At 69.7% G+C, this 107,486-nt stretch carries 134 protein-coding genes, 2 tRNA genes, 2 pseudogenes and 1 other annotated feature (2 of these 139 cut by a window edge); of the genes and pseudogenes, 102 read left to right on the top strand and 36 right to left on the bottom strand.

All coding sequences use genetic code 11. The annotated features are described in order from the left end of the window. The 4 genes from BN4251_RS05205 to BN4251_RS05190 all read right to left on the bottom strand — a co-directional run. Nucleotides 1-286: the beginning of a cytochrome c biogenesis CcdA family protein gene (locus BN4251_RS05205; protein WP_087484073.1), read on the bottom strand. 518 nt of this gene lie to the left of the window's left edge; the window shows 286 of its 804 coding nt (coding positions 1-286); its start codon is at nt 284-286; the stop codon falls past the left edge of the window. Beyond that, nucleotides 283-897 (bottom strand): TlpA family protein disulfide reductase, encoded by a 615-nt coding sequence (locus BN4251_RS05200; RefSeq protein ID WP_245810204.1) that lies wholly within the window; start codon nt 895-897, stop codon nt 283-285. The genes BN4251_RS05205 and BN4251_RS05200 overlap by 4 nt, the downstream gene beginning before the upstream one ends. Continuing rightward, the gene (locus tag BN4251_RS05195; protein ID WP_087484072.1) at nt 894-1,541 is read right to left on the bottom strand and encodes a histidine phosphatase family protein; all 648 of its coding nucleotides are present in this window, start codon (nt 1,539-1,541) and stop codon (nt 894-896) included. Before BN4251_RS05195 ends, BN4251_RS05200 begins: the two co-directional genes overlap by 4 nt. Before the next feature lie 77 nt (nt 1,542-1,618). Next, nucleotides 1,619-2,170, bottom strand: a complete 552-nt coding sequence (locus BN4251_RS05190) for a MarR family winged helix-turn-helix transcriptional regulator (RefSeq protein ID WP_170931845.1) — start codon at nt 2,168-2,170, stop codon at nt 1,619-1,621. 125 nt (nt 2,171-2,295) lie between these two features. Here BN4251_RS05190 and BN4251_RS05185 point away from each other — a divergent pair, with 125 nt between their 5' ends. Both BN4251_RS05185 and BN4251_RS05180 read left to right on the top strand, forming a co-directional pair. Next, nucleotides 2,296-2,826, top strand: a complete 531-nt coding sequence (locus BN4251_RS05185; RefSeq protein ID WP_087484070.1) for a YceI family protein — start codon at nt 2,296-2,298, stop codon at nt 2,824-2,826. A gap of 177 nt (nt 2,827-3,003) precedes the next feature. Beyond that, nucleotides 3,004-3,309, top strand: a complete 306-nt coding sequence (locus BN4251_RS05180; protein ID WP_087484069.1) for a glutaredoxin family protein — start codon at nt 3,004-3,006, stop codon at nt 3,307-3,309. A gap of 62 nt (nt 3,310-3,371) precedes the next feature. Here the strand turns inward: BN4251_RS05180 and BN4251_RS05175 are convergent, their stop codons facing one another. The 5 genes and pseudogenes from BN4251_RS05175 to BN4251_RS18935 all read right to left on the bottom strand — a co-directional run. Beyond that, nucleotides 3,372-3,470, bottom strand: a complete 99-nt coding sequence (locus tag BN4251_RS05175) for a 30S ribosomal protein bS22 (protein ID WP_019174583.1) — start codon at nt 3,468-3,470, stop codon at nt 3,372-3,374. Between the two features lie 163 nt (nt 3,471-3,633). Beyond that, the gene (locus tag BN4251_RS05170; RefSeq protein ID WP_087484068.1) at nt 3,634-5,343 is read right to left on the bottom strand and encodes a dynamin family protein; all 1,710 of its coding nucleotides are present in this window, start codon (nt 5,341-5,343) and stop codon (nt 3,634-3,636) included. Then, nucleotides 5,340-7,094 carry a dynamin family protein gene (locus BN4251_RS05165; RefSeq protein WP_087484067.1) on the bottom strand — a complete coding sequence of 585 codons (1,755 nt, stop codon included), beginning with the start codon at nt 7,092-7,094 and terminating at the stop codon, nt 5,340-5,342. Before BN4251_RS05165 ends, BN4251_RS05170 begins: the two co-directional genes overlap by 4 nt. Before the next feature lie 155 nt (nt 7,095-7,249). Then, nucleotides 7,250-7,756 carry an arginase family protein gene (locus BN4251_RS18940; protein WP_342744510.1) on the bottom strand — a complete coding sequence of 169 codons (507 nt, stop codon included), beginning with the start codon at nt 7,754-7,756 and terminating at the stop codon, nt 7,250-7,252. A gap of 145 nt (nt 7,757-7,901) precedes the next feature. Then, nucleotides 7,902-8,456, bottom strand: a pseudogene (locus BN4251_RS18935) (arginase family protein); the annotation flags it as partial. 293 nt (nt 8,457-8,749) lie between these two features. Here BN4251_RS18935 and BN4251_RS05155 point away from each other — a divergent pair. Together BN4251_RS05155 and BN4251_RS05150 are read left to right on the top strand one after the other, a co-directional pair. Continuing rightward, entirely contained in the window at nt 8,750-10,165 is a 1,416-nt protein-coding gene (locus BN4251_RS05155; protein ID WP_087484066.1) for a TrkH family potassium uptake protein, read from the top strand. 132 nt (nt 10,166-10,297) lie between these two features. After that, nucleotides 10,298-10,963 carry a potassium channel family protein gene (locus BN4251_RS05150; protein ID WP_087484065.1) on the top strand — a complete coding sequence of 222 codons (666 nt, stop codon included), beginning with the start codon at nt 10,298-10,300 and terminating at the stop codon, nt 10,961-10,963. A 183-nt stretch (nt 10,964-11,146) separates the two neighbouring features. Here the strand turns inward: BN4251_RS05150 and proC are convergent, their stop codons facing one another. The 5 genes from proC to BN4251_RS05130 form a co-directional block, all read right to left on the bottom strand. Then, nucleotides 11,147-12,040, bottom strand: a complete 894-nt coding sequence (gene proC, locus BN4251_RS05145; protein WP_087484064.1) for a pyrroline-5-carboxylate reductase — start codon at nt 12,038-12,040, stop codon at nt 11,147-11,149. A 90-nt stretch (nt 12,041-12,130) separates the two neighbouring features. Beyond that, complete coding sequence (locus tag BN4251_RS05140; protein ID WP_087484063.1) at nt 12,131-13,183, bottom strand: DUF368 domain-containing protein; 1,053 nt, start codon at nt 13,181-13,183, stop codon at nt 12,131-12,133. Nucleotides 13,184-13,317: 134 nt separating this feature from the next. Then, complete coding sequence (locus BN4251_RS17950) at nt 13,318-13,578, bottom strand: hypothetical protein (protein WP_140398394.1); 261 nt, start codon at nt 13,576-13,578, stop codon at nt 13,318-13,320. After that, on the bottom strand, nt 13,575-18,206 hold the full coding sequence (locus tag BN4251_RS05135; protein ID WP_140398393.1) for a DUF4011 domain-containing protein: 4,632 nt from the start codon (nt 18,204-18,206) through the stop codon (nt 13,575-13,577). Before BN4251_RS05135 ends, BN4251_RS17950 begins: the two co-directional genes overlap by 4 nt. 69 nt (nt 18,207-18,275) lie before the next feature. Further along, nucleotides 18,276-19,133: a DeoR/GlpR family DNA-binding transcription regulator gene (locus BN4251_RS05130; RefSeq protein ID WP_087484062.1), complete on the bottom strand. Its 858-nt coding sequence runs from the start codon at nt 19,131-19,133 to the stop codon at nt 18,276-18,278. A gap of 165 nt (nt 19,134-19,298) precedes the next feature. On the opposite strand from BN4251_RS05130, the gene BN4251_RS05125 reads away from it, so the two are divergent. Further along, nucleotides 19,299-19,496 (top strand): antitoxin, encoded by a 198-nt coding sequence (locus tag BN4251_RS05125; protein ID WP_087484061.1) that lies wholly within the window; start codon nt 19,299-19,301, stop codon nt 19,494-19,496. 106 nt (nt 19,497-19,602) lie between these two features. Here the strand turns inward: BN4251_RS05125 and BN4251_RS05120 are convergent, their stop codons facing one another. Together BN4251_RS05120 and BN4251_RS05115 are read right to left on the bottom strand one after the other, a co-directional pair. Next, nucleotides 19,603-20,265 (bottom strand): copper resistance CopC family protein, encoded by a 663-nt coding sequence (locus tag BN4251_RS05120; RefSeq protein WP_087484060.1) that lies wholly within the window; start codon nt 20,263-20,265, stop codon nt 19,603-19,605. A gap of 50 nt (nt 20,266-20,315) precedes the next feature. Then, a complete protein-coding gene (locus BN4251_RS05115) occupies nt 20,316-21,749 on the bottom strand; it encodes a nitrilase-related carbon-nitrogen hydrolase (RefSeq protein WP_087484059.1) in 1,434 nt (477 codons plus the stop codon). A gap of 74 nt (nt 21,750-21,823) precedes the next feature. Here BN4251_RS05115 and BN4251_RS05110 point away from each other — a divergent pair. Next, nucleotides 21,824-21,896, top strand: a tRNA-Arg gene (locus tag BN4251_RS05110). Between the two features lie 31 nt (nt 21,897-21,927). Here BN4251_RS05110 and BN4251_RS05105 read toward each other — a convergent pair. Continuing rightward, complete coding sequence (locus BN4251_RS05105; protein WP_087484058.1) at nt 21,928-22,713, bottom strand: Crp/Fnr family transcriptional regulator; 786 nt, start codon at nt 22,711-22,713, stop codon at nt 21,928-21,930. Nucleotides 22,714-22,863: 150 nt separating this feature from the next. On the opposite strand from BN4251_RS05105, the gene BN4251_RS05100 reads away from it, so the two are divergent. The 4 genes from BN4251_RS05100 to BN4251_RS05085 all read left to right on the top strand — a co-directional run bounded on the left by BN4251_RS05100 (nt 22,864) and on the right by BN4251_RS05085 (nt 28,349). Then, nucleotides 22,864-23,100 (top strand): heavy-metal-associated domain-containing protein, encoded by a 237-nt coding sequence (locus BN4251_RS05100; protein WP_087484057.1) that lies wholly within the window; start codon nt 22,864-22,866, stop codon nt 23,098-23,100. A gap of 174 nt (nt 23,101-23,274) precedes the next feature. Then, entirely contained in the window at nt 23,275-25,272 is a 1,998-nt protein-coding gene (locus tag BN4251_RS05095; protein ID WP_087484056.1) for a heavy metal translocating P-type ATPase, read from the top strand. A 104-nt stretch (nt 25,273-25,376) separates the two neighbouring features. Further along, entirely contained in the window at nt 25,377-26,282 is a 906-nt protein-coding gene (locus BN4251_RS05090; RefSeq protein ID WP_087484055.1) for an NADP-dependent oxidoreductase, read from the top strand. 42 nt (nt 26,283-26,324) lie between these two features. Continuing rightward, nucleotides 26,325-28,349, top strand: coding sequence for an alpha/beta fold hydrolase (locus tag BN4251_RS05085; RefSeq protein WP_087484054.1), 2,025 nt, complete (start codon nt 26,325-26,327; stop codon nt 28,347-28,349). Between the two features lie 27 nt (nt 28,350-28,376). Here BN4251_RS05085 and BN4251_RS05080 read toward each other — a convergent pair whose 3' ends face one another. Then, nucleotides 28,377-29,858 (bottom strand): SulP family inorganic anion transporter, encoded by a 1,482-nt coding sequence (locus tag BN4251_RS05080; protein ID WP_087484053.1) that lies wholly within the window; start codon nt 29,856-29,858, stop codon nt 28,377-28,379. A 174-nt stretch (nt 29,859-30,032) separates the two neighbouring features. On the opposite strand from BN4251_RS05080, the gene BN4251_RS18455 reads away from it, so the two are divergent. The 7 genes from BN4251_RS18455 (at nt 30,033) to BN4251_RS05045 (ending at nt 37,330) form a co-directional block, all read left to right on the top strand. Continuing rightward, on the top strand, nt 30,033-30,428 hold the full coding sequence (locus tag BN4251_RS18455) for a hypothetical protein (RefSeq protein ID WP_212647585.1): 396 nt from the start codon (nt 30,033-30,035) through the stop codon (nt 30,426-30,428). A gap of 173 nt (nt 30,429-30,601) precedes the next feature. Further along, nucleotides 30,602-31,555 (top strand): hypothetical protein, encoded by a 954-nt coding sequence (locus BN4251_RS05070; RefSeq protein WP_087484052.1) that lies wholly within the window; start codon nt 30,602-30,604, stop codon nt 31,553-31,555. Between the two features lie 217 nt (nt 31,556-31,772). Then, nucleotides 31,773-32,966, top strand: a complete 1,194-nt coding sequence (locus BN4251_RS05065) for a calcium:cation antiporter (RefSeq protein ID WP_087484051.1) — start codon at nt 31,773-31,775, stop codon at nt 32,964-32,966. Between the two features lie 40 nt (nt 32,967-33,006). Then, nucleotides 33,007-33,756, top strand: a complete 750-nt coding sequence (locus tag BN4251_RS05060; protein ID WP_087484050.1) for a dienelactone hydrolase family protein — start codon at nt 33,007-33,009, stop codon at nt 33,754-33,756. A gap of 342 nt (nt 33,757-34,098) precedes the next feature. Further along, a complete protein-coding gene (locus tag BN4251_RS05055) occupies nt 34,099-35,355 on the top strand; it encodes a quaternary amine ABC transporter ATP-binding protein (RefSeq protein ID WP_087484049.1) in 1,257 nt (418 codons plus the stop codon). After that, nucleotides 35,352-36,263, top strand: a complete 912-nt coding sequence (locus BN4251_RS05050) for an ABC transporter permease (protein ID WP_087484048.1) — start codon at nt 35,352-35,354, stop codon at nt 36,261-36,263. The genes BN4251_RS05055 and BN4251_RS05050 overlap by 4 nt, the downstream gene beginning before the upstream one ends. A 182-nt stretch (nt 36,264-36,445) precedes the next feature. Beyond that, nucleotides 36,446-37,330 (top strand): glycine betaine ABC transporter substrate-binding protein, encoded by an 885-nt coding sequence (locus tag BN4251_RS05045; RefSeq protein WP_170931842.1) that lies wholly within the window; start codon nt 36,446-36,448, stop codon nt 37,328-37,330. 100 nt (nt 37,331-37,430) lie between these two features. Here BN4251_RS05045 and BN4251_RS05040 read toward each other — a convergent pair whose 3' ends face one another. Both BN4251_RS05040 and BN4251_RS05035 read right to left on the bottom strand, forming a co-directional pair. Next, on the bottom strand, nt 37,431-38,528 hold the full coding sequence (locus BN4251_RS05040) for a Gfo/Idh/MocA family protein (protein ID WP_087484047.1): 1,098 nt from the start codon (nt 38,526-38,528) through the stop codon (nt 37,431-37,433). Then, entirely contained in the window at nt 38,525-39,847 is a 1,323-nt protein-coding gene (locus tag BN4251_RS05035) for an ROK family protein (protein ID WP_245810203.1), read from the bottom strand. Before BN4251_RS05035 ends, BN4251_RS05040 begins: the two co-directional genes overlap by 4 nt. A 108-nt stretch (nt 39,848-39,955) precedes the next feature. Here BN4251_RS05035 and BN4251_RS05030 point away from each other — a divergent pair, with 108 nt between their 5' ends. The 9 genes from BN4251_RS05030 (at nt 39,956) to BN4251_RS04990 (ending at nt 46,966) form a co-directional block, all read left to right on the top strand. Then, nucleotides 39,956-41,239 carry an ABC transporter substrate-binding protein gene (locus BN4251_RS05030; protein ID WP_087484045.1) on the top strand — a complete coding sequence of 428 codons (1,284 nt, stop codon included), beginning with the start codon at nt 39,956-39,958 and terminating at the stop codon, nt 41,237-41,239. Beyond that, the gene (locus tag BN4251_RS05025) at nt 41,236-42,201 is read left to right on the top strand and encodes a carbohydrate ABC transporter permease (protein ID WP_425426185.1); all 966 of its coding nucleotides are present in this window, start codon (nt 41,236-41,238) and stop codon (nt 42,199-42,201) included. The genes BN4251_RS05030 and BN4251_RS05025 overlap by 4 nt, the downstream gene beginning before the upstream one ends. Beyond that, nucleotides 42,201-43,121 carry a carbohydrate ABC transporter permease gene (locus tag BN4251_RS05020; RefSeq protein WP_087484044.1) on the top strand — a complete coding sequence of 307 codons (921 nt, stop codon included), beginning with the start codon at nt 42,201-42,203 and terminating at the stop codon, nt 43,119-43,121. The genes BN4251_RS05025 and BN4251_RS05020 overlap by 1 nt, the downstream gene beginning before the upstream one ends. A 105-nt stretch (nt 43,122-43,226) precedes the next feature. After that, on the top strand, nt 43,227-43,640 hold the full coding sequence (locus BN4251_RS05015) for a (R)-mandelonitrile lyase (RefSeq protein WP_087484043.1): 414 nt from the start codon (nt 43,227-43,229) through the stop codon (nt 43,638-43,640). 438 nt (nt 43,641-44,078) lie between these two features. Continuing rightward, nucleotides 44,079-44,540, top strand: a complete 462-nt coding sequence (locus BN4251_RS05010) for a VOC family protein (protein ID WP_087484042.1) — start codon at nt 44,079-44,081, stop codon at nt 44,538-44,540. Between the two features lie 84 nt (nt 44,541-44,624). Continuing rightward, nucleotides 44,625-45,032 (top strand): GntR family transcriptional regulator, encoded by a 408-nt coding sequence (locus tag BN4251_RS05005; protein ID WP_087484041.1) that lies wholly within the window; start codon nt 44,625-44,627, stop codon nt 45,030-45,032. Beyond that, nucleotides 45,025-45,741: an ABC transporter ATP-binding protein gene (locus BN4251_RS05000; protein WP_087484040.1), complete on the top strand. Its 717-nt coding sequence runs from the start codon at nt 45,025-45,027 to the stop codon at nt 45,739-45,741. The genes BN4251_RS05005 and BN4251_RS05000 overlap by 8 nt, the downstream gene beginning before the upstream one ends. Beyond that, on the top strand, nt 45,738-46,562 hold the full coding sequence (locus BN4251_RS04995) for a hypothetical protein (RefSeq protein WP_087484039.1): 825 nt from the start codon (nt 45,738-45,740) through the stop codon (nt 46,560-46,562). Before BN4251_RS05000 ends, BN4251_RS04995 begins: the two co-directional genes overlap by 4 nt. 68 nt (nt 46,563-46,630) lie before the next feature. Further along, nucleotides 46,631-46,966 carry a MazG-like family protein gene (locus BN4251_RS04990; RefSeq protein ID WP_087484038.1) on the top strand — a complete coding sequence of 112 codons (336 nt, stop codon included), beginning with the start codon at nt 46,631-46,633 and terminating at the stop codon, nt 46,964-46,966. A 122-nt stretch (nt 46,967-47,088) separates the two neighbouring features. On the opposite strand, the gene BN4251_RS04985 is transcribed toward BN4251_RS04990, so the two are convergent. Further along, nucleotides 47,089-47,676 carry an SOS response-associated peptidase gene (locus BN4251_RS04985; protein WP_245810202.1) on the bottom strand — a complete coding sequence of 196 codons (588 nt, stop codon included), beginning with the start codon at nt 47,674-47,676 and terminating at the stop codon, nt 47,089-47,091. A 475-nt stretch (nt 47,677-48,151) separates the two neighbouring features. Here BN4251_RS04985 and cmtR (BN4251_RS04975) point away from each other — a divergent pair, with 475 nt between their 5' ends. From cmtR (BN4251_RS04975) to BN4251_RS04945, 7 genes are all read left to right on the top strand, one after another. Further along, nucleotides 48,152-48,532 carry a Cd(II)/Pb(II)-sensing metalloregulatory transcriptional regulator CmtR gene (gene cmtR, locus BN4251_RS04975; RefSeq protein WP_031306883.1) on the top strand — a complete coding sequence of 127 codons (381 nt, stop codon included), beginning with the start codon at nt 48,152-48,154 and terminating at the stop codon, nt 48,530-48,532. Beyond that, nucleotides 48,529-50,571: a heavy metal translocating P-type ATPase gene (locus BN4251_RS04970; protein ID WP_087484037.1), complete on the top strand. Its 2,043-nt coding sequence runs from the start codon at nt 48,529-48,531 to the stop codon at nt 50,569-50,571. The genes cmtR (BN4251_RS04975) and BN4251_RS04970 overlap by 4 nt, the downstream gene beginning before the upstream one ends. Further along, the gene (locus BN4251_RS04965) at nt 50,568-51,215 is read left to right on the top strand and encodes a DsbA family protein (protein ID WP_087484036.1); all 648 of its coding nucleotides are present in this window, start codon (nt 50,568-50,570) and stop codon (nt 51,213-51,215) included. Before BN4251_RS04970 ends, BN4251_RS04965 begins: the two co-directional genes overlap by 4 nt. Continuing rightward, nucleotides 51,196-51,831: a vitamin K epoxide reductase family protein gene (locus tag BN4251_RS04960; RefSeq protein ID WP_342744508.1), complete on the top strand. Its 636-nt coding sequence runs from the start codon at nt 51,196-51,198 to the stop codon at nt 51,829-51,831. Before BN4251_RS04965 ends, BN4251_RS04960 begins: the two co-directional genes overlap by 20 nt. A gap of 67 nt (nt 51,832-51,898) precedes the next feature. Beyond that, nucleotides 51,899-52,498 carry a TlpA family protein disulfide reductase gene (locus tag BN4251_RS04955; RefSeq protein WP_087484034.1) on the top strand — a complete coding sequence of 200 codons (600 nt, stop codon included), beginning with the start codon at nt 51,899-51,901 and terminating at the stop codon, nt 52,496-52,498. Continuing rightward, nucleotides 52,495-53,337: a cytochrome c biogenesis CcdA family protein gene (locus tag BN4251_RS04950; RefSeq protein ID WP_087484033.1), complete on the top strand. Its 843-nt coding sequence runs from the start codon at nt 52,495-52,497 to the stop codon at nt 53,335-53,337. Before BN4251_RS04955 ends, BN4251_RS04950 begins: the two co-directional genes overlap by 4 nt. A 342-nt stretch (nt 53,338-53,679) precedes the next feature. Beyond that, nucleotides 53,680-54,507: a C40 family peptidase gene (locus tag BN4251_RS04945; RefSeq protein WP_087484032.1), complete on the top strand. Its 828-nt coding sequence runs from the start codon at nt 53,680-53,682 to the stop codon at nt 54,505-54,507. Nucleotides 54,508-54,606: 99 nt separating this feature from the next. Here BN4251_RS04945 and BN4251_RS04940 read toward each other — a convergent pair whose 3' ends face one another. Beyond that, nucleotides 54,607-55,539, bottom strand: coding sequence for a cation diffusion facilitator family transporter (locus BN4251_RS04940; RefSeq protein ID WP_087484031.1), 933 nt, complete (start codon nt 55,537-55,539; stop codon nt 54,607-54,609). Beyond that, on the bottom strand, nt 55,539-55,913 hold the full coding sequence (locus tag BN4251_RS04935; RefSeq protein WP_087484030.1) for an ArsR/SmtB family transcription factor: 375 nt from the start codon (nt 55,911-55,913) through the stop codon (nt 55,539-55,541). Before BN4251_RS04935 ends, BN4251_RS04940 begins: the two co-directional genes overlap by 1 nt. A gap of 166 nt (nt 55,914-56,079) precedes the next feature. On the opposite strand from BN4251_RS04935, the gene BN4251_RS04930 reads away from it, so the two are divergent. After that, the gene (locus BN4251_RS04930; protein ID WP_087484029.1) at nt 56,080-56,745 is read left to right on the top strand and encodes a copper resistance CopC family protein; all 666 of its coding nucleotides are present in this window, start codon (nt 56,080-56,082) and stop codon (nt 56,743-56,745) included. Between the two features lie 62 nt (nt 56,746-56,807). Here BN4251_RS04930 and BN4251_RS04925 read toward each other — a convergent pair whose 3' ends face one another. The 6 genes from BN4251_RS04925 to arsB all read right to left on the bottom strand — a co-directional run bounded on the left by BN4251_RS04925 (nt 56,808) and on the right by arsB (nt 63,369). After that, nucleotides 56,808-58,736, bottom strand: coding sequence for a cytochrome c oxidase assembly protein (locus tag BN4251_RS04925; RefSeq protein ID WP_170931841.1), 1,929 nt, complete (start codon nt 58,734-58,736; stop codon nt 56,808-56,810). A 401-nt stretch (nt 58,737-59,137) separates the two neighbouring features. Further along, nucleotides 59,138-59,740 carry a cadmium resistance transporter gene (locus tag BN4251_RS04920; protein ID WP_016997609.1) on the bottom strand — a complete coding sequence of 201 codons (603 nt, stop codon included), beginning with the start codon at nt 59,738-59,740 and terminating at the stop codon, nt 59,138-59,140. Next, on the bottom strand, nt 59,737-60,096 hold the full coding sequence (cmtR, locus tag BN4251_RS04915) for a Cd(II)/Pb(II)-sensing metalloregulatory transcriptional regulator CmtR (RefSeq protein WP_006590980.1): 360 nt from the start codon (nt 60,094-60,096) through the stop codon (nt 59,737-59,739). The genes BN4251_RS04920 and cmtR (BN4251_RS04915) overlap by 4 nt, the downstream gene beginning before the upstream one ends. A gap of 360 nt (nt 60,097-60,456) precedes the next feature. Then, the gene (locus BN4251_RS04910; protein WP_087484027.1) at nt 60,457-61,800 is read right to left on the bottom strand and encodes an FAD-dependent oxidoreductase; all 1,344 of its coding nucleotides are present in this window, start codon (nt 61,798-61,800) and stop codon (nt 60,457-60,459) included. A gap of 26 nt (nt 61,801-61,826) precedes the next feature. Then, nucleotides 61,827-62,255, bottom strand: a complete 429-nt coding sequence (locus BN4251_RS04905) for an arsenate-mycothiol transferase ArsC (RefSeq protein ID WP_087484026.1) — start codon at nt 62,253-62,255, stop codon at nt 61,827-61,829. A gap of 22 nt (nt 62,256-62,277) precedes the next feature. After that, nucleotides 62,278-63,369, bottom strand: a complete 1,092-nt coding sequence (gene arsB, locus BN4251_RS04900) for an ACR3 family arsenite efflux transporter (protein ID WP_087484025.1) — start codon at nt 63,367-63,369, stop codon at nt 62,278-62,280. A gap of 81 nt (nt 63,370-63,450) precedes the next feature. Between arsB and BN4251_RS04895 the strand changes: the two genes are divergently transcribed. The 3 genes from BN4251_RS04895 to BN4251_RS04885 all read left to right on the top strand — a co-directional run bounded on the left by BN4251_RS04895 (nt 63,451) and on the right by BN4251_RS04885 (nt 64,944). Beyond that, entirely contained in the window at nt 63,451-63,816 is a 366-nt protein-coding gene (locus BN4251_RS04895; protein WP_087484024.1) for an ArsR/SmtB family transcription factor, read from the top strand. A gap of 85 nt (nt 63,817-63,901) precedes the next feature. Then, nucleotides 63,902-64,276: an arsenate reductase ArsC gene (locus tag BN4251_RS04890; protein ID WP_245810232.1), complete on the top strand. Its 375-nt coding sequence runs from the start codon at nt 63,902-63,904 to the stop codon at nt 64,274-64,276. Between the two features lie 8 nt (nt 64,277-64,284). Next, nucleotides 64,285-64,944 carry an arsenate reductase ArsC gene (locus BN4251_RS04885; RefSeq protein WP_087484022.1) on the top strand — a complete coding sequence of 220 codons (660 nt, stop codon included), beginning with the start codon at nt 64,285-64,287 and terminating at the stop codon, nt 64,942-64,944. Between the two features lie 112 nt (nt 64,945-65,056). On the opposite strand, the gene merA is transcribed toward BN4251_RS04885, so the two are convergent. Beyond that, nucleotides 65,057-66,502: a mercury(II) reductase gene (gene merA / locus BN4251_RS04880; protein WP_087484021.1), complete on the bottom strand. Its 1,446-nt coding sequence runs from the start codon at nt 66,500-66,502 to the stop codon at nt 65,057-65,059. Between the two features lie 95 nt (nt 66,503-66,597). Between merA and BN4251_RS04875 the strand changes: the two genes are divergently transcribed. Next, entirely contained in the window at nt 66,598-66,987 is a 390-nt protein-coding gene (locus BN4251_RS04875) for a heavy metal-responsive transcriptional regulator (RefSeq protein WP_087484020.1), read from the top strand. Nucleotides 66,988-67,158: 171 nt separating this feature from the next. Here BN4251_RS04875 and BN4251_RS04870 read toward each other — a convergent pair whose 3' ends face one another. Then, a complete protein-coding gene (locus tag BN4251_RS04870; RefSeq protein ID WP_087483965.1) occupies nt 67,159-68,445 on the bottom strand; it encodes an ISL3 family transposase in 1,287 nt (428 codons plus the stop codon). A gap of 640 nt (nt 68,446-69,085) precedes the next feature. Between BN4251_RS04870 and BN4251_RS04860 the strand changes: the two genes are divergently transcribed. Both BN4251_RS04860 and BN4251_RS04855 read left to right on the top strand, forming a co-directional pair. Continuing rightward, nucleotides 69,086-70,270, top strand: a complete 1,185-nt coding sequence (locus tag BN4251_RS04860; RefSeq protein ID WP_087484019.1) for a tyrosine-type recombinase/integrase — start codon at nt 69,086-69,088, stop codon at nt 70,268-70,270. 115 nt (nt 70,271-70,385) lie between these two features. Next, nucleotides 70,386-70,592: a hypothetical protein gene (locus tag BN4251_RS04855; protein WP_087484018.1), complete on the top strand. Its 207-nt coding sequence runs from the start codon at nt 70,386-70,388 to the stop codon at nt 70,590-70,592. Here BN4251_RS04855 and BN4251_RS04850 read toward each other — a convergent pair. Beyond that, nucleotides 70,553-70,879 carry a helix-turn-helix domain-containing protein gene (locus BN4251_RS04850; RefSeq protein WP_087484017.1) on the bottom strand — a complete coding sequence of 109 codons (327 nt, stop codon included), beginning with the start codon at nt 70,877-70,879 and terminating at the stop codon, nt 70,553-70,555. The two genes, BN4251_RS04855 and BN4251_RS04850, sit on opposite strands and share 40 nt — an antisense overlap. A 99-nt stretch (nt 70,880-70,978) precedes the next feature. Between BN4251_RS04850 and BN4251_RS18975 the strand changes: the two are divergent. From BN4251_RS18975 to BN4251_RS04575, 61 genes and pseudogenes are all read left to right on the top strand, one after another. Continuing rightward, nucleotides 70,979-71,176, top strand: a pseudogene (locus BN4251_RS18975) (helix-turn-helix domain-containing protein); the annotation flags it as partial. 86 nt (nt 71,177-71,262) lie between these two features. After that, a complete protein-coding gene (locus BN4251_RS18610; RefSeq protein ID WP_245810201.1) occupies nt 71,263-71,448 on the top strand; it encodes a hypothetical protein in 186 nt (61 codons plus the stop codon). A 77-nt stretch (nt 71,449-71,525) separates the two neighbouring features. Further along, the gene (locus tag BN4251_RS04840) at nt 71,526-72,137 is read left to right on the top strand and encodes a beta clamp domain-containing protein (RefSeq protein WP_087484015.1); all 612 of its coding nucleotides are present in this window, start codon (nt 71,526-71,528) and stop codon (nt 72,135-72,137) included. Then, nucleotides 72,137-72,313, top strand: coding sequence for a hypothetical protein (locus BN4251_RS18235; protein ID WP_170931840.1), 177 nt, complete (start codon nt 72,137-72,139; stop codon nt 72,311-72,313). Before BN4251_RS04840 ends, BN4251_RS18235 begins: the two co-directional genes overlap by 1 nt. Further along, entirely contained in the window at nt 72,306-72,515 is a 210-nt protein-coding gene (locus BN4251_RS04835; protein ID WP_087484014.1) for a hypothetical protein, read from the top strand. The genes BN4251_RS18235 and BN4251_RS04835 overlap by 8 nt, the downstream gene beginning before the upstream one ends. Then, the gene (locus tag BN4251_RS04830) at nt 72,512-72,703 is read left to right on the top strand and encodes a hypothetical protein (protein WP_087484013.1); all 192 of its coding nucleotides are present in this window, start codon (nt 72,512-72,514) and stop codon (nt 72,701-72,703) included. Before BN4251_RS04835 ends, BN4251_RS04830 begins: the two co-directional genes overlap by 4 nt. 108 nt (nt 72,704-72,811) lie before the next feature. Beyond that, entirely contained in the window at nt 72,812-73,042 is a 231-nt protein-coding gene (locus BN4251_RS04825; protein ID WP_087484012.1) for a hypothetical protein, read from the top strand. Next, nucleotides 73,039-73,215 (top strand): hypothetical protein, encoded by a 177-nt coding sequence (locus tag BN4251_RS18230; RefSeq protein ID WP_170931839.1) that lies wholly within the window; start codon nt 73,039-73,041, stop codon nt 73,213-73,215. Before BN4251_RS04825 ends, BN4251_RS18230 begins: the two co-directional genes overlap by 4 nt. Next, nucleotides 73,212-74,165, top strand: coding sequence for an AAA family ATPase (locus BN4251_RS04820; RefSeq protein WP_087484011.1), 954 nt, complete (start codon nt 73,212-73,214; stop codon nt 74,163-74,165). The genes BN4251_RS18230 and BN4251_RS04820 overlap by 4 nt, the downstream gene beginning before the upstream one ends. Beyond that, nucleotides 74,152-74,673 carry a hypothetical protein gene (locus tag BN4251_RS04815; protein ID WP_087484010.1) on the top strand — a complete coding sequence of 174 codons (522 nt, stop codon included), beginning with the start codon at nt 74,152-74,154 and terminating at the stop codon, nt 74,671-74,673. Before BN4251_RS04820 ends, BN4251_RS04815 begins: the two co-directional genes overlap by 14 nt. Next, nucleotides 74,670-75,017, top strand: a complete 348-nt coding sequence (locus tag BN4251_RS04810) for a hypothetical protein (protein ID WP_087484009.1) — start codon at nt 74,670-74,672, stop codon at nt 75,015-75,017. The genes BN4251_RS04815 and BN4251_RS04810 overlap by 4 nt, the downstream gene beginning before the upstream one ends. Further along, nucleotides 75,014-75,370, top strand: a complete 357-nt coding sequence (locus BN4251_RS04805) for an HNH endonuclease (protein WP_087484008.1) — start codon at nt 75,014-75,016, stop codon at nt 75,368-75,370. The genes BN4251_RS04810 and BN4251_RS04805 overlap by 4 nt, the downstream gene beginning before the upstream one ends. Continuing rightward, complete coding sequence (locus BN4251_RS04800) at nt 75,367-75,690, top strand: hypothetical protein (protein ID WP_087484007.1); 324 nt, start codon at nt 75,367-75,369, stop codon at nt 75,688-75,690. The genes BN4251_RS04805 and BN4251_RS04800 overlap by 4 nt, the downstream gene beginning before the upstream one ends. A gap of 4 nt (nt 75,691-75,694) precedes the next feature. Next, entirely contained in the window at nt 75,695-76,192 is a 498-nt protein-coding gene (locus BN4251_RS04795; protein WP_087484006.1) for a single-stranded DNA-binding protein, read from the top strand. A 131-nt stretch (nt 76,193-76,323) separates the two neighbouring features. Then, nucleotides 76,324-76,620 (top strand): hypothetical protein, encoded by a 297-nt coding sequence (locus tag BN4251_RS04790; RefSeq protein ID WP_087484005.1) that lies wholly within the window; start codon nt 76,324-76,326, stop codon nt 76,618-76,620. A 249-nt stretch (nt 76,621-76,869) separates the two neighbouring features. Beyond that, entirely contained in the window at nt 76,870-77,109 is a 240-nt protein-coding gene (locus tag BN4251_RS04785) for a hypothetical protein (protein WP_087484004.1), read from the top strand. A 260-nt stretch (nt 77,110-77,369) separates the two neighbouring features. After that, nucleotides 77,370-77,795, top strand: a complete 426-nt coding sequence (locus BN4251_RS04780) for a hypothetical protein (protein WP_087484003.1) — start codon at nt 77,370-77,372, stop codon at nt 77,793-77,795. Then, nucleotides 77,792-78,007, top strand: coding sequence for a hypothetical protein (locus tag BN4251_RS04775; protein WP_087484002.1), 216 nt, complete (start codon nt 77,792-77,794; stop codon nt 78,005-78,007). Before BN4251_RS04780 ends, BN4251_RS04775 begins: the two co-directional genes overlap by 4 nt. A 387-nt stretch (nt 78,008-78,394) precedes the next feature. Continuing rightward, nucleotides 78,395-79,087, top strand: coding sequence for a hypothetical protein (locus tag BN4251_RS04765; RefSeq protein WP_087484000.1), 693 nt, complete (start codon nt 78,395-78,397; stop codon nt 79,085-79,087). Then, nucleotides 79,084-79,227 carry a hypothetical protein gene (locus BN4251_RS18225; protein ID WP_170931838.1) on the top strand — a complete coding sequence of 48 codons (144 nt, stop codon included), beginning with the start codon at nt 79,084-79,086 and terminating at the stop codon, nt 79,225-79,227. The genes BN4251_RS04765 and BN4251_RS18225 overlap by 4 nt, the downstream gene beginning before the upstream one ends. Further along, nucleotides 79,224-79,649, top strand: coding sequence for a hypothetical protein (locus tag BN4251_RS04760; protein ID WP_087483999.1), 426 nt, complete (start codon nt 79,224-79,226; stop codon nt 79,647-79,649). The genes BN4251_RS18225 and BN4251_RS04760 overlap by 4 nt, the downstream gene beginning before the upstream one ends. Continuing rightward, nucleotides 79,646-79,921: a hypothetical protein gene (locus tag BN4251_RS04755; protein WP_087483998.1), complete on the top strand. Its 276-nt coding sequence runs from the start codon at nt 79,646-79,648 to the stop codon at nt 79,919-79,921. The genes BN4251_RS04760 and BN4251_RS04755 overlap by 4 nt, the downstream gene beginning before the upstream one ends. Next, entirely contained in the window at nt 79,918-80,130 is a 213-nt protein-coding gene (locus BN4251_RS04750; protein ID WP_087483997.1) for a hypothetical protein, read from the top strand. Before BN4251_RS04755 ends, BN4251_RS04750 begins: the two co-directional genes overlap by 4 nt. Further along, the gene (locus BN4251_RS04745) at nt 80,127-80,321 is read left to right on the top strand and encodes a hypothetical protein (RefSeq protein WP_087483996.1); all 195 of its coding nucleotides are present in this window, start codon (nt 80,127-80,129) and stop codon (nt 80,319-80,321) included. The genes BN4251_RS04750 and BN4251_RS04745 overlap by 4 nt, the downstream gene beginning before the upstream one ends. A 101-nt stretch (nt 80,322-80,422) precedes the next feature. Continuing rightward, nucleotides 80,423-80,893, top strand: a complete 471-nt coding sequence (locus BN4251_RS04740) for a hypothetical protein (protein ID WP_087483995.1) — start codon at nt 80,423-80,425, stop codon at nt 80,891-80,893. Then, nucleotides 80,890-81,057 carry a hypothetical protein gene (locus BN4251_RS18220; RefSeq protein WP_170931837.1) on the top strand — a complete coding sequence of 56 codons (168 nt, stop codon included), beginning with the start codon at nt 80,890-80,892 and terminating at the stop codon, nt 81,055-81,057. Before BN4251_RS04740 ends, BN4251_RS18220 begins: the two co-directional genes overlap by 4 nt. 66 nt (nt 81,058-81,123) lie before the next feature. Further along, nucleotides 81,124-81,486 (top strand): RusA family crossover junction endodeoxyribonuclease, encoded by a 363-nt coding sequence (locus BN4251_RS04735; RefSeq protein WP_087483994.1) that lies wholly within the window; start codon nt 81,124-81,126, stop codon nt 81,484-81,486. A gap of 11 nt (nt 81,487-81,497) precedes the next feature. After that, the gene (locus tag BN4251_RS18450; protein ID WP_212647584.1) at nt 81,498-82,328 is read left to right on the top strand and encodes a hypothetical protein; all 831 of its coding nucleotides are present in this window, start codon (nt 81,498-81,500) and stop codon (nt 82,326-82,328) included. After that, nucleotides 82,325-82,891, top strand: a complete 567-nt coding sequence (locus BN4251_RS04725; RefSeq protein ID WP_087483993.1) for a hypothetical protein — start codon at nt 82,325-82,327, stop codon at nt 82,889-82,891. The genes BN4251_RS18450 and BN4251_RS04725 overlap by 4 nt, the downstream gene beginning before the upstream one ends. Further along, entirely contained in the window at nt 82,888-83,091 is a 204-nt protein-coding gene (locus tag BN4251_RS04720; RefSeq protein ID WP_087483992.1) for a hypothetical protein, read from the top strand. Before BN4251_RS04725 ends, BN4251_RS04720 begins: the two co-directional genes overlap by 4 nt. Nucleotides 83,092-83,269: 178 nt before the next feature. Beyond that, entirely contained in the window at nt 83,270-83,470 is a 201-nt protein-coding gene (locus BN4251_RS04710) for a hypothetical protein (RefSeq protein WP_087483990.1), read from the top strand. Further along, nucleotides 83,467-83,619, top strand: coding sequence for a hypothetical protein (locus BN4251_RS18215; protein ID WP_170931836.1), 153 nt, complete (start codon nt 83,467-83,469; stop codon nt 83,617-83,619). Before BN4251_RS04710 ends, BN4251_RS18215 begins: the two co-directional genes overlap by 4 nt. After that, a complete protein-coding gene (locus BN4251_RS04705) occupies nt 83,616-83,819 on the top strand; it encodes a hypothetical protein (RefSeq protein ID WP_087483989.1) in 204 nt (67 codons plus the stop codon). The genes BN4251_RS18215 and BN4251_RS04705 overlap by 4 nt, the downstream gene beginning before the upstream one ends. 11 nt (nt 83,820-83,830) lie before the next feature. After that, entirely contained in the window at nt 83,831-84,082 is a 252-nt protein-coding gene (locus tag BN4251_RS04700; RefSeq protein ID WP_087483988.1) for a hypothetical protein, read from the top strand. Next, entirely contained in the window at nt 84,079-84,393 is a 315-nt protein-coding gene (locus BN4251_RS04695; protein ID WP_087483987.1) for a hypothetical protein, read from the top strand. The genes BN4251_RS04700 and BN4251_RS04695 overlap by 4 nt, the downstream gene beginning before the upstream one ends. Further along, nucleotides 84,390-85,031, top strand: a complete 642-nt coding sequence (locus BN4251_RS04690) for a hypothetical protein (RefSeq protein ID WP_087483986.1) — start codon at nt 84,390-84,392, stop codon at nt 85,029-85,031. The genes BN4251_RS04695 and BN4251_RS04690 overlap by 4 nt, the downstream gene beginning before the upstream one ends. Nucleotides 85,032-85,161: 130 nt before the next feature. After that, nucleotides 85,162-85,251 (top strand) — tRNA-Ala (locus tag BN4251_RS04685). A 222-nt stretch (nt 85,252-85,473) separates the two neighbouring features. Then, a complete protein-coding gene (locus tag BN4251_RS04680; RefSeq protein WP_087483985.1) occupies nt 85,474-85,908 on the top strand; it encodes a hypothetical protein in 435 nt (144 codons plus the stop codon). Continuing rightward, a complete protein-coding gene (locus BN4251_RS04675) occupies nt 85,905-87,242 on the top strand; it encodes a PBSX family phage terminase large subunit (RefSeq protein WP_170931835.1) in 1,338 nt (445 codons plus the stop codon). The genes BN4251_RS04680 and BN4251_RS04675 overlap by 4 nt, the downstream gene beginning before the upstream one ends. After that, nucleotides 87,205-88,695: a phage portal protein gene (locus BN4251_RS04670; RefSeq protein WP_170931834.1), complete on the top strand. Its 1,491-nt coding sequence runs from the start codon at nt 87,205-87,207 to the stop codon at nt 88,693-88,695. Before BN4251_RS04675 ends, BN4251_RS04670 begins: the two co-directional genes overlap by 38 nt. A 23-nt stretch (nt 88,696-88,718) precedes the next feature. Further along, complete coding sequence (locus BN4251_RS04665; RefSeq protein WP_087483982.1) at nt 88,719-88,934, top strand: hypothetical protein; 216 nt, start codon at nt 88,719-88,721, stop codon at nt 88,932-88,934. Between the two features lie 17 nt (nt 88,935-88,951). Beyond that, on the top strand, nt 88,952-90,085 hold the full coding sequence (locus BN4251_RS04660; protein ID WP_087483981.1) for a phage minor capsid protein: 1,134 nt from the start codon (nt 88,952-88,954) through the stop codon (nt 90,083-90,085). Nucleotides 90,086-90,111: 26 nt separating this feature from the next. Next, the gene (locus tag BN4251_RS04655; protein WP_087483980.1) at nt 90,112-90,813 is read left to right on the top strand and encodes a hypothetical protein; all 702 of its coding nucleotides are present in this window, start codon (nt 90,112-90,114) and stop codon (nt 90,811-90,813) included. 10 nt (nt 90,814-90,823) lie between these two features. Further along, nucleotides 90,824-91,828, top strand: a complete 1,005-nt coding sequence (locus tag BN4251_RS04650) for a major capsid protein (RefSeq protein ID WP_087483979.1) — start codon at nt 90,824-90,826, stop codon at nt 91,826-91,828. Then, nucleotides 91,828-92,154, top strand: a complete 327-nt coding sequence (locus BN4251_RS04645; protein WP_087483978.1) for a hypothetical protein — start codon at nt 91,828-91,830, stop codon at nt 92,152-92,154. The genes BN4251_RS04650 and BN4251_RS04645 overlap by 1 nt, the downstream gene beginning before the upstream one ends. After that, complete coding sequence (locus BN4251_RS04640; RefSeq protein ID WP_087483977.1) at nt 92,151-92,423, top strand: hypothetical protein; 273 nt, start codon at nt 92,151-92,153, stop codon at nt 92,421-92,423. Before BN4251_RS04645 ends, BN4251_RS04640 begins: the two co-directional genes overlap by 4 nt. A 21-nt stretch (nt 92,424-92,444) precedes the next feature. Then, on the top strand, nt 92,445-92,852 hold the full coding sequence (locus tag BN4251_RS04635; protein WP_087483976.1) for a hypothetical protein: 408 nt from the start codon (nt 92,445-92,447) through the stop codon (nt 92,850-92,852). Nucleotides 92,853-92,857: 5 nt separating this feature from the next. Continuing rightward, nucleotides 92,858-93,187: a hypothetical protein gene (locus BN4251_RS04630; RefSeq protein ID WP_140398392.1), complete on the top strand. Its 330-nt coding sequence runs from the start codon at nt 92,858-92,860 to the stop codon at nt 93,185-93,187. A 13-nt stretch (nt 93,188-93,200) separates the two neighbouring features. Beyond that, nucleotides 93,201-93,545, top strand: a complete 345-nt coding sequence (locus tag BN4251_RS04625; protein WP_087483974.1) for a hypothetical protein — start codon at nt 93,201-93,203, stop codon at nt 93,543-93,545. Beyond that, entirely contained in the window at nt 93,529-93,903 is a 375-nt protein-coding gene (locus tag BN4251_RS04620) for a minor capsid protein (protein ID WP_087483538.1), read from the top strand. Before BN4251_RS04625 ends, BN4251_RS04620 begins: the two co-directional genes overlap by 17 nt. 11 nt (nt 93,904-93,914) lie before the next feature. Then, nucleotides 93,915-94,436: a phage tail tube protein gene (locus BN4251_RS04615; protein WP_087483973.1), complete on the top strand. Its 522-nt coding sequence runs from the start codon at nt 93,915-93,917 to the stop codon at nt 94,434-94,436. Between the two features lie 75 nt (nt 94,437-94,511). Continuing rightward, nucleotides 94,512-94,904, top strand: a complete 393-nt coding sequence (locus tag BN4251_RS04610) for a DUF7426 family protein (protein ID WP_087483972.1) — start codon at nt 94,512-94,514, stop codon at nt 94,902-94,904. 89 nt (nt 94,905-94,993) lie between these two features. Beyond that, nucleotides 94,994-95,209, top strand: coding sequence for a hypothetical protein (locus BN4251_RS04605; protein WP_087483971.1), 216 nt, complete (start codon nt 94,994-94,996; stop codon nt 95,207-95,209). Nucleotides 95,210-95,215: 6 nt separating this feature from the next. After that, nucleotides 95,216-98,716: a tape measure protein gene (locus BN4251_RS04600; RefSeq protein WP_087483970.1), complete on the top strand. Its 3,501-nt coding sequence runs from the start codon at nt 95,216-95,218 to the stop codon at nt 98,714-98,716. Nucleotides 98,717-98,959: 243 nt separating this feature from the next. Next, nucleotides 98,960-99,538: a phage tail family protein gene (locus tag BN4251_RS04595; RefSeq protein ID WP_140398391.1), complete on the top strand. Its 579-nt coding sequence runs from the start codon at nt 98,960-98,962 to the stop codon at nt 99,536-99,538. Next, complete coding sequence (locus tag BN4251_RS04590) at nt 99,529-100,644, top strand: hypothetical protein (protein WP_087483968.1); 1,116 nt, start codon at nt 99,529-99,531, stop codon at nt 100,642-100,644. Before BN4251_RS04595 ends, BN4251_RS04590 begins: the two co-directional genes overlap by 10 nt. Further along, entirely contained in the window at nt 100,641-101,417 is a 777-nt protein-coding gene (locus BN4251_RS17945) for a hypothetical protein (RefSeq protein ID WP_140398390.1), read from the top strand. The genes BN4251_RS04590 and BN4251_RS17945 overlap by 4 nt, the downstream gene beginning before the upstream one ends. Continuing rightward, nucleotides 101,414-101,680, top strand: coding sequence for a hypothetical protein (locus BN4251_RS04585; protein WP_140398389.1), 267 nt, complete (start codon nt 101,414-101,416; stop codon nt 101,678-101,680). Before BN4251_RS17945 ends, BN4251_RS04585 begins: the two co-directional genes overlap by 4 nt. Nucleotides 101,681-101,748: 68 nt before the next feature. Further along, entirely contained in the window at nt 101,749-101,916 is a 168-nt protein-coding gene (locus BN4251_RS18210; RefSeq protein ID WP_170931833.1) for a hypothetical protein, read from the top strand. Further along, complete coding sequence (locus BN4251_RS04580; protein WP_087483966.1) at nt 101,906-102,274, top strand: hypothetical protein; 369 nt, start codon at nt 101,906-101,908, stop codon at nt 102,272-102,274. The genes BN4251_RS18210 and BN4251_RS04580 overlap by 11 nt, the downstream gene beginning before the upstream one ends. A 197-nt stretch (nt 102,275-102,471) precedes the next feature. Next, nucleotides 102,472-103,422 (top strand): glycosyl hydrolase family 28-related protein, encoded by a 951-nt coding sequence (locus BN4251_RS04575; RefSeq protein WP_170931832.1) that lies wholly within the window; start codon nt 102,472-102,474, stop codon nt 103,420-103,422. Nucleotides 103,423-103,444: 22 nt separating this feature from the next. Here the strand turns inward: BN4251_RS04575 and BN4251_RS04570 are convergent, their stop codons facing one another. The 3 genes from BN4251_RS04570 to BN4251_RS04560 all read right to left on the bottom strand — a co-directional run bounded on the left by BN4251_RS04570 (nt 103,445) and on the right by BN4251_RS04560 (nt 105,525). Beyond that, a complete protein-coding gene (locus BN4251_RS04570; RefSeq protein ID WP_087483965.1) occupies nt 103,445-104,731 on the bottom strand; it encodes an ISL3 family transposase in 1,287 nt (428 codons plus the stop codon). Nucleotides 104,732-104,885: 154 nt separating this feature from the next. Beyond that, nucleotides 104,886-105,068, bottom strand: a complete 183-nt coding sequence (locus tag BN4251_RS04565; protein ID WP_087483964.1) for a hypothetical protein — start codon at nt 105,066-105,068, stop codon at nt 104,886-104,888. Between the two features lie 52 nt (nt 105,069-105,120). Beyond that, nucleotides 105,121-105,525 (bottom strand): hypothetical protein, encoded by a 405-nt coding sequence (locus tag BN4251_RS04560; protein WP_140398387.1) that lies wholly within the window; start codon nt 105,523-105,525, stop codon nt 105,121-105,123. A 119-nt stretch (nt 105,526-105,644) separates the two neighbouring features. On the opposite strand from BN4251_RS04560, the gene BN4251_RS04550 reads away from it, so the two are divergent. After that, nucleotides 105,645-106,867 (top strand): IS3 family transposase gene (locus BN4251_RS04550; protein ID WP_140398386.1). Its coding sequence is split into 2 segments (ribosomal slippage): nt 105,645-105,924 and nt 105,924-106,867, totalling 1,224 coding nucleotides; the frame shifts between segments, so codons are not numbered across the junction. Next, nucleotides 105,914-106,016: a sequence feature (AL1L pseudoknot), on the top strand. (Overlaps the previous gene by 103 nt.) 261 nt (nt 106,868-107,128) lie before the next feature. Here the strand turns inward: BN4251_RS04550 and BN4251_RS04545 are convergent. Next, a protein-coding gene (locus BN4251_RS04545) for a VOC family protein (protein ID WP_087483960.1) crosses the window boundary here: on the bottom strand, nt 107,129-107,486 show its 3' portion. The gene runs 107 nt beyond the window's last position; the window shows 358 of its 465 coding nt (coding positions 108-465); its start codon lies beyond the right edge, outside the window — the gene reads right to left on this strand; the stop codon is at nt 107,129-107,131.

The raw sequence follows: 107,486 nt of genomic DNA, 5'->3' as shown, positions 1-107,486 counted from the left end.
CGCCCAGGATCATGAACACCACGGCGAAGCCGGCCACGAACAGGGCGCTGCCGGCGAGCATCCGCCCGGTCGCGGGGCGGGCACGCTTCGCGGAGGTCTTCGCGGGGCCGACGGCGCTCTCGCCGGCGAGCCCGGAGACGTAGCCGAGGTAGCCCGGCACCACGGGCAGCACGCACGGCGAGAGGAAGGCGACCAGGCCCGCGGCGGCGGAGACGGCCAGCGCCAGCAGCAGCGAGCCGGACATCGCGGTGGCCTGGAAGGCGGAGCCGACCTCGGCGAGGATCATTCGGCGACCACCGTGTCGATCATGGCGCGCAGCACCGAGGGGTCCGCTGCGCCGGAGATGCGCGCGGCGACCCGGCCCTCGCGGTCGATGACCAGGGTCGAGGGCACGGCGTTGGGGGCGACCTGGCCGCGCAGCGAGTACATGATCTCGGCATCGGGATCGGGCAGGGAGGGGTAGGTGATGCCGTAGCTCTCCTCGAAGGCCTGCGCGGGCCCGGCGGCATCGCGCACGTTGACGCCGAGGAAGGCGACGCCCTGGTCGAGGTACTCCTCGTGGATCTCCTGGAGGTCGGGCGCCTCCTTGCGGCACGGCGGGCAGGAGGCGTACCAGACGTTGAGCACGAGCACCTCGCCGCGCAGATCGGCGGAGGCGATGTCCTCGTCGTCGTAGGAGGTGCCGGAGAACTCGAGCGGCTCGCCGCGGTTCGCGGCCGGGATCTCGGTGGCGACGCCGTCGCCGGAGATGTAGCCGGCGTCCCCGGAGGCGTAGCGGTCGCTGGTGTCGGTCCCGCAGGCGGCCAGGAGCAGTGCGGCGGAGGTGCCGCCGACGGCCCCGAGCAGTGCGCGACGGGTCGGTGCCGGGGTGGCCGGCAGGATGCGGCGGGTCCTCACGTGAGCTTGCCTCCCGTGGCATCGACCGCTCCGGCGTACAGCGGGGCGGCGGGCTCGGCGTAGCCGATGCCGGCCAGGTGCGGTCCCACGAAGCGCAGGCTCGTCACCGAGCACAGGCCGCACTGGCGGCGGCGGGGATCGTGGAACAGGGGCTTTCCCTCGGCGCTGCGGCGGGTGACCCAGATCGGCAGCTGGTGGAGCACCAGCACCGCCTCGCGGCCCTCGGCCTCGGCGCGCACCTCGTGCACGACAGAGGTGACGCGTGCGACCTGCTCGCGGTAGGGCTCTCCCCAGGAGGGCCGGAAGGGGTTGAGGAACCAGCGCCAGTTGCGCGGATCCGTCAGCTTCGCCTCGCCGTGGCCCATCCGATGACCCTCGAAGCGGTTGCCCGATTCGATGAGCCGCTGGTCGGTGACGATCTCGAGCCCGTGGGGCGCGGCGATCGGGGCGGCGGTCTGCTGCGCGCGCAGCAGCGGGGAGGAGCGCACCACGGCGATGTCCGCGCCCGAGAGGTGCTCGCCCACCATCGCTGCCATCTGCTCACCCCGGTCGCTGAGCCGGTACCCGGGGCGGCGGCCGTACAGGATCCGCTCGGGGTTGTGCACCTCGCCGTGGCGGACGAGGTGGACCGTGGTGGTGGTCATGGCAGGGGTGTCCTCTTTCGATGTCGCGCTGCGGGCTCGAGCCCGAGCGGATTCACGGTACCAACCGAACCTCCGGATCAGCGGGGTGCGGACCCCGGGCGGTGAGGTGCCGGACATCCGACGGCCACGGGGGCGTCCTCGTCGAGGGTCTTGGCGAGGATCCGGCCGAGCTGGAGGAGATCGTCGTGCCCGATGACGTCCAGCAGCTGCTCGCGCACGGAGCGCACGTGCGTGGGGGCGGCGAGCTCGAGCATCTTGATGCCCGCCTCGGTGAGCTGGGCCTGGCGCCCGCGACCGTCGTCGGTGCTGCGCACCCGCTCGACCAGGCCGCGCTTCTCCATCCGGGAGATGGTGTGGGTCAGGCGGGAGCGGGAGTGGACCACCTTGTCGGCCAGCTCTGACATGCGCAGGAAGCGGCCCTCCGCCTCGGACAGGCGCACCAGGATCTCGTACTCGCCGAGGGTCAGGTCGATCTCCGGATCCGCCTGCAGCGCCTCGGTGAACCGGTCCGTCAGCAGGGTCGTCGCGTACAGGAAGGTGCGCCAGGCCTCCTGCTCCGCGGAGGTCAGCCAGAGCTCCTCGGGCGTCGAAGCCCCATCGTCAGCTATCGTGCCGTGTGTGGCGTCCATCACAGTTTCCTCTTTCCCGGGGACCATTGCTTGCCATCCTCCCTCGGATTAGTTTAGATTTCAAGCAAGAACGCGGTGGCCGCCTCCCGGCCCCCTCGCCCCATTCAACTCCAAGGAGACACATCATGACGGATCTGACCCCCGGCACCTGGACCCTCGACGCAGCTCACACCTCCGCCGCCTTCACCGTGCGCCACGCCGGCATCTCCAAGGCCCGCGGCCAGTTCCCCGACACCGAGGGCACCCTCACCGTCGGCGAGGGCGGCAAGGACCTCGCGTTCTCCGTCTCCCTGAAGACCGCCACGATCAACACCTCCAACGAGGACCGCGACAACCACCTGCGCAGCGCGGACTTCTTCGACGTCGAGAACTTCCCGGAGATCACCTTCGTCTCCACCAAGGTCGAGGGCGACACCCTGGTCGGCGACCTCACCATCCGCGACGTCACCAAGCCCGTCGAGCTGGAGTTCTCCTACGAGGGCGCCGCGACCGATCCCTTCGGCGTCTACCGCGCGGGCTTCACCGGCGAGACCACGATCTCCCGCAAGGAGTTCGGCCTGACCTGGAACGCCGCCCTCGAGGCCGGTGGCGTGCTGGTCTCCGACGAGGTCAAGATCCTCATCGAGGCCGAGTTCACCGCTCCGGCCGCCGCCTGAGCCGCCCCTGCACGGCGCACCGCGCCTCAGGAGACCGACGGACCGTCCGCACTGCGCGGACGGTCCGTCGCCGTCTGCAGGCCCGGCGCCGCCCCTGCACGGCTTCTTCGCGCCCACTCCTCCTCACCCGGCACTCCACTACCGCCGCGACGGCCAGCTCTCGATAGGGTTCGCACCATGACCGCCCCGCGCATCCCCTCCCCCGCCGACCCGCAGGCCCGGGTCCTCTACCTCACCCGCGAGGGCTGCCATCTGTGCGAGGACGCCCTGCCCGTGGTGCGGGCCGAGGCTGATCGGGCCGGCACGGCCGTGGAGGTGCGCGACATCGACGAGGATCCCCAGCTGCAGTCGGACTGGGACTACGACGTGCCGGTGATCATCGTGGACGGGACCGTGCATGCGAAGTACCGGGTCGATGCCGAGCAGCTGCGCACCGCGCTGCGCCGGCGCCCCCTGTGGCGGCGGCTGACCGGCCGCGCCTGAGCCCCGGACTGCAGACGGCCCCCACCTCGACGAGGTGGGGGCCGTCTGCTGTCACGCAGCGATCACTTCTTGTTGCGACGCTGGTGGCGGGTCTTGCGAAGCAGCTTGCGGTGCTTCTTCTTGGACATGCGCTTGCGTCGCTTCTTGACGACAGAACCCATAGGTGCCTCTGTTCTGCAGGCCGATGCCTGCGGGGGTGCAGCGGATCAGGTGATGCGCGGGCCGCGGATACTGCACGGCGGAACGCTGCGATGCACGCTGTCGATGCAAGCAGACGATCCGTGTTGCTCCGTGCGGGCCCGACGCCACGGTCGACCAGCCATTCTACACGGCGCCCCTGCCTGCTCCGCCGCGCGCGAGTGCGAGATCGCTCGCAGTCGCGGCGGCCCTGGTCAGCTCCGTCTCGACCGGTTCGACCACCTCGCGCTGGGCCACCTCCCGCACCCGCGCCATGAGCACCCGGCGCGCACGGCGCCGCTGCCAGGAGCTCGCCAGCGCGGCCACCACGGAGCCGGCGACCCCGATCAGGATGCCGGCGGCGATGCCGAGCACCACCAGCACGGTGGGCAGCGGGATCGGGATCCACAGCTCGCGCACCATCGGCATCGGCGGCGGGGGCAGGCCCAGGAAGGCCAGGGCGGCGTTCAGCGCGAGCCAGCCCAGGCCCACCACCCAGGTGAGCAGGGCCAGCCACTGCAGCACATCGAGCACGGGCCACCACCAGGAGGTGGAGCGGGCGCGCAGATCAGCGCCGGCGACCGCCTGGTCCAGGGCGTCGCCGAGCCCCTCCTCGCGCGAGCGTGCGGCCGTGCGCACCGCGGCGCGCCAGGGCTCCCCGCCGCCCTCGGAGGCGGCATCGGCGAAGCGCCGCACCCCGCCCGAGGCCCGGGCGCGGGTGGCGGCGTCGGGCTCGGGCAGGGAGGTGCGCTCGAGCCCCTCCCCGTCGCGCCGACGGCCGATGCCGAGCCGGCCCAGCGGGTCGGGGCGCGCCTCACGCGCCCAGCGCAGCGGCGGCCAGCCCACCTTGCGGGCCGCACGGTGCCGGTAGGAGGCGGCGGCGGCCTGGGCGACCGGTTCGACACGTGCGGCCGCGGCGAGATCGTCGACGAGGGCGTCGATCTGCGCAGGCGTGACCTGCTCGGGCATCCCGGCGGGGTCCGCAGCCTGCTGCAGCGCCTCGGCGGCGCCGCACACGTCAGCGCGATGCCGCTCGATGACCGCCTCCCGGCTGCGGGCGATGCCCACGAGATGCTCGCGCAGCGCCTCGACCCCCTCCCCCGTGGTCGCGGAGGTCGCGAGCACCGGGGCACGCTCGAGCCCGTCGGCCCGGGCGATCCCCGTGAGGGAGTCCAGCACGGGCTCGCGCTCGTCCTCGCGGATCCTGTCGACCTGGTTCAGCACCAGCACCGTGACCGCGTCGTGCCCGGCGAAGGGGCGCACGAACTCCTGGTGCAGGACGGCGTCGGCATACTTCTGCGGATCGGTGACCCACACGATCACGTCCACCAGGCCGCTCATCCGTTCGGCGACCGCGCGGTGGGCGGCCTCGACCGAGTCGAGGTCCGGCAGGTCCAGCAGCACGATGCCGGGGGCGCCGTCCGGGTGGGTGCGCCGGGCGCGCCGGCCCGCCGGGCGCTGCGCGGCGAGCGCGAGCGCGGCATCGGTGCCGTCCAGGAGGTGGCGCTGCTCGATCTCGAGCCAGTCCAGCAGCGCGTCGCTGCCGGCGGCGCCGACGACCGCCGCGACCGGCACAGCGGTCGTCGGGCGCCGCACCGCCGCCTGGGAGATCTCGGTGCCCACCAGCGCATTGACGAGCGAGGACTTGCCGGATCCGGTCGCGCCGAACAGGCCGATCACGGTGTGCTCGGCGGAGAGGGCACGGCGGCGATCGATCCGTTCGAGCAGCTCGCGCGCGGCGGCGACGTCGGGGGGCGGGGCGATGCCGTCGAGGGCGTCGGTGGCGCGGTCCAGCGACTCGATCCGCTCGATCAGCGGGGCGGGCGCCTTCTCGGTGCGGCCCAGCAGCGGGGTCATGCGTCCTCCCTGATCTCCTGGCCGAGCCGGGCCAGCGCCTCGGCGTCGGCGCTCAGCAGCTCGGCCGAGCCCACCTCGCCGAGCTCGTCGAGCCGGTCCAGGAAGGGTCCGGAGCGGCTGGCCACGAGCGCATCGAGCCGGGAGGTGAGGCGTTCGCGGGCGGCGGCGGCCATGCGGCGCACGGCCTCGTCGCCGAAGATCGTCTCGAGCAGCTTCTGGCCCACAACGGCGGTGGCCGCGCCTGCGCCGATCTCGAGGCCGGTGGGGATGAAGGCGGTGGAGGTGAACACCACCACCATCAGCGCCACACCCACGGCGTTCACGCCGAGGGAGAGCAGGCGCGCCTTGGTGCGGCGGTCGGCGCCCTCGGAGCGCACCAGGTCCAGCACGTCCCCCTGCCAGGCGCGGATCGCGGCGGAGACCTCGTCGGCGTAGCCGTCGGGGACGCGGGCGAGATCCTGTCCCTCGGCGAGGTGGCGTCCTGCGGCGCTCGAGCGCCAGGCGGCGTCGGCGCGCTCGGCGCCGCGGGCGGTCTCGTCGATCACCACGTGCACCAGGCCCGTGCCCAGGGCCTGCTCGGCGGCGATTGCCGGGGCGGGCTCGCCGCTGAGGGTGCGGGTGATCCGGTCGCGCGCCCGGGTCACGAGCGCTTCGACGCCGCGGAAGAACTCGCCCGTGCCCACCACGTCCTGCCAGCGGGAGAGCACCTCGCCGCGCAGCAGCGAGCCGTCGCCGAGCGCCTCGTCGATCCGCTCGCGGGCACCGGAGAAGGCCTCCAGCGCCTGCTCCTTCAGCTGCTGGCGCTCGGCGTCCTGGGTCGCGGCATGCTGCGCGAGCCGCTCCGCGGAGCCGGCCAGCCCGTCCACGGCGCCGGCGAGGGTGCGCCGGGCGATGCGGCCGCGGCCCGCCTCGTCCGCGGCGAGCGCCGTGAAGCGCTCGCTGAGCTCAGCGATCACCGCGGGAGGCAGCATGCCGTCGGCGTCGACCTCGCTCTCGGGGATCAGGAACAGCCTCTCGGCCTCGATCCCGTGGCGCTCGAGCATCGCGCGGAGGTCCTCGCCGAGCTCCTCGGCGACGCCCTCGCGGTCCGGGATGCGGTTCATGACCACGTCGACGGTGACGTCCCGCTCCGCGGCGGTGCGCAGCACCTCCCAGGGCACGGCGTCGGCGTAGCGGTTGGCGGTGGTGACGAACAGCCACAGGTCCGCGGCGCGCAGCAGCTGCCGGGCGAGCTCCCGGTTCCCGGCGGCGACGGAGTCGATGTCCGGGGCGTCCAGCAGTGCGAGCCCCTGGGGGACGCTGTCGTGGGCGTGGAGCGCGAGGGAGGTGGCCGGGTCCACGTCCCCGGTAGTGTCCGCGGTGCCAGGGGCCTCGGGGTCATCGCCCTGCCCGGCGTGCACCCGGGCCAGGCCCGGCAGGATGCGGGTGCCGGTGAACCAGGCCTCGTCGGCCGGGTGGTGCAGCAGCACCGGGCGGCGCGTGGTGGGGCGGATCGCGCCGGCGCGGGTGACCGGCTGCCCGACCAGGGCGTTGACGAGGGTGGACTTGCCGGCGCCGGTCGAGCCGCCGATCACCACCAGCAGCGGTGCATCCAGCGACTCGAGCCGAGGGATCACGTGGTCGGAGAGCTGGGAGAGCACGGCTCCGGCCTCGGCACGGGCCTGCTCGGCGCCCTCGACGGGCAGGGGCATCTCGAGCTCGCGCAGATGCTCGGCGAAGTCGTCGAGCGCCTGGGTGGTCCGCGTCGTCATGTCTCCCCCTCGATCGATGCGCTCAGGTGCTGTGCGTCATTGTGGCAGGATCCGGCCATGACGACGATGTCCCGCGCAGTGTCCCCCGCGCTGATCGTGCTCGCGATGGTGGTGATGGTGCTCCCTCGGTGGCGCGCACGGAGCGCGCCGTCGGCTCAGTCCAGGAACGGGTCCAGCCCCCATTCGGGGAACACGGCCCTGCGCGCCGACTGAACCGACCGGTCCAGCTCGTCCTCGGGGTCGAAGCCCCGCTCCCAGTCCCGCACCGCGAGAGGGCGGCCGTCCCCGAAGGTGACCTGGCCCGGCTCCGGGGACAGGCCGTGGGCGGCGCGGGCCGCCTCGGCCGCGTCGAGGAACTCCTGCGGCAGAGGTGCGGTCGTCTCGATCGGCGCGCCGGTGACGATCGCGACCAGATGCGCCCACGAGCGAGGCACCACGTCGATCACCGCGTACCCGCCTCCACCGAGAGCCAGCCAGCGCCCTTCGCAGACCTCGTCGGCGAGCTCCCGCATCAGGAGCATCACCTCGCGCTGCGCCTCGAGCGAGACCGACAGCCCCGCGAGCGGGTCCAGGCGGTGGGTGTCGGCGCCATGCTGGGTGACCAGCAGGGTGGGCCGCACCGCACGCACCAGGGCGGGCACCGTGGCGCGGATCGCGCGCACCCACCCGTCGGCTGTGGTGCGGGTGGGCAGGGGGGGCGCGGATCGCGCGCACCCACCCGTCGGCTGTGGTGCGGGTGGGCAGGGGGATGTTGATCGCGGTGCCCGGGGCGGTGGGGCCGCCGGTGTCCTGCACGAATCCGGTGCCCGGGAACAGCCGCTCGCCGGTCTCGTGGACGGACAGGGTGATCGCGCGCGGCTCGTCCCACAGCGCACGCTCCACCCCGTCGCCATGGTGGACGTCGACATCGATGTACATCACCCGCTCCTCGCCCGCCTCCAGGGCGCGGCGGATCGCGAGGGCGGCGTCGTTGTAGACGCAGAACCCTGAGGCGCTCGCGGACTTGGCGTGGTGCATCCCGCCCGCGAAGTGCACCGCACGCCGCACCCTGCCGGCGAGGATCGCGTCCACCGCGGTGAGGGAGCCGCCGGCGATCCGGGCGGAGGCGGTGTGCATGCCGTGGAACGAGGGGACGTCGTCACCGCCCAGCCCGAAGCTGATCAGCGCATCGAGCTCCTCGCCGGTCATCTCCTCGATCGGGCGCGAGGCCTGCTTGACCGCCTCGATGTACTCCGCCTCGTGCACGGCCTGCAGCTGCTCGTCGCTCGCGACCGGGGCGGGCAGGAGCTCCACCCCGGGCCGCTCGAGCAGCCCGCTCGCACGGGCGAGCTGGTGGGTCAGCGCGAGCCGGATCGGGGCCATCGGGTGGTACGGGCCGAAGTCGTACTCGCACAGCGCCTCGTCCCACACCACACCGGCGGCGTCGGCGGCGGGGCGGGCAGGTTCCTGGGCGGGCACATCGACGGGCATGTGTCGAAGGAGCAGCTGCAGGCCGTGCACGAGGCGGAGCACATCGACGGGCATGTGTCGAAGCGTACCCAGGCGCGAGGCCTCCCGGACCCGCTCCCGCGCAGCGGGCGTCGATCCCGCGCGCGGGCGGTCGTAGACTTCCGGCCGACGCTCCCGGCGGATGCCGGGGCCAGGACGGGAGCACGATGCACGGGGGCAGGATCGAGCAGGCGCGGCGACGCGGCGCGATGCCGCGCACCCGGCGCCGCGTCACGGGCGCCGAGAGGCATCTGCGGGCATTGTTCAAGCCCACCCCGGCACGGATCGCTCTGGGTGTGTTCACCTTGTTGATCGCGGTGTTCACCGGACTGCTCTCGCTGCCGGCCGCGACCGTGGTAGGCGAGCGCACCTCGCTCACCGACGCACTGTTCACCGCGGTCTCCGCGATCTGCGTGACGGGTCTGGTCACGCTCGAGACCGGCACCCACTGGTCCACCTTCGGGCTCACCGTGATCATGATCGCGATGAAGCTCGGCGGGCTGGGCCTGATGACCGTCGCCTCGCTGCTGAGCCTGTCGGTGATGCACCGCCTGGGGCTCGCCCAGCGGGTGATCACCGCGCAGGAGACCCGGGCCGAGCGCCTCGCCGAGGTGGGCGGGGTGCTGCGGGTCATCCTGATCACCTCGGCCGCCTTCGAGGCCGCGACCTTCGTGGCGCTGACCCCGTACATGGTGGTCACCGAGCACGGGATCGGCGAGTCGCTGTTCCTGGGCCTGTTCTATGCGATCAGCGCGTTCAACAACGCCGGCTTCGTGCCCGAGGCACTCGGCACCGCCCAGTACCTCGGCGATCCCTTCTTCACCATCCCGATCGGCCTCGCGGTGCTGGTGGGCTCGCTCGGCTTCCCCGTGATCCTGGTGGTGGTGCGCAAGCTGCGCACGCCGCGCCGCTGGAGCCTGCACGCCAAGCTCACCCTGACCACCACGGCGCTGCTGCTGGGGCTCGGCTTCGTGGGCTACCTCGCGATGGAGTGGTCCAACCCGGCCACGCTCGGCGGGCAGAACGTGGGCACGAAGCTGCTGGGCGCCGGTTTCGCCTCGGTGATGCCCCGCTCCGGAGGCTTCGCGACCCTGGACGTCTCGCAGATGACCGCCGAGTCCCGCCTGCTGACGAACCTGCTGATGTTCATCGGCGGCGGCTCCGGCTCCACCGCGGGCGGCATCCGCGTGACCACCTTCGCGCTGCTGATGCTCTCCATCTGGGCGGAGATCCGCGGCAACCCCGAGGTCGAGGCCTTCGGGCGGCGCATCCCCCACGAGACCATCCGCCAGGCGATCGGCGTGCTCGTGATGAGCGCGACGGTGGTGTTCCTGGCGACCTTCCTGCTGCTGCGGCTGACCCCGTTCACGCTCGATGCGGTGCTGTTCGAGGCGCTGTCCGCCTTCGGCACGGTGGGGTTGTCCACCGGGATCACCTCCGCCCTGCCGGAGGAGGCGAAGTGGGTGCTGATCGCGTGCATGTACGTGGGGCGTCTGGGCCCGATGACGCTCGGCGCCGCGCTCGCGGTCCGCTCCCGGGTGCGGATGGTCCAGCTGCCGCGCGAGCGTCCGATCGTCGGCTGAAACTGCCCGGCTTCCGCCCCGGCCCCGCGCGGTTCCCGCTCCGGTGCTGCCCGGTTCCGCCGCGCCGGGATGCGGGCCTAGACTGTGCCCGCCCTGCTCACGGCCCGTGAGCCCGACCCCGCAGGAGTTCCCATGCCACGCAGAGTGCGCGATGAAGGAGTGCTGGTGATCGGCCTGGGCCGGTTCGGCGCCTCGATCGCCCTGACCCTCGAGAAGCTCGGCACCGAGGTGCTCGCGATCGACGCCGACGAGGGCCTGGTGCAGAAGTACTCGGGGCTGCTCACCCACGTGGTGCGGGCCGACGCCACCCAGCCCGAGGTGCTCGATCAGATCGGTGCCGGGGACTTCTCGTTCGCGGTGGTCGGGGTGGGCACCACGATCGAGGCCAGCGTGCTGATCACCGCGAACCTGGTGGATCAGGGCAAGCCGGTGATCTGGGCGAAGGCGATCTCCGCCGCGCACGGCAAGATCCTTCAGCGCATCGGCGCCCATCACGTGGTCTATCCGGAGGCCGACGCCGGCAAACGGGTCGCCCACCTGGTCAACGGCCGCCTGATGGACTTCATCGAGTTCGACGACGACTTCGCCATCGTGAAGATGCGGCCCCCGCACGAGGTGCAGGGGATGACGCTCGCCGAGTCCGACATCCGCCAGCGGCACGGGGTGACCGTGGTGGGGGTCAAGTCCCCGGGCAAGGACTTCACCTACGCGGTGCCCGAGACCATGGTCGCCGCACACGATCTGCTGATCGTCTCCGGCCGCACGGAGCTGATCGAGAAATTCTCCCACCGGGCCTGACGGGCGAGGCGGCAACGTAGCCGACGGGCCGATGGTGAGGTGCACTGGCATACATGCCAGAAGACGTCGCCATCGGCCCGTGCAGGACACGGCAGCGCTGCGCTCAGGTGGTCGGCGGGGCGGCCCAGGGCAGGGCGGTCCCGACAAGGCAGTGCCGGGCGGGCCGCCTTGTCCCCCGCAGGGTCAGTCCCCGGCCATCTGCCGGGACTTGTCGGCGGCGGCGGCCATCGTCGCCGCGAGGCCGGCGCGCACGCCCTCCCGCTCGAAAGCGGCATAGCCCTCAGCGGTGGTGCCTCCGGGGCTGCACACCCCGGCCTTGGCCACGGCCGGGTGCATCCCGGACTCGAGCAGCATGGTCGCGGCCCCGCGGAGGGTCTGCTGCACGAGGGCGTCGGCGAGATCCCGGGTGAGGCCCTGGCGCACGGCCTCCTCGGTCATCGCCTCGATGATCGCGAAGCCGAAGCCGGCGAGCGACCCGGCGGCGGCGATGAACGCGTGGACCTGCTCCTCGGTGATGTCCACGACCACTCCGGCGCGGGCGAACAGGGAATGGACCAGCTGGTGCTGCGCGTCGGTGACGGCGCTGCCGCGCATCAGTCCCACGGCGCCCTCCCCCACCGAGATCGGGGTGTTCGGCATCGCGCGCACCACGGCCGCGGCCTCCGGCAGGGCCTGCTCGATCTGCGCGAGCCTGATGCCCGCGGCGAGGGAGATCACGACCGCGCCGGCGGGCAGCTCCTCGCGCAGATCGGCCGCGAGGTCGAGGATCTGATACGGCTTCACGCCAAGCACCACCACATCGGCCGTCGCGAGCGCCTCGGCACGGGAGCTCGCGGCGGTGGCGCCGAGCTCGTCGGCGGCGCGCTCGCTGCTGGCCTGGCTGGAGTTCGCGATCAGCAGGTGCTCGGCCTGCACGCCGGCAGCGCGCATCGTGCGGGCGACGGGACCGCCCATGTTGCCCGCGCCGATCACGGCGACCCGCGCAGCAGAGAGGTCCGGCGCACCGGTGGCTGCCGGGACGGCGGCCTCGACGGCGGTGCGGTCGGCGGTGGGGGTGGTGGTGGTGGCGTCGTCCATGCTGCCCAGGGTACGTGCCGGGGCAGGTGGCGGCAGATGATCTCGCATCGACGTGGCCCTGCGGCGATGGGCGGCGTCGCAGCCCCGGGGTCAGCTCCCCGGGCGGGTGTCCTCCGCGGCCGCACCGCCGGCGGCAACCTCGGAGGCGGCGGGCCCGGAGGCCGCGGCGCGGGAGGCGGCGCGTGCCGCCGTCCGGGACTCGAGGAGCACCAGCAGCTGCACCGCGCAGGCCCCGGCGAGTGCGAGGGCCAGCAGCAGCGGCCAGCCGGTGCCGGGCGCCTGCAGCGCCCCGTCAGCGGTCTGCCAGGGCCACAGACTGCGCAGCGCACCGATCATGACGCCGGAGAGCACCACCATGGTGGCGCGGTGGTGACGGGTCAGCAGACGCCGCATCAGCTTGACCACGACCACCAGGCCCACGCACGCCCAGAGCCCGAACCAGGCGATGTAGCGCAGGTCCCGCTCATCGACGGCCTGCAGCGTGGGCTCATAGAGGCCCACGCTGAGCAGGAGGAACGAGCCGGACACGCCGGGCAGCACCAGAGCGCACACCGCGATCGCCGCGGCGGGCGCGATGATCCAGGGGCTCGGGTCCAGGGAGGTGCTGGGCAGCGAGGTCAGCAGCAGCCCGGCGATCACGCCGAGCGTGAAGCGCAGCAGGTCCGGCAGCCGCCACGCCGCGCCCGAGAGCCGCACCGGCACCAGCACGGATCCGGCCACGAGCCCGAGGAACAGGGCGCGCATGGTCTGCGGATGCGCCTCGACGAGGCGGGAGATGGGCCCGGCGATGGTGAGCACGGCCGCGGCCATGCCGATCAGCAGCGGGATCACCAGGATCCAGTTGACGGCGCGGAGGTGCTCGGCCATCCCACGGCGTCGGTCGGGGCCGGTGAGCAGGCGTCGCGCCGCGGCGGTGAGGTGGTGGCCGGCGTCGATGAGCTCGTCGTAGATCCCGGTGACCAGTGCGACGGTGCCGCCGCTCACTCCCGGGACGGTCTCGACCACGCCGATCAGCGCACCGCGCAGCAGGTTACCGAGCGCATTGCGGTGCTCGGGCAGCGGCGGGCGGGCGCCGGTCTCCACCGCGGGCTCCACCGAGGGGGTCGGGCGCTGCGAGATGGCAGTGGGGGCGGGATCCGTCATGACCCCAGGTTACGCAACGTGTCCTGCGGAGCCTGGATGACGGGTCGGGCAGTGGCCGCCCTCACCTCCCTCGATGCGCGGACGGCGCTCGAGGTGCTCAAAAAGCTCGAGACGCTCGCGACCCGTTCCCGGGGTCAGCGGCCGCGGCCCCAGTGCGGAGGCACGTCGCCGGCGATGCGCGCATCGTTGGATTCGTCGGCCCCGGGCTCGGGGGCGTCCTCGGCCACGCGGTCCGGGAGGATCGGCCGATGCTCGCCGGCGGCGGGCCGCTCCTTGCTCGGCGTCTCCGGCTCGTCCCACTCGATCGGCTTGCCGGTGAGCGAGGAGATCACCACGCGCCGCCGCGGCTGTGCAGCGCCGGTGCCAGGGCCGGGGGCGGTGCCGTTCTTGCTCACTGGCGCTCCTGATAGCGGCGGATGGCGCTCGAGACGGAGACGTCCAGCAGCACCGAGCGCTGCTCGAAGCCGAGGAAGCTGCGCACCTCGGTGGCCAGATGCTCCTCGAGACGGGCGCGGCCGTCGGAGCAGATGTACTCCACCACGGCGTCGAAGTCGTCGCTCGAGTAAAAGGACAGCTGGTGCCCGGCGGGGACCTGCGGGCGCGGCAGACGGTGGCGAATGGTGCCCACGCCGGAGGGCGAGTCGGAGCGCTCCTCCTCCTGGACCAGGCGCAGCGCCCGCTCGAGGGCGCGGCGGATCCGCTCAGCCTCGCCGTCGGGGTCGATGAACAGCGCCCAGGACCAGACCCGTTCGGTGGCCCAGCCCGCGGCCTCGAGCCGTTCGGCGCGCAACCGGTCGCGCTCGCGCTGGCTCGGGGTGTCGACGTAGTGGGAGCCGTCGGTGTCCACGGCCAGCAGCATGCGCCCGGGCATCTCGGGATGGCCCAGCGCCAGCTCGATCCTGTCGGAGGAGAGGCCGAAGTCGCGCTCGACCAGCAGTCCGAGGCGGAACAGGCGATCGGCGAGGTCCTGGACGAGGGCGTCTGTCTCGAGCTCGCGCGGCGGCCGCGGGGCGGGTGCGTTGTCGACATCGGGCTCCGCCGGGGCGGCCCCGGTCTCGGCGTCGGGCTCCGCCGGGTCGACGCTGCCGGCATCCTCCGGAGCGGAGGCACTCTCGGACGCGCTGCCGGAGCCGGCACCGTCCTCAGCAGGGGCCTGCGCCGTCACGTCGGCGTCCGCGGCATCGGCGGCCGTGCCGTCGGCCGCCTCCGCGGCGCTGCCCGGGGTGCCGCCTGACTTCCTGGCCAGGGCCGCCTCGATCGCGGCGTCGACGTCCTCGTCGGAGAGCTCGGGCTCCGCCGCGCCGGGCTGCTCCGTGCTCGGCGCGAGCGGCGAGGCCTGCTCGTTCGCGGGCACGACGCGTCCCTGCGGCGCCGACGGGGTAAGCGGGGAGATCTCCTGCTCGCTGCCGGTGAGGGAGGCGACGTGCGGGACCACGGCGGTGTCGGGGCCCCCCTGCAGCAGCCACAGCATGGCGCGCAGGTCCCGGGCGCCGTCGCTGCGCAGTCGGGCGTGGTCGAGGTCCTGCACCCCGATCGAGGAGACCACGGTGGTGCGGCCGCGGGCGCGGGTGATCACGGTCGCGAGCGCCTTGCGCCCACCGGCCTCCGAGAGAGGGCCGAAGCGGTGCAGCAGGCGGCCATGGGGCGTCATCCCGAAGCCGACCGAGACGATGATGTCGTCCCGCAGCACGCCGCTGGCCTGCTCGGCGGGCAGCACTGAGAAGACCTCTTTCGCGGCGGGATCGAAGTAGTCGCGCAGCGCCGGGATCACGGAGACGGTGTTCATGATCCGCTCCATCAGGCGCCGCGCATGCTCCTCGGTGAAGGTGAGCACCGCGAGGGAGCGCTCGGGACGCGAGCGGGCATGCTCGATCACCAGGTCCGTGACCCGGCGCAGCTCCGCCTCGGTGCTCTCGACGTACTCCATCCCCTCGGTGACGGGGCCGCGGCCGTTCTCGACGAGGATCAGGCGATCCTGCTCCGGGGCGATCGGGCTGGGGACCGCGACCACCTCGCCCACCAGGGCGCGGCGCTGGGCGAAGCCGCGCAGGCCCTCGGTGGCGGGGTGCGGGTCGCGCAGGATCTCGACGTGAGGGGCGATCCGCAGCATGTCGTCCAGCAGGCTCGGGGCGGAGTCGCCGCCGTACTCGAGCGGGTCTCCCACCACGACGGTCTGCTCGCCGCGCACGATCGAGGGCAGCGCGGCGGCGGTGGGCAGGCGGCCGCCGTCGGCCACGATCACCACATCGAAATGGCGGCCGCGCGGGATCACCTGCGGCACCAGGTACGGGGAGGCGAGCCAGGCGGGGCGTGCCGCGAAGAGGATGTCCTCGTACTTCGCGGCGAGGTCGCGGATGGAGACGGTCGAGGAGCGGGCGAGCTCCGCGATCGCGGCGCGGGAGGTGTCCGGGTAGGACTTCATGGTCTCCACCCGGGTCTCGTCGGCGGCGGCGTGCACACGTGCGGAGGCACCGGCCAGGTACTCGGCGTCCAGCCGGCGGAACCGCTCGGCGACCTGGGACAGCGAGGTGCCGTCGTACTGTGAGATCGTCGGCTCGGCGCCCGCGATCAGCTCGAGCACGCTGCGCCACCAGGCCAGCTCGAGCTCGGCGCCCACCTGGTCCAACGGCACGCGCCGAATGCGGAGGTCCTCGACCAGCTCTCCGAGGCCGTCGAAGGCGAAGCGGCGCAGCAGCTCGGTGCGTCGCGGCAGGGTCTCGAGATCGGCGCGGTCCGCGGCGAGCGCCTCGATCCGCTCGGTGAGCTCATCGAGATCGGTGCGCGGCAGGTCGGCGCCGGCCTCGGTGCCGTCCAACAGCACCGACAGCTCGTCGAGCACCTTCTCGGCGCGCGCGGCGGCGCGGCGCACCGAGTCGAGATCTTCGGGCAGGTGGGGGCGGCTCGCGGCCCGGGGCGCCTCTGCGGAGCCCTCGCCGGGTTCGACGGCGGCGCGGCGCCAGGTCTCGGCGACGGCGCGGGCCTCGCCGAGGTCCTGGTGAAGGTCCGGGGACAGGGAGGCGGGGCGCTGGAGAGCGGCGGCGTCCTTGCGCAGGCGTCGGCGCACCCCGAAGCCCATGGTCACGCCGCGCTCCTCGCGCCAGCGCTTGTCCGCGGTGGCGGCGACGAGATCGGCCAGCGGCGCGGAGAAGACGGCGGACTGGAAGGTGCCCAGAAGGGTGCGCACCCGGTCCAGCAGGGCCAGGCGCTCCTCGAGCTGGGTGAGGGTGGTGGGCTCGGTCAGGCCCAGCTCGGTGCCGGCGCGGGCGCAGGCCTTGCGCAGCTGCGGCAGGATCTCCTCGCGCAACTCGTCGATCAGCTCCTCGGCCCGCTCGGCCTGGGTGTCGCTGCTGATCGGTGCGCCGTACCAGGCGGTCATCTCGGGGCCGGTGGTGAGCACTCCGATCTCGGCCGCCTCGCGCAGCTGGGCGGCGTAGCGGTCACGCTCCTCGCCGATCATCTGCGCGGCGACGTCCGCGCGCAGCCGCACCTGGGTGCGGGGGGCGGGGCTGAGCCGGGTCAGGGCGGCCAGGGCGGAGATCGCGTCATGCGCGGAGGCGCCCCAGGGCTGCTGGAGGCGGTGCATCGCCTCGACGTGGCCCACCAGGATGTCGCGGCTCTCCTCGAGTCCCTCGGGAGCGCCGTCCTCGGGGCCCAGGCCGTGGGATCCGGCGCGGCGGAGGCTGCGCAGCAGCGCGGCCGAGGCGTTGCGCTGCAGGGACGGGTCCGGGGAGAGGTCGAAGACCAGCTCGTCGAGGCCGCGCTCGCGGGCGATCTCGACCAGCTGGGAGAGGTTGCGTCGGCGTTGGGAGACGATCAGCACGGTGCGGCCGCGGGCGTTGAGCTCCTGGGCGAGGTCGACCACCAGGTCGAGGCTGTCGGCGCCGGGCGGGGTGGCGACGGCGAGGTCCTGACCGGCGAGCACCCGGGCGAGCACCTCGCGGTGGCCGGGGTCGACGGCCGCGACGAGCTCGTCCTCGGGGATCTCGGGGATCTGCTCCTCGGCGTCGTCGGCGCGCACCACGGCGCGGGCGCCCTCGTCCCCGGCGAGCGCGGCCACCAGCGGGGAGGCGGACCAGTCGGGGCGGTCGGCGGCGAGGTCCTCGGCGACGGAGCCCGCGGCGTCCATCAGATTCCCGACCACCAGGGCGTGGACCACGCGGAAGCCGGGCAGGGGCTGGCCCAGCGAGCGGAAGGCGTCCAGCACCGGGGTGGGGTCGAAGCCGTGCGTGCTGTCGGTGGTGGCCAGCAGCGCGCGGGCGTCGACGGCCACGCCGGCCTCGCGCAGAGAGCGCAGCAGCACAGGGTTGAGATCAGCGGTCGCATCGACCTCGAGGTCGACGTCCTCGCGGGCGTTGCCGCGCAGGCGCAGGGTGATCGGGCGCACCAGCACCGGGGCGTGGATCGGCTCGGAGCCGTCCTCGGGATACCAGATCGCCTCGCCGATGCCGAGGTGGCAGGTGGTCAGGCCCACCTCCTCCGCATGGCGCTCGGCGATCTCCCGGATGGAGCGGGCGTGAGCGCGCGCATCGGCGAGGGCCCCCACCTCCCGCACCAGGGAGGACAGTCGGGTGGGGCCGCGCCCGGCCAGCAGCTGGGCGAGGCCCGAGGGGTGGGAGTGGGTCAGATCCAGCACCACTCCCCCGGCGCGGATCTGGGTGAGGAAGGAGGGGGCGTGCAGCCCGCCGGTGATCTGCTGGGACCACCGGTCCAGGGCGTCGGCGACGCGGTCGTCGCGGCTGAGGGGTCGGTGCTCGCGCGGGGTGACGGGCAGATCGTCCTCGTCCTGCTCGGGGGCGATCCCGGCACCGACCTCGTCGAGGTGCCGGTCCACGACCACCTCGTAGCCGCCGGTCTCGGTGGCCGGGTGCTCGGCGGGGGCGGGCTGCTCGCGCTCGCCCTCGGCCGCCCGCTGCGTCGCGGCGTCACGACGTTCGCGGGCGAGGGTGGACAGGGCGTCGTCGCGGGGCGTCGCGTCCTCGCCCGAACGCTCCGACCGCTTCTTCCCGCGCAGGAAACTCCACATGGTCGCTCACGCTACCGGCGTCGGGCCCCCAGCCCGTGCAGGCGTGCCGCGCGCTCGCGCGCGGACTGCTCACACCTCGTGCAGGCGCACCGAGGTCTCGGCGAGGTGGGCGCGGAGATCCTCGGGCACGGGCCCGGCGATCACCAGGTCGGTGAGCACTGAGATCGGGCAGATGCCGGCCAGCGCACGGTGTCCCACCTTGTCCGCGGTGGCGAGCCCCACCACCCGTCGGGAGTGGCCGATCATGATCCGGGTGACCCCCGCTTCGGCGTCGGAGTTGCAGGTCAGCCCCGCTCCGATGTCCAGGCCGACGGTGCCCACGAACATGGTGTCCAGCCACAGGTCCCGCATGGTGGCGGTGGCCAGGGGGCCGGTGAGCTCGAAGGAGTAGGGCTCGGCCACGCCGCCCAGCACGACGGTGCGCACGGAGGGGCGCAGCACGGCCTCGGTGGCGATGTTCAGCGCGGCGCACACGACCGTCAGCCCCGGCATGCCGTCGCGGGAGTCGATGTCCGGCCGGGCCACGGCGCGGCGGGCGGGGGAGGGGGTGGTGCGCCCGCCGTTGAAGCCGATGATCTGCCCGGGCTCGACCATCGCCGCGGCGCAGTCCGCGACCCGTTCACGCTGGGCGGAGCCCTCGTCGGCGCTGCGCGGCACGGTGGCCAGCGAGTAGGCGACGTCGACGGCGACGATCCCGCCGTGGGTGCGCCGGGCGAGCTGGGCGCGCTCCATCTCCATGAAGTCGCGGCGCACGGTGGACTCGCTGACGCCGAGCTCCTCGGCGACCGCGGAGACGCTCAGGCGCTTGGTGGAGGACAGCAGGGTGAGCACGTGGTCCCAGCGTGCGCTGCGGTCCCTGGGCGGCGTGCTGGGCCGCTCCCCGCGCGGCGCCCGCTTCTCGTCAGAGCCAGAATTATGCACAGTCACGCAGCCAGTATTGCGCGTTCCGCCACGACCGGCCGGGCGACCGCGCAGAAGGCTCCAGATCGACGGATCTCGTGAGGTCACGTTTGAGTCACGTGTCCTCTTCGGCATAGGTTGACGCCGTCGCCCCGGCATCGGGGCGGTTCCGCGAACGAAAGGACATGGATCATGGGTTTCGATGACGCGCTGAACAAGGCCAAGGACTTCGCCTCCGACAACCCGGACAAGGCCGAGGAGGTCCTCAACACGGCCGAGGAGCGGATCAAGGAGCGCACCCCGGACAGCGTCGACGGCCACGTCGACTCCGGTGCAGATGCCGCCCGCGATCAGCTCGGTCTGGGCGAGGACGACAACAAGGGCAAGTGAGCCCCACCGGGCGCTGAGCTCACTGCGGTGAGCTCCCCGGATCGCGAAGTGCCCCCGGCGCCGTCGGCGTCGGGGGCACTTCCTGTCTGTGTGCGAGCGGCGTCGCTCAGTCGCGGCGGCGCATGATCACGAGCCCCGCGATCACGGCGCCGACGACGACCACGCCCAGGATCCCGAGCAGCAGCGGCATCGACAGGCCGCCGCCCTGCTCGGCGCTCTCCTGTGTGCTCTCCTCGGCGCTCTCCTCGGAGGTGGGCTCCGTCTCCTGCGTGGCCTGCTCTGCTCCCCCGGCGTCGCTCGCGGCGGGCTCGGCGGTCTCCTCGGCGGTGTCCTCGGCTCCGGCGGGCTCCTCGGAGTCCTGCTCGACGGTGAGGGTGAACGTGCCCTCGATCGGGTGGCCGTCGCTCGAGACCACGCGCCACTGGACGGTGTGGGTGCCGGCGGGCAGCGGCTCCTCCAGGGTCGCGGTGGCGACAGGACCCTCGACGGTGGGGACGATCTCGGCCAGCTCGTCACCGTTCTCGTCGCTGATCCGCACAAGCGGGCTCACCTCGAGGATGTCCGCGGAGTAGGTCAGCGTGATCTCCTCGGGGGAGGTCTCGAGGCTCGCGCCATCCTCGGGATCGGAGCTGAGCAGGGTGTCGTGGGCCTGCGCCGGGGCGGGCAGCGCCAGCAGCGCGGCGAGCAGCAGCGCGCCGCACAGTGCGAGCAGCGAGGCGGGGCGGGTGGCGGGTCCGGCTGCGTCGGACCGGCTGATCAGGGAGGTCATCTGCGCAGGCTACGCCAGGTGGCCCCGGGGGCGCCGTGGCCCCGCTCACGTCAGGCGCGGGGCAGCTCCACGTGGTGCTCGAGCACCGGCAGCGCGGCGCGGGCGGCGGCGATCTCCTCGAGGTCGAGGTCCACCAGCAGCAGTCCCGGCTCGCGCCCCAGCTCCTGGCGCACCGCGCCGAGCGGGCCGACGACAGCGCTGCGGCCGATGCCGCGGGCGGGCTTGCCGGTGTAGCCCTCGGGCGGGGCCTGATCGGCGGCGAGCACGACGGTGGTCGAGTCCAGCGCCCGGGCGCGCAGCAGCAGCTGCAGCTGCTCGCGCTTGCCGGGGCCCTCCGCCCAGGCCAGCGGCAGCAGGATCGCCTGCGCCCCGCGCTGCGCGAGCGCGGTGAACTGCTCGGGGAAGCGCACGTCGTAGCAGGTGGCGATCCCGAAGCGGGTGCCATGCAGATCGAAGGTCACCAGCTCGTTCCCGGGGGCGACGGTGCGGGACTCGTCGGCCCCGAAGGCGTCGAACAGGTGGATCTTGCGGTACTCGAGGTGCGGGTCCCAGTTCGGGCCGCGCACGATCACGGTGTTGTGGACGCGGCCGTCGTCGGTGGGGGTGAAGGAGCCGGCGACCACCACCACGTCATGCTGCTCGGCGAGCTCCTGGACCAGCTGCGCGAAGGCGTCGTGGTGGGCGAGCGCGGCGGCTCGCAGGTCGGTGCCGAAGGGGGTGAGGGTGGCTTCCGGCAGCACCACCAGGTGCGCGCCTTCCTCCGCGGCCTCTACGACGGCCATCCGCATCGTCGCGAAGGTCTCCTGGACGTCCTCGGAGACCTCGATCTGGGCCAGTGCGATGCGGGGACCCGCGGCCCGACGCACCTGGGCCAGCAGATCGGGGGTGTCGATGTCCGCGCCCTCCGCGCCGGTGGCGGGCAGGCTCATCAGCTCGTCCCCGCCGAGCTGGGCGTAGAGGCGGCGCAGGCTCAGATCGGCCCAGCCGCCGCCTGCGTGCTCGGTCTCGGCGAGCGCGGCGCGCAGCCGGCCCAGCGGCCAGGCGGCACCGAGGAACTGGAGGTGGCCGTCCTCCGCCTCGAGCGCGACCACGCGGCCGCTCGCCGCGCTGCGTGCGGCCAGGGCCCGCAGCGTCTCGGGGCGCAGCATCGGCATGTCCCCGCCGAGCACGAGCACGGTCGCGCCGTCGTCCCCCTCGGAGAACTCCTCGACCCCGCGGGCGAGGGCGGCCAGCGGGCCGGAGCGCGGCGGGTCCTCGAGCACGAAGCGGGCGCCGTGCCGGGCGGCGAGCTCGTCGCCATCCTCCCCGCTGGGGCCCACCACGATGCGGCGACCGACGGGGGCGGCGCGCAGCACCCGCTCGAGCACGCTCACCCCGGCGATCGGCAGACGTGTCTTGTCCGTCCCGCCCAGGCGGGAGGAGGCGCCACCGGCGAGGATGACGGCAGCGACGGTGGCGGAGGTCTCGTGGGGAGCGCTCGACATGACCCGATCCTCCCACGGGACGCTAGGATGACCGCGGCCCTTGGTCACAGCTGACGCTGTCACCGAGCGGCAGCGCCCCCGTAGCTCAGGGGATAGAGCACCGCTCTCCTAAAGCGGGTGTCGGACGTTCGAATCGTCTCGGGGGCACGCTCAGGCCGCGCCGGATGGCGCGGCCTGCTCACTCCGCGGCGGCGCTCAGCTCCTCGAGCCGGGCCCGGTCCCGCAGCGCCGTCCAGCGCCGTCCGGAGTCGATCAGCCCGTCCTTCTTCCACCGGCTCATCACGCGCGAGACGGATTCCGGGGTGGAACGGGCGAGCCCTGCCAGGTCCGCGCGCGAGAGCGGCACCTCGAGCATGATCCCGTCGGCCCCGCGGTCCTCACCGAGCTTGTCCGCCAGGCGCAGCAGCGTGGCGGCGACCCGCTGCTCGACGCTCGCGGTGCTGCGGGAGCCGACGGCGGATTCTGCGCGGTGCAGGCGGTCGGCGACGTCATCGAGCACCCGCAGCGCGATGCGCGGCTGCTCGGCCAGCACCGCACGGAAGTCGTTCTGGTCGATGCGCAGCACGCAGGTGCCCACGAGCGCGGAGGCGGTCTGGTGGTGGTGCGTCCGCCCGAGGGTGCTCATCGCCCCGAACAGCTCGCCGGGCACCAGCAGATCCGTGACGGTCTCGGTGCCGCTCGCGCTGACCTGGGAGAGCTTGATGCGCCCCTCGGCCACCACGTACAGCGCCCGGGCGGGCTCCCCCTCGCGGTAGAGGCGCTCCTCCGGCGCGAAGGTGAGGGTGCTCATGCGCGCATCGATCCCCTCGAGCACCTCCTCGCCGAGGCCCGCGAAGTAGGGCGCCCGTGCCAGGACATACATCCGCACCGGCTTCGGGCACTGGTGCGGCAGGGTGATCTCGGTGAGCGGGATCGTGCGCCGGCCCTGCGGGGCGGTCCCCGCCGGTGACTGCTCAGTGCTCATGCACCGACTCTAGCCCGCCCCGTCAGCCCTGGTCAGAGGTGCTGTGCCGTTGATTGATCCTCGTCATGTCCCCGCGTCGGGAAGCTTCCTAGGTTGGAGTCACCTCGAGGGAGACCCCTCCAGGACCCCGACCCGGAAGGACGGCTCGCCATGACCGCCACCCCCGCCACCATCCGCACCCTGTTCCGCGCCGAGGGCTTCAGCTGCCCCTCGTGCGTCACCAAGATCGAGAAGCAGGTGGGCCGCCTCGACGGTGTGAAGGCCGTGGAGGTCAAGTTCGCCTCGGGCCGCGTGGAGGTCGAGCACGACCCCTCGCTCGCCACCACCGACGAGATCGTCGCGGCGATCGCGAAGGCCGGCTACACCGCCGCTCCGTCGGCGTTCTGATCCCTGCTCCGGCCGGGCTCCGCGGCCCGGCCGGCGCCGCTCCCCACCCCTCCTCTCGCGCTCCCCGTGAGCTTCCCGCGCGCTCACCCCGCGCCCCTCTCGTCCCCTTCTTGTCCTCCTCGCGCCCTCGTCTCGTTCTCATCTCGTTCTCTGCTCGTCGAAAGGTTCTCTTCCATGTCTGCTGCGACCCGCTGGCTGCGTGGCCCCTGGGGCACCCCGATCGCCTCGGGTCTGCTCATCGTCCTGGCCGCGATCCTCTCCCTGAGCGCCGGAGTGAACCCCTTCGGCGCCGGCCACCACGAGCTCGGCCTCTCCCTGGACCGCCCGCTGCCCCTGCTGCTCTCTGACCTGTTCATGGTCGCCGCCGCGCTCGTGGCCGGCGCCCCGATCCTGCGCGCCGCGGTGCGGGCGCTGCGGGTGCGCACCATCGCGATCGACCTGCTGGTCTCGATCGCCGCGCTCGGCGCCCTGGTGATCGGCGAGTACTGGGAGGCCGCCGCGGTGACCTTCCTGTTCGCGATCGGTCACGCCCTCGAGGCGCGCACGATGGATCGCACCCGCTCCGCGCTCGCAGAGCTGGTGGCCGTCGCCCCCGACGTCGCGGTGGTGCTGCGCGACGGCGCCCAGCAGGAGATCCCTGCCGCCGAGGTGCGCCCCGAGGAGACCGTGCTGATCAAGAACGGTGCGAAGGTCCCGGTGGACGGCATCGTCCTCGGCGGCACGGGCGCGCTGGACGAGGCCTCGATCACCGGGGAGTCCCTGCCCGTCGAGAAGGTCGAGGGCGATCAGGTGTTCGCCGGCAGCATCTCGACCGGGGGCTTCCTGCAGGTGCGCGCCACCGGCATCGGCGCGGACACCACCCTGGCGCGGATCATCCACCGGGTCGAGGAGGCGCAGGACGCCAAGGCCCGCACCCAGTCCTTCATGGAGCGCTTCTCCACCTGGTACACCCCCGGGATCATCCTGCTGGCCCTGCTGGCGGGCCTTCTCACCGGTGACGTGGTGCTCGCGCTGACGCTGCTGGTGATCGGCTGCCCGGGCGCGCTGGTGATCTCGATCCCCGTCGCGATCGTGGCCGGGATCGGGCGCGGCGCCCGCAGCGGCATCCTCATCAAGGGCGGCGACTTCCTCGAGACCAGCGCGAAGATCTCCGCGGTCGCGCTGGACAAGACAGGCACCCTCACCAGGGGTCGCCCCGCCCTCACCGATGTCACCGTGCTGGACCCCGCCCTGGACCGCGCGGACGTGCTGGGCTGGGCGGCCCGGGCCGAGGCCGGCTCCGAGCATCCGCTGGCCCGCCCGCTGCTCGAGGCCGCCGCCGTGGAGGGCCTGGCCGTGCAGGGCCTGCCCGAGAGCACCGAGCCGGTGCCCGGCAAGGGCATCGTCGCCGTCCTGGAGGGGCGTCGCGTCGCCGTCGGCAACCTGCCGCTGCTCGCCGCGGAGGCGATCACGGAGGATCGCGGCGCCGCCGCCGAGGTGGACCGGCTCTCCGGCCTCGGCCGCACCCCGATGGTGGTCGCGCTCGAGGGCCGGGTGATCGGCGTGGTCGCCGTGGCGGACACGATCCGGCCCGCCGCTGCGGAGATGATCGAGCGACTGCATGCGCACGGCGTGCAGAAGGTCGTCATGCTCACCGGCGACAACCGCCGGGTGGCCGAGGCGGTCGCCGCGCGGGTGGGTGTGGACGAGGTGCGCGCCGAGCTGCTGCCCGAGGACAAGCTCGCCGCGGTGCGGGACCTGCAGGAGCAGGGGCACACGGTCGCGATGGTGGGCGACGGCGTCAACGATGCCCCGGCCCTGGCCACCGCGGACATCGGGGTGGCGATGGGTGCCGCCGGCACCGGCGTCGCGATCGAGACCGCGGACATCGCCCTGATGCAGGACGACCTGCTGAGGCTCCCGGAGGCGATCGGCCTGGCCCGCGGCACCGTCGCGGTGATGCGCCAGAACATCGCGATCGCGCTGCTCACGGTGATCGCGCTGCTGGCCGGCGTGTTCGCGGGCGGAGTCACCATGGCGGTGGGGATGCTGGTGCACGAGGCCTCCGTGCTGCTGGTGATCCTCAATGCGATGCGGCTGATGCGCAGGCGCCGGGAGCAGTCCGGCCCCGCACCCGTCGGCCGCGCCGAGACTCCCGCCCCGCAGCCCGTCGGAGCAGGTCAGCGCCGCTGAACCCGCGCCGGCGCACGGACCGGACGGCCCTGAGGGGCCGTCCGGTCTGTCGCGATATGTGCCCCATGGCCCACACTGGAGTCCCCGCCGTGGAGGAGCACGCCATGTCCGCCGTCTTCGTCACCACCGCCTACGGCGGTCCGGAGCACCAGCAGCTCACCACCCGTGAGGCCCCCACGCCACAGGCGGGCGAGATCGCGATCGAGGTGCGGGCCGCGGGCGTCAATCCCGCCGACTGGAAGCGCCGCGAGGGCGCCTTCGGCACTCGCGGCGCCCTCCCTCTCGCGCTCGGGCTCGAGGCCTCCGGGGTGGTCACGGCCGTCGGCGAGGGGGTCGTGGGCTTCACCGTCGGCGAGGCGGTGCTCGGTGCCCCTGCGCGCGGGCTGGGCGCCTTCGCCGAGCACACCGTGCTGAAGGCCGGGGAGTCCGTCGCGGCACCGGACGGAGTCTCCTTCGCCGACGCGGCCGCGCTTCCGATCGCGGGCACCACCGCCTACGACCTCGTGCATCATCGACCGCTCGAGGCGGGCGCCACCGTGGTCGTGCTCGGCGCGGGCGGCGGGGTGGGCCGCATGGTGCTGCAGCTCGCCCGGCTGCGGGGCCTGCGCACGATCGGCGTCGCCTCGGAGTCCAAGCGCGCGCTCATCGAGGTGGAGGGCGCCCGGTTCGTCCCCTCGGATGCCGAGGTGCAGCAGCAGGTGCGCGAGCTCGCTCCCGACGGTGCGGATCTTCTGATCGATCTGGTGGGCGGGCCGGCGCTGCGCGCCCTGTCCCCGGTCGCGGAAGGGCCGGGCGCGATCGTCTCGGCGGCCGACGCCGACACCGCCGCCGAGTTCGGCGGCACCGGGCGACGGCGCGGCGAGGGGACGCTCGCGAAGCTCGTCGCACTGGTGCGGGAGGGACAGGTGGATCCGCACGTGGTGCGCACGTATCCGCTGGTCGAGGCGGCGCAGGCGCTCGTCGAGGTGGAGACCGGCCATGCCGGCGGGAAGATCGTCCTGCTCCCCTGAGCGGTCCTGACGCGGGCGCGCAGCTCCGGTAGCGTGAGCGGGATGAGCACCCTCTCTGCTGACCCTGCCGAGACCTCGAGCCCTTTCACGGACTTCTCCGATATCGACGCCTTCCTGCGGATCCCGCGCCTGGCCTCGGTGGCCGCGAGCCGGGACGGCCGGGTGGTCGCCGCGATCCAGGAGGCCGACGAGCCGGGCGCGAAGCTCGTCTCCTCCCTCTGGGAGCTCGACCCTGCAGGCGCTGAGCCCGCACGCCGGCTGACCTTCTCCGCGAAGGGCGAGAGCGCGCCCCGCTTCGCGCCGGACGGCTCGCTGCTGTTCAGCTCCGCCCGCCCGGATCCCGAGGGCGGCGCCGAGGAAGAGACCTCGGCGATCTGGCGCCTGCCCCGCACCGGCGAGGCGCAGGTGGTGGCGTCGGCCCCCGGCGGGCTGAGCCTGCTCGCGGTCGCGGAGGACGGCCGTATGCTCGCCGCCACCAGCGTGCTGCCCGGCGGCACGCTCGAGGAGGACGCCGAGCGGCGCAGGGCCCGCAAGGACGCGAAGCAGACCACCATCTGGCACACCGGCATGCCGATCCGGCAGTGGGATCACGAGCTGGGCGACCAGAGCCGCCGCCTGGTGCTCGTCTCCCCGGGCGGCGACCTCACCGACCTCACCCCGGACGTGGGCACCGTGACCCTTCACGCCGCTTCCGCGGATCTCTCCCCCGACGGCGCGACCGTCGCGACCTCCTGGTCCCGTCGTGTGCGCGGCGGGGAGACCCGCAGCGCGATCGCGCTGATCGACACCGCGACCCTGCGCCGCACCGCGCTGCTCGAGGACGGCGAGCACGGTCAGTACTCCAGCCCGTTGTTCTCCCCGAAAGGCACGCATCTGGCCGTGCTCCGCCATACCCTCTCCTCTCCGACGGACACCAGCTATGCCCGGCTCGAGATCCACCCCGTGGCCGGCGGCGAGGCGGTGATCGCCCAGCTCGGCGATCTCACCCCGAGCGATGTCATCTGGTCCCGCAGCGGCGGCCTGCTGGTCGCGGGCGATCTCCACTCCTCGGGGGCGGTGCTCGAGATCGATGCCTCCACCGGCGAGGCGCGCACGATCGTCGACGACGGGGTGTTCTCCAGCCTCGCCGAGGGATCGGAGGGCCTGTTCGCTCTGCGCAGCGACGTGAGCGAGCCGTCCCGGGCGGTGCGGATCACGGCCGAGGGCACACCCACCGAGCTGCCTGCCCCGGGTGCGGTGGGCGCGCTGCCGGGCACCCTCGAATGGGTCCGGACGGAGGTCGACGATGTCAGCGTCGGCGGCTGGCTGTGCACTCCCGCCGCGGCGTCCGCCGACTCGCCCGCACCGGTGATGCTGTGGATCCACGGTGGCCCGCACGCCTCCTACAACGCGTGGAGCTGGCGCTGGTGTCCGTGGCTCGCGGTCGAGCGGGGCTATGCGGTGCTGATGCCGGATCCCGCGATGTCCACCGGGTACGGGGATGCGGGTCTGAACCGGGGCTGGCCGCGCCGCCCCGATGTGGTCTACCGCGAGTGCGAGACGCTGCTGGATACGGTGCTCGAGCGCGAGGATCTCGACGGCTCGCGCACCGCGATGCTCGGGGCATCGTTCGGCGGGTTCATGGCGAACTGGATCGCCGGGCACACCGAGCGCTTCGACGCGATCGTCTCCCATGCGGGGCTGTGGGCGCTGGACCAGCAGCACCGCACCACCGACGCCGCCGCGGGCAAGATGCGCGTGCACCGCCACGAGGAGGAGAACCCGGACTGGTACCGCGCCTTCTCCCCGCACCATGAGGTGGATGCGATCACCACCCCGATGCTGATCACGCACGGCAACCGCGACTACCGGGTGCCGGTCAGCGAGGCGCTGCGGCTGTGGTGGGACCTGGTCTCGAGCTGGGACGGCGAGCCGCAGGACATGCCCCACCGTTTCCTGCAGCTGACCAGCGAGAACCACTGGGTGCTCACGCCCTCGAACGCGCTCGCCTGGAACCGGGCCGTGCTCGCCTTCTGCGATCAGCACGTGCTCGGTGCGGAGCCGGTGCCCGAGGTGCTGCCCTGGTGATGCAGCGACCCCTGCCCGGGGGCGCGCTCAGTTCAGGGTGCCGGTGAGCCGGTCGCGGAAGCGGGTGGAGTGCTCGTCGAGGCCCGTGAAGCGCACCTCGATGCCGTGCTCGGCGTACTTGGTCTGCACCGAGTCGAGCACGGCGACGGTCGAGGCGTCCCAGATCTGGGCGGCGGAGAAGTCAACGGTGACCTGCGGCGGGTCGGTCGCGTAGGTGAACTGCTCGACGAGGTCGTTGCTGCTGCCGAAGAACAGCGGGCCGCGCACCGTGTAGCGGGCGTGGCCCTCCTCCGCCACGCGGCGCACGGTGGTGACGTGCGCGACGCGTCGGGCGAAGAGCACCATCGCCAGCAGCGCCCCGGCGGCGACGCCGATCGCGAGGTTGTCCGTCACGACCACCACCACGACGGTGGTGACCATCACGAGGGTCTCGGAGACCGGCATCCGCTTCAGGGTCGAGGGCCGGACGCTGTGGAAGTCCACGGTGGAGACGGCCACGACCATCATCACCGCGGCGAGCGCGGCCATCGGGATCGCCTCCATCAGGCCGGAGAGCACGGTGACCAGGATCAGCAGCAGCACGCCCGCGAAGAAGGTGGACAGGCGGGTGCGGGCCCGGCCGAGCTTCACGTTCACGACGGTCTGGCCGATCATGGCGCAGCCGGCGATGCCGCCCCAGCAGCCTGCGAGGATGTTCGCGACGCCGAGCGCCCAGGACTCGCGGGTCTTGTGCGAGCGGGTGTCGGTGATGTCGTCGACCAGCTTGGCGGTCAGCAGCGTCTCCATCAGGCCCACGAAGGCGACGCTGAGCGCGGTGGGCAGGATCAGGCGGAGGGTCTCGAGGTCCAACGGCACCAGCAGCGGGGTGAGGCCGGGCAGGCCGCCGGAGACCTCGCCCTGGTCGCCGACGGTGGGGACGGTGAGGTGCGCGATCATCGCGATCGCGGTGACCAGCACGATCGCGACCAGCGGTGCGGGCACGGCCTTGGTGAAGCGGGGCAGCACCAGCACCACCACGAGCGTGAGCGCGAACAGCGGGTAGACCATCGCCGGCACGTCGAGCACGTGCTGCAGCTGCGCCATGAAGATGAGGATGCCCAGCGCGTTGACGAAGCCGATCATCACCGAGCGCGGGATGAAGCGCATGATCCGCGCCAGGCCCAGCACCCCGAACAGGATCTGGATGATGCCGGCCAGCAGCACGGTGGGCAGCAGGTACTCGACGCCGTGGGTGTGCACGAGCGGCGCGACCACGAGCGCGACGGCTCCGGCGGCGGCGGTGATCATGGCGGGGCGACCGCCGAGGATCGACATCGAGATCGCGAGCACCACGGAGGCGATGAGGCTGACCTTGGGATCCACCCCCGCGATCACGGAGAAGGAGATCACCTCGGGGATCAGCGCGAGGGTGGTGACCGCTCCGGCGAGCACCTCGGTGGTCAGCAGTCGCGGGTTCCGCAGGGCCTGCAGAGTCGTGGGGCTCGAGGTCGGGGTCGAGATGGCTGTCACGCCTGAGATGGTATCGGCGCGGTGCGGCCGACGGGGGCTGGGTCCGGTCCCCGGCGGGCGAGGTCACAGGGCGGCGGGTTCTGGCCGACGGGTCTGGGCTGGCGGGTCTAGGCTGGCGGGGTCCCGCTCCTGCGCGCGCACCCGGCGCTGCAGGCCCCATCGCCTGGAGGATCCATGGCTCCCCGTTCCCGCCGCCGCTTCGACGCCACCTGGCTGCCGTTCGGGATGATGATCGGTTTCACCGTGGGGGTCGGCCTGGGCCTGGCGGTGATCGACAGCCTCCTGGTCGGCGCGCTGGTGGGCTTCGCCGTGGGAGCCGCCTTCGGCATCGCCCTGGGCTTTCGCGATCCGCAGCGCTCGAGCGCCGACGAGGACGCCGAGGACGACCTGTACCGCAGCCGGTACGGCGATCCCTCCCTGCGCCGCGAGGGCACTGCGGCCCCCTCACACGATCGGACCGGATCGCCCGCCGCGGCCGAGGGCACCGCTTCACCCGCCGCGGCCGACGCCCCCGCCTCTTCCGCCTCTCCGGCGCAGTCCTCTTCGCCGGTCACGCCCGAGGAACGCTGAGGTCAGCACGCCTCCCCCGGAGTGAACACAGGATCTCCACCAGCACGACACGGTGAGTTCATGGGATGCGCTTGACCCCTCCTTGACCAAATGGGAGCGTGTGGAGCGGACCGTAGCGGTCCCGCCTCCGGTCGGCATCTCCGCCGCCGAGCGCTCGAGGGAGAGGACCCACGATGAGCACCAGGACCATCGCCCGACGCACCCGCGCCGCCGTGGCGCTGGCCGCGAGCGCGACCCTGCTGTCACTGGCCGCGTGCGGCTCCGACGGCGGCGAGACGGAGACCCCCGCCCCGACGACCGGCACCGAGGCCTCCGACGGCGGCGGGCAGCAGGTCCCGCCCGCCGAGGACGATGGCGCCGATGACTCGACCTCCGACGACGTCACAGACGACACCGACACCGACACCGACGGCGACGACAGCGATGGCGACGACTCGAGTGCTGACGACGACGCGGACGCCCCCGATCAGGAGACCGGCGCCTCCGGCGAGCGCATCCGGATCATGCTGGTGACCGACCTCGGCATCGACGACACCACGGGCGATGGCCCCCTGACCCTGCAGAACGAGCAGCTCGCCACGCTGCTCTCCTCCCCCTTCGATGCCACCGCCGAGTGCGCCGAGGAGCTGGTGCTCGAGCCGGGCAATGCGGCCGGCTGCGTGGGCCCGGTGAGCCTGGACCGCACCGAGCCCACCCAGGAGTGGGTCGCGACCGCGGTGCGCATCCCCCAGGCCGAGGATCCGGCCAGCGGCAGCCAGGACGCGGTGCTGTTCTCGACCGGCGTGCAGCTCCCGGAGGACGCTGAGGACCTGACGGACGAGGACACGGTCCTGACCGGCGTGGGCTTCGGCTCGGCCTTCGGGATGGAGCCGCTCAGCGCCGAGGAGGTCGCCGAGTCGACGCTGAGCACCCTCACCTCCGAGTTCGCCTACGTGCCCGTGGGCGCGATGGCCGACTGGTCCGAGGTCACCTGCGCGGACGGGCTGGACTTCAATCGCTTCGAGACGGTGGACTGCACGGCCACCACCGCGGACGGCGAGAGCTGGGACCTGGCCGTCGCGCCGGGCACCTACGCGAACAACGATCAGGGCCTGCTGGTGGGGATCGACACCCAGCGCGAGGGCTGATCCTCCTCCACCCGACGCGCAGCGCCTTGCACCCTTCGCTCTCCTGCGCGCTGCAGACCACCGGGGACGGTCAGGTCGTTCACCCGCAGCGGCCTGACCGTCCCCGTCACGTCTATGGTGGACACCGCTGCGCCGGCCGTATCCGCCGGCGCCCCGGCCGGGACGACCCGGTCGGTGCACTCACCCGAGGACGGCCTCGCAGGAGGTTCCTCCCGTGATGACACAGTCCCCCGCCCCGCGCAGCACGCTTGTGCGCACTGTCCTCAGCCGTGACGCGCTGATCCGCCTGGGGCTGGGCTGGCTCGCCGTGGCTGCGGCGATGCTGCTCGCCCCGCTGCTCGCCGAGCCCATTCCGTCGACCGTGCTCGCTCTGGTGCTCGCCGGGATCGTCGCGATCATCGTGGTGGCCGCCGGAGGCGTGGTCGCTCAGGCGGAGGCGCTCGCCCGGCGCCTCGGCGACCCCTACGGCACCCTCGTGCTGACCCTGTCGATCGTGGTGATCGAGGTGGTGCTGATCGCTGCGGTGATGCTGGGCCCCGGGGAGCACGCCACCATCGCCAGGGACTCGGTGATGGCGGTCTCGATGATCATCCTGAACCTGGCGCTGGGACTGTGCCTGCTGGTGGGAGGGCTGAAGCACGGCGCTCTCGCGCTGAACCGGATGGGCACCTCCTCCTATCTGATGCTGCTGGTGGCGCTGTCGGCCCTCGCCTTCGCGCTGCCGATCACGATCGGTCGCGACGGCGCCTATCTGCCGGCGCAGGCCCTGGTCACCGGTGTCCTGACGGTCGCGGTGTACGCGTTCTTCCTCTGGCGCCAGATGACGGCTCAGGCCGGAGAGTTCCGGGAGGTCGAGCTGGGCCTCGGGACCCGTCCAGCAGGATCGGCCGACGGGCCGGCGGCGTCGGACCCGGCGGCCGAGGAGCGCACCCCGCTGCGCGAGACGTTCGCCGTGCATCGCGCAGAGCTGCTGCTGCGCTCCGCGCTGCTGGTCGCGACCGTGCTGCCGATCGTGCTGCTGTCCCATCACATGGCGGGGCTGCTCGATGACGGGCTCGCCCGTCTGGGTGCTCCGGTCGCGCTCGGCGGGGTGCTGATCGCGATGATCGTGTTCACCCCGGAGACGCTCACCGCGGTGCGGGCGGCGCTGACCGGCGAGGTGCAGCGGGTGGCGAACCTGTGCCATGGCGCGCTGGTCTCGACGCTGGCGCTGACGATCCCGACGGTGCTGGTGATCGGCCTGCTCACCGGCACGCCGGTGGTGCTCGGCGAGTCGCCCGCGAACCTGCTGCTGCTCGCCGTGACCCTTGCCGTCACGGCACTGTCAGGCTCCGCACCGCGGGTGACGGCCGTCCATGGCGCGGTGCATCTGCTGCTGTTCGCGGTGTACGTGATGGTGCTGTTCTCCTGAGTCCCCTCGGCGGGTCTGCGGGGCGCGGTATCGTCGCGGCGTGAGTGCGACCACGTTTCAAATCCCCACCGATGCCGGTGACCTGCCGGGCCTGCTCTGGCTGCCCGAGAACCTCGAGGAGCCGGTGCCCGGGCTCGTGGTGCTGCAGGAGATCTTCGGTCTGTCCGACTATCTCCAGCAGCGCTGCGCGGATCTCGCGGCGCTCGGCTACGCGGTGCTGGCCCCGCAGCTGTTCGCCCGCCTGGAGCCGCCGCTGGTGGGCGTCGAGGACTGGGAGGACGCCGAGTCCTGGCTCGGCGAGGGCATGGAGCTGACGGCCAAGCTCCCCTGGGAGCGCGCAGAGGCCGACGCGATCGCGGCCGTGGGTGCGCTGCGCGCGCACGGCACCGTGGACTCCGAACGGGTGGGGCTGATGGGCTTCTGCTACGGCGGCGGTCTGGCCGTGGCCGCAGCGGCCTCGGCCACCCAGGAGCAGCGACCGCCCTCGGTGGTGGTCAGCTACTACGGCTCGGCCCTGCCGACGCTGCTGGATCAGGCCGCACTGGTCGAGGTGCCGAGCCTGCACCACTTCGGCACGGCGGACACCTTCATCCCGATGGATCAGGTCGAGCAGATCCGTACGGCGGTCACCGCGAGCGGCACCCGGGAGCAGATCCGCTTCGCGCTGCACGAGGGCGCAGGCCACGCCTTCGACAACCCCCATCCGGCGCTGCACCACGCCGACGCCGCCGAGGCCGCCTGGCACCAGACCGTCGGCTTCCTCGCCGAGACCCTGCCCTCGCGCGGCTGAGCCGCTCTCGAAGGGCGTCCACGCCCGCGGAACGTCGCACAACGCACACGTGACCGAATAGTTATCTCCAGGTTGTCGGACAGTCCGGGTGTCGCCGGATCATCGGCGAGCCGTAGAGCGTCACCGCTGGACATGGCGGTTTCCGAGCTACCCGCCTGCGCCGACGGAACCGGCTGCGGTTGGGCTGTGTGCCCCGAGAATCGCCTGTTCCTGGGGGAACGCTGTTTGCCGCACCCCTGCGGGCGGGACAAGATGACATGTCGGGACGGCGCGCCCGCGGGCCCCAGATCTGCGGAGCAGCACCGCCCCACCCCGTGTCTTCCCACCGACGAAGGAGCCCGCGTGCCTCCAGTGATCACCGCCGAGGGCCTGTACAAGGTCTTCGGCAAACGCCCCCGCCGAGGGGTCGAAGCTCTCCGGCAGGGGCGTACGAGGGAGGAGCTGAGGGTCGAGGGTCTGACGGCCGCCGTCATCGATGCGAGCTTCAGCGTGGACCCGGGCGAGATCTTCGTGGTGATGGGGCTCTCCGGCTCCGGGAAGTCCACGCTCATCCGCATGGTCAACGGTCTGCTCCCGGCGACCGACGGCGAGCTGCGGATCGGCGATGACGTGCTGTCCTCCATGAGCGCCGCCCGGATCCGCGAGGTGCGCAGGCAGCGGATCTCGATGGTCTTCCAGCACTTCGCGCTGCTGCCCCATCGCACTGTCGGCGAGAACGCCGCCTACGGGCTGAAGGTCAACGGCGTCAACCGCAGCGACCGCGAGGCCCGCGCCGAGCGGGCGCTCGAGATGGTGGGCCTCAAGGGCTGGGGCGGCTACCGTCCCGGCGCCCTCTCCGGCGGCATGCAGCAGCGCGTGGGCCTGGCCCGCGCCCTCGCTGCCGATACCGACGTGCTGCTCATGGACGAGGCATTCAGCGCCCTGGACCCGCTGATCCGGCGCGACATGCAGGACCAGCTCGTCGAGCTCCAGCAGCAGCTGGACAAGACCATCCTGTTCATCACCCACGACCTCAACGAGGCGATGCGCCTGGGCGATCGCATCGCGATGATGCGCGACGGGCGGATCGTGCAGGTCGGCACCTCGGACGAGATCCTCAACGAGCCGGCCAACGACTACGTGGCCAGCTTCATCAAGGACGTGGACCGCTCACGCGTGCTCACCGCCGGAGCGATCATGGAGAAGCCCCACGAGATCCTCGGCGAGGGCCAGGGCCCGCGCACCGCACACCGCATGCTGCGCGCGACCCAGAACCCCTGGCTGGTCGTGCTGCACCGCGATCGCACCCCTCGTGGAGTGCTCTGGGAGGAGGACGTCGCCGCCGCCGTCAGCGCCGGTAGGGACGACCTGCCCTGGTCCACGGTCCACGAGATGCCGGTCGTCTCGGAGGACACCCCGATCGCCGAGCTCTTCACCCTCTCCGCGCAGCACCTCAGCCCCCTGGTGGTGGTCGACGACGGAGGACGCTTCTCCGGGGTCGTCCCCCGAGTCACGCTGCTGACCGCGGCGGGCGTCAGCAACGGCGACGGCGGCGCACCACCGGAAGCGGTCCTCACCCCCGCTCCTGACCTCGACGATGCACAGGGAGGTGCGCGATGACCCCGCAGGACGACAGCCTCATCCCCCGCATCGCGATCGGCGACTGGGTCGACGCCGGCATCGACTGGCTGAAGACCAACCTCTCGTGGCTGTTCGATCTGCTGCGCACGGTGATGAGCTTCCTGGTGGACAACCTCACCGAGCTGCTGCTGCTCGTGCCCGCTCTGGTGGCGATCCCGCTGTTCGCGCTGCTCGCACTGACGCTGCGCTCCTGGAAGCTCGCCGTGGGCACCCTGATCGGGTTCCTGCTGGTGCTCTCCATGGAGCAGTGGGAGACGATGATGCAGACCATGGCGCTGGTCCTGGTCGCGACCGTCTTTGCCGTGCTGATCGCCGTGCCGCTGGGGGTGCTGGCCGCCATCAGCAGCACCGTCAGCGCGATCGTCAAACCGATCATGGACTTCATGCAGACGATGCCGGCGTTCGTCTATCTGATCCCGGCGGTCATCTTCTTCTCGATCGGTGTGGTCCCTGGCATCTTCGCGACCATCATCTTCGCGCTGCCCCCGGGGGTGCGGATGACGGAGCTGGGCATCCGCCAGGTCGACTCCGAGACCGTCGAGGCCGGCGAGGCCTTCGGTGCAACCCCCTGGCAGATCCTGCGCGGCATCCAGCTGCCGCTGGCCGTGCCGACCATCATGGCCGGCGTCAACCAGGTCATCATGCTCGCGCTGTCCATGGCCGTGGTCGCGGGCATGGTGGGAGCGGACGGCCTGGGCAAGGAGGTCGTCCAGGCGATCTCCACCCAGAACCTTCCGCTCGGCGTCGAGGCCGGTCTGGGCGTGGTGATCCTGGCGGTCTACCTGGATCGTCTCACCGCCGCCCTCGGCAGCCCCGGCGAGTACCGCACGTCTCTGCTCGCCCTGGCCCAGCGGACCCTCGCGCAGCGCGCGACCACCGGGGTCTGACCCGTCGAAGGATCCGCTCCGCCGACGGGCACCGCCCTCCCACACCTGACCACCCGATGATCACCCCATGAAAGGAACACTGATCATGACGACTCGACGAGACCCCTTCGCACCCCGGGGCCGCCCGCAGCTCGCTCACGCTGCCGCCGTCGGCCCGCCGCCCCCTGACCCGCCGCTCCGCGATGCTCGGCGCTGCGGGCCTGATGGGCCTCGGCCTGGCCGCCTGCGGCAGCAGCGGAGACGGCGGCGGCGCGGGTGGCGGCGGCGAGAGCGGCGGCGGGACCATCACCCTCGGTTACATCCCGTCCTGGACCGATGGGCTGTCCACCGCCTACCTGATGGACAACCGCCTGACCGCCATGGGCTACACGGTCGAGCATGAGCCGATCACCGAGGCCGGCGTGCTCTACGCGGGCCTCGCCCAGGGAGACGTGGACATGTTCCCCTCGGCCTGGCCCGAGGTCACCCATGCCTCCTACATGGAGGAGTACGGCGACTCGATCGAGGATCTCGTCGCCTACTACGAGGGTGCGGTGCTGAACCTCTCCGTGCCCGAATACGTGGACATCACCTCGATCGACGAGCTGGCCGGCCAGGCCGATCGCTTCGGCGGCCGGATCGTCGGCATCGAGCCCGGTGCGGGCCTGACCGAGGCTACCCAGGACCGGGTCATCCCCGGCTACGGGCTGGAGGACTTCGAGCTCGTCACCTCCTCGACCACGGCGATGATCACGGAGCTGGAGAGCGCGATCGATGCAGAGGAGGACATCGTCGTCACGCTCTGGTCCCCGTTCTGGGCCATGCCCGCCTACTCGATGAAGGCGCTCGAGGACCCCGAGGGCCACTTCGGCGAGCCGGAGGCCCTGCACCACCTGGGCCGTGAAGGCTTCGCGGAGGACTTCCCGGACGCCGCCGGGTGGATCGCCCAGGCGACCCTGACCGATGAGCAGTTCGGCTCGCTCGAGGACATGGTGGTCAACCAGTTCGACGAAGGCGAAGAGGCCGAGGCCGTCGAGGCCTGGCTCGAGGAGAACCCCGACGTGCTGCCCCCCGTCGAGGGCGAGTGACCTCAGCGCACCTGCTGCGCACGCCGCACCCCCGCACAGAACGGGCCGCTCGCGAGATCCTCGCGAGCGGCCCGTTCCGCGTGCTGTCGGCGCCTCGAAATCAGAGACTCACCTCGGCCCCGGCCTTGGCCGAGGCGTAGCAGGCGTCGATCACGCGCGCGCGGCGCAGAGCCAGCGAGCCGTCATGCGCGCCGGGCTCGCCGGAGGCGACCTTCTGCAGGAACCCGGCGACCGCGGCGGCGTGGCGGCCGTCCTCGCCCGCAGCGGGCGTGAGCTCGGCGGGGAAGCCGGCGACCTCGGTCCACACAGTGATCTTCCGCGGGTCGGCGGGATCGCCGCCCCACTCGATGGTGGCGCCGCCATCGGCCCCGTAGAGGGTCACGTAGCAGAGATCGTGCGGGATCCACTGGGCCCAGCTGGACTCGAGCAGCAGCGTGCCGCCGCCCTCGAGGCGCAGGAACGCGGTGGCCAGGTCCTCGACCTCGAAGGGCGCGCCGTCCTCGACCTGCGAGATGCCGAAGCCGGAGCCGCCGCGGCCCAGCGGCCCGAACTCGGCGTGGGTGGAGGCGGAGGCCGCGGTGACCGCGGGCTCGCCCATCAGGTGCAGCGCCATGTCGAGCATGTGGATGCCGATGTCCATCATCGCGCCGCCGCCGGAGCTCTCAGCCTTGGTGAACCAGGTGCCCAGGCCGGGGATGCCCTGGCGACGGATCCAGCCGGTCTTGGCGTAGTAGAGCTTGCCGAGCACGCCGGAGTCGACCACGTCCTTCAGCGCGGTGACGTCCCCGCGCTGGCGGTGGTTGAAGGACACGTCCAGCACCTTGCCGGCCTTCTGCGCGGCGGCGACCATGCGGGCGGCGGCCTCGCCGGTCTGCGCCATCGGCTTCTCGGTCAGCACGTTCACGCCGGCCTCGAGGGCGTGGATCGCCATCGGCTCGTGCAGGAAGGTGGGTGTCGCGATCGAGACGACGTCCAGCTCGGCCTCGGCGATCATCTGCTTCCAGTCCTGGTAGCGGCCGGGCACATCGTGCTCGTCGCCGAACTGTGCGAGCAGGTGCTCCTCCATCGCGGAGATCGCCACGAGCTCGACGGCGGGATCGGCGGCGTAGGCGGCCACGTGCTGCTGGCCGGCCCAGCCCAGGCCGATCACGCCGGCGCGCAGGGGTCGCGGCGCGCTCTGGGGTGCTGCTGAGGTCATGATGTTCGATTCCCTTCGGTCGGTGGGTAGGGGTCGGTTCCGGTCTCCGGGGCCAGCAGGCCCAGAGGGTCCTCGCGCAGTCGGGCGAGGGCGAGCTCGAGCGCTCCGCGCACCACCACCTCGCGTCCCAGCGCGCTCGCGCGCAGCTGCGGAACGGGTGGGGTGAGAATCTTCGGCAGCACAGTGCGCGCATGGGAGAGGACGGGTTCGATGGCTTCGGCGATCGCGCCGGCGACCACCACCGCCTCGACGCCGAGCAGACTCGAGAGGATAGCGGCGATGCGGGCCAGGCGCTCGCCGATGCGTTCGAGGACGCGCTGCGCGAGCGGATCGCCCGCGCGGGCGGCGGAGAAGACGTCCTCCGCGCTGAGGGCGTGAGCGGGGAGGGATTCGAGCGGCGAGGAGGACTCTCTCGCCGCGAGCGCCTCGAGGGTCCAGCGGCGGGCGAGGGCGGCGACCCCGTCGGCGCCGCGCGAGTCGCCGAGCATGGCGTCCAGGAAGCGCATCTCACCGGCGCCGCCCTGGGCGCCGCGCAGCAGGTGGCCGTCCACGATCAGGCCGGTGCCGAAGCGCTCCCCCATCAGGAGGGTCGCGAGGTGATCGGAGCCCGCCGCGAGGTGGCCTGCGCTCTGGGTGACCGCACCCCCGGCACCCGCACCGGCCGCCGCGTGGGCGCGTTCGGCGAGCGCGGCGAGGTTCGCATCGTTCTCGACCAGCACCTCGCCCTCGAGGGCGTCGACGAATCCGGGGTTCATGGCCGGCCAGTAGCCCTTGTCGCCGCTCGGCGAGTGTCCGTCGGGGCCGACGGGCGCGGGGACGCCGACGACGGTCAGCAGCCGCGGGCGCTCGCGCGCCGCGGCCTGCTCGAGCACCTGGTCGATGAGCGTGATCACGGCCTCGAGCCGTTCCTCGGCCGTGGCGGCTCCGGCGTCGAGATCCACGCCGTCCAGGGTGCCGTCGGTCGTGCTGCGGGCTCCGGCGAGCTCGCGGCCGCGGAGGTCCGCGGCGCGGGCGGTGAGGGTGTGCTGGCCGGCGTCGACCGCGATCAGGACGGCGGCGTCGGCCTGCAGGGCGAAGTGCCGGGCCGGCCTGCCGCGCTGGACGGCACCTTCGCGCCCCGCGGGCACCTCGTGCAGCCACCCGGACTCCTCGAGCTCCGCGCACACGCCCAGCACTGTCGCACGGGTCAGGCCGGTCGCGGCCATCGCGTCGGCCGCTGTGAAGTGCTGCGCCCGCAGCGCGTGCTGGAGCAGCGCCTGCCGGTTGGCCCGGCGCATCAGCTGGGGCGAGCTGGCACCCCGGTCCTGCGCTGTTGACATGCCGCTCACCCCGCCTCCATACTTCCGATAGATCCTAAATATAACGCCTGACGTATCTATGATCGCATCCGATCTGCGGATCCGAACCCCGTCGCGAAGGAGACGATGATGTCGTCCTCGACCGTTCGCCCCGGCCGCTCCGGCCGGCCCAGCCGCCGCGCCCTGCTGGCCGGTGCCGGTGGCGCGCTGGCCGCCGCGGCGCTGCCGGCCTGCACCGCAGCCAGCGGCGCCTCCCAGCTGACCCTGTACCAGTCCAAGCCCGAGGCAATCCCCCACTTCTCCCAGCTCGCCGCGGAGTTCAGCCTGTCCCAGGACCGCTTCTCGGTCCAGCACGACATCGCCACGAATCTCTCGGCGAGCTTCGTGCGCAGCAACCCGCCGGACCTCGGCTGCCTGAACTACAACCTCGAGATGGGCCGCTTCATGGAGCGCGGCGCGCTCTCGGACCTCTCGGACCTGCCCGAGGCCGGGCGCATCCGCGAGGACGTCGCCGAGCTCGCCGACTGGTATCCCACCTATGAAGGCCGCACCAGCGTGCTGCCCTACTCCGTCACGGCCGCCTCGGTGATCTACAACCGGCGAATCTTCGCCGAGCACGGCCTCGAGGTCCCCACCACCTGGGACGAGTTCCTCACCGTGTGCGAGGCGCTACAGGGCGCGGACGTCACCCCGATCTACGCGACCTTCCTGGACCCGTGGACGATCGCGCAGGGACTGTTCGACTACACCGTGGGTGGATTGGTCGACGTGCGCAGCTTCTACGCACGGATGAACGAGCTCGGCGAGGACGTCGGCCCCGACTCCGAGGTCTCCTTCCAGAGCACCCTGCTCGAGCCCGTCCAGCGCATGCTGGAGCTGCTCCCGTACCTCAATCCCGACGCCTCGAACCGGGCGTACGGCGACGGCAACACCGCGATGGCCCAGGAGCAGGCCGCGATGTACTTCCAGGGGCCGTGGGCACTGGTGGAGATCGACAAGGCCGGCGGCGAGCTGGACCTCGGAACGTTCCCGCTGCCGATGACCGATGATCCGGCGGACCTGAAGGTCCGCGTGAACATCGACCTGTCCCTGTGGGTGCCCGAGGCCGCCGACGAACAGGAGGGGGCACGGGAGCTGGCCCAGTTCCTCATGCAGCCCGAGGTGCAGAACCCGTACAACGAGGATTTCCTCGCCTTCGGGACCACCAAGGACGCCCCGGCGGCGACCGACGAGCGCATCGCCGACATGCAGCCGTATTACGACGAGGGCCGCTTCTACATGGGGGCCTCGCAGTTCATCCCGAACTCGATCCCGGCCCAGAACTACATCCAGGCCATCGTCGGCGGTGCCGACGCCGAGCAGATCCTGGCGCGCATGGATGCCGACTGGGCGCGCCTGGCCTTCCGGGAGTGACCACCGATGATGACTCAGCAAGGAGCCGCGATGTCGACGACGACACCGTCCCGCCAGGCCCCGAGGCGGGTGAGAGCACGGCCCGCACCGGGCTCACCCATCGCCGGCGGCGCACCGACCCCCTGTACTACCTGTTCCTGTTCCCCTCGCTGGCCCTGTTCACCGCAGCGGTGACGGTGCCTGCGCTGCTGGGCTTCGGCTACAGCTTCACCAACTCGATCGGCTTCGGCGACTGGGAGCTGATCGGGATCCGCAACTACATCGCGATGTTCCGCGATCAGGGGATCCTGGGCTCGTACGTCTTCACCCTCGGCTTCTCGCTGGTCACGGTGATCCTGGTGAACGTGCTCGCGTTCACGCTGGCGCTGGGCCTGACCTCGAAGATCCGCTTCACCACGGCGCTGCGCACTATCTACGTGATCCCGATGGTCATCTCCGGAATCGTCATCGCCTTCGTGTTCCAGTACCTGTTCGCCAACACGGTGCCGGGCATCGGCCAGACGCTCGGCTCAGAGACGCTGTCCACCTCGATCCTCGCCGACCCCGACTGGGCGTGGCTCTCGATCGTGATCGTCACCGCCTGGCAGTCGATCCCCGGCACGATGCTCATCTATATCGCGGGGCTGGTCACCATCCCGTCCGACGTCTACGAGGCCGGCTCGATCGACGGCGCCACCGGCTGGCAGAGCATCCGGCACATCACGCTGCCGCTGGTCTCGGGGTTCATCGTCATCAACACGATCCTGGGCTTCAAGAACTACCTCAACGCCTACGACATCATCGTGGGGCTGACCGACGGCGGCCCGGGCGTGGCCACCCGCTCGGTCGCGATGTCGATCTTCCGCGGCTTCGAGGGCGGCGACTACGCCTACCAGATGGCGAACGCGATGGTGTTCTTCCTGATCTCGATCGCCCTCGCGCTCCTCCAGCTCCGCATCACCCGAGGAAGGTCGACCTTCTGATGAGCACTGCGATTCCTGCTGCCTCCGAGGCCCCTGCCGGCCACGGGTCCGAGTCCTCCACCACGCCTCCTGCCCGCCGCAGGCGCCGCGGGAAGGTGGGGCGCGACCGCATCAACCGGCCCGCGACCGTGCTGCTCATGGTGGGCGCGCTGGCGGTGCTGGTGCCGCTGTTCGTCACCGTGAACATGTCGCTGAAGACCACCGAGCAGGCGGTCGACGGCAATGCGTTCTCCCTACCCTCTCCGTTCACCCTGTCCAGCTTCGTCGAGGCGTGGAACCTGACGAACTTCCCGCGCGGCTTCGCGATCTCGATCTTCATCACCGTGCTCGCCGTGGCCGGGGAGATCCTGATCTCCGCGCTCGCCGCGTACGCGATCGTGCGCAACTGGGACCGCAGGCTGTTCCGCTGGTCGTTCTTCTACCTGCTGGCCGCGATGTTCATCCCGTTCCCGGTGGTGGCGCTGCCGCAGATCCAGCTGACCGGCATGCTCGGGCTCGACAACCCCCTCGGCGTGGCGATCCTGCACATCGCCTTCGCCCTGGCCTTCAACACCCTGCTGTTCACCGCGTTCCTGCGCACCATCCCGATCGAGCTCGAGGAGTCGATGCGGATGGACGGCGCGGGCACCTGGAAGGTGTTCTGGAGGCTGATCCTGCCGCTGCTGGGCCCGATGTGCGCCACTGTGGGGATCTTCGCGTTCATCCAGTCCTGGAACGACTTCATGATGCCCTCGCTGATCATCTCGGATCCGTCCCTGCAGACGATCCCGGTGCTGCAGAACATGTTCCAGACCCAGTTCAGCAACAACTACAACATCGCCTTCGCGTCATATCTGATGGCGATGGCGCCGGCGATCATCGTGTACCTGTTCGCCCAGCGCTGGGTGATGTCCGGCCTCACCCAGGGCGCGATCAAGTGAGCACCTGAGGCGGGTGGCCGGGGATCGTCGCGCCCCACCCTTGTGTTCCGGTGCGACGGGGTATCTGATGGAGCACACCGCCCCGCACCGTCGCAGGAGGACCAGATGGAGAAGCTTCCGCTCACCCCCACGGCCACCGGCCCGGACACCGCGTTCACGGGCCACGTGCTGATGGAGTCGATCCGCGGGCCGCGGGGCGGGTCCCGCGCGGCGATGAACCATGTGCATTTCGCACCGGGTGCGCGCACGCACTGGCACTGGCATCCCGTGGGCCAGACCCTGCACGGCACCGCCGGGGTGGGGCTGGTGGTCACCCGTTCCGGCGAGGTGCTCACCCTCGAGCCGGGGCGCACCGTGTGGATCCCGCCGCGCGAGGAGCACTGGCATGGCGCGACCGCCGAGTCGCTGATGTCCCATATCGCGGTGCAGGAGGCCGACGAGGACGACGAGACCGTCATCTGGCTCGAACCGGTCACCGACGAGGAGCTCGCCCGGGCGGTCGCCGCCGCAGGCCTCTGACGGCACACCGTGCATGCGGCCGGGCAAATTCTCGACCGCATGGTCAGAAAGTCGCTGACCTGCACGAAGAGGCGCTCAGCATTGCCTCGACGGCCCTCGCGGGAGCACCGCGGCGCTGCGCTGCCTACTGTGGGGGCACCCGTCGGAGACCCGAGCGGGACGCCCGACAGAAGGAGAACGCCATGCGCAAGGCAGTGCTTCCGATCAGTCTGACCACCCTGCTCCTGATCATCATCATCCTCCTGCTCGTGCTCTGACCCTCACGTGCTCGCACAGCACGAGCAGCTTTCTCATCCCGCGCAGGGCATCGGCATCGCCGGTGCCCTGCGCGGCGTCATGACCCCGTCGGCCCGATCCTCCTTCTGCGGACACCCCCTGTCCTCCCCGGAGCGCAGACTGACACCTCGTCGACCCTCCGCCGCATGAAGGAGTCCCGCCATGAGTGCCACCGTCCAGGTCACGATCGACGCCCACGACCCCCGAGCCCTCTCGGTGTTCTGGAAGGAGGTGCTCGGCTACGTCCACCCGGCACCGCCGGGAGTCGAGCTGGGCCCGGGCGAGGATCCGCTGCGGGCCTGGGACGACTTCCTCGAGGCGAACGATGTGCCCCTCGAGCTGCGCAACAGCTCCTCCGCCCTCGAGGATCCGGATGGCATCGGCCCGCGGATCTTCTTTCAGCAGGTGCCCGAGCCCAAGACCGCGAAGAACCGGATGCACCTGGACGTGCGCACGGCCACCGAGCTGCGGGGCGAGGAGCGGATGGCGGCGCTCGAGGCGAGGTGCGAGGAGCTGGTGACGCTCGGCGGCAGGCGCCTGGCGCGCCACGAGCCGGAGCCGCCGCTGAGCATCGGCTTCGTCGTGATGGCCGATCCCGAGGGCAACGAGTTCTGCCTCGATTGAGCAGACGCTGACCCGACTCTTGACCGGAGCGCCTCGCAGCCCTACTGTATTACTCACCTAGTACAGTAAGACAGGCGGTGGCTGATGCAGTTCGACAGCACCCTTCCGATCTGGTTGCAGCTGGTCACGGAGTTCTCCCGGCGAATCGTCGTCGGCCTGTGGCCCTCCGGAACCAAGATGCCCGGCGTGCGGGGCCTCGCCGAGGAGCTCGGCGTCAACCCCAACACCATCCAGCGCGCACTCTCCGAGCTCGAGCGCGAGGGCCTGTGCCGTTCGGAACGCACCTCCGGCAGGTTCGTCACCGAGGACACGGACCGGATCGACCAGCTGCGCGCCGAGCTCGCCGAAGGCGCCGCGGACGAGTTCGTCAGCCGCGCACGCGGCGTCGGGCTCACCCGCTCCCAGGCGCAGCAGCTCCTCACCGACAGATGGGACCACCATGACCACCATCGCGACGACAGCCCCCGGCCCGAGGGAGCCCGAGATGACTGACCCCACGCCCTCGACGCAGCCCTTGATCATGACCTCGGGTCTGACCAAGACCTACGGGCGCACCACGGCTCTGGACTCCCTGGACCTCGAGCTCGAGGGTGGCCGCATCATCGGCCTCCTCGGCGAGAACGGCTGCGGGAAGACCACGCTGCTGAAGATCCTCGCCGGTGTGATCAGCGACTACACGGGCGAGGCGCGCATTGCGGGCCACCGTCCCGGGCCGCAGTCCAAGGCGCGGGTCTCCTTCCTGCCCGACACCAGCTTCCTCCCCCACGGCGCCCGCGCCCGGTACTGCGTGGAGCTGTACGGCGACTTCTTCGAGGACTTCGACGCCCACAAGGCCCGTGAGCTGCTGCGGTTCTTCGGGCTGGATGAGTCGATGCGCCTGAAGGAGATGTCCAAGGGCATGCGCGAGAAGGTGCAGATCGCGCTGGCGATGTCCCGCCGCGCGGAGGTGTTCCTGCTGGATGAGCCGATCAGCGGTGTGGACCCGGCCGCCCGGCAGGTCATCCTCGACGGGATCCTCAGCACCTTCGAGGAGGACTCGCTGCTGCTGATCTCCACCCATCTGATCCACGACCTCGAACCGATCCTCGACTCGGTCGTCATGATGCGCCACGGCTCCGTGGTGCTGGCCGGCGAGGCCGACGACCTCCGGGCCGCGCACGGCGCGAGCCTCGATGACATCTTCAAGGAGACGTACCGATGATCGCCGCACTCCTCAAGCACGAGTGGCTGCGCACCCGCAGCCTGCTGGGCAGCATCGGCGCGGTGGCCGTGCTGCTGGTCGCCGCGGGCGCCGCCCTGACCGCCACCGGATGGCCCGGGATCTCCCTGGTGGGGATGCTCATGGTGATGGCGCCGCTGGCCGCGCTGGTCCCGGCGACCCAGATCGCCCTGGCCGTGCACTACTGGCAGTCCAGCTACAGCCGCACCGGCTACTTCACCCAGTCCCTGCCGCTCAGCGGAGTCACGATCTACGCGGCCAAGCTGGCGTGGGCGCTGCTGGTCTCGCTGCTCGCCGCGCTGGCGACGGCGGGACTGCTGATGGCGGCCTGGCCGGTGCTCGCCGGGCAGCTGGGCGGCGAGCGCAATCCCTTCTCCCTCATCCGGCAGATGTGGGAGGCCGGGACGGCGGTGACCTCGACCCCCGTGCTGATCGCCGGGATCCTGCTGTTCGTGGGCCTGATCCTGATCTGGCCGATCCAGTACTTCTTCGCCGCCTCGGTGGGCAGCGAGACCCCGCTGAACCGGCTGGGCCTGGGCGGCCCTGTGGTGGTGTTCCTCGGCCTCTACCTGGCCAGCCAGGTGCTGGTCTTCCTCGGCATGGCCGCGTTGCCCTGGGGCCTCACGATGGTCGACGGTCAGCTGGGGATCGAGCACTGGTCCGTGTTCGCGGAGATCGCGGCCGGTGATGCGAGTCGGGACGACATCATGCCCGTCGGCTTCGTGCCGATGCTCCTCCTGATCGGCGTGGTGTGCCTGCTGCGCACCGTCCACTCCTGGCGGCGCCGGATCAGCCTCGTGTGAGCCCGCGCCGACGGCGCCGCTCGGCCGCTCGGCCGCTCGGGCGAGTGCCGATGCGGGAGACTGACGGCATGGATCCTGCAGAACTCTCCCCCGGCATCGCCGCGCTCAGCCGGTGGATCGATGACGGCAACCAGCACCGCGACCCCGAGGCCGCGACCTGGGCGCGTCTCGCGAAGATCACCGAGGAGGCGGGTGAGGTGGTCGCCGCCCATATCGGCGCGACCGGCCAGAACCCGCGCAAGGGCGTCACCCACTCCAGGGCGGATGTCGAGGCGGAGCTGCTCGACGTCGCGATCACGGCCCTCGCCGCGCTCGAGCACCTGCGGGGGCACGACGAGCGCTCCCTCGACCTGCTCGGGGACACGCTCGAGGCAACCTTGCGACGGGCACGCCTCCGGGACTGACCGCCGCGGGTGGCGACCGGCGCCCAGGTCGAGGGGTTCGAACATTCGGGCGCGCGCAACGTCACGCCCAGGTACCGGTCCGCAAGCCCTCCTCCTCAGCCCACCCGGTTCGAGCTGTCCGGTCACCCGAGGATGAGCGGAGCGATCAGCCCCTCGTCCCGCCGATCGACGGTGCGGACGTTGTTGACACGCCGGTCGACGGGATGCGTGACGAGCGTCGCGGCGATCTGCTCGGATACGCCGCCGAGCGCTCCATGCAGCTGCTCACGCTCGCCCATCTCGAGCTTCCCCGGCGCGAGCCATTCGGCCATGAGGTCCTCGTCGAGGAACGCGGGCATGCGGTCATCGACCTCGCCGGCCGCGTCCCGCGCCTCGCGGGTGATGATCGTGAAGGTGACGTCCCAGTTCCCGTCGACGTTCTGTTCGGCGGTGGTGAGGCCGGCGGCGTGCAGTAGTTTCTCGTCGGTGGCGTGGACGTAGTAGGGCTGTTTCCCGTCGTCCGTCTCGACCCACTCGTAGTAGCCGGACATCGGGACCACGGCGCGGGTGCTCGCGAACGCGGCACGGAACATCCCGTTCGTGGGCGCCGTCTCGAAGCGGGCGTTGATCGGCCGCGGCCCCTTCTCCTTCGCCCATGCCGGCCTGAACCCCCACCGCGCGAACTCGACCGTGCGCTGCAGCTGCCCCTCGTCGTCGAGGTGCTCGCGCACAACAGGCGCCTTGGTGCGGGGGGGCGATGCTGAACACCGGCTCCCAGTCGAACGTCTTCGTGGGCTGGGCTGCGTAGGAGTGCAGGAGCCCGTCGGCGTTACCGGGGGTCGGCATCGTTCGGTTGAGAATTACTCTCCGCCGAGCCGCGCACAGCGGTGAACGCAGCTCGTGGCGACGTTGCAGTCTGCGTGCACCGCCGAGGGGCATCCCGGCGGGCACCCGTGTCCTAAACGACCAGTTACGGGATTGTCGTCTTCCTCGGGACGGTGGCAGGTAGGAGGCGGACGAGGACGATCATGGCGATGAGTTCGACGAGAGTCTGAGTAACCACTGCGCGTGGTGCGATCGCCAGGGCATCGGGAAGCGATAGCGCGAGCGGGAGGACCATCTGTGAGTTGCGGGTGGCGGCTGAGAACATCACTGCCCGCGTCAAGGCGGTACCGCTGGCGGCAGCCGCAGCTGTATGGTCAGTGCATGCTGACTAAAGCTTCGCGCCTCGAGGTCATGAATCGTCTCGGCCGTGCCATGGCCGACCCAACCCGGTCCCGCATCCTGCTGTCGATCCTCGACCATCCCGGCTATACCGCCGTACTGGCGGAAGAGCTGTCGCTGACCCGTACCAACGTGTCCAATCACCTCTCCTGCCTGCGCGGCTGTGGCATCGTGGTCGCTTCCCCCGAGGGGCGGCGCACGCGCTACGAGATCGCCGACGCGCATCTGACCAAGGCGCTCTCAGGGCTGGTCGAGACTGTGCTGGCGGTCGATGATGGCCGTCCGTGCACCGATGAGGACTGCGGCATCCCGCTGTGCTGCGATGCCTCCGTCGAGGTGCGTTCCAAGGCGGGCACGCGATGAGCGACGAATGCTGCGGCCCCGAGAAGCCCGCACCGCCCGTGGCCCCAGTGGTGGAGGATGCATGTTGCGGAAGTAGCGGCCTGACGGATCCGCCGGAGGCACTCGAGCTCGAACAGCTCTCACCGTGGTGGCACGATCGCGCGCTGCTGCTGCCGATCACCTCTGGTGTCTTGTGGGTGCTGGGGCTCTTGACGGGATGGGCAGGACTCAATACAGCCGGTCTCGCGGCCCACGTTCTCGCCCTGCTGGCCGGGGCCTGGACGTTCGTCCCCGGCACTCTGCGTCGCCTAGTGCAGGGCCGTGGACGCGGTCGGCTTGGCGTCGGCCTGCTGATGACCATTGCCGCGCTCGGTGCGGTGCTGTTAGGGCACTTCGGTGAAGCCGCGGCCTTGGCGTTCTTGTTCTCTCTGGCGGAGGCGTTGGAGGACCGGTCGATGGATCGCGCGAAGCAAGGCCTGCGGGCGCTGCTTGCCCTCATCCCCGAGACTGCCCGCGTTTCACGTCCGGGCGGGCCGCAGACCATCGCGGCCGGAGAGGTCCGCACCGAGGACGTGCTCCTGCTCGGTGCGGGCGACAAGGTTGCCACGGACGGTGTGATCCTCTCTGGGCGCTCCTGGATGAATACTTCGGCGATCACCGGCGAGTCCATACCGGTCGAGGTCGGCCCCGGAGACGAGGTGCATGCGGGCTCCGTCAACGGCTCGGGCTCGCTAGCGCTACGCGCTACTGCTGATGGTCGGGACAATTCACTGACCCAGATCGTGCGCTTGGTCGAGCAGGCCCATGCCGCCAAGGGTGAACGTGCCCGCCTCGCTGATCGCATTGCCCGTCCCCTCGTCCCGGTGGTGCTGATCGTCGCCGCGCTGGTCGCACTCATTGGCGTCCTCACCGGAGACCCGGCAACTTGGACCGAGCGCGCCCTGGTGGTGCTCGTCGCCGCGTCGCCCTGCGCGTTAGCCATCGCTGTGCCGGTGACGGTCATCTCTTCGATCGGCTCCGCGAGCAAGCTCGGCGTGGTCATCAAGTCCGGCGCCGCCTTCGAACAGCTGGGGGCGATCCGCACTGTGGCTCTGGACAAGACCGGGACGCTCACCCGTAACGAACCCCGCGTCGTGGACGTCGCCACAAGTGAAGGCCGCAGCCGCGAGGAGGTCCTCGCGGCGGCCGCTGCTCTCGAGTCCGCCAGCGCCCATCCCCTCGCCGCCGCAGTCCTCGCCGCAACGGATGCCGCGGTGGACGCTGACGACGTCCAGGAAGTCCCCGGATACGGCATCACCGGAAGCATCCATGGCCGGGTGATCCGCGTGGGAAGTCCCCGCTGGATCTCCCCTGGCCAATTCGGGAACCGCACCCACGAGATGGCATCGCGTGGCATGAGCGTCGTCATGGTCGAGGAGGACAGCCATGTGATCGGCGCTGTCGGCATCCGCGACGAGCTGCGTCCCGAGGCGGCCGCGACGGTGGCTGCATTGCATGCCCAAGGCATCCGCACCGTCATGCTTACCGGCGACAACGCCCTGACCGCCCACGCAATCGCGGCAGAGGCCGGCATCGAGGAAGTCCATGCCGAGCAGCTGCCCGCTGACAAGGCCGCCTACGTCCGTCGCCTCTCGGAGCAGGCTCCGACCGCGATGATCGGAGACGGCATCAACGACGCGCCGGCCCTCGCGTCAGCGACGGTGGGCATCGCGATGGGAGCGACCGGCACGGCAGCAGCAGTCGAGTCGGCCGACGTCGCCTTCACCGGCACTGATCTGCGGCAGATCCCTGCCGCATTGGCTCATGCTCGCCGGGGTCACCGCATCATGACTGGGAACATCGTCCTCGCGCTGGCGATCATCGTGGTGCTGTTCCCACTAGCACTGTTCGGGGTGCTGGGTCTGGCCGCGGTGGTGCTCGTGCACGAGGTCGCCGAGGTCGTGGTGATCGCCAATGGCATGCGGGCCGCACGCACTCCAGGGGTAGGCGCGCAGGAGCCGTCCAGTCCGGTCGGGCAGGATCTGCGTGAGACGTCAACTGTCGGAAGGCCCGTTGCATGAGCAGGAGCACGAAATTCACTCTCGGACTGATCGCAGTGGCTGCGCTGGTCCTCGCCGGGTTCATCATCTTCCTCGACCCCGATGAGCAGGAATCGGCGCCGGCCGAGGACACGGGATCCGCGTCGGCCCAGCTCGTGCGAGAAGACAGTCCCCGGCTGTCCGAAGGTGGCGATGCCGTCTTCGTGGAGTACCTGGACTTCGAATGTGAGGCGTGTCTGTCCCTGTACCCCACGATCGAGGAGATTCGCGCCGAGTACGGCGACCGCGTGACCTTTGTGGTGCGGTACCTGCCGTTGCACGGAAATTCTGTCGAAGCCGCCAAGGCGGCTGAGGCCGCAGGTGCGCAGGGCGAGTTCGAGGCCATGTACAAGACGCTGTTCGACAACGCGGAGGAATGGAGTCATCAGGAGACGTCCCAGCGGGAGGCATTCTTCGGGTATGCCGAGGAGCTCGGCCTCGATATGGAGCGCTTCGAACAGGTCTACGACGATCCGGCCACCCTCGCGCGCATCGAGCAGAGTGCAGCCGACGCCGAAGCACTCGGTGTCACCAGCACTCCCACCTTCTTCGTCGACGGGGAGCGCCTGGAGCCCACCCGCGTCGAGGACCTCACGGATCCTCTCGATGCCGCACTCGAAGGCTGACGGCCCGGCCGCCCGGCCGCCTCGGGAGTCGAGGGCTCCGCGCGGCCTGGGGATGCTCTTCACCGTCACCGGCGCTATCGGCCTGGTCATGGCCGTTGTGCTGCTGGTCGAGAAGATCGCTCTGATCGAGGACCCCAGCTACGTCCCCTCGTGCAGCCTCAATCCGGTGCTTTCCTGCGGCTCCGTGATGGGCACCCCGCAGGCCTCAGCCTTCGGCATCCCCAATCCGATCGTCGGCATCGCCGGCTTCGCGGCCGTTCTCTCCCTCGGATTCGCGTTCCTCGCCGGTGCGCGCGTGGCGCGGTGGATGAGTGTGCTCATCCAGGCGGGCGTGACCTTCGCGGTGCTCTTCGTGCAGTGGCTGATCGGGCAGAGCCTGTACGAGATCGGGGCATTGTGCCCCTACTGCATGGTCGTGTGGGCAGTGACGATCCCGTTGTTCTGGTTCACCACGATTCACCATCTCCGCGCTCTGGCAGACAGCTCCACCTCGGCCAGTCGGCGGGCGCTCCGCCTCGTGATCGAGTTCCGCGTCCCGGTGCTCGTGGCCTGGTATCTCGTGATCCTGGCACTCATCGCCGTGAGGTTCTGGGACTACTGGTCCACGCTGTTCTAGACACGGAAGAACCCGCATCCTGCCCCTCTCACCCGTCCCCTCTCGATCACCTTGAAGGAGCGAGCACATGCGCGCCCACCCCCGGCGACGGATCCTGTACGCCACCGGCCTCTTCGCCACCACCGGCTTGGTCACTGCCTGCGGCAGCACTGACACCGGCGATCGCTACGACTCCGAGGACGCCGGATACGTCTCCGGCAACGGTGTGACCACCGAGATCGCTCCCGCCGATCGCACAGAACCCGTCGAGTTCACCGGGACCAGCTACGACGGCGAACGATTCGACTCCTCAGACCACTGGGGATCGGTGCTGGTGGTCAACGTCTGGTACGCCTCCTGCCCGCCATGCCGGGTGGAGGCACCGGACCTGCAGGCCATCCACGAGGAGTACGCCGACCAGGGCGTCTCATTCATCGGGATCAACGTCCGCGATTCGGCAGGGCCCGCCGGGGCCTTCGAGGAGACCTACGGGATCACTTACCCTTCGCTGCCGGACTCGGACGCAGAGATCATGTACCAGCTGCGCGGCCAAGTCGCACCCAACGCGGTCCCCACTACTCTCGTCCTCGACCATGACGGCCGCGCCGCAGGCCGGATCTCTGGAGCGATCGACCCCTCCATCCTGAGAGCGATGCTCGATGCCGTTCTCGCCGAAGGAGCCGCGTGAGCGTCAATGGACTCGCGGAGACGTTCCAGTCGATCGCCCTGTCCGGGTCTCTTCTGCTGGCCATCACCGTCGCCGCTGTCGCTGGCCTGATCGCGTTCCTCTCGCCGTGCGTGCTGCCGATCGTGCCGGGCTACCTCGGTTATGTCTCCGGGCTTGCCGGACAAGGACTGAAGACCACCAAGCTAACCCGGCAAACGCCTGAGAATACCGGGACGGCGCGACGACAGGGGACCCTTTTCCGAGAGGGAACTGGGAGAATGTTGGGTGGGAGCTTGCTGTTCGTCGCGGGCTTCGCGGTGGTATTCATGGCGCTGGGCGGGTTCGCTGGTGCGGTGGGATATCTCCTTCAAGCGCACGCAGTATGGATCAATCGGGTCGCGGGCCTCATCGTTATCTTTATGGGGCTCATTTTCATGGGCATGTTCCCTCGATTGACAGGAAATGTCCAGGTGTCCAGGAGACGCCCTGATGCGGGCCTTCTGGGGGCCCCGTTGATGGGCTTCGTCTTCGGGCTGAGCTGGACACCCTGCATCGGCCCTACCTACGCCGCGATCATCGCGCTATCCCTCGACGCCGGCGCCGACGGAGGTTCTGCGGCTCGGGGCGCGATCCTGGCCCTGGCGTACTCGCTCGGACTGGGCATCCCCTTCGTCCTCAGCGCCCTGCTACTTGACAGGGCGATGGGCGTGAGCAGGGCACTTGCCCGCCATCGCCGACTCATCGGAGTCCTATCCGGGGCGCTGCTCATCGCGATCGGCCTGCTGCTACTCACGGGAGTGTGGGCCTCATGGATGGATCAGCTCCAAGGCTCCATCGCCACATTCCAGCCCGTCGTCTGAGCCTCACGAAGGTACTCTCTCCTCCCGATCTGCTACCGGTGACCGACACGGGCCCGTCCACCTCGACTGCGACTCGTGAGGTCGACCCCATTGCGGCACCGGGGTTTGGTAAAGAGACGGTGTGACCCCGGGGCCCATGTGGCGAGAGTGTTCAAGAGAAGGAGAAATCGTCGGTCGGGGTCGCCCATGGCGCTATTGGGAGGGTGTTTGGGTCGGTACGTTGGTCCCACCGGTAACGAGGTACGAGATTCCTTCCCGACGCGTCCTCTGCTGTCGACGTTGCCGCGACCAAATGCCAGACGACCCCGTGCATAAACTCGGGGATATTCACGGAGAACATTCATGGCCACGAGCAATTCCCATCGCGCGGCCGGCCGCGCAGTCACCCCCCTTCGACACAGCGGACGCGCCCTGCGCGGCACTGGAGGCGCCGCCGTCCTCGGCACCGTGCTCCTCGGCTCCGCCTTCGCTGGTGGTGCGGCCCAGGCAGCACCCGCAGCTCCGGCAAACGCGCCGTCCGCGGTCACGCAGGCCGCCGCACCTGCTGCCCCGGCGCCGGCACAGGCTCTGTCGTCCTCCGAGAAGCTTCGCTGGGGATCCCAGGGTGCCTCGGTCGAGCAGCTCCAGTCCGCACTGAATGATGAGGGCTCCTCGCTCGCCGTCGACGGGAAGTTCGGCCCGCGTACCCATGGCGCGGTGAAGGACTACCAGCAGGCCAACGGCCTGCAGGTCGATGGCGTGGTGGGCCCCGAGACGCGCGGCTCCCTGAACGGTTCGGCCCCCGGCGTCGGCGGTGGTGGTGCGTCGGTTCCTGCGCCCGCATCCTCCTCCAGCAGCACCGGGCAGGCGATCGTCGACGCCGCACGGACCCAGATGGGTGCCGCTTACTCCTGGGGCTCGAGCAACCCGGGCGTGAGCTTCGACTGCTCCGGCCTGACCCAGTACGCCTACAAGCAGGTCGGCATCGACCTTCCGCGCACCTCCGGCCAGCAGGTCGACGCCGGCACCCAGATCTCCAAGTCCGAGGCGCAGCCCGGCGACCTCGTCGTGTGGCCCGGCCACATGGGCATCTACGCCGGCGGCGACAAGGTCGTCGATGCAGGACGCTCTCCCGGCGCGGTCACCGAGCGCACCATCTGGGGCAACCCCACCTTCGTCTCCTTCCGCTGAGCCCAGCGACTACCCGCGGCGCGCACCCCACCCCCGAGTGGGATGCGCGCCGCTTTGTCGCGCTCCCCTGCGGCCAGGGGACGTGCGGATCGGTGCAGGCTACGTGTGCAGGGTGCGCTCGGATTCGCCTCGATGCACGGACGGGCTCTCCAGCTGGATCGTGGCGTGCTCGAACGCTATCGGGAAGTGCGTCCTGACGCAGACATGGACCTCTTCGAGGATCCGCAATGCGTGGGCCGATTCGAAGCACTCCTCCCCGACGACGACGTGCGCAGAGAAGATCGGCAGATTGCTCCCAATCGCCGAGGCATGCAGGTCATGGACATCCTGGACGTGGTCGAGCGCAAGGATGTGCTCGCGCACCTGATCGAGATCCACACCCTTCGGGGTGTACTCCATGAGGATCCGCAGCGTCTCGGCCATGATGCGGAACGCCCGAGGCACGATCAACGCGGCGATGAACAAACCGGCCAGCGCATCAGCCTGCTGGAATCCGGTCAGCTGAATCACGATCGCGGCAGTGATCACGCCGAGCGAACCGAGAGCGTCATTGAGGACCTCGAGGAACGCGGCACGCATGTTGAGGCTCGAATCCTTGCCTCCGGCCAGGATGAGGATCGCGGCGATGTTCGCGACCAGCCCGATCACACCGAAGATGAGCAGCTCACCCGAGGGAACGTCCGGGGGGTCCGTCAGTCGCGAAATGCCCTCGACGGCGGTGTAGGTGCCGACCACGATCAGGAGCGTGGCCTGGGCCAAGGCTGCCAGTACCTCGATGCGAGCGAATCCCCAGGTCTTACTGCTGCTGGCCGGGCGCAACATCATGGTCGCCGCAATCAACGCGACCAGCAGACCGGAGGCGTCGACAAGGGCATGCGCCGTGTCCGTGAGCAGAGCAAGACTGCCGGTGACGACGCTCCCGATCGCTTGCGCGAGCACGATGACGGAGGTGATGGCGAAGGCGATGGCGAGTCGCGTCCGGGCCGTGCTCGATCCGCTACCGCCGTGCGAATGGTCGTGTCCTGAGCTCATCAAAGGCCCCCGTCCTCGAGGTTCTCGTGATCGCGGTGGTTCTTCAGGGACAGGGTGGTCCCGGAGGTGTCGAGCAGGTCGTCAGCCGCCTCGAGTAGGTCGCTCAGTCGGGGCAAATCGGTGAGAGCGAACCACGATGCGCGGCCTTCAGTGCGCGCGGTGACCAGACCACAGTCGCGCAGGCACGAGAGATGCTTGCTGACGGTCGACTGGGCAAGGTGCATGTGTTCGACAAGGTCGCGAACTCGATGCTCACCGGTCGAGAGGTGCTGGAGGAGAGCCAAGCGTGTGGGTTCGGCGAGAGCATGGAAGAGCGCGGCATGACTGTCTGCCACCTCGAACTGCAGCTCGGCCGGGATCGCATCAATCGTCATATGGCGATGATATCGTCGTGTGGGGTTCTGTAAAGGGGTGGGACTGGACGAGTCGATCCTGGGAGATGAGCGAAGGGGTCGCTGGTGGCACGTCGCTACACTCGATGCGCCCCGGTCATGGGGACAAACCGGCCCGCACGAGGGGTCACCCGAGGAGGAGACGTTCATGACGGCGGACACGACGGCTGCTCGCGGAACCACCGGGACGGCGGTGCGGATCATGCTGGCCAGCCTGTTCGGGCTGCTCGCCGCCGTACTGATGCCACTGGTGGTGCCCGCATTGTTGCCCGCGGCGTCGGCGCACGACACCTTGACCTCTTCGAACCCGGCAGCAGGCGAAAGCCTCGAGCAGGCTCCCGAGGCGCTCGAGCTCACCTACAGCGATGAGGTTCTCAACCTCTCTCCGGCCGTGCGACTGACCACCTCCGCCGGCGAGGAGATCTTCACCGAGACCCCCGCCGTGTCCGGCAACACGGCCACGATCGACCTGCCGCCGCTGCCCGCCGATGACTATCAGGTCTTGTGGCGTGTCGTCTCCTCGGACGGCCACCCGATCGAAGGCACGGTCGACTTCACCGTCACAGTCGGTGCCGAGCCCACGGCCACAGCGGACTCCGAATCGGAGGAGCCGAAGGAGAGCGAGGAGCCGACCGCCGGGACGGACGAACCGAGCACGGAAGACACCGCTGCCGAACCGGCAGAGGCTCAACAGAGCGAGGGCGGCCTTCCTCTCGGTATGATCCTCGGCGGCCTCGCTCTGCTCCTACTGCTCGCCGCGATCGGTGCGATCATCGTCCGCCTGCGCCGCAGCCCCGGTGACAACACCGACTGACCATCACGAACCCGATCAGGACAACGCATCACGGCACGCCGCGGCGAGCAACAGAACCCGGCTCAGTACCGCGCTGAGGCGGAACGACCTACGGAGAGTCCTTCGCTGCTCCGTCGCGATCGCGAGATGACCGCGCCGTGCAGGACTGCCAGCGTCAGAACCAGCGCAAGCAGGACCCGGCCACCAAGCCTTTGATCTCCGAACGCATCGGGGCCCCAGGTCCGCCCCATGACTGCGAACCAGTCGGGCTCCACGACCGGGAGCGCCAGCACCAGCAGAAGCGCCAGCCCAGCAAGAAAGCCGGCCCCCACAACCAGGGCCACCCAGCGCTCCCGCCCAGCGACCATGCCACCACCCAGCGCCCTACCCTGGAATGGCAGCGCCACAGCAGCACCGGCCACCACAGCGGCAGTAAGCACGACCAGTCGGCCGGGCGCGGTATGCAACCCCGCGCCGAGCGCCGGGGTCAGGTAGATCGCTGCAAATCCCGCCGCGCCGAGCAGCGCCAACACCGCCGGGTGAGCGAGCCACCGACCCGCACGGGAGCGAGGCTTCCAGTCGACGAGCTCGCGCAGTCCCGCCGAACCGTCCGACCGAGGAGCGATCCGATCCCGCACGAGATCACCGAAACGCCCGGCAACCAGTAGAGGCACTGCCACCAGAGCAAGCAGCGCGTGCTGGCTCAGGTGCACGGAGAACTGCACCGGCGCGTACACGCCCGGTGCCCCGTTCGTCACCCAAAAGATGACCACGCATCCCGCTACCCACGCCGAAGTCCTGGCCACGGGCCAGCGTCGCCCGCCAGTGCCCGTCAACGGGCGGCGCAGGTGCACCCAGAGGTAGATGACCGCGAGACCGAGGGCGAGTGCCATTCCGGCGACGTCCACACGCCAGGTCGTCAGCAGCGTCGCCAGCTCAGGCGGAGCAGGCAGTGGATAGTCGGTCAGCGCCTCAGCCGTCGAGGTGACCGGCTCAGGCTCGTCCGGCACCGGAGGCGCCGTGTTCGACAGTGCGGCAGCGAGTCCGGTCGCCGCCGCGATCAGGAAGACTTCCCCCGCGGCGAGCCACAGGAAGTCTCTCCGGCGATCCGAGTCCCGCAGCCGGCCCAGTACCCGTCGGCGCTGCCACCAGCCAGCGCCACCCAGCAGCACCAGCAACACCGTCTTCAGCACGAGCATCCACCCGTACGCGGTGGTCACAAGGTCCAGAGGCGCGGAGAGCCGGACCAGGGCAGAGGCGATACCGCTGGCGGCCAACGCCCCATAACAAGCAAGCGCCAGGACGCTGAACCGTTCGGCGACATCCCTCAGTCGTGCTCCGAGCCGGCCCGCAACCAGCACGAGCAGCGCGAGCCCACCCAGCCACACTCCGGCAGCCACGAGGTGCACGATCATCGCGCTCGTGGCCGCCTCATGGGAGGTCTGCCCCGAGGCGTGGCCCGTCATCGACTTCGTCACCAACGCCGCGAACACCAGACTCAGCGAGATCAGCAGCCCCGTACGGGACCTCACGACGATCAGCATGGTCGAGGCAGCGGCGACGAACACCGCCCCGGCAAGCTGGTATTGACCGAGCTCAAGCCGTGTGATGTACATCAGGAGATCGGAGCCGAACCGCGGGGAGAAGGGTGCCTGGCCCGCCGCCAAAGCGTAGCCAAGCACCATCCGTACGACCAGCAGCGTTGACCACACCATTCCCAGGCCCATACCGATATCGAGCGTCCGCTCGTACGCTGGATGGAACCGAGACACGGCAGCGTGTTCCTGATCAGCCTCCGACGCGGACGGCTCCGCACGGCGGGGCAGCACGACGAGCGCCAGCACGAGGCACGCCACGGTCGCGGCACCGACCACATCACCGATGGCATCGACGATCGGCAAACCCCACCGCACCACCGGGCCGGCATCGACGAGCTCCATCGAGACCGGTGCTCCCGCCATGGCGGCCGCGATCACCGTCCAGAGCAGAGCCCACGGGGCCGCAGCACCCATGATGAGGATTCTGGTGCGAATCGAGCTCACCAGCTCGCCCCGCATCGAATCCCGGAAACTGCTGCGCCGACAGGCGAGGCGGCCGTCTCGGCGTCGTTGTCTGCCACTCTGTTCGCCGCACGGGAAGCAACCCGGCGCGTACCGATCCTCAACATGCTGCCCAGTCTCCCGTTCACTGTTGCGCCAGCTACTCCACTAGCCCCGGTCAGGCTAGCCATCGACCGGTGCGCGCTGGAACTCAGACGAGCTCACCATGAGCAAGCCCTCCCCGTTGAACGGTGGGAACTCGTCGGGGCTCAGATCCGGACTCCGCTCGGACGATGCCGACGCGACGAAGTGTCCCGGGTCCAGGTTCCGGGACCGATCTATCGAGCCCGGCACCTGTGTTTGCTTTAGCTGAGTCAGAGGCCGAAAGCTCCGCCACTGACAAGGATGACGATGCCGAGACCGATAAGAACGATGGGGAAGAGGATGTGCTCCCAGCGTTCGAGCACTTCGGCGATCGGGGGGCGGGTGGCGACGAACTTTGCCAGGGCCACCAGGACCGCGACGAGCGCGAGGAAGACGATGCAGTAGGCGACTACTGCGAGAGGTTCCACGCTGAGGAAGACAGGGGTGTAGACGCCGATGTTGTCGCCGCCGTTGGCAAGGGTGACGCCTGCGACGGTCCACACGCCGACCTTCTTGCCGGCAACCTTGGCCTCGTCGTCATCGTCGTCATCGTCTCCGCGCCAGGCCTGCCATGCGGCCCAGAGGCCGAGGCCCAGAGGGATGAGACCGAAGTACGGGATGGCTGCCGAGGGCAGGAACGCTCCGGCGCCGATGGTCACCAGGACCGCGGCACCGAGGATGCCGGCGAACCCGAGGTACTGCCCGGCCAGAATGCGGGCCGTAGTGCCGCGCTGACCCGCACCTCGAGCAAAGAAGAGGGAAAGCACGATGATGTCGTCGATATTGGTCGCTGCGAACAGGCCCATCGCCTGCAAGACCGAGGTGAGGATCATGCGCCCTCCCCAGCTGCGTCGCATCCGGGAAGCGAGCAGGCGGGATCGATGCACGGGGCGTCTTCGTCCACTGCCAGGGTGGCATCGACCAGTGCCGTCAGCGCCTGCGCCAGGTGCGAATCGGCGATCTCATATCGTGTCCGACGACCCTCGGGCTCGGAGACGACGATCCCGCAATCGCGCAGGCATGCCAGGTGGTTGGACACGTTCGGGCGTGTCAGGTCCAGATCTCGGGCCAGTTCCGCCGGGTAAGCGGGATGGTCGAGCAGGGTCAAGATGATCCGGGATCGAGTGGGGTCGGCCAGTGCACGACCCAGGCGGTTCATCACGTCGAGACGGGAAGCAATAGTCAGCATGCACTGAACTATATACCAGCTACTGAATAGTAGTGACGCTGGCGGCCAGGTGAGCCCGAACTCGCTTCCCCGACGATCGAGGCCTCGTTCCGCCACGCCGAACGTCATGGGCTCCGGCGAGCACTCGAGCGTCTTGTGGCTGTGACTTCGTGGTCACCAATCATGATCGGTTGGTCCAGGAAGGAACCCGTCCGAAGTGCTCTGATACTCGGCGTCACCGATATCTGCCACGCACAGCCCGAAGGGCCCCGCCGCCTACCTGGCGAAGCCACGGCGGGTTCAGGCCTGGTCGACGCGGCCGGGGGCGGAACAGGACCGGCTGTCAGCGGGACGATCAGCAATCGATGTTCGGCTGGCGAGTCATCGCCCGACAGACAGCTCGATCATCTGCGGGCTGGAGGAGCAGCAGGCGTCGTCGGCTGGCGCGGGGGCGTCACAGCTGCCGCCGAGGTCGGTGGTGCACACGCCGGTCTCGGGCAGTTCGAGGTGGACCGCGTCTGCTGCTTCGCGATCGCCGGCAAGGGCTGCCGCAATGGAGCGGACCTGTTCGTAGCCGGTGGCCATGAGGAAGGTGGGGGCGCGGCCGTAGCTCTTCATGCCGACGATGTAGAAGTTCTTCTCCGGGTGGGAGAGGACGCGTTCCCCGTGGGGCTCGACGGATCCGCAGGAGTGGAACTCGGGGTCGATGAGCGGTCCCAGCTGCGTAGGTGCCTCGACGGCTGGGTCCAGGTTCAGGCGAAGCTCAGCGAGCATTCCGAGATCGGGGCGGAACCCGGTGGCTGGCACCAGCACATCGACGCTCACCTCTCGCTCCCCGTTCGGGGTCACCGCATGAACAGTCAACGAGTCCTCGAGGCTGAAGTGGGTGATGGTGAACGAGGTGAGGACCTCGATGCGTCCGGAGTCGACCAGCTGGCGCAGTCGTGAGCCGAGGGCTCCCCGCGCTGCGAGCTCGTCCTGCTCGCCGCCCCCGTACACGCGGGTGAGGTCAGCGGTGCGAACGGCCCAGATGATCGTGGTGGCGGCGTCCAGTTCTGCGAGGTCCAGCAGGGTATTGGCGGCCGAGTGGCCGGCACCCGTCACCATGACGCGTTTGCCGGCGACGCGCTCGCGATCACGGCCCTGCACGTCGGGTAGTGGCGGTGTGATGCGACCCGCGGCGAGGGCCTGTCGTTCACCGGGAGCGAGGAGCCCCGCCTGGCCCAGCGGATTCGGCGCGGACCAGGTGCCGGACGCATCGATGACGGCGGAGGCGAGCACGTCGTCGCTGTATCCATCAGCGGTCTCGATCCGGACCAGGAAGGGCGTCTCCTCGCGACGTGCAGTGCGGGTCTTGTCCATGCCAGCGCGGGAGACAGCGGTCACTCGCGCGTCGTAACGGATCGACTCGGCGATCTGAGGAAGGTGCGCGAGAGGTTCGAGGTACTGCTCGCGCAGTTCGTGACCGGTCGGCAGAGCCTCGCTATCGGGGGCGATCCAGCCGCTGGCCTCGAGGAGGCGCTGTGCGGCGGCATCGAGGTTGTACTGCCACGGGGAGAACAGCCTGGTGTGTCCCCAATCGGTGATCGCCGCTGCTGCCGTGGATCCGGCCTCGAGGACGACGAACGGCAGGCCGCGTTCGGAGAGTTGGGCGGCGGCGGCCAGGCCGATGGGGCCGGCGCCGATGATGACTACGGGATGCGAGGTCGTTGCGGTGGTGAGCACGATGGGACTCCTTGCTGCTGGTGAGGTCAGTTCGAGGTCTGGGTGAGGTCGGTCAGGAGCGCGCGGACGTGAGCGTCGATGTCGTCGCGGACCAGGCGCATGCGCTCCATCCCTTCGATGCCGCGTTGGGAGGGTTCATCGGTGTGCCAGGTGGTCACCGGCGCTGCCATCCCGTCGACCGGCTCGATGACGGCTTCGCCACCGATGACGATCACGTGATCGACGCTGCGCAGCAGTTCCGGGGTGACCGGCTGCGGAACAGCGGAGGACATGTCCGCACCGACCTCGGCGATCGCCTCCGCAGACTGCGCATTGATGGAGCTGCCGGGCCGGGTGCCGGCGGAGTGGACCTCGACGGCGTCTCCGGCGTGGTGGCGCATGAGGGCCGCGGCCATCTGGGACTTGCCGCCGTTCTTCACGCACACGAACAGGACTGCGGGACGTTTCGTAGTCATCGTGACTCGATCTTTCTGCTGGTCATCGGGTAGGGACGGTGGCGTCGCCGGGGAACAGGCGGCGACCCATCGCAAGGGCGACGTAGACGAGGCCGACGAGGACGGGGACCTCGATCAGGGGGCCGACGACACCCGCGAGAGCCTGGCCGGAGGTGACGCCGAAGGTGCCGATGGCGACGGCGATGGCGAGCTCGAAGTTGTTGCCCGAGGCGGTGAAGGCGACGGTCGTGGACTTCGCGTAGTTCAGGCCGATCGCCCGGCCGACCAGGAACGACCCCAGGAACATCACCACGAAGTAGACCAACAGCGGCAGGGCGATACGGGCCACGTCCCCCGGAGCGGAAATGATCGCGTCGCCCTGGAGCGCGAACAGCAACACGATGGTGAACAGCAGCCCGTACAGGGCCCACGGGCCGATCTTCGGGAGGAAGCGCTCCTCGTACCAGGTACGGCCCTTCGCTCGCTCCCCGACCACGCGCGTGAGGAACCCGGCGACCAGGGGGATCCCGAGGAAGATCAGCACGCTGAGGACGATCGCGCCGATCGAGAACTCTGCCGACGTGGTCGGCAGCCCCAGCCACGAGGGGAGCGCCTGGAGGTAGAACCAGCCCAGGGCACCGAAGGCGATGACCTGGAAGACGGAATTGATCGCGACGAGCACGGCGGCAGCCTCGCGGTCACCGCAGGCAAGATCGTTCCAGATGAGCACCATGGCGATACAGCGGGCGAGGCCGACGATGATCAGGCCCGTGCGGTACTCCGGCAGGTCGGCCAGGAAGATCCACGCCAGCGCGAACATCAGTGCAGGGCCGATCAGCCAGTTCAGCACCAGCGAAGAGATCAGCAGTCGCTTGTCCGCGCCGATGCGGCGGGTCTCGTCGTAGCGGACCTTAGCGAGGACCGGATACATCATCACCAGCAGCCCGATCGCGATAGGCAGGGAGACGGAGCCGATCTTCACCGCTTCCAGAGCGGTGTTCAGGCCGGGGATGAACCGTCCCAGCAGGAGCCCTACGACCATTGCGGCCAGGATCCATACCGGCAGCCAGCGATCCAGGAAGGACATCTCCTTCATCACGCGTGGCTGCTCCACGTTTTTGGTGGTCGTACTCATCAGTGTTCGGCACCTTCCATCGACGGATATCGATCCGAACGCTATGCTGTACATCGATGACTGTCAATGTAAGGTGAGGGCATGACCACGACGACCCAGACTGTTGCTGCCGGGATCAAGGAGAGCACCCCGTCCGACGAGTGCTGCACGCTGTCCGCCGGGCCCGTCGACATCGTCGACGCCGAGAGGATCGCGTCCCTGCTCAAGGCGCTGTCCGATCCCACACGCCTCCGGCTCCTCTCCCACGTCGCCACCCAGGGCTGCGATTCAGTCTGTGCATGCGACCTCACCGAACCGCTCGGGATCAGCCAGCCCACCGTCAGCCACCACATGAAGAAGCTCGTCGACGCCGGCCTGCTCACGCGCGAGCAGAAGGGTCGCTGGGCCCACTACTCCGTCGTTCCGTCGGCCTTCGCCGAACTCCGCGCCTTCCTCGATATCGCCTGATTCCCTACTGCCTGCTTTGGAGATCCTCGTGACCGCACGTCCCAGTGTCCTGTTCGTCTGTGTCCACAACGCCGGCCGCTCCCAGATGGCGGCGGGATGGCTGCGTGAGCTCGCCGGTGACCGCATCGAGGTGCGTTCCGCCGGTTCCGCGCCCGCCGACTCGATCAACCCCGCCGCAGTAGAGGCGATGGCCGAGGTCGGCATCGACATCTCCCACCAGAATCCGAAGATCCTCACCCCCGAATCCGTCCAGGCCTCCGACGTCGTCATCACCATGGGCTGCGGCGACGCCTGCCCGATCTACCCCGGCAAGCGCTACGAGGACTGGAAGCTCGCAGACCCGGCCGGGAAGGGCGTCGCGGAGGTCCGCCCCGTGCGCGATGAGATCCGCGCCCGCGTCGAGGAGCTCATCGCCAGCCTTCTCCCGCAGGGCACCTCGACCACCTCGGCTCAGAACTGAGGATCAAGATGGCATCGCAGCGTGAGACCCCTTCGCTCTTGAGCGCCGAGCACGTCCTCCACAGCATCGCCGGCGATCTCTCTCGCCGCTTCACCGGGGTGTTCGCTGCCGAGACGGTTGACCGGTACGTCTTCGAGTCCTACACCGCTCTGGCTCGCACCTCCAAGATCACCTCCCACCTGCCTTCACTCACCGAGCGCTTCGCCAGAGACCGATTGACCGCCCTCGCACAAGCCAAGGGCGCCGCCCCCCACGACGTCCCCGAAGTGCTGCTGGTGTGCGTTCAGAACGCAGGCCGCTCACAGATGGCCGCCGCGCTGCTGGATCACCACGCCGCGGGTCGAGTGCACGTCCGCTCCGCCGGATCCGCACCCAGCGACGCACTCCACCCACGCGCCGTGGAAGTCATGCACGAGATCGGAATCGAGCTTGCCTCCGCATTCCCCAAGCCCCTCACCGATGATGTCGTCCGCGCAGCCGACGTCGTCATCACCATGGGCTGCGGAGACGCCTGCCCCATCTACCCCGGCAAACGCTATGAGGACTGGGACCTCCGCGACCCAGCAGACAGCACACTCAAGCAAGCACGCGAAGTCCGCGACGAGATCGACGCCCGCGTCCGCCACCTACTGACCGAAATTCTTCCTGCATCCACAACGCCCCACTGACTGACGCGCGGAGAAACTCAGCGCCACAATTCCCTGGTTGCCGGGGGCGGCATCGTTCGCCTGTGCACTAGGCCGTGTTGCTAAAGGCAGCGGTGACTATCGCGTGGCCGGATCAGGCGCAACAGGACAGCTGGGAGGGGTCGGTGGTGAAGGACTGGCAGGCGAGCTTGATGCCTTCGGCCATGGTCAGATAGGGCGCCCACATGGCGGCGACGTCCTGATAGGTCTGGTGCCCCTCGAGAAGGAAGACGCCGGCGGCAGCGAGTTCGCCGGCGTCCTTGGCGACGGCGGTGAGGCCGAGGATGCGGCCGGTGTCATCATCGATGACGACCTTGATGAATCCGCGGGTGTCCCGGTTGACCAGGGCACGGGGCACGTAATCCAGCGGCAGCACTCGGCAGTTGCAGCGGTAGCCGGCCGCCAGGGCCTCTGTCTCGGTCATCCCGACCGCGCCAATGGCGGGACTGGTGAACGTTACCCGGGGCAGGTGGGCGTAGTTGACCGTCCGTCCCGCCCCGGTGAAGGCATTGTCGATAGCCATCGCCCCGTGGTGGGCGGCGACGTAGACGAACTCCGGGTGCCCGGTGACGTCCCCGGCGGCCCAAATGCGCGGGTTGGCGGTGGCCAGTGAATCGTCGACGATGATCTCCCCGCTGGGACCGGTCTGGACCTGGACCATCTCCAGGTTCAGGGAGTCGGTGACCGGACGTCGACCCAGTGCCACCAGCACCCGCTGGGCGCGGAACTGGCCGGTCCGGCCTTCGACGGTCGCGGTGGCGATCACCTCACCGGTCGCCTCGTCCTGGCTGATCGTGGCGAGCTGAGCGTGGCGGAGCACCGTTATGCCCTCGTCGGCGAAGACCGATGCCAGCACCTGGTTTGCCTCGGGCTCCTCGGCGGAGGCCAGCCGGGAGCGGACCAACATGGTCACCGTCGAGCCGAGCCGGGCGAAGAGCTGGGCCAACTCCAAGGCGACGTACCCGCCACCGAGGACCAACAGGGACTCGGGGACCTCGGTGAGCTCCATCGCGGTGGTCGAGGTCAGGTAGTCGACCTGCTCCAGCCCTGGGAGGTTCGGGATCCAGGGGTGGGCGCCGGTGGCGACCAGGTAATGCTTCGCCTCGACCACCTCGGCGTTCCCGTCCGGGCCGGTGACTTGCAGCATCGGGGCCTCCGGGGTTCCGGCGAAGGAGGCGACGCCCTGCCTGATGGGCCAGTCGTAGGAAGCAGCGAGATCGACGTACTTGTCCGACCGCAGGCCCTCCACCAGCGACTGCTTGGACTGAATCAGGGCCGGCATGTCCACCGGGCCGGCCCCGGCGGCAATGCCGGGGAACCGGCCGGTCGCATCGGCGGCGACGTGCCGAGTCTCGGCGGCGGCGAGCAGCGCTTTGGACGGCACGCAACCGATATTCACGCAGGTCCCGCCGACCGTGCTGCGCTCGATCATCACCACCGACTTGCCCAGGTTCCGGGCCCGGATCGCGGCGGAGAACGCCGCACCCCCGGAGCCGATCACTGCCAGGTCTACCTTCTCGCCCACGAGCGCTCCCCCCATAACTTGTCGAACTACTCCACTGAGGCCAGAATGGACCTTCCAGTGCAGGGGAAGGTCAAGTCCATCCCTTCGGGGACCCCGGGAAGAGGGCTGTCATGAGGATCGGTGAACTCGCCTCCGCCGCGGGCACCAGCACCAAGACACTGCGGTTCTATGAAGCGCAGGGCTTGCTGCCCGCCCCGAACCGGACGGCCGCCGGGTACCGGGACTACGAACCGACCGTGCTCGACCGGCTGAACTTCGTCCGCCGCGGCCAGGCCGCCGGACTCACCCTGGCCCAGATCCAGCAGGTGCTGGAGATCCGCGACGGCGGACAGGCCCCCTGCGGCCACGTCCGCGATCTGCTCGACAAACGCCTGGTGGACATCGAGCACCAGCTGCGCAGCCTGACCGCACTGCGCGACACCCTCACCTCCCTCCGTGACGAGGCCACCACCCTCCACCCCGACACCTGCGGCCCAGACCAGGTCTGCCGTTACGTCTGAACCGCGCTGCGCTCACCGGTGGCGAGCCAGTGGGGGGTGGCGGCCAGGCACAGTCCGGCGTGGTAACAGCCGGCGCTCTTGTCGGAGCGCAGCGCGATCCCTCGCCACTGCTTGAGACGGTTAAAGCGGCTCTTCGCGGTTCGTGGTGAATGACCCTGCTGTAGCGGGTATTCACGCTACGGTTCTCGCGGCGCTGGCTAACAGGATACGGGTCCGGTAGTTCTCCGCGTTACGGAAGCCGCGGCCGGTGCGTTTGATGTTCTTGATGCCGGTGTTCGCTGCCTCGACTCGGGCGGTGGTCGCGCCGGTGACGATGAGGACCTCGATCGCGTCCCACCAGGTCACGACGGTGTCGTAGAGCTTGGTCGCCTCGGGCATGTTCGCGAGCTGGGCGAAGTAGCCCATCCGCATCCGTTCGTCCCAGGCCTGGGCGAGGGTGTCGGTGGCCAGCAAGCGGCGGAGCTGCTCCTTGATGCCCCAGGCGGCCGAGAGCTCGTCGGTGGGGTCATCGGTGCGGAACACCGACTCCAACCGCTCCCAGGCCCGTGGAGTGAGGGTGTCAGCGCCGCGTAGCAGCAGCATCCGGTGGGCCCAGGCCGGGTCGTCCTTGCGGCCGCGACGACCGCGATGGGTGCGGGCTAGGCGTTGACGGACGGTGGTGACCATGTCGTTTCCGAGCTTGACGAGGTGGAACTTGTCGACCGAGACCGCAACGCGGGGCAGGTAGGTCCGCAGTGCTTTGCGGAACGCGGCCGAGGGATCGATGGCGACGATCTCGATCCGCTCCCGCCAGAGCTCGGAGCGCTGGGCGAGCCAGTCGCCGACGGCGGTGGAGTCCCGGCCGTCGACGATACCGAGGACCTGCCCGGTGGAGAGGTCGACCAGGGTCGTCATCCAGGGCTCGAACCGTCTCCAGGCACCGTCGTCGGTGCGGAACCAGCGCACCGACCGGTAGCGGTGCTCATCGATGCCCAGGCGCGTCACTGACACGTCCTCGGCGGTGGGCAGGACCACGGCGGCAGCCGCCAGCGCGGCCTGGACCAGCCACCACGAGACGCCATGGGCCCGGGCGACTTCCGAGGCTGCCCGGCCAGAGGTGATCACCGCGGAGACGACCTGATCCCGCAGCCGGGTCGTCGAGCGCGCGCGGTGCGGGACCTGGTCGGTCGCTTCCCAGAACGTGCGCCGGGCGCAGGCCGACTCGAGGCAGAACCAGCGCCGCTTGGCCCACACCACCGCCATCGCCCCGGCCACGGGCACGTCTCGCACCTTCTGGGATCGGCGGGAGTGGACCTTGGTCGCGAGCACCCCGCACGACGGACAGCCCGGCGGCTCGATGGATTCGATCACCACCCGCCGGCCTCCATCGGGCAGGTCGATCGCGTCGATGACGCGGTAGTCGGGCAGGTTGAAGATCGTGCTCGCAGCATCTCGCTGCGAACCCGTATTCTCATGCACAGGCTCGTGGTCCTCTGGGATGTGGCTGTCTAGACAACACCCATCACAGCAGGACCACGGGTCGTTCTACGCCAGCGACGCGACGCTCTCCTTCACCACGAGCCGCGAAGAGCCGTTAAAGCACCACTCCACGAGGTCGCGGCCGCGATACCGGGCCCGTTGCTACCCCCCGAAATCTATCGGTCGGCCCGGCCTGATCCGGCGGTGGGCGATCTGATCGTCGCGTTCACCCCACCACGGTGCTGGTTCCGTCGTCGGAGAGCATCGGGCGAGCAAGCGGAAGGTGCCGCCGCTGCCATCCAGCCAATGGGACATGGCGCGCGGGAGGCATTGCCGGAGCATGAGCAGGACGGCCGAGAAGTCTCTGCCACACCTGACCTACGGTCGTGCAGCCGATTACGGCCTCGGTGCACCTGAAACAGCGCCTGGAAGTTGGTTCGTCAGAACAATGCGTTTCTGACCAGCAGTGGGCCCGGAGGGGATCGAACCCTCGACCCGCGGATTAAAAGTCCGATGCAATAGGCTCCTGACGAGCGGGGGTATCGACATATCCGCGGGTCAGAGGCACTATCCTAGGTGTACGGGTAGACCTGTCTAGGTGCAGGTATGGCTACACCAATGGCTACACCAGGAGGAACGGATGGCGAGAGCCAAGGGCGACGGGTCGCTCTACAAGGACAGCAGGGGCTACTGGACCGCGAGTGTCACCCTCCCCGAGGGGCCCGACCAGAAGCGGCGCCGCAAGACGGTCCGCTCGAAGGACCGCGGCATCGCCGCCCAGAAGCTCCGCGACCTCCGCGCCGAGCTCGACCAGCACGGCGATGTCATCACCGCAGCGCCCACCGTGAAGGCCTGGTGCGAGAAGTGGCTCAAGGAGACCGCGCCGGAGCGGCTCCGCCCCCGCACCCTCGACACGTACGCCGGGTACGTCAGCCGCTGGATCATCCCCGCGATCGGCCGGGTGAAGCTCGCCGACCTCACACCCCGCCACGTCGAAGCGGTGCAAGAGCTCTGCAAGACCGGGTACGGCGAAGGCAAGGACGCGAAGAGGCCCGTCTCCTCCACCACCCGCCTGCAGATCCACCGCATCCTCGCCGTGATCCTCCGCGACGCCGTCCGCGCCGGCCACCTCCGCCAGAACCCCGCCGACCGCGACCATGTTGCGGCGCCGAAGCGGCGCCACGTCGAGACCAGCGTGCTCACCGGCGCCCAGACCCGCGCGCTGCTCGAGGCGGTCGCCGAGGACCCCCTCGCGGCGCGGTGGGCCCTCGCGCTCTTCACCGGGATGCGGCAGGGCGAGTGCCTCGGCATCGAGCGCGGCGCCATCGACCTCGAGCGGGACCTCGTCACCGTCCGCTGGCAGGTGCAGAAGCTCAAGCAGGGCGCGAAGCCCGACGAGTCGATCCCCCAGCGAGACCTTGGCCGCGGCTACTGGCTCCTCCCCCCGAAGACCGGAGGCTCCTTCCGCGTCGTCCCGATCATCGAGCCGCTCCACGTCGCCCTCGAGACGCACATCGAGCGGATGCCGGCGGAGACGGAGAAGCACGACCTCCTTTTCCGCCGCGCCGACGGGATGCCGCTGGACCAGAAGACCGACCGGAACGCCTGGAAGGCCATCCTCGCCGCCGCCAAGCTGCCGCCGGTCCGGCTGCACGATGCCCGGCATGGCGTCGCCACGCTGCTGCTCGAGGCCGGCGTCGACATCCACGTCATCCAGACGATCCTCGGGCACTCCTCCGTGCTCACCACGAAGGGCTACGCCCACGTGAACACCCGCCTGGCCCGTGAGGGTCTCGAGCGGATGGAGAAGCTGCTCGCCGCCTGACCGATCACCGGAGCCCCCCGCCCTTCCTGGGCGGGGGGCTCTTCTTGTTTGGCGGACAGGTGTCCGTACCGACGGGTGTGGTTCGAACACACGTTCGACCAGACGAAGGAGTTCCATGCCGACCATGACCCCACCGCCCCACCGAGCCGCGATCGACGCGGTGTGGGCCCTGGCTGGGATCAGCCCGCAGCAGGCCGCAGAAAAGGCCGGGGTGCCGCTGCGAGTCATCTACTCGCGGGAGGCATCCCCGGCCCTGCTGGCTCGGGTGGTGCGGCTGTCGACTCAGCCCTGCCCGGCCGAGGCGAGGATCGCGATGCACTGAGCGATGGGCGTGGCGCGCTGCGACTCGGGGATCCGCTGGATGAGCGGGCCCATGAGCGCGAGCAGCTGCGCGGTCGACTCGTCGTACTCGGTGGCCTCATTGAGCCCGAGCGCGGCTTCCATGCGGGCAATGGTGCCCTCCTGGCCGGCGGTGCGGCCGGCCTCCATGTTCCCCACGGTCTTGAGCGAGACGTCAGCCGCGGCCGCCAGCTCGGCCTGCGTCATGTTGAGGCGCTTGCGCTCGGCGGTGATGGCGGCGATCCGCGCCTTCTTGTCGACTTTACTCATGGGTAGAGACTAGCTAGGTCTTACTCTTTTACGCAAGGCGAGAGTAAAACTACACGGTTGTAGTTGCCTGAATGAGTAAGACATGCCAGACTCTTACCCATGACAGCAACCACCGCACCGCAGCAGCAGGGCAGCCCCCTCGGCACCGCGATCCGCACCCTACGCCTCGCCGCGAACCTCACCCTCGCCGACGCGTCCAAGATCGCCGGCATCTCCCCCGCATACCTCTCCCGAGTCGAGAACGGTCTCGCCTCCCCCTCCCCCGCCTGGGTCTCCACCGTCGCAGAAGCCATCGGGAAGCACCTCGACACCCCCCCCTCGCAAGACCCCGTCCGTAGCTTCCTACGGCCGCCCGCTCGCCGGGTGATCTCCAAGGAGACCTCATGTCGCTCAACGACGCCATCGACATCGTCCGCCCCGTCCTCGCCCGGGACGGCATCACCGCCCGCCGCCCCATCCGCGACGCCGCGATCACCTACCTGAACTGGTGGAACGGCCACGCCGAGGCGATGCCCTACTCCGACCCCACCGGGGAGCGCGCCGTGAAGCGCATCCTCGCCAGCGCCTGACCCGCACCACCCCGCTCCACCCCTCGAGCCCTCGCCGATCCCGGCGGGGGCTTCTTGCATCCCCGAAAGGACCCGTCATGTCTCACCTCACCGTCTCCGGCAAGGAGCTGCGCATCGCCCTCGAGGTGCTCGCACCCATGGCCGCCAGCGGCTTCGACGTCAAGCTCCTCGCGGCGGTCCACCTCCGCTCCACCCCCGAGAAGGCGACCCTCTCCGCCACGGACCGCTACGGCATCGGCCAGTGGACCTTCGAGCCGGTCAACGCTGACGGCGACCTCAACCTCGCGCTCTCGACCACCGACGTGAAGCGTGTCCTCTCCGTCCTCCCGACGTTCCGGCGCCGGGATGAGGACGTCAACGTCACGATCACGGCCGACGGCGACCGCATCACCGTCGAGACCGCGGACGGCGACCGCATCGTCTCGACCCACGTCGAGGGGAAGACGCCCGACTTCGACGCCCTCTTCCCGACCGAGCGTGGAGAGCTCGCCGGGGTAACCCTCGCCCCGGACAAGCTCGCCCGCTTCACCGCCGCTGGGCGCCGGATCGGCCAGTGGGACAGAAAGTACAGCCACGCCGGTCTGCGCCTCGCTCTCACCGCTGAGTTCCGGGCCGTCGTGGTCACCCTCGGCGAGCTCGAGCGGTTCCGCGGCCTGCTCATGCCGATGCGTGACGGAGGTGCGTACTGATGCCCACCCCCCAGTACACCGCCCCGCCGTGGGTGCTGCTCATGCAGGCCCACGCCGACAAGGCCGAACTCGCCCTCGCCCAGCGCGCCGTCGCGAAGGACATCGCCGACGCCGCCCACGACGACGTGGCCGGCCCCCGCCGCCAGACCCACCGGAAGGAGCCCCACCGTGGCTGACCTGACCATCCAAGCCTCCCCCGTCCTCGTCTACCGGACGCAGGCCGCGGCGATGCTCGCCACCAGCGAGAAGCGCGTCATCGAGCTGGTCCGCGACGGGTACCTCACCGAGCGCTACCCCGACAGCAAGCCCCGCTACCTCGTCACCGAACTCGAAGAGTACGCGAAGTCCCTCCCCACCGAGAGGAAGAAGGACCGATGAGCGACCACAAGCCGATCCCGCTCCCGTCTCCGCAGACCCCCGTGTCGGGGCTGGCGAAGCATGACGCGGAGATGCGCCGCCGCATCATGGCGGACCTCCTCCCCCACTCGCACGGCGCGATCACGACGACGGAGGAGCTGCTCGAGGTCGCGGCCTGGGTCGAGCACGGCGACGAGGGGGACGAATGAGCATCTTCATCGCCACTCTGGACGGGCTCTCGAATGTGGCCGGCCTGGTCGTGGTGCTCGGTGCTGCCGGGTTCTGCGCCGCGATCCTCCCGAGTGCTTGGGGGCGGGATGGCTGACGACATGCTCTCCGCGCTGATGGACGCGATCGATCGCCGCGCCGCCGAGGACACCACATCCCTCGATGAGGCACGACAGGCCCGGTCCGCCCGCACCCCCGACATGAACAACCCGCTTGCCCCCGTCTACCAACGCCCCCAACGGCGCACCATGCGCCCGTACCGGGACCCGGTCGGTGAGCAGGCGGTTGGCAACATCCGCAAGAAGGAGAAGAAGCAATGAGCCGTGCACTGCAGTACCAGACCATGATCGGCTGCAACGCCGACCACACGCAGCCGAACAGGCTGTTTCCTGACTCGACCGCGCCGGTGTTCTACCCAGCGGCGTACTTTGTGCGCCGGATGACGATGCTCCGCCTGGGCGCGGACGGCGTGCCCGAGGTGGTGGCGGCATGACGCTCAAGACCCGCCAGCCCACGGGTAAGCCGCCGTGGCCGCACCTGCTGATCGCCGGTGCGTCGAAGGCTGGGAAGACGTACGCGTGCGCTGAAGCGTCCGCGTCCGACCTGATCGACCGGACCTACTGGCTGGGGATCGGTGAACCGGACCCGGACATGTATGGAGCGATCCCCGGCGCGTCGTTCGAGATCGTCGAGCATGACGGGTCGTGGCGCGGTATCGGCCAGGCCCTCGCGGCGATCAACGCACAGGGCCCGTCTCTGCTGGTCGTCGATTCGATGACCCGGCTGTGGGACCTGCTCAAGGACGAAGCACAGGCCGAGGCAACGGCCCGGGCGCGGCGGAAGAACCGCGGCAACCCGGACGAGGCCCGCATCGACATGGATCTGTGGAACCGGGCGAAGGAGCGCCACGCCGCGGTCGTCACCACGATCCAGCAGCACGACGGCCCAGTCCTGATGACAGCCCGCCTCGATGTGGTCACGGCGATGGATGACCGGGGCCAGCCGACGAAGGACAAGGACCTCAAGATCCAGACGGAGAAGAACCTGCCGTACGAGGTCGATGGGGTTGTGCTGATGCCGGAGCGGGGCAAGGCCCGGATCGATGGGCTCCGCTCGATGGTGTGGCAGATCAGTCAGCCCACGGACATGCCGGGGTTCACGGTCGATGGGCTGTGGCGCCGGTTGGGGCTGGGTGAGACCGAGACCGCGCCGGCGAAGCACCGGGAAGTCAAGGGGGCGGAGTCGACCACGGACCAGTCCCCCGCCGATCGGGCGCGGGACGACCTGCGGATCGCGCTGGGCGGCGACAACGCCCGGATGCTCGCCGCAGTGGAGCGGTTCGCCGCCATGACGAACGGTGACCAGCTCAAGACCAGCACGGACGATCAGGCCATCCGGGATCTGATCGAAGCGATGAAGGAGGAGACCCATGCTGCTGCGTGACATCAACCTGCGGTACGCCGCGCTCAAGCTGATCCGTGACGCTGTCGAGGATGCGATGAAGGCGGAGAAGGCCGAGCATCTCGAGGCGCTCGAGGCGTCGGCGGAGGAGTCGGGTGCGAAGTCGTGGAACGTGACTCTGGGCGGGGAGAAGGTCGCCGCGGTGACTCTCGCTCAGCGTGCCGGTGGCCCGAAGGTGGTCGATGAGGACGCCCTCGCGGAGCATCTCGAGGCGGCCCGGCCGGACATGGTCGAGACGGTGAAGCGGCTCAAGCCGTGGGCGGCGAAGGAGATCCTCGCGTCGATCGTGGACGCGACGGAGGACGGTGGGGTCACGAAGGACGGGGAGATCGTCCCCGGCATCGTGATGGTCGAGGCCGGCGCGCCGTACCAGTCGCTCCGCTGGGATGCGAAAACCGACGGCAAGGACGTGGTCGCTGATGCGATCCGTTCGGGTGCTCTGCGGGACCTGCTCGCCGACACGGGCCTGCCGATGCTCGAGCAACGATGAGCACGACGGACATCGTCCTCGAGCTGTCCCGGATCGGCAGGGAGCTGGACGCCCTGTCGACCGAGATCGCTCGCCTGGACGCCGCGTGCGTGGCCGCGTGGTCCGAGCACCGGAAGTCGTACGCCCGCGCGTACATCGGCGGGCAGGGCTCGATCGAGGACCGCAAGCAGGTCGCGGTGCTCGAGGTGGAGGAGCTGCGGGTCGCGGCGGAGGCCGCGGACCAGGTCCACCGTGCCGCGCGTGAGCGGATCCGCGTTCTCCGGGACCGGCTCGAGATCGGGCGTTCGATCAGCGCGGCGCGACGGTCCGAGTTCGCCGCCGAGCCGGTCGGGCAGGCGACGTGAACCGGAAGGGGCAGGCGTACTACCAACGCCAGCGCCGCCGCGCCTGGGAACGGGACGGCGGAGCCTGCGTCGTCTGCGGGCGAACCGCAGAGTCGACCCATCATCGGCAGGGCCGCTCCGGCCCGGACCCTCACCGCCTCGCGAACCTCCTCACCCTGTGTGGTGACGGGGTCCGCGGGGACCACGGCGAGATCCACGCGAACCCCTCCGCCTCGTACGCGTACGGGCGGATGGTGCCCCGCCTCGGGATCCGCACCCCCGAGGACACCCCTGTGCTCACCCGGTTCGGGTGGGTGCTGTACGACAACGACGGCGGGACCACCGCCGCTGAACCCATGAAGGAGACCGCATGACCACCAGCACCATCGTCATCTATGGCGCATCTGACGACCTGATCGAGGTCGACGGAGCCGTGCGTGAGGAGTTCTACCTGCCGCAGAGCGGGTCCGCCGACGTGCTCCTCGTCGCCCCCGACGGAGGATCCCTCGTCGTCAACGTCGGATTCAGCGACCGCAACATCGACAGCTGGCACGTGGCCGTCGAGTCCCACGGGGCGCAGAGCGTCAGCTGGCCGATGCGCTTCGTTCCCCGTCCCGGCGATGACCACGACCCCGCGATCGAGATCGACGCCCCCACCGGCACCACCGTCACCGTCCCCGGGCAGGAGAACTGAACCCATGGCCAACGACACCACCATCACCGTGATCGGCAACCTGACCGCCGACCCCGAGCTCCGCTTCACCCAGTCCGGCATCGCCGTCGCGTCGTTCACCATCGCGTCCACCCCGCGCGCCTTCGACAAGCAGGCGAACGAGTGGCGCGACGGCGAGGCCCTGTTCCTGCGCTGCTCCATTTGGCGGGACGCCGCGGAGAACGTGGCTGACTCCCTCGAGAAGGGCGCCCGCGTGATCGCGCAGGGCAACCTCGTCCAGCGCTCGTTCACGGACCGGGACGGCAACAACCGCACCTCGATCGAGCTGAACGTCCTCGAGGTCGGCCCGTCGCTCAAGTACGCGACCGCGAAGCCGAACAAGGTCGACCGCCGGAACGGTGGCCGTCCGGCTGCTCCGTCCCCGCAGGGCGAGCAGTGGAACGGCGGCGGTCAGGCCGCTCCCGCTGCTGACCCGTGGGCCGGTGGCGGAAACCAGGGAGGCTACGACGATCCGCCCTTCTGACCAGCACTAACGCATGACCGAGGCCTCCGCTGTAGCGGGGGCCTTTCTCGTGCCCGCAGTACAGCCCGGCACTGGCAACGCGACGTTCGAGACGTCAGCCGGGCACTCCCCTACCTGAAAGGAACACTCCCATGCACGACACCACATCATGGCGCACCTGCCCCTGCGACCCGTGCCGGGACCGCACCCGCGCCTACAACCGCAACTACATGCGCAGCAAGCGGAAGGACCCAGCGCCCCGGCTCGTGCCCGCCGATTCTGTGGTCGACCACCTGACCGCTCTGCGGGGCGCGGGCTGGTCCACCCGGGACCTCGCTGACGCGTCCGGTTATGCCCGCTCGACGTTGATGCGGGTCCTTCGGGGTGAGACGCGGCTGGTCCGGTCGGTGATGGCTGAGGATCTGCTGTCGATCGAGGTGGGGTCGTGAGCTGCGCGTACCGGGCGTGCGTTGAGGCGGTGGTGGAGCACGGGGTGTGTGCCCGTCACTTGCTGGTCACGTACGCGGCAGCGCGGCGTGCGGCGGCACTGACTGGGTATGCCCGCTTGAGCGCGGTCACGGCGGAGATGAGAGCGGCATGAGGTGCCCGCACGTCCATCCGATCTTGCGCACCCGATGCACCCGCCCGGCAGGGCATCCACTCCCACACATCGCTGGATTCACAGACAGGAGAACGACGTGAGCCGCTCGCCCGCACAGCTCGCCGCGCTCAAGAACTACCGGGATGCCGAGCAGGCCCGGAGCGCGGACCGAATCGAAGACCTCGAGTTCCTGATCGAGCAGCGCGTCCCCGTGCCCGAGGCTGTGGCCCGAGTCGGATGGACGCTGTCTGCTGCCTCGCGGGTCCTGTTCCGGCGGGGGCATCCGCTCGCCAGGGTGATCGAGCGCGAGAGAAACCGGGCGCGGAGGGCCGCGTGATGGCCACCTGGACCCCTCCTACGGGCTGGGTGATCCCGTCTCAGCCCCGGTCCCCGAAGTGGTCGCCGTACACGGCGCACTACAGCTCGGGCCCGTCCGGAGTGGCGGGGAATGTGCGGGTGCTCTGCGATGAATGGCTGCGCGTCTCCCTCCCGTCCCGCCCTCGTCCCGAGACCCCGTATTGCCTCGCGTGCGCACGACTGATGCCACGCGGGCCTGTCCAGCTCGACATGCTCAAGCTCCTCGAAGGGGTGTCCTGAATGGCGACCGTTGATCGTGAACGGCTCCGCGACGCGGCGGGGGCGGTGCACCTGTACACGCCCTGTCCGGACACTCCTGACCGTGTGACGGGGCATCGGGAGCCGCCGGAGCATCCTCACCCGGACGCGATTCTGCATGCCCGCTGGTCGGGGTGGGGGATCCCGCCGGACGAGACCCGCTCCCTCGAGGACGTGGCCGCGTACTACGCCGCACACCCGAACGGCGAGGGGCACCCCGTGTCCGGGGACGAGACGGTGCGGTTCCGGCGGTGGCGCTCGACGGAGCACTACTGGCCGCGGTTCCGGGACGTCGCGCACGTCCTCTACCCGGGCGGGCGCCTACCGGTCCCCGTCGGCGACGAGCCGGCGCCCGAGCAACACCCTGACCAGCTGACCATCTTCGACGCCCTGGAGGCGATGACATGACGATCCAATACGACGGCCACGGTGCCGTCATCACCGAGACGGTCCACGAGCTCGAGGACCACCGCACCGACCCGCCCACCCTCGAGCAGCCGGGCGAGTCCTGGTGCAGGTGCACGTGTGGCGAGGAGATGGAGTCGCAGGGCTCCGCGGGCGGGCCCGAGCAGTCGATCGGCGAGATGTTCGCGCTCCACCTCGACGAGGTGGCCGCATGAGCACCTGCGACTGCACGATCACCGACTACTGCGGCGCGATCCCTCCGGGGAGTGACACCGGCTGGTGCAACCGCCCCGCCGGGCACGACGGTGAGCACTCCGAGTGCTTCTTCCTCCCCGGTGGCGGTAGGGCGCATCGCGCGCGGAGGTGGGCCTCATGATCCCTCGCGCTCTCCCGCGTCTCGTCACGGACGCGCTCACGAACCGTTGGCGGATCCACCTCAGCGCGCACCCGCCGTGCGTCGGGGCGTACTTCACCTCTCTCGAGGCTGACGAGGTGGAGATTCAGTGGGAGGACGGCCGCTGCACGTATTCGTCCGTCAACGGCTCCCCGACCCCGTACACGCAGTGCACCCGCCTGATCCGATCCCCCGAAGGAGCAACATCATGACCACCACTGTTCGCACCATCTTCTCGATCAACGCCACTGACCGCTCCCACGACTTCCTCGTGATCCGCCGAGGCCCCGCAGGAATCTCGATCGAGGCTCAGAGCCGGGAAGACGAGTGGGAGTCCGCCACGGCGGGACCGTTCACGCCCGAGCAGCTCCGTGCCGCGCTGGACGAGGTTGCTCCTGCCGGGTCCTACACCCGCACCGACGAGGAGGACTGGCAGGCCCGCGCCGAGAAGGCCGAGCAGGAGCGGGGCGCGGCGCGGGTCGCTGGCCGTCTGGCCCTCCAGCAGCGCGACGCCGAGAAGGAGCGCGCCGACGAGGCAGAGCAGGCGCGGGATCACCTCGCCACTGTCCTGGCGACGACGGCACGGCAGCGAGACGAGGCCGACAAGCGCAACGCCCGCCCCCTCACCCCGGACGCGATCGAGTCCGTGCTGCACGACGTCCTCCCACTCTCCACGGAGCACCTGGAGGCCGACGACATTGCGAACATCGCATCCGATCTCCACGCCGCTCTCACCGAGCCGACCCGCCCCGAGGGTGCCGAGCACTGGGAGACGTGGCTGTCCCGGCTCGACTACCTCCACGACGAGACCGGCGCATCACGGGCCGACCTCGCCACCCTTGCGAACGACCTGGCGACCGAGGTCGGCCTCACCCCCACCAGCCCCGAGGAGCAGCCGTGAATGACCCCATCACCGCCCTGATCGCCACGCACCGCGCGGTCGCCGAGCAGGCCCGAGCAGATGGCGACCCTGGCCGCGCCAACTTGCATGACTGGGCCGCGGACCAGGCCCAGCACTTCCGGAAGGAGCAGACCCGATGACCACCGACCCCTTCACCGAGGCCGAGCTGGCGGACTATGCGCGAGCCGAAGCCGAGACCCGGTGGCCCCAACGCAGGGCGGGCCACTACGTCCAGCAGCTCGCCTTCGTGGCCGGTGCCGAGTGGGCGCGTGCCCACCTCGCCGCGCAGGAGGGGCACCGTCGCGTGCGGAAGTACGCCGACGACTGGGACACCTGCACGTGCGGGTACGACGCATGGCCCTGCCGCTCGCAGGAGCCGACCGACGCCGAGGTCGAAGCCGCCGCACGGGCCATCGCGGCGGAGCAGGACAGGCGCATCGGCCTCAAGGCCGGGGTTTGGTGGAGTGCTGAGCGCCGCCGCAATCTTGCCCGAACAGACGCGCGCGCCGCTCTGTCCGCTGCCCGTGCCGCCCGACGAGACGAGACAGGAGACCGGGCATGACGACTGAGCCGTTCACCCCGCACGCCGACTCAATCCAGACCGCCTGGGTGCTCATGTGCCAGCAGTCGAGGATCTCCACGCAGCCGCCCGTTGAGGAACTGGAAGCCGAGTTCGGCCGGTTCCTCGCCCGTGTCCGCCGAGACGCCGCCAGGGAAGCACTCGGCGGGCTGGCCGATGAGGCGATCCACGTCAACTGGGAGATGGACGGTCCCGCGTTCGCCCTCCGCGTTCGGCGATTCAAGAACCGCAAGTACCCCGAGGAGACCCCGTGACGAGAGACGAAATCAACGAGGGCATGAAGCGCCCAGATCAGATCGACCGCACCCACATCATCGTCCGAGAGGACGGCGAGGAGTTCGTGGCCGAATGGGACGGCGAGGAAGTGCGGGCCGGGAACCCGTTCGGCCTCGACTCTGCGCTCACCGACGCGGGGGCACCTCGGCCCCGCTCGCTCTGGCTACTCACCGAGGAGACCCCGTGAAGATGGAAGACCTGTCGGACGATCCGACCGAAGAGGAGATCGACGCCTACCTCGAAACCCTGGACACCACCTGCCACCTGTGTGGCAAGGAGACCTACGGGGCGGCGGGGATCAATGACCGCTTCTACTGCCACCCCGACGAGGGGCCATCCTGCTACGTGCAGGCATCACTTCTAGGAGAGCCAGAGTGACCGTACAGCCCACCCGAGACCAGCTACGAGCACTCGCCAACGCGGCCACCCCAGGGCCGTGGAATCCCCACCCGGCAGGAAAGTACGTCTGGACCGAGGAGTTGGGCGGCATCATCCAGAACTGGTCCGATGACGCCAACGCTGTGGCCGACATGGAGTTCATCGCCGCCGCGCGTGAGGCTGTCCCGGCGCTCCTGGACCGTATCGCTCGCCTGGAAGCGCAGACCAGTATCCGTGGCCGCGCTGTCGTCATGTACCGCGAGAGGGCACGGCAAGCCGAAGCCCGGATCCGTGACCTCACCCAGGACGTGCAGGACGAGCGCGGCGCAGCACTCGATCAGATGGAGCAGGTCCAGATCAGGGACGCACGGATCAAGGCCGTACGGGACGTGCATCGAAAGTGGACCGTTGGCGACCCGTGCGACAAGCGCCGAGGGTGCGGTGGTGCCGACTGCGCACCCCACGTCAACGGGCACGGAGACAAGGTGTGGCGACACTGGCGAGACGACTGCACAGGGTGCGCCGCCGCCTGGCCGTGCCCCACGATCCGCGCGCTGGACGGTGGGGCATGAGCGACGACGAGCTGGCCGAGAAGATCACCGCAGCCGTGATCGACGCGTCCGAGGCCTACCTCGCGCCCGGCCTCATCTCCTACGAGACCGACCAGCTCTACGAGGACACCCGCACCGCCGTCGCGCTGACCATCGCTCAGCACCGAGCCCCGCTCGGCCGCTGACCTCCACCCCCGCAAGGCCCGTCACCCCTCGTAGTGGCGGGCCTTTCTGTTGCCCGAAGGAGGGCCATGCAAGAACTCGTCATCGACATTCCCGCCCCCATGTGGCAGACCTCGAACCAGCGACTCCACCACATGGAGCGCGCACGCCGGACGAAGCACGTCCGCACCCTCGCCGGCTGGACCGCCCGGCAGCTCGAGCCCGTCACCGGCACCGTCCACGTCATGGCCCACATCTCCGCGCCCAAGAAGTCCCGCGCAGACGTCGGCAACACCTACCCCACCGTGAAAGCCGTCATCGACGGACTCACCGACGCGGGTGTGTGGGCGGACGACAACGACGACCACCTCATCGGGCCCGACATGCGCCGCGCAGCCCCGACAGGCACGCCGGGCATGTACCGGATCCGACTCACCATCACACCACTCTGAAAGGAGGCGCTGTGCGCATCCGCAGCACCAAGCCGGAGTTCTGGCGGTCCGAGCGCGTGGCCCTGCTCTCCTGGGACGCCCGCCTCGTCCTCAAGGGCCTCGAGTCCTACGTCGACGACAACGGCGTCGGCAAGGACGACATGGCGCTGATCCTCGGTGACGTGTTCTCTCGCGACATGCTCGCGAACCCTCGCGACACTCTCGCGAGGGTGTCTGCATCCGTTTCCGAGCTCGCAGAGCACGGATTCCTCCACCGATACGAAGCCGACGGCACCCGACTCCTCTACCTGTCCTGGTGGGACTCGAACCAGCGCATCGACCGACCCGGCAAGGGACGTTTGCCCAGGCCAGACGGCACGATGGAGTACAAGGACTCCGAGATTCGCGACAGTGTCGCGAGCCCTCGCGACACCCTCGCGCCTGGAACAGGGGAACAGGGGAACAGGGGAACAGAGGATCAGGGGAACAGGTCGGCTCCCGCCGACCCGCCTCGCGAAGACGTCGAGCACATCTGCACCGTGTTCGCCGACCTCTGCCAGTCCACCGCCACCAACGGCAAGCGCCCCACCATCACCAAGGCATGGCGGGACGCCGCCCGCCGCCTCATCGACATCGACGGCCGTTCGGTCGACGACATCGAACGGATCGCCCGATGGGCCCACGCTGACGACTTCTGGGTCAGCAACGTCCGATCCCTTCCGAAGCTGCGGGAGAAGTTCGAGACCCTCACCCAGCAGGCGCAGCGCCCCGCCCGTCAACAACAAGCCCGACCGAACCGCGACATCACCTCGGGCATGTCCCTCGTCGCATCCCATCAACGCCTGTACGGAGACGGAGCATGACCGACCTCGAACGCCCCACCACCATCCGCGAACAGCTCGAGCAGTCCCGCCGCGAAGCCCCCTCCGAGGTGGTCGTCGCTGCGGACGGTAGCCAGCACGTCATCCAGTGGGAAGGCACCCCCGCCCCGCGGCAGTGGCTGACCACGTTCCTCGACGGCCTCGTCACGGCACGGCTGATCGAACCGTTCCCCGAGATCCCAGCGAACCTGCCCCCGCCTGAGCGGAAGGTTGCGGAGAAGCGCCTCGACGACCGCCTCGCTGAATGGCACAAGCCCCTCGCCGGCCTCCCCATGGAAACGCTGACCGCGGCGGGTGAGCACTTCCGCCGCAACGGCGTCCCGGACGGGCGGTGGGGGTATCTCAAGCCGTCGGATCTGTCGCGGTGGATCCGGCCCCGGCTGCGTCGCCGAATCCCGCTCGGGAAGGAGTGCGAGGCGCACCCGTCCGAGTGGCGGCACTCGTGCACGCAGTGCGAGTACGCGGGCCCTGTCGACCCCGCGAAGGCTCGTTCGTACATCGCTCAGATCCGCGCGACCCTCGCCCAGCGAAAGGACACCCCGTGAGCGCAGACCGACTCCCCGAGAAGCTGCTGACCATCTTCACCCCGGTCGCCTGCACTGAGTGCGGCGAGACCATGCCGGCCGGAACCGTCGCGTGGATCCCCGGCTGGGGTCAGATCGCCCACTGGTACTCCGTTGGAGGCTGTTCCGCCTACGAAGAAGAAGACGACGACTGGGACGACGACGAGGAGGACGACCTGTGAAGCCCTGCACCGACCGATGCCGTCGCGCAGCCGGCACGTGCTGGAACCCCGACCGCGACATCCGCCGGATCCACATCGCCCTCCACCGCATGAGAGGCAACCAGATCGCGGCCGACCTCCGCGACCAGATCGACGAGCACGCCGCCGCGTGGCGCGCACAACTCACGAAGGGCACCCGATGAGCCGCTACAAGACCACCACCCGGTCCACCACCACGACCACCCACAAGATCGACCTGCCGGGCGCCACGCTGGACGACCTCCGACGGCTCGTTGAGGCGACCGTCCACCTCGGCGCGGGCTCACCGATCCAGACCGACATGTTCGGGATCTCCCTCGCCGTGCACGAGGCCCGACTCAACGAGGAGGACACCCCGTGAACATCGACCCCCGGCAGATCTACATCGACGCCATCGTCGCCGAGTACCGCGTCATGGGCCGGATCCAGCGATGGCTGTTCCATCGGATCGCCCCGTTCACCGAGATCGCGGCACGCCACCTCGAAGCACTCGACGAGGAGGGCCGATGACCACCTGGCACCGCATCGACGACCACGGCATCCCCGTCCAGTTCACCGCACGCCCCAACGGGCAGGGGAACTTCGTCCTGACCCCTCAGGAGCTCGAGGGGCTCATGCGGACGGGCGGGTGGAAGCCCGGCCCGAGCCCCCGCCCGCAGCCGCCGAACGTTCTCGGCACCCCGTCCACCGACTTCCCCCTCAGCGCATAGGAGACCCACTGATGGGATTCATCATGCCCCTCTCCCAGCCGCCCGTCCGCGTCGCCCCCGGGGTCACGTTCACCGTGGGCCGCTACGGCACCGTCAACCACATCGCCCGCACTGTCTCGCCGTCCAAGCGCGAGAAGGGTCAGGCACTCCTGGCCTGGTGCGGCATGTCCGGGCACATCCCGGATCTCTACCTGGACGACCGCACCGCCCGCACGAACCGCGAGAAGCGGATCTGCAAGAACTGCAACTGGAGGGCTCAATGACCACCCTGTACCGCCCTGTCCTGATCGAGTCCGTCGAGCAGGCCGAAGCACTGCCCGTCGGGACTGTCGCGCTCGACCACCCGACCGGCAACGCTGACCGGCTCCCCTACGTGAAGGCCACGGCCGCGCGCTGGGCAAGTGTGTGGGGTGTCGATGACCTCGGCGCGATCGACGCGTACGGCACCGCACCGAACGAGGCCATGGTCGGCGACCGCGCTCTCGTGCCCATCGAAGCCGAGGAGGAGACCGACGCCGGACTCGACCTGACCCCGCTCCGCCGCCTCGTCACCCCCTGGGAGGAAGCACAGTGACCTCGTTCGAACTCATCGGCACCATGCGTGACCGCCTCGAGGACGTGAGGCAGTGGCGCGAGCAGCTGTCCGACGTCATGCTCACCATCTCGGGATACTCCATGGACCTCACCGGCATCCGCGGCACCACCGACCGGATCCCCGGCGGCGACGCCCTCACCATGCTCGGCCCCTGGGCGGCTGACGCGGACCACGGCGACGACCTCCCCCATCCTGATCAGGTCCTCCGGGAGTGGCGCGAGACCATCACCGAGGAGAGACGCGGAGGCTCGTGGGAGGAATGCTGGCGCTGGCACTGGGACTCCGCGCCACGCATCCTCGAGACCCCATGGGGCGAGGAGTGGCAACAAGACCTCACCGCCCTGTGGTGGCGCCTCGCCCGCCTCACCGGCAACGCCCCCAAGCACGAGGAAGACACAATGCGGGGAGCACTCGACTGCATCGCCGCTCGCGACGACCTTCCACCGGAGCTGCGTCTCACGGCACGGGACGCGGACCGGTTCTGGCCCGGCATCGAGCAACGACTCAAGGACGACCGCCACCACAAGCGCCCCACCCCAGAGCGCTCCGACGACCGCACCTACCTCGTCACCGACCTCCGGGAATACTGGGCGTGTCGACTTGCGTCGATCGCTTGACCATGGCAACCTGGATCTGACCCCGAAGTGGGTCCGAAACCGAAGCCTCGAGCCGCATACGGCCGGGGCTTTCTTCATGCCTGAAAGACCGTGACCACCGCCCCCGCGCCAGCAGGGACGACCACGGCACACCCCCGTAGCTCAGAGGCAGAGCAGGCCGGTAGCACCGGCACCCGGGTAGCTCCCGGAGGCGCAGGTTCGAGTCCTGCCGGGGGTACCAGGTGTCCGGCGAGACCGACGGGCCAACGATCCTGACACCCGAACCCCCGAGTAGCAGCGCACGACGCTCCTCGGGCCGCGCACGCAGGAAGACCCAATGAATCCCATGGGGAACCTCAGCGGTGCGCAACCCGCCGCCCCGGCCACCGAGACAAGTGGACCGGGGCCGGCGGGCACCAACACGTCACGCCGACCACGGCCAGGAGGTCAACGGAGGTCAGCCATGGCAGACCGCCGCACCTACACGCCAGCCGAGAAAGCCGAAGCCCTCAAGCTCTACGAAGAGCAGGGGCCCACCGCCGCATCCGAGCAGACGGGGATCCCCAAGGGGACCATCGCATCGTGGGCGATGCGCGCCGGTTTGCAAACGGATCGCACGCCAAAAACGGCAGCGGCAACGCAGGCGGCATCCGTGGACGCTGCATCCGTCCGGCAGGGCGTCGCGTCGAAGTCCATCAGCGCCGCCGACAAGGCCGTCACCGCGATCCTGGACCGCCTCGACACCGAAGCGCACGAGATGCCGTTGAAGGAACTCGCCACCGTGCTCGGCATCCTGTCTGACAAGCACGCGGTGATCACCCGCATGGACGCCGACGCGAACGAGCACTCCGCCGTCGATGAGTGGATCGCCCACATGATCGGGGGCGGCGACTCGTGAAGCTGCAGCCCCTCCCAGCGAAGGCCCGCCTCGCGCTCTCTCACCCTTCCCCGTCCATCGAGGCGTATGAGGGATCCGTCCGATCCGGGAAGACAGTCGCGACGCTCATCGACTGGGCCCGCTACATCCGCACCGGCCCCGCCGGGCAGCTCGCGATGTGCGGCCGCACCGAACGCACCGTCATCAACAACCTGATCCTCCCGATGCAGGAGATGTTCGGCCCGTCCCGCGTACGCATCAACTACGGCTCCGGCGTCGTCACGGTCTTCGGCCGCAAGGTCCACCTCTACGGTGCGAACAACGAGCAGGCACGCACCAAGATCCAGGGCGCCACTCTCGCCGGCGCGTACGTCGATGAGGCGTCGACCCTGCCGGAGTCGTTCTTCAACATGCTGTACACCCGCCTGTCCGTCCCTGGCGCGAAGCTCTGGCTGACCGCGAACCCGGAGGGGCCGAAGCACTGGCTCAAGACGAAGTGGCTCGACAAGGCCCGCGTCTGGGTTGATGGCAAGGGCCGGGTCATCGAGCAACCTGCCGACGTGTCGCTCGAGCTGCACCGGTACACGTTTCTCCTTGACGACAACGAGGCTCTCGACCCCGCCTATGTGGACCGGACGAAGCGGTCCTACTCGGGTGTGTTCCGTCGCCGCTACATCGATGCGGAGTGGGTCGCTGCGGAGGGCAGCGTGTATGACCAGTTCGACGAGGACCGGCATGTCATCCCGTTCGCGGAGACCCCGCAGATCGCGCGGGTGCTCGCGGCTGGGATCGACTACGGCACCACGAACCCCACGAGCGCGTTGATCCTCGGCCTCACCGCCGAGCAGCACCCCCGCCTCGTGTTCCTCGACGAGTACCGCCACGACCCGGAGACGCACGGGAAGCTCACCGACGCGGAACAGTCCCGCCGGATCCGCGCGTTCCTCAACGGCCGGCACCACCCCACCCAGGCACTCCCGCAGCCGCCGTACACGGTCATCGACCCCGCCGCCGCATCGTTGAAGGTGCAGCTCGCCCACGACGGGCACCGCGGCATCTGGGACGCCGCAAACGACGTCCTGCCCGGCATCAAGCTCATGTCGTCCCTCATCGCCACCGACCAGCTCCTCATCACCGACAGGTGCAAGGGCCTGATCGGTGAGCTCCCCGGCTACGTGTGGGACGACAAGAAGACCGAGAAGGGCGAAGACGCACCCGTGAAGGCGAATGATCATTCCGCAGACGCCGCAAGGTACGCGATCTACACGACCCAGGCCCTGTGGCGCACCGCGCTCCGCTTCACCGAGGAGGTCACGAATGCTCCCAGTCAAGGACCAGGTCTGGCCGCCGCGTGAACTGAAGCCCGTCATGATGCAGGCCGCCGTGCATGACGCATGGTGGGAGGGCGACGCCAACAGGCTCGCCGCCGTCTACGCCGGCACCACCGACGGGCAGCGACGGAACCTCCGCGGCCGCGTCGCCTCGTTCTTCTGGGGCAAGGAACAGCCCGCCCGCGAGGCCCGCACCCGTATCCACGTCCCCGTCGCCTCCGACATCTCCGAAGCCGCCTCACGCCTCCTGTTCGGTGAAGCACCCACTTGGGCCGCTGACGACCAGCGCACCCAGGATCGGCTCGACCTGATCATCGGGTCCGAGCACGCGAACGGGATCCTCCTCGGTGCGGGCGAGATGCAGTCCGCCCTCGGTGGCGTCTACTTGAGAGCGTTGATCGACAAGACCGCGTTCGACCACGCCACGTTCACGTCCCACGACGTGGACCAGGCCGTCCCCGAGTGGCGGCACGGGAAACTCACCGCGGTCACGTTCTGGACCGTCACCCGGCATGAGGGGCAGCACGTCTACCGGCACCTCGAGCGGCACGAGCCGGGCGTGATCCTGCACGGCCTCTACCGCGGCACCGCGTCGAACCTCGGCACCCGCGTCCGCCTGGTGGAGGATCCGGCGACGGAGCATCTCGCGCTCGAGGTCGGCACGAGCGGGGAGATCCCCACAGGGATCGATCAGCTCACCGCCACCTACGTGCCGAACAAGACCCCGAACCGCCGCTTCCGCACCACCCCGGGCCTAGCTGATCATGGCCGGTCCGACTTCTACGCGGCGGAGGGGATCTTCGACGCGATCGACGAGACCTACTCCTCCTGGATGCGGGACGTCCGCATCGGCAAGGGCCGCATCATCGTCCCCCAGATGTACCTCGAAGGCACCCACCCCGGCGACGGGGTCACCTTCGACGAGGACCGGGAAGTGTTCCAGGGCCTCGAGATGCTCGCCACCGGCAACGAGGACAGCCCGTTCACATCGTCCCAGTTCGAGATCCGCGTGCAGGAGCATCAGGAGACGATCCGGGAGCTCACCCGCGCCGCACTCCGCGCCGCGGGCCTCAGCCCGGCGACGTTCGGTGACGATGCCGTGCCGGTGAACACGACCGCGACGGAGATCAAGGCCCGCAAGGAAACGTCCGAGGGGACGAGGGAGATCAAGCTCGGGCACTGGCGGCCCCGCCTGACCGAGTTCGCCCGAGCACTGCTGGACCTGGACCGGGTCCACTACGGCGGCGCAGCACCTGCCGGTGAGGTGAACGTCCTGTTCGCCCGTGAAGCGCAGGCGGATCCGGAGGCTCTGGCGCGCACGGCGGGGCTGCTGTCGACGGCTCAGGCCGCATCGACCGAGACCCTGGTGCGCACGGTGAACCCGGGCTGGGATGACGAGCAGGTGATGGCTGAGGTCGCGCTGATCCGTGCCGATCAGGGCCGTGATGTGGCTGATCCGACCGGGTGGCCACTGTGAGCGGGCCGCGAGTATTCCGCGAGGTGCCGATCACTTCCGAGGTCCAGGCCCGCCAGCTTCCCCAGGGCACGGTCATCCATCGGGTGCTCAAGTTCGAGAGCGTAACCGACACGATCACCCAGCCCGAGGCGGGTGTGAAGGTCGGCGTCAACGCGTGGAACACCACCGGCACCGACGAGGACGCCTGGGACTACCTCGATCGTCAGGTGGTCGGCTGGATCGCAATGGTGCTGGACTGAGGTGGGAGGGGGCATGAATGGCTCGTCGCCCCCTCCCACCAGACCCCTGGCCCCAAGTGCTCGAAGCAATCATCGGGGACGTCACCGGCGTGTTCGCCGCGACCGAGGAACGCCTCATCAAGTCCGTCGCCCTCGAGCTCCGCACCCGCGACATCACCGAACAGACACCCCGCCTCGCAGCCATCCAGCGGCTCCGCGCGGCAGGCGAGGCCGCTGCTGCTGAGGTGCAAGAGCAGGCCGGGCCGCTCGCCGATGACGTGATCGGGCGGGCCCTCACCACCGGTGAGACGTTCGCCGAAGCATGGACCCGCTCGATCCTTGGCGACCTCCCCGGAAGCCCTCTCCCGCACGGCACCCTCGCCACCTCGCTTCTCGCGCAGGACCTGCACAACAGGTTCGAGGACGTCACGAGACGGATCCTCCGCTGGCCCGACGACACCTACCGCGAGGTCATCGCCCGCACCGTCCCCGGGATCCTGATCGGTGGCGACACCGGCAGGCAAGCCCAGGTCCGGGCATGGCGCGAACTCCGCCGCGCCGGCGTCACCGGGTTCATCGACTCCGCGGACCGGCGCTGGAACCTCGCCACCTACGTCGAGATGGCGACCCGCACCGCCACCAGGCGGGCGTTCACCGACTCGAACCTCGCCACCCTCTCCTCGTACGGCATCGACCTCGTCACCGCGATCGGTGGCGGCGGGCAATGCGAGGCCTGTGGCCGCTGGGCTGGTGCCGTCATGTCCCAGGGTGGAACCGGGGCCCGCACCGTGCAGGTGCCGCACTCGACCCGTGACACCACCGTCACCGTCCGCGTGCGCGGATCCGTCGACGATGCGATCGCTGACGGGTTCCAGCACCCGAACTGCCGCTGCACTCTCGTCGGCTACTTCCCCGGCATGGCCCAGAACACCGGCCACACCTGGACGCGAGAGTCCGAGGACGCGCAGGCCCGGCTCCGGGCGCTCGAGGTCGAGGTCCGCAAGTCGAAGCGCGACGAGATCGGCGCACTGGACGAGGACGAAGCCAAGGCCGCCCGCTCCAAGACCCGCCGCCTGCAGGCGAAGATCCGTGACCACATCGACGAGACCGGCGAGCCGCGCCGCCGTGAGCGCGAGCAGCTGAACTACGGGCACCACCCCGGTCCCCGCTGAACACCACCACCAGGAGGCAGACCCTCATGAAGATCACCCGCACCCAGCTCCTCGCACAGCTCGGCCACCTCGTCCTCGCAGAGGGCGACGGGAGCGCCGATACCGGCGGCTCTGTCGCTCAGGGCGACCAGGCCGGCACGGACGGGCAGGACGGCGCGCAGCAGGCCGCACAGCAGGCCCAGGACGACAAGGGCAGCGACGGCAAGGACGCCGAGGACTGGCAGATGGACCAGCTCCCGCCCGGCGCCCAGGACTACATCCGCTCCCTCCGCGCCGAGAACAAGCGCGACCGCACCGCCCAGCAGGAATCCGCCGCCGACAAGGCCCGCCGCGAGATCACCGAATCCATCGCAGCCGCGCTCGGCCTCGGCGAGGCAGACCCCGACAAGGTCACCGACCAGCTCGGCACCCTCACCCAGGAGCGCGACCAGGCCCTCGCCGCCGTGAAGGCGTACGAGACCCAGCAGACCATCCGCGCCGCCGCCCAGACCGTGGCGATCGACGCGGACAAGGCCCTCGACCTCAAGGCCACCGACAAGGCCCTCGAGGGCATCGACCTGACCGACACCAAGGCAGTGCAGGACGCACTCCTGCAGGTGGCGGACCAGCACCCCCACATCAAGGCCGCCTCGACGGTGGGACGCACAGGGGGAGACCACCACAGCGGCGAGGGCAACCGGCCCAAGCCGAAGGACCTGACCGCCGCAATCGCGGCAGAGCTCAACTAAGGAGGCGGCAATGCCGATCACCCTCGCGCAGGCAGCGCAGAACACCCAGTCCGACTACGACCCGTTCATCATCGACGAGTTCCGCAAGGACAACCCCGTCCTCGACACCATGATTTTCGACCAGGCGGTGAACCCCGCCGGCGGCGGCGCGACCCTCACCTACGGGTACCGCCGCAAGATCTCGCAGTCCGGGACCAGCTTCCGTGCGATCAACACCGAGTACGCCCCGTCCGAGGCGACCACCCAGGCGTTCACCACCGAGCTGAAGGTCCTCGGCGGCTCCTTCCAGATCGACCGCGTCCTCGCGAACCTCGGCCCCGCCGCGTCCGGCGAGATCGCGTTCCAGATGAGCGACAAGATCCAGTCCGCGCAGAAGACGTTCGCCGACGCCGTCATCAACGGTGACTCCGCAGCCAACGCCGACTCCTTCGACGGTCTCGACGTCGCTCTCACCGGCTCCTCGACGGAGTTCGACGCGACCACCCTCGGATCCGCCACCGCAGCGGACTGGACCGCCCTCGACGACACCGCGGCGCAGCACGCGATCCTCGACCTGATCGACGAGTGGCTGTCCGCCCTCGACGGTGCCCCCACCGTGATCCTCGGCAACCGCCGCGCGATCGCCCGGGTCCGCGCCGTCGCCCGCCGCGCCTCGATGTACACCATCTCCCCGATGATCGGTGTCGCCGAGCACGAGAACGACGGCAACGCCATCGGCCGCACCGAGCGGTACGGCAACATCGCCCTCGTCGACCCCGGCCAGAAGCCCGGCACGAACGAGGACATCATCCCCGTCGCCGCCGACGGGACCACCGACCTGTTCGCCTACCGGGTCGGCCTCGACGGCTTCCACGGCATCGCGACCGTCGGCTCGCAGCTGGTGCAGTCCTGGCTGCCGGACTTCTCCCGCGCCGGCGCGGTGAAGACCGGTGAGGTCGAGCTCGGCCCCGTCGGCGTCGCGCTCAAGAAGACGAAGGCCGCGACCGTCCTCCGCGACGTGAAGGTCTCCGCCTGATGAGCACCGACCCCCGCACGATCCAGAACCCGACCCGGGTCGGCACGCCGCTGCGTGACGCGGCTGTCGACCCGGCCCCGGGTGACTTCCTCCCGCCCGTGAACGCGGGCCTCGAGGGGGAGGAAGGGAATCCGCACGGCCCGAACGTGTACGCGCCGGGCATCCACGCCGAGCAGGGCATCCGCCCCGTCCGTCCCGGCGCTGTCTCCGCAGATGCCGCCACCCAGTCGACGGAGGAGTCGGCGCACGCCTCGCAGTGGCAGGGCGTGGAAGACGCTCCAGAGCCCGATCCGGAGCCGACTGACCCTGAGGAGGGCACCCCGTGAAGATCCGCACCAAGAACCCCGAGTTCACCGGCGTCCGTGCCGGGATCAAGTTCGTGAACGGCGTCGGTGAGACCAGCGACGAGAAGGCCGTCGGCCAGCTCAAGCGTCTCGGCTACACCGTCGAGGACGAGAGCGACGAGGACCCCCTCGGCAAGCTCACCGTCGACGAGCTCAAGGCCTACGCCGCCGAGGCTGGCATCGACCTCGGTGACGCGTCGAAGAAGGCGGACATCAAGGCGGCCATCGACGCCGGCGGCCAGCAGGACTGACACGGGAGGAGGTGGGCGACTATGCGTGACTACACCAAGGTCATGGACGCGGAGACCCGAGAGAAGTGGGGCATCCAAGACCTGGATGACCATGATCTCGAGTCGGCTTCCGCGACGGTCGCCCACCTCACCCGCGCCGCGATCTACCAGACCACACCCGACGGGTACCCCACCGGGGACCTCGCCGATGTGTTCGCCGCCGCGACCGCCGCCCAGGCGGTCTACACGGCAGAGACCGGCGACCCCACCGGTGCCGCAGCAGAGTCCGGGAGCGTGTCCCTGGGGCCGCTGTCTCTCACCTCGCGGCCAGGTGGCGGGCAGCGGTCGGCGCAGGCCCGGATGGCCGCACTGTATGCCCCGCGGGCGCTCGAGATCCTCGCCGCGCACGGCCTCCTCAACGGAGCCGTCGGCAACTCAGCGTGGAGGTGAGCCTGGTGAAGATCCCCCGCCGCCTCGTCCCCCACACCATCGTGTGGGAGCAGAAGCTCACCGATGACCAGGGCTGGGGCGACGACGAATACGCCCCGCCCGTGGAGGTGCCGTGGGTGCTCACCGTCGACGCGACCGAGGAGGAGCAGGCCGCTGGCGCGACCGAGCTCGTCTCGTCCGCGCGGGTCCACACGAACGGTGACCCGATCATCTCGGTCGGTGACCGGGTCACGATCTGGCCCGGGCAGCCGCGGGAGCGAACCGAGACCGTGGAGAAGGTTGACCACTACGAGCACCCCCGATCCCCCACCGTGGACGTCCTCCACCTGAGCTGACGGGAGGTGCTTCATGGCTGACTTCCACGTCTCCTGGCGAGGCCCCCAGATCGCCCAGAAGGTGAAGGGCGCGACCCGGGCAGCGCTCGGGAAGGGAGCCTCGTTCATCCTCGCCCAGGCCATCCCCCGCACCCCGATCCGTGACGGTGACCTCCGCTCGAGCGGCGGCACCGACGTCGCTGACGACCGCGCCTCCATCTACTTCGACACCGAGTACGCCGCACGGCAGCACGAGGAACTCGGGTGGCGGCACCCCAAGGGTGGGCAGGCGAAGTATCTCGAGAACACGATGCTCGAGGAACGCGGCCGGGCACGGGACATCATGGCAGCGGAGGTGCGGCGTGCCCTCGGTGGATGACGAACAACTGACCAGGCACCTGCGCACCCTGCTGCAGGGCATCGAGTTCCGCGACGGTCCCGCCATCGCCGCGAAGCGCCTCGCGAGCTCTCCGGACGCTGGCATCGCGATCACCGTGTACGCCACCGAGGACGACACCACCGCCCGGATCCGCCGGGTGCAGTTCTGGTGCCGCGGCCGCCCCGGTGACCCCTTCTCTGCGGACCGCATCGCCGACGACCTCCTCAACGCCCTGCACTGGCTCCACGCAGACGCCGTGATCAGTCGTGCGCAGCGGCTCTCCTTCGCCCTCCTCGGCCAAGACGGCAACGGGCGTGACGAACGCACCGACAACTACCAGATCATCCTCCGACCCTGAAAGGGCCACTCATGGTCACCTACGACCCCAGCATCGAAGACTCCCAGTACGGCTTCTCCTACGAATACGGCGTCGACATCGAGATCGCCGGCGCCTGGCAGGCGATCCGCCGCATCACCGGCGTCGACCCCCAGGTCACCCCCGTCACCGTCGAAGCCGCAACCTACGACGACCTCGGCTCCCCCAACTCCCCGAAGATCGGCGAGAACTGGACCCTCGGCTTCCAGGTCCAGCAGCAGCGCCTCGCGAGCGGCTCCTTCACCGAGGAGGTCGAGGCGCTCCTCGCCCTCGCCGAGCCCGACGCTGTGGGCGAGCTCGCGTTCGGCAGGTTCCGCTGGTACGACAAGCCCGCCGACGGCACCCCCAACCCCGACCACGCATTCGAGGGCGAGGGCACCGTGCAGATCACCCGCGCCCAGACCGGGAACGCCGAGATCGGGTCCTGGACCGTGTCGATCACCGGCCGCGGCCGCCGGAAGAAGATCGCGAACCCGTTCACCGGCTGGGTCGAGGAGACCGTCCCCACCCCCTGACCCACCACCGCTTGAGGGCCCCGTCGAGCACATCGGCGGGGCCCTCCCCATCTCACAGGAAGGGCCAGACGCCCGATGAAGGACCTCTCCGCATTCGCCGCTGACACGCTCGACATCAACCTCGGTAGGGGCCGCAAGGTCAGCATCCCCCCGCCCTCCGCATCAGACGGTGCACGACTCGGCGCACTCACCACCATCGGCACCGCAGTCGGGACCGGCGAGATCGACGACCAGACCCTCGCGATGTTCGAAGAGCTCGCGAAGGACACCACCGATAAGGACCTGCAGCGCCTCGCGCTCGGCCCCGCCCTGGACGAGATGATCGCCAAGGACTGGCCCGCCTCCGACATCCAGCTCGCCGCGACCTACGCCACCTACTACTGGGTATTCGGCGAAGCGACAGCTGACGCGATCATCGAGTCGCAGGCCGGTGATACGGGAAAATCCCGGAGACGTGGGAGGAACTAGCCCCCTACGGGATCGGCACCCCCGACGAGAACGGGATCTACCCCGACTACCGGCTTCCGAAGCACATCACGAAGAAGCAGCGCGCAGGCGTGCAGATCCCGTGGGGCCTGATCTACGCGGCCTGGCCCCACGTCGTCGCCGACCTGGCCCAGTTCTACACCGTGCACTGGCACCAGGCCCTCACCTGGCCCTGGCCCGTCATCAAGGGATATGTCGAGGGCCTCTTCATCGAGCCCGACTCCCGCGTGCACCGGCTCTACATAGCCCCACGCCTCCCCCAGCAACGGGGCGCGACAACGACATAGCAGGAGGTGAGTCCGATCGCGCTTGAAGTCGGTGAACTGGTTGCCTTCCTCCGTCTCGAGGATCAGGACTTCCAGACGAAGCTGCGCCGCAACGGCGTGGACATGCAGCGCCTCGGATCGAGTGCGAAGTCCATGCTGCAGCCCGTTGCTACCGCGTTCGCGGCGGGGACCACCGCGGCCGGCGGTCTCCTCACCGCCGTTGTGGCGCAGGGCGCCGCGTACAACAAGCTGCAGCAGACGTCCCGCGCCGCGCTGACCACCATCCTCGGTGGGGCTGAGGCCGCGAACGAGCAGATGGACAAGCTGGACGACTTCGCCCAGAACTCCCCGTTCGCGCGGTCGACGTTCATCACCGCGCAGCAGCAGATGCTCGCGTTCGGCATCGAGACCGAGAAGGTCATCCCCTACCTCGGCGCGATCCAGGACGGCGTCGCCGCGATGGGCGGCTCCAACCAGGAGATCTCCGAGCTCGCGTTCATCATGGCGCAGATCTCCGCGGCGGGGAAGATCACCGGTCAGGACCTGATGCAGTTCGGCCAGCGCGGTGTGAACGCCGCGAAGCTCATCGGTGACGAGATGGGCATGACCGAGCAGGAGATCCGGGAGTCCATTACCGCCGGCACTCTCGACGCGGGTGAAGCGCTCGACGCTCTCGCCGCCGGGATGCAGACCACGTACGACGGTGCGGCCGCGAACGTGAAGAACACGATGGACGGCGCGGTCGACCGTGTCCGCGCCGCGTCCCGCGACATCGGTGCGCTCCTTGCCGCACCGTTCATCGACCCGCAGGGCGGTGGCCGGGCTCTCGACTGGGCGAACGGCTTCGCTGACCTCCTCCGCGCCGTGCAGGGGCAGTTGGAGCCGCTCGTCACCAGGCTCCTGCCGCAGATCCTCCCGATCGCGGACGGGATCACCGCCCGCCTCGAGGACGCGACCCGTGCCGTGGAGGGCCTCGACATGGGGCAGCTCCTCGCCCAGATCGGGGAGCTGTCCGAGTACGCGACCCCGATCGCCGCTGTCGCTGCTGGCCTGTTCGCGATGGGGACGCAGGCGCGCCCGATCGCGGCGCTGGGCCTGTCGATCAATCCGGTCGCCGCGGCGCTCCTCGCCGTCGTCGCGTCCTCGGAGGATGCCCGCACCGCAGCTTCCCGGCTGCTGTCTGCGTTGTCTCCGCTGACGGACGAGTTCGGGGGCCTGCTCCGCGCTGGTGGCGACCTGGTCAACACGGTCCTGTCCGGTCTGACGGGGCTCCTCCTCGAGGTCGCCGACGGGGCGAGCACGACCGGTGGCGCTGTCGATATTCTCGCTCTCGGGCTCGACGCACTCACTGGCGCGGTCCAGTTCGTGAACGACGTAGTCGGCCCCCTGATCGGGTGGCTCACCGACGCCGCCGCTGCCGCGTCGGGATTCGAGGGACCGATCCTCGGCGTCGTCGCCGCTCTCGTTCTCATGCGGGGCGTGGACGTCGGCGGGATCCTCTCCGGCATCACCGGTGCGCTGTCGGCCGCGAGGCCCCAGTGGGAGGCGTCCCAGGCGGTTCTCGAGTCGCTCGGCCGCGAGGCCGGTGTCATGAACACCGCGATGATGACCGCCCGCGCTGGCGCGAGCTCTCTCGGCACCGCGTTGAAGGGGCTCGCGGTCGCGAACGCGCCCATGCTCGCGATCACGGCACTCGCCGGTGCGGTTGGCTACTTCATGCAGCAGTCCGCTGAGGCGAAGGCTATGGCCGACCAGCTCGTGGACACCTTCGATGACCTCACGGGCGCTGCGACGGTCGAGACCGACCGGATGATCCTGTCCCAGTTGAACGAGCAGATCAGCGCCGGGGACTGGGAGCAGTTGCAGCAGATCGGCTGGTCCTACCAGGAGGTCGTGGACGCGATCAAGGAAGGCGGCCCCGCCTACGACCAGTTGTGGGAGGACCTCGACAACACGCGGCTCGCACAGCACAAGTGGTCGCAGGAAAGCCGGGACACGGCCGGGGCGATGTCCCGCACGATGGATGCGCTGCGCGATGTCGGGCCTGCGTACCGCGGCGCGGCGGAGGAGGCCGAGCTCGGTGCGGACCAGATCGCCGGTATGGGTGAGGCTGCTGAGCTCACCGCGGACCAGCTCTCCGGGGCGGCCCGTGACGCGAAGCTCCTCGAGGAAGCCCTCGCCGTCATCTCCGACGAGTCCGCCACAGCGAGTGAGCAGCTCCGGGCCCTCGAGGAGGCGCTCGCGCTGATCTCGGGGAACGCGCGCTCCGCGGAAGACGCTGCCTTCGACTACGCCAAGAATGTCCGCGACACCACCGACGCGGTTTCGGACCTGGCTTTCGAGCAGGAGCAGCTGGACGAGATCCTCAAGGACGACGGCACCTGGAACGAGCGTTCGGAAGCCGCGCAGCTGCTTCGTGAGCAGTTCTCGGGGCTCGCCGATGACGCGAACGTCTGGGCGGTGGAGCTCAATAAGGTCGGCGACACCGAGGGCGTGCGTGAGGTGTACGACGGTCTCTACGAGGACGTCCTGGCCGTGGCTGAGGCCGCGAACCTGGGCGCCGAGGAGACGAACGCGCTCATGCTGTCCCTCGGGATCCTCCCGCCGGAGGTGATGACCGACATCCTGGTCAACGGCGAGGATGCGACTCTGGCCACGACTGAGGTGGGCAGACTTCTCAACAAGCTCCCCGCTGAGGTCGTCTCCGCGATCTACGGCGACACCACCGGCCTCGACGAGGCAGTCAACAAGACCGACCTCCAAATGGCCTACGTCGCCGGCCTGTCCGCTGATCCGATGATCGGTGCGGACGAGTCGGAGAACCTCCGCATCGTGTCCGCCGCTACGGCGAGGCTCGAAGAGCTCGACGGGATGGAACCCACCCCGGAGATCAACGCGGAGAAGGCGCTGCTCGAGAACGTCGTCGCCGGCGCGAAGATCGACCTCGACTCGATCCCCGACAAGACCGCTGAGGTCATCGCTGAGACGTACGGGTTCGACTCCGTGGAGGCGCTGAAGCGGGCGATTGACCGGCTGCAGTCGAAGACCATCAACATTCGGACGCAGTACCACACCTCGGGCACCCCGCCCCGGATCGCTACTGGTGGCCGGAACATCGCGTCGGTGAACGCGGACGGGAACGTGTACGAGCCGCGGGCCAAGGTGTTCGCGGACGGCGGGATCGAGCATCGCGTCGCCCAGATCGCCCCGGCAGGTGCGTGGCGGATCTGGGCGGAGGAAGAGACCGGCGGGGAGGCGTATGTGCCTCTCGCAGCGCACAAGCGTGCCCGGTCCCTCGCGATCATGCACGACGTCGCCGCGAGATTCGGGCACGTCATGGTCCCCGTCCACGCGCAGCGGTACGCGAACGGTGCCGTCAACACGGCGGCGCCCCAGACCACTCGCGCCCCTGCAGCCACGCCGCTGTTCGGTGACATCAACGTCAACGGGTACGGCGACTACAAGGTCGTCCGCATGATCCAAGAGGGAATCCTGGACGCGATCAGCGGCGCAGCCATCCAAATGTGAAAGGAGCGGCCCGTGAGACACCCGCCTGTATGGGGAACCGCGCAATGGTGTGACCCGCGCCTGTCACGAGTCGTAGCGGATCTGGGGGCGACTCACTGGGTGGGCCGCCCCCTCGGCGCCCCGTGCCTGCTCTTGCAGCGGCTGACCGGGTGGTGGGGCGGCGGGGCAGTCTCGGGCGGGCCAATCCGTCACGAGTGGGCTGACGGGGGTGTCCATTCGGATGTGTTCCTCCACGGTCGAGTCGTGACCCTGCGGGGCAAGATCCTGACCGAGACGGGCGATCAGCAGTTGGAGATGTTCGACGAAGTCGCGTCGATTTTCTCGACGTCGCGGACGGTGGATCTGGTGATCGAGGAGCCTGAGCGGGGGCTTGCGCGGATGTTGAAGGTTGCCCCGGTGTCGCTGCCGGATCCGCAGCCGCTTTCCGATGTGATGGCGGACGTTTCGATCACGGTCGAGTCCGCGGGATACCCACTCCTGGACGTGAATCCGCAGTCCGCGGTGATCACTCCCGCAGGGGTCCGCTTGTCGAACGCCGGGACGGCGAACGCTGACTGCACGGTCCGTTTGCGCGGGCCGCTGATGAACGCGGGGATCACCTGGGACAAGAAGGTGTGGCGGTTCAGTGGCGAGATCCCCGCGGGTGTCGTGGTCGTCGCGGACATGGGGCGTCGGAACGTGAAGAACGAATCGACCGGGGTGCAGTGGCGTCGCCGCGCCAGCGGTGACTGGCTCTCGATTCCGCCTGAGGGAATGCACGTCTCTCGCGTGGGATCGGGGGCGGGGTCTGTGACCGTGGATTGGAGGTCTTCATGGTCCTGAGGCCGACGTTCTATCAGGCCGAGTTGTTCTCGGGGAACCTGCTGGATACGCCGCTGCCGCTCGAGCAGGTGAGTCTGTCGTCATCCCTGGCCCCCGGACGTTTCTCGGCGGTACTGGATTGCCGGAAGCTCGGCGTGTCTGTGACCGAGGCCCGGAAGATCGTCGGGTTCATGAAGCGGTCGCAGACGACGCTGGTGCCCGTGATCGAGACGCCGCCGGATGAGGACGGGCTGCCCACGTCAACGCCGCTGGGCGAGTGGCTGATCGAGGACGTGACGGACGATATACCGACTCCCTTCGTGCGGCTCTCGGGGATCGAGTTCTCGGGCTATGCGAAACGGCGTGCCTTGGCCCGTGACTGGGGTGGCCCGGAAGTGGACCCGCTCGCTGCGGCGGGGCAGATGTGGCAGACCCTCGCGACCACGGATCAGGTGATCGAGATCGTGGCTGGGTCGTGGCGTTCTCCGGCTCGTGTGGTGCTGGATATGCGGCGGCACACGATGACGTATTGGGACGCGATGGAGGAGCTGTCAGCGACGGAGGAGGCGCCGTTTGAGTGGTGTTTCCGGCCCCGCCTGTATTTCGACTGGTATGCCCCGCATCGTGTGGGTCGGTTCATGGACTTCGGCCAGCCGGTCCTGTCGATACCGCGCCCGGATGTCACGCTCGAAGTGGCGGCTACGGGGTCTCAGGCGTCACTTATCTCGTCCACCCGGACGTGGGCAGAGTCAGGGTCGGTGTCTCATGTGTGGGGGTTCGGCGCAGGGTCCGGTGACGAGCAGATCCGTGCGAACTCCGTGATGTGGAGATCCGGGCTTGAACCCGCACGGGACTCGATCGTGACGGTTCCTACAGCGCTCACGCCGACGCAGTTGAAGCGGTACACGAACGCGGCTGTGGATCGTCTACGGCCCGAGAAGCAGGTGTTCCAGGCACGGATGCTGTCGGAGGTGCACACTCCCCAGATTGGGGAGGTGTACGAGTGGCGGAATGACGAGTGCTGGACGCGCGACGAGGCCGAGGGGCAAGTGCGCTGCGTGGGGTGGTCGTGGTCGTCAGGCCAGGCCCTTGACGCGTACACCCTGGATCTAGTGGAGGTGGCGTGATGTTCCCACAGTCGGTGTCGAGCAATCTCCGCGATCTGAACTCTCGCACCGGTCGCGTCGGAGTTGCGCCGCTGGGTCCGGTATCGGTGAAGCCCGGTGACGGGTCTTTGCACTTCACCGATGACGAGGGACAGACCGTGTTCGGTACTGACGATCGTGGCGCGCGGGTCCACCACCGCGGCGAGACGCGGCTGCTGAACCCGCTGCTCGAATCGCAGGCGGATACGGCTGACGGGTTGGAGTCTCGTGTCTCGGGCGCCGAGGATGAGCTGGGTGCTCATGACACGCGTATCACGGCGGCGCAGTCCACTGCTGATGGTGCGGTGACGGCTGCAGCGGGCGCCTTCACCCGCGCAGAGGACGCGTTCGGACGGGCGGGACGCGCCCTTGCTGATGCCGCGACCGCGCAGTCCACCGCCGATGGTGCAACGACTGCCGCGGCAGGTGCGTTCACTCGAGCGGAGGACGCGTTCGGGCGGGCTGGCCGAGCGCTTGCTGATGCCGCGACGGCGCAGTCCCGTGCTGACTCTGCGTGGACTCGCGCGGGGACGGGGATCAGTAACGCGTCGACCGCGCAGCAGCGAGCCGATGCCGCGTATTCCCGCGCCGGGACTGCGGAGAGCGAAGCAGCGGCAGCGAATGCTCGGGCCACGAAGGTCATCAACTGCATCAACGGGATCATTCCTGCCGGAGCGAATCTGTCGAGCGGAGGATTCTCCACGATGGCGACGGCGAGCGAATGGCAACAGCTGAAGGACTGCATCAACTCATGAGCAACGTGACCTCTGACCCGTCCTGGCTCCGGCCACCACCTCCGCCTGATGCTGTGCCGCGCGAGAACATCCGCGTGATTCTTGCGGCGCTCGGCCTGCCTGTCGATGATGTGCGCGACCTGTCCATCGGCCCATCATCCGTGACGTTCAGTGTCGTGGTCCGGGACGAGTCGGGCGCGGTCTCGATGCAGGACGGACTCGCCTCGTACCGGACGTACGCGGCTGTGATTGTTGAGCCGGACGGGTCTTCGCTTGACACGTGACTGCCCCCTTTTTCTTCAACCCCTACCGTTCGGTGTCGGGGTTTCTACGCACGCCCGAGGAGGGCCATATGACTAGCACTATCGTGCCGCCGGTGGATCTCGCTCCCGGAATGCCGTCCCGCGTCGTGACAATCTCGGCCACCGATGTGACTGAGGGCGGGCAGTCGATGGCGGGCGGCGTGCTGCTCACCACCGACACCACCATCACCATGCAGGAGGCCCCGAATGTCGCTTGACTTCTCGCCGAGCGTCCCGTCACGGGTCGTGGAAATCTTCGCGCTGGAGTTCGCGGAGGACGCCCCCAAATCGGGGACCGTCACGTTCTCCCTGGACTGCGACCTGCGCCACCCCGCGTCCGGCACCATCCTCGCTGCGGGATCGCGGACCGTGCACCTCGTGGACGGGAAAGGCCAGTTGCGGATCTTCACTGACACGGCGGGGCTGACCAGCGACCACATGACCCGTCAGGGTGACCCCTGGGGCATCACGGTGAAGAAGTCGTGGCAGTCCCACCCCTACCAAATCCGTGTCCCTGCGGGTACGGGGCCGATCAGCCTCGCGGAAATCCCCGCGTTCGATTGGAGGACCCAGTGACGATACCGACCCCTGCCGCGATGGTGCAGCACCGGGTGACCTGGCCCGTGGGCTGGGTCGGCGGTGCAGCAACCGCTCTCGCGGGAGCGCGCGGGCACGTTGAGTTCGAGGCGTCTACTCCCGCGATCCCCTACTCCACCGCCACCGTCCTGCCCCGCACAGTCACGACCCCGGTTGTGGACGGAGAAATGGTCCCCGTGCACCTGGTCGAGAACGACCCCGAGGTGTGGAACTGGAAGGTCACGCCGCGGCTCGGGGTGGCCTGGCCCGCGTTCCACATCGACGTGACTGGCCCTACGAATGTCGCGTCGGCGGCGGTCACCCCTGGGAAGGGGCCGGTCCGTGTCGTGAAGGGCGACGAAGGCCCTCCGGGGCCACCCGGCGACGAAGGCCCGGAAGGCCCCTACGGCGGCACTTCGGTGACGGACCCGCAGGTCGCCTCTTACCTCGCGTCCGACACCGCGACCCGAGCCGCCGTCAAGGCATACGTCAGCGAGCTGCTGCCCCGATTCGACGTGCGGGATTATGGCGCGGTCGGGGACGGCGTCACCGATGACACGGACGCGATCAACGCCGCACTGGCGGCGGCCCAGTCCGGCGAGGGTGGGATCGTGGTCCTTCCCGACGCCCGCACCTGGGCGGTCCACGGCGGTCTCCGCGTTGATGGCATCAACTCCCAGCGCGTCATCATCGACGGCCAGGACTCCCTAATCCTCACCCACAACTCCTCGTCTACGGAGCCGGTCCTGTGGATCGGAAACTCTGGCGCGACGTCGGGGACGAACAACGCGCGGCGCGTCTCGATCCGCGACTTGCGGATTCAGGCGAACGCGAACTGGAACTCGTCGGTCACCCAGGCCCGGCCAGGGCTGGTCTTCGAGGTCGTGCAGGACGCGTTTGTGCACAACGTCTGGATCAGTGGCTATGACGGTGGCGGGATCGTCGCCTACGACCTCTACGACTCGGTGTTCCTGAACGTCCAGATCCTGAAATCGTCGTCCTCCACGGACCACGCCCTGCAGCTGCGCGGCAAGTTCGACCAGTCGAACGCCAACCACTTCTTCGGCATGCACATCGAGGGCGTGGCACTGGCTATCGGGATCTTCGACGAGTCCCGGCACAACCAGGCTCTTCGCGGTTCGTGGTGAATGACCCTGCTGTAGCGGGTATTCACGCTACGGTTCTCGCGGCGCTGGCTAACAGGATACGGGTCCGGTAGTTCTCCGCGTTACGGAAGCCGCGGCCGGTGCGTTTGATGTTCTTGATGCCGGTGTTCGCTGCCTCGACTCGGGCGGTGGTCGCGCCGGTGACGATGAGGACCTCGATCGCGTCCCACCAGGTCACGACGGTGTCGTAGAGCTTGGTCGCCTCGGGCATGTTCGCGAGCTGGGCGAAGTAGCCCATCCGCATCCGTTCGTCCCAGGCCTGGGCGAGGGTGTCGGTGGCCAGCAAGCGGCGGAGCTGCTCCTTGATGCCCCAGGCGGCCGAGAGCTCGTCGGTGGGGTCATCGGTGCGGAACACCGACTCCAACCGCTCCCAGGCCCGTGGAGTGAGGGTGTCAGCGCCGCGTAGCAGCAGCATCCGGTGGGCCCAGGCCGGGTCGTCCTTGCGGCCGCGACGACCGCGATGGGTGCGGGCTAGGCGTTGACGGACGGTGGTGACCATGTCGTTTCCGAGCTTGACGAGGTGGAACTTGTCGACCGAGACCGCAACGCGGGGCAGGTAGGTCCGCAGTGCTTTGCGGAACGCGGCCGAGGGATCGATGGCGACGATCTCGATCCGCTCCCGCCAGAGCTCGGAGCGCTGGGCGAGCCAGTCGCCGACGGCGGTGGAGTCCCGGCCGTCGACGATACCGAGGACCTGCCCGGTGGAGAGGTCGACCAGGGTCGTCATCCAGGGCTCGAACCGTCTCCAGGCACCGTCGTCGGTGCGGAACCAGCGCACCGACCGGTAGCGGTGCTCATCGATGCCCAGGCGCGTCACTGACACGTCCTCGGCGGTGGGCAGGACCACGGCGGCAGCCGCCAGCGCGGCCTGGACCAGCCACCACGAGACGCCATGGGCCCGGGCGACTTCCGAGGCTGCCCGGCCAGAGGTGATCACCGCGGAGACGACCTGATCCCGCAGCCGGGTCGTCGAGCGCGCGCGGTGCGGGACCTGGTCGGTCGCTTCCCAGAACGTGCGCCGGGCGCAGGCCGACTCGAGGCAGAACCAGCGCCGCTTGGCCCACACCACCGCCATCGCCCCGGCCACGGGCACGTCTCGCACCTTCTGGGATCGGCGGGAGTGGACCTTGGTCGCGAGCACCCCGCACGACGGACAGCCCGGCGGCTCGATGGATTCGATCACCACCCGCCGGCCTCCATCGGGCAGGTCGATCGCGTCGATGACGCGGTAGTCGGGCAGGTTGAAGATCGTGCTCGCAGCATCTCGCTGCGAACCCGTATTCTCATGCACAGGCTCGTGGTCCTCTGGGATGTGGCTGTCTAGACAACACCCATCACAGCAGGACCACGGGTCGTTCTACGCCAGCGACGCGACGCTCTCCTTCACCACGAGCCGCGAAGAGCCAGCATGGGACTGCCGCACATATAGGAGACACGCCCTAGCTCTACAGAGCCTCTCCGCAGCTACTGCAGGTGGTCTCGCCGTCCTCGTAGATCATGCCGCAGCAATACTTCGCGCCACCGTCATCTTCATCGTCTCCCCATTCGCAGCCCAGCTCTGTGTGGACCTCAAGGCCTTGCGGGTAGCCGAAGTCGATGTCGCAGTTGGCGCAAACGTACGATGCCATGAGGCGCTTCCTTCTTTATAGCCGGTGGCTGACTACGCCGTGCATCTTCGGGTCAGTGGTTCTCCGTCGAGGCGGACGGAAAGTCGGAGATCGTGGTCAGGAAGGCGACGGACACGATGTGTGGGTTGTCGTCATCACCCACGAGCTCGATCAGGACCGCGTCGTCAATGCACTCGAGCACCTTGTACTCAGCGCCGAGCTTGAACTCGAGCCCCTGGTCGTCCGTACCGTCGGTCCGCACGGTGAAGACCCTGTCTTCCAGCTCGCAAGGGGCATTGCGCTTCTTGATTGCGCTCTTCAGCGCCCCGATGCCACGTTTGCCGCCAGCCTCTGCCATGCGCAGCACCCCGTAGCCGGTGGTGCCGACCACGGCCAGGCCGACCACCGCAGCCCTCTTAGGGCCACCCAGCGCCTTGATGAGCCGGACTGCATCCTGATAGCCACCGAGATTACTCACCGGCACTCCTTCTCTGAGTGAAACTTCGCTGAGTCTATAGGCCGGCACGCGGGAGACTGGAGCGTAGGCCATGAAGCGCCCTGGGTTTCGTTCCGAGTCTCAGCAAGGAGAATCGGAGTATGCCCAAGAAGTTCAGTCCAGAGCTGCGTGACCGCGCCGTGCGCATGGTTCACGACCGTCAAGCCCTCGAGGGAGGTCCCAGAGCGCAGTCGATCCGTGCCGTCGCACCACAGCTCGGTGTCGGGGAGGAGACCCTGCGGATCTGGTGCAACCGCTACGGCCCCACCGAGCCGACCGGCCCGGGCGAGCCGCTCGAGGAGGAGAACCGGCGTCTTCGACGGGAACTCGCCGAGGCACGGCGCGCGAATGAGATCCTGAAGGCCGCCTCAGCGTTTTTCGCAGCGGAACTCGACCGCCCCACGACGAAATGATCGCGTTCATCGACATGCATCGCGAACAGTTCGGGGTCGAGGCCATCTGCCGCATCCTCGGTGCGACAGAATGTGGGTTCATCACCTCCCGCGGATACCGTGCCGCAAAGAGCAGGCCAGCCTGCGCTCGTAGCATTCGGGACGAGATGCTCGTGGAGGAGGTGAAACGAATTCACAAGGAGAACTACAGCGTCTACGGGGTCCGAAAGATGTGGCACGCGATACGGCATGCGGGATGGGACGTCGGTCGCGACCAGGTGGCACGACTGATGAGGATCGCGGGACTCCAAGGCGTCCGGCGAGGCCGTAAGCCCGTCACCACCTGCCCTGGAGCCGGACCGGATGAGCGCCCCGACCTTGTGGAACGGAAGTTTGCCGCGGACCGTCCGCGGCAGCTCTGGGTCGCTGACATCACCTACGTCCGGATCCTCGCCGGATTCTGCTACGTCGCATTCATCACCGATGTCTTCAGTCGGAGAATTGTCGGCTGGGCGGTCGCACCCACACTCCACACGCAGTCTCTACCTTTGCTCGCACTGGAGCACGCACTTCTTTCCACTGGCGCAAGCAGGAATGATAGCGGATTGGTTCACCACTCCGACAGGGGCAGTCAGTATGTCTCACTGGCCTATTCGGACGCTCTCATCGCAGCGGGGGTGAAAGCATCAGTCGGCACCGTTGGCGATAGCTACGATAACGCCCTGGCCGAGACCGTGAACGGCCTCTACAAGACGGAACTTATCTACTCGAAGCGGATCTGGGAGTCGGTCAGCGAAGTCGAGTTGGCGACGATGGGCTGGGTCCACTGGTGGAACACGACCCGGCTCCACGAGGCGCTCGACTACCGCACTCCAGCGGCAGTCGAAGCGGCCTACACTCACACCACGACGACCGCGCCCGCGACCGTCTAACCACGGAACGAAACCCAGGGCGCTTCACCAACTAGATCAGGCAGGTTCGCGGTCCGACCTACCTAGATGTTGCGGGTCATGACGTTGTAGTCACGGATCGGGGATGAAGGAACGGGTCCCTGATCGGCACGATGGGTGGCGCTGAAGCCGTCCCTCCGCTGGCAGCAGCCCGCCTTGCAGTGCAGATCGTGATGGAGGGCCAGGTGGGAGATACGAGCGTTGCCTGGCATAGCGCAGCCGTCGGGCCCCGCGACCCATCTTTCAATGCGGGCGCTGATCGTCGGTCGTGAACCCTTCCCTCCCCTCGCGCTCCTCGAGCGTCTCGAGCTCCTGGAAGAACGTCACCTGCCACCCCGCCGGCCCCTGGATCCGGGCGTTGATCGTGCGGAACGGGGTGCGGGTGGGAGGTGCGAGCAGCTCGGCGCCGTGCTCGCCGGCAGCGGCGATGGCCTGCTCGGTGTCCTGGACCTCGAGGGCGATGCGGAGCGTCGGCCCGTCCGTGCTCGGCGCGTTCTCGACCTCGTCGATGGCCCGGGCGTGCGCGGGGCTCGCGAGCTCGAGCGTCGCGGTCCCGGCGTGCAGGATCGCCACCCGGTCCTCCCCCTCGGTGGCGAAGGCG

Origin of the sequence: Brachybacterium massiliense, from assembly GCF_900184245.1 — a bacterium.
Classification (GTDB): domain Bacteria; phylum Actinomycetota; class Actinomycetes; order Actinomycetales; family Dermabacteraceae; genus Brachybacterium; species Brachybacterium massiliense.
The sequence above is the reverse complement of the archived record's forward strand: the minus strand, read 5'-3'. Positions and strand labels throughout refer to the sequence as shown.

What these genes read in the sequence shown, in the direction of transcription:
- BN4251_RS05085 (WP_087484054.1), top strand. Translation starts at nt 26,325, where the DNA reads ATGAGCACCCTCTCTGCTGACCCTGCCGAGACCTCGAGCCCTTTCACG.
- BN4251_RS05035 (WP_245810203.1), bottom strand. Translation starts at nt 39,847, where the DNA reads ATGTCAACAGCGCAGGACCGGGGTGCCAGCTCGCCCCAGCTGATGCGC.
- BN4251_RS04650 (WP_087483979.1), top strand. Translation starts at nt 90,824, where the DNA reads ATGCCGATCACCCTCGCGCAGGCAGCGCAGAACACCCAGTCCGACTAC.
- BN4251_RS04670 (WP_170931834.1), top strand. Translation starts at nt 87,205, where the DNA reads ATGCTCCCAGTCAAGGACCAGGTCTGGCCGCCGCGTGAACTGAAGCCC.
- BN4251_RS04655 (WP_087483980.1), top strand. Translation starts at nt 90,112, where the DNA reads ATGAAGATCACCCGCACCCAGCTCCTCGCACAGCTCGGCCACCTCGTC.
- BN4251_RS05135 (WP_140398393.1), bottom strand. Translation starts at nt 18,206, where the DNA reads ATGTGGAGTTTCCTGCGCGGGAAGAAGCGGTCGGAGCGTTCGGGCGAG.
- BN4251_RS04890 (WP_245810232.1), top strand. Translation starts at nt 63,902, where the DNA reads ATGGCGGCGGGATGGCTGCGTGAGCTCGCCGGTGACCGCATCGAGGTG.
- BN4251_RS04905 (WP_087484026.1), bottom strand. Translation starts at nt 62,255, where the DNA reads ATGACTACGAAACGTCCCGCAGTCCTGTTCGTGTGCGTGAAGAACGGC.
- BN4251_RS04795 (WP_087484006.1), top strand. Translation starts at nt 75,695, where the DNA reads ATGGCCAACGACACCACCATCACCGTGATCGGCAACCTGACCGCCGAC.
- BN4251_RS05150 (WP_087484065.1), top strand. Translation starts at nt 10,298, where the DNA reads ATGCCACGCAGAGTGCGCGATGAAGGAGTGCTGGTGATCGGCCTGGGC.
- BN4251_RS05140 (WP_087484063.1), bottom strand. Translation starts at nt 13,183, where the DNA reads ATGACGGATCCCGCCCCCACTGCCATCTCGCAGCGCCCGACCCCCTCG.
- BN4251_RS04615 (WP_087483973.1), top strand. Translation starts at nt 93,915, where the DNA reads ATGGTCACCTACGACCCCAGCATCGAAGACTCCCAGTACGGCTTCTCC.
- BN4251_RS04760 (WP_087483999.1), top strand. Translation starts at nt 79,224, where the DNA reads ATGACCACCGACCCCTTCACCGAGGCCGAGCTGGCGGACTATGCGCGA.
- BN4251_RS04775 (WP_087484002.1), top strand. Translation starts at nt 77,792, where the DNA reads ATGACGATCCAATACGACGGCCACGGTGCCGTCATCACCGAGACGGTC.
- BN4251_RS04580 (WP_087483966.1), top strand. Translation starts at nt 101,906, where the DNA reads ATGTCGCTTGACTTCTCGCCGAGCGTCCCGTCACGGGTCGTGGAAATC.
- BN4251_RS04660 (WP_087483981.1), top strand. Translation starts at nt 88,952, where the DNA reads ATGGCTCGTCGCCCCCTCCCACCAGACCCCTGGCCCCAAGTGCTCGAA.
- BN4251_RS05005 (WP_087484041.1), top strand. Translation starts at nt 44,625, where the DNA reads ATGCAGTTCGACAGCACCCTTCCGATCTGGTTGCAGCTGGTCACGGAG.
- BN4251_RS05190 (WP_170931845.1), bottom strand. Translation starts at nt 2,170, where the DNA reads ATGGACGCCACACACGGCACGATAGCTGACGATGGGGCTTCGACGCCC.
- BN4251_RS04990 (WP_087484038.1), top strand. Translation starts at nt 46,631, where the DNA reads ATGGATCCTGCAGAACTCTCCCCCGGCATCGCCGCGCTCAGCCGGTGG.
- BN4251_RS05170 (WP_087484068.1), bottom strand. Translation starts at nt 5,343, where the DNA reads ATGACCCCGCTGCTGGGCCGCACCGAGAAGGCGCCCGCCCCGCTGATC.
- BN4251_RS05015 (WP_087484043.1), top strand. Translation starts at nt 43,227, where the DNA reads ATGGAGAAGCTTCCGCTCACCCCCACGGCCACCGGCCCGGACACCGCG.
- BN4251_RS04920 (WP_016997609.1), bottom strand. Translation starts at nt 59,740, where the DNA reads ATGATCCTCACCTCGGTCTTGCAGGCGATGGGCCTGTTCGCAGCGACC.
- BN4251_RS18235 (WP_170931840.1), top strand. Translation starts at nt 72,137, where the DNA reads ATGCCCACCCCCCAGTACACCGCCCCGCCGTGGGTGCTGCTCATGCAG.
- BN4251_RS04825 (WP_087484012.1), top strand. Translation starts at nt 72,812, where the DNA reads ATGGCTGACGACATGCTCTCCGCGCTGATGGACGCGATCGATCGCCGC.
- BN4251_RS05050 (WP_087484048.1), top strand. Translation starts at nt 35,352, where the DNA reads ATGACCCCGCAGGACGACAGCCTCATCCCCCGCATCGCGATCGGCGAC.
- BN4251_RS04815 (WP_087484010.1), top strand. Translation starts at nt 74,152, where the DNA reads ATGCTGCTGCGTGACATCAACCTGCGGTACGCCGCGCTCAAGCTGATC.
- BN4251_RS04960 (WP_342744508.1), top strand. Translation starts at nt 51,196, where the DNA reads ATGCCGCACTCGAAGGCTGACGGCCCGGCCGCCCGGCCGCCTCGGGAG.
- BN4251_RS04610 (WP_087483972.1), top strand. Translation starts at nt 94,512, where the DNA reads ATGAAGGACCTCTCCGCATTCGCCGCTGACACGCTCGACATCAACCTC.
- BN4251_RS04590 (WP_087483968.1), top strand. Translation starts at nt 99,529, where the DNA reads ATGGTCCTGAGGCCGACGTTCTATCAGGCCGAGTTGTTCTCGGGGAAC.
- BN4251_RS18610 (WP_245810201.1), top strand. Translation starts at nt 71,263, where the DNA reads ATGTCGCTCAACGACGCCATCGACATCGTCCGCCCCGTCCTCGCCCGG.
- BN4251_RS05070 (WP_087484052.1), top strand. Translation starts at nt 30,602, where the DNA reads ATGAGCACCAGGACCATCGCCCGACGCACCCGCGCCGCCGTGGCGCTG.
- BN4251_RS05165 (WP_087484067.1), bottom strand. Translation starts at nt 7,094, where the DNA reads ATGACGACGCGGACCACCCAGGCGCTCGACGACTTCGCCGAGCATCTG.
- BN4251_RS05065 (WP_087484051.1), top strand. Translation starts at nt 31,773, where the DNA reads ATGACACAGTCCCCCGCCCCGCGCAGCACGCTTGTGCGCACTGTCCTC.
- BN4251_RS05040 (WP_087484047.1), bottom strand. Translation starts at nt 38,528, where the DNA reads ATGACCTCAGCAGCACCCCAGAGCGCGCCGCGACCCCTGCGCGCCGGC.
- BN4251_RS04850 (WP_087484017.1), bottom strand. Translation starts at nt 70,879, where the DNA reads ATGAGTAAAGTCGACAAGAAGGCGCGGATCGCCGCCATCACCGCCGAG.
- BN4251_RS04810 (WP_087484009.1), top strand. Translation starts at nt 74,670, where the DNA reads ATGAGCACGACGGACATCGTCCTCGAGCTGTCCCGGATCGGCAGGGAG.
- BN4251_RS05195 (WP_087484072.1), bottom strand. Translation starts at nt 1,541, where the DNA reads ATGACCACCACCACGGTCCACCTCGTCCGCCACGGCGAGGTGCACAAC.
- BN4251_RS05020 (WP_087484044.1), top strand. Translation starts at nt 42,201, where the DNA reads ATGAGCACTGCGATTCCTGCTGCCTCCGAGGCCCCTGCCGGCCACGGG.
- BN4251_RS04895 (WP_087484024.1), top strand. Translation starts at nt 63,451, where the DNA reads ATGACCACGACGACCCAGACTGTTGCTGCCGGGATCAAGGAGAGCACC.
- BN4251_RS04830 (WP_087484013.1), top strand. Translation starts at nt 72,512, where the DNA reads ATGAGCGACCACAAGCCGATCCCGCTCCCGTCTCCGCAGACCCCCGTG.
- BN4251_RS05030 (WP_087484045.1), top strand. Translation starts at nt 39,956, where the DNA reads ATGTCGTCCTCGACCGTTCGCCCCGGCCGCTCCGGCCGGCCCAGCCGC.
- proC (WP_087484064.1), bottom strand. Translation starts at nt 12,040, where the DNA reads ATGGACGACGCCACCACCACCACCCCCACCGCCGACCGCACCGCCGTC.
- BN4251_RS05010 (WP_087484042.1), top strand. Translation starts at nt 44,079, where the DNA reads ATGAGTGCCACCGTCCAGGTCACGATCGACGCCCACGACCCCCGAGCC.
- BN4251_RS18210 (WP_170931833.1), top strand. Translation starts at nt 101,749, where the DNA reads ATGACTAGCACTATCGTGCCGCCGGTGGATCTCGCTCCCGGAATGCCG.
- BN4251_RS05115 (WP_087484059.1), bottom strand. Translation starts at nt 21,749, where the DNA reads ATGTCGAGCGCTCCCCACGAGACCTCCGCCACCGTCGCTGCCGTCATC.
- BN4251_RS04695 (WP_087483987.1), top strand. Translation starts at nt 84,079, where the DNA reads ATGACCACCCTGTACCGCCCTGTCCTGATCGAGTCCGTCGAGCAGGCC.
- BN4251_RS05090 (WP_087484055.1), top strand. Translation starts at nt 25,377, where the DNA reads ATGTCCGCCGTCTTCGTCACCACCGCCTACGGCGGTCCGGAGCACCAG.
- BN4251_RS18455 (WP_212647585.1), top strand. Translation starts at nt 30,033, where the DNA reads ATGGCTCCCCGTTCCCGCCGCCGCTTCGACGCCACCTGGCTGCCGTTC.
- BN4251_RS05045 (WP_170931842.1), top strand. Translation starts at nt 36,446, where the DNA reads ATGCTCGGCGCTGCGGGCCTGATGGGCCTCGGCCTGGCCGCCTGCGGC.
- BN4251_RS04995 (WP_087484039.1), top strand. Translation starts at nt 45,738, where the DNA reads ATGATCGCCGCACTCCTCAAGCACGAGTGGCTGCGCACCCGCAGCCTG.
- BN4251_RS04855 (WP_087484018.1), top strand. Translation starts at nt 70,386, where the DNA reads ATGCCGACCATGACCCCACCGCCCCACCGAGCCGCGATCGACGCGGTG.
- arsB (WP_087484025.1), bottom strand. Translation starts at nt 63,369, where the DNA reads ATGAGTACGACCACCAAAAACGTGGAGCAGCCACGCGTGATGAAGGAG.
- BN4251_RS18220 (WP_170931837.1), top strand. Translation starts at nt 80,890, where the DNA reads ATGAGCGACGACGAGCTGGCCGAGAAGATCACCGCAGCCGTGATCGAC.
- BN4251_RS04930 (WP_087484029.1), top strand. Translation starts at nt 56,080, where the DNA reads ATGACGGCGGACACGACGGCTGCTCGCGGAACCACCGGGACGGCGGTG.
- BN4251_RS04585 (WP_140398389.1), top strand. Translation starts at nt 101,414, where the DNA reads ATGAGCAACGTGACCTCTGACCCGTCCTGGCTCCGGCCACCACCTCCG.
- merA (WP_087484021.1), bottom strand. Translation starts at nt 66,502, where the DNA reads ATGGGGGGAGCGCTCGTGGGCGAGAAGGTAGACCTGGCAGTGATCGGC.
- cmtR (WP_031306883.1), top strand. Translation starts at nt 48,152, where the DNA reads ATGCTGACTAAAGCTTCGCGCCTCGAGGTCATGAATCGTCTCGGCCGT.
- BN4251_RS04935 (WP_087484030.1), bottom strand. Translation starts at nt 55,913, where the DNA reads ATGACGATTGATGCGATCCCGGCCGAGCTGCAGTTCGAGGTGGCAGAC.
- BN4251_RS05125 (WP_087484061.1), top strand. Translation starts at nt 19,299, where the DNA reads ATGGGTTTCGATGACGCGCTGAACAAGGCCAAGGACTTCGCCTCCGAC.
- BN4251_RS05175 (WP_019174583.1), bottom strand. Translation starts at nt 3,470, where the DNA reads ATGGGTTCTGTCGTCAAGAAGCGACGCAAGCGCATGTCCAAGAAGAAG.
- BN4251_RS04820 (WP_087484011.1), top strand. Translation starts at nt 73,212, where the DNA reads ATGACGCTCAAGACCCGCCAGCCCACGGGTAAGCCGCCGTGGCCGCAC.
- BN4251_RS04965 (WP_087484036.1), top strand. Translation starts at nt 50,568, where the DNA reads ATGAGCAGGAGCACGAAATTCACTCTCGGACTGATCGCAGTGGCTGCG.
- BN4251_RS05120 (WP_087484060.1), bottom strand. Translation starts at nt 20,265, where the DNA reads ATGACCTCCCTGATCAGCCGGTCCGACGCAGCCGGACCCGCCACCCGC.
- BN4251_RS04780 (WP_087484003.1), top strand. Translation starts at nt 77,370, where the DNA reads ATGGCGACCGTTGATCGTGAACGGCTCCGCGACGCGGCGGGGGCGGTG.
- BN4251_RS04680 (WP_087483985.1), top strand. Translation starts at nt 85,474, where the DNA reads ATGGCAGACCGCCGCACCTACACGCCAGCCGAGAAAGCCGAAGCCCTC.
- BN4251_RS04840 (WP_087484015.1), top strand. Translation starts at nt 71,526, where the DNA reads ATGTCTCACCTCACCGTCTCCGGCAAGGAGCTGCGCATCGCCCTCGAG.
- BN4251_RS05000 (WP_087484040.1), top strand. Translation starts at nt 45,025, where the DNA reads ATGACTGACCCCACGCCCTCGACGCAGCCCTTGATCATGACCTCGGGT.
- BN4251_RS04735 (WP_087483994.1), top strand. Translation starts at nt 81,124, where the DNA reads ATGCAAGAACTCGTCATCGACATTCCCGCCCCCATGTGGCAGACCTCG.
- BN4251_RS05185 (WP_087484070.1), top strand. Translation starts at nt 2,296, where the DNA reads ATGACGGATCTGACCCCCGGCACCTGGACCCTCGACGCAGCTCACACC.
- BN4251_RS04565 (WP_087483964.1), bottom strand. Translation starts at nt 105,068, where the DNA reads ATGGCATCGTACGTTTGCGCCAACTGCGACATCGACTTCGGCTACCCG.
- BN4251_RS05100 (WP_087484057.1), top strand. Translation starts at nt 22,864, where the DNA reads ATGACCGCCACCCCCGCCACCATCCGCACCCTGTTCCGCGCCGAGGGC.
- BN4251_RS04800 (WP_087484007.1), top strand. Translation starts at nt 75,367, where the DNA reads ATGACCACCAGCACCATCGTCATCTATGGCGCATCTGACGACCTGATC.
- BN4251_RS05095 (WP_087484056.1), top strand. Translation starts at nt 23,275, where the DNA reads ATGTCTGCTGCGACCCGCTGGCTGCGTGGCCCCTGGGGCACCCCGATC.
- BN4251_RS04945 (WP_087484032.1), top strand. Translation starts at nt 53,680, where the DNA reads ATGGCCACGAGCAATTCCCATCGCGCGGCCGGCCGCGCAGTCACCCCC.
- BN4251_RS04875 (WP_087484020.1), top strand. Translation starts at nt 66,598, where the DNA reads ATGAGGATCGGTGAACTCGCCTCCGCCGCGGGCACCAGCACCAAGACA.
- BN4251_RS04635 (WP_087483976.1), top strand. Translation starts at nt 92,445, where the DNA reads ATGCGTGACTACACCAAGGTCATGGACGCGGAGACCCGAGAGAAGTGG.
- BN4251_RS04925 (WP_170931841.1), bottom strand. Translation starts at nt 58,736, where the DNA reads ATGGGTGCTGCGGCCCCGTGGGCTCTGCTCTGGACGGTGATCGCGGCC.
- BN4251_RS04790 (WP_087484005.1), top strand. Translation starts at nt 76,324, where the DNA reads ATGCACGACACCACATCATGGCGCACCTGCCCCTGCGACCCGTGCCGG.
- BN4251_RS04710 (WP_087483990.1), top strand. Translation starts at nt 83,270, where the DNA reads ATGAGCCGCTACAAGACCACCACCCGGTCCACCACCACGACCACCCAC.
- BN4251_RS05105 (WP_087484058.1), bottom strand. Translation starts at nt 22,713, where the DNA reads ATGAGCACTGAGCAGTCACCGGCGGGGACCGCCCCGCAGGGCCGGCGC.
- BN4251_RS04940 (WP_087484031.1), bottom strand. Translation starts at nt 55,539, where the DNA reads ATGAGCTCAGGACACGACCATTCGCACGGCGGTAGCGGATCGAGCACG.
- cmtR (WP_006590980.1), bottom strand. Translation starts at nt 60,096, where the DNA reads ATGCTGACTATTGCTTCCCGTCTCGACGTGATGAACCGCCTGGGTCGT.
- BN4251_RS04700 (WP_087483988.1), top strand. Translation starts at nt 83,831, where the DNA reads ATGGGATTCATCATGCCCCTCTCCCAGCCGCCCGTCCGCGTCGCCCCC.
- BN4251_RS05155 (WP_087484066.1), top strand. Translation starts at nt 8,750, where the DNA reads ATGCACGGGGGCAGGATCGAGCAGGCGCGGCGACGCGGCGCGATGCCG.
- BN4251_RS04625 (WP_087483974.1), top strand. Translation starts at nt 93,201, where the DNA reads ATGGCTGACTTCCACGTCTCCTGGCGAGGCCCCCAGATCGCCCAGAAG.
- BN4251_RS04970 (WP_087484037.1), top strand. Translation starts at nt 48,529, where the DNA reads ATGAGCGACGAATGCTGCGGCCCCGAGAAGCCCGCACCGCCCGTGGCC.
- BN4251_RS04755 (WP_087483998.1), top strand. Translation starts at nt 79,646, where the DNA reads ATGACGACTGAGCCGTTCACCCCGCACGCCGACTCAATCCAGACCGCC.
- BN4251_RS04725 (WP_087483993.1), top strand. Translation starts at nt 82,325, where the DNA reads ATGACCGACCTCGAACGCCCCACCACCATCCGCGAACAGCTCGAGCAG.
- BN4251_RS04955 (WP_087484034.1), top strand. Translation starts at nt 51,899, where the DNA reads ATGCGCGCCCACCCCCGGCGACGGATCCTGTACGCCACCGGCCTCTTC.
- BN4251_RS04860 (WP_087484019.1), top strand. Translation starts at nt 69,086, where the DNA reads ATGGCGAGAGCCAAGGGCGACGGGTCGCTCTACAAGGACAGCAGGGGC.
- BN4251_RS18230 (WP_170931839.1), top strand. Translation starts at nt 73,039, where the DNA reads ATGAGCCGTGCACTGCAGTACCAGACCATGATCGGCTGCAACGCCGAC.
- BN4251_RS04645 (WP_087483978.1), top strand. Translation starts at nt 91,828, where the DNA reads ATGAGCACCGACCCCCGCACGATCCAGAACCCGACCCGGGTCGGCACG.
- BN4251_RS04705 (WP_087483989.1), top strand. Translation starts at nt 83,616, where the DNA reads ATGACCACCTGGCACCGCATCGACGACCACGGCATCCCCGTCCAGTTC.
- BN4251_RS05180 (WP_087484069.1), top strand. Translation starts at nt 3,004, where the DNA reads ATGACCGCCCCGCGCATCCCCTCCCCCGCCGACCCGCAGGCCCGGGTC.
- BN4251_RS04885 (WP_087484022.1), top strand. Translation starts at nt 64,285, where the DNA reads ATGGCATCGCAGCGTGAGACCCCTTCGCTCTTGAGCGCCGAGCACGTC.
- BN4251_RS04765 (WP_087484000.1), top strand. Translation starts at nt 78,395, where the DNA reads ATGACCACCACTGTTCGCACCATCTTCTCGATCAACGCCACTGACCGC.